Consider the following 82,340-nt stretch of genomic DNA (forward strand, 5'->3'; position numbering starts at 1 on the left):
TGCCCAGGCTGCTTTCAGGCCCGAACAGGACCAGTTTGAACACTGGGGTTTCGGCGTTTTTCACTGCATCACTCCCGTTGCAGGTGGTGATGGTTGGACCGCAATCAGGAGTTATCGTGCAGAGGATCAAGGGTTACCACGCCCACGTTTATTACGACGCAGCCACCATGGAGCAGGCCCGCGAACTGTGCGAGGAGGCCGCGCGGCTGTTCCCCGTGACCATGGGGCGCATGCATCAGAAACCGGTTGGGCCGCATCCGGACTGGAGTTGCCAGCTGGCGTTCGGGCCCGAGGTGGTGGGGGTGGTTTTGCCTTGGCTGGCGCTGTACCGCAAGGGCCTGGTGGTATTCATGCACCCGGAAACCGGGGATGAACTGGCAGACCACCGGGATCATGCCATCTGGATGGGAGCCGTGCGGCCATTGAATCTGGCGGTTTTTGGGGGCTAGGCGGGGTAGCCTGTGCCAGCCTATTCGCGGGTGAACCCGCTCCTACAACGATATCGCAGAGCCAGAGGGTGGCGCTGGCCCCGTAGGAGCGGGTTTACCCGCGAAGCAGACGACGCGGTTTAACGGCGTGCGCCACGCACCCCTTCAGCCAATGCCGAGCACAGGCTCAATACATCGCTCACCGCCTGATCGGCGCTTTTGGCTTGGGCGATCTTGTCGACCAGTGCCGAGCCAACCACCACACCATCCGCCAAGCGGGCAATGTTCGCAGCCTGTTCCGGCGTGCGAATGCCGAAGCCAACGCTGATCGGCAGATCGGTATGCCGGCGCAGGCGGGCAATGGCTTCGGTCACATGCTCGGTGGTCGCCGAACCGGCACCGGTCACACCAGCCACCGACACGTAGTAGACGAACCCGGAGCTGCGCTCCAGCACGCGTGGCAGGCGCGCGTCGTCGGTGGTCGGGGTGGTCAGGCGGATGAAGTCGATGCCTGCGGCCTGGGCCGGGGTAGCCAGTTCGGCATCGTGCTCTGGCGGAAGGTCGACGATGATCAGGCCATCGACGCCCGCTTCCTTGGCTTGAGCCACGAACGTGTCCACGCCAAAGCGGTGGATAGGGTTGTAGTAACCCATCAGCACGATCGGCGTGGTCTGGTTATCCACACGGAATTCGCGAACCATCTGCAGGGTCTTGGCCAAGGTCTGGCCAGCTTCAAGGGCGCGCAGGGTGGCCAGCTGGATGGCCACGCCATCGGCCATCGGGTCGGTGAACGGCATGCCCAGCTCGATCACGTCGGCACCAGCAGCCGGCAGGCCCTTGAGGATCTGCAACGAGGCGTCGTAGCCCGGGTCGCCAGCTGTTACGAAGGTGACCAGTGCCGAGCGGCCTTCGGCCTTCAGCTCGGCGAAGCGTTGTTCAAGACGGCTCATGCGTGTTTCTCCTGGGCGGCCATGTGGTTCATGACGGTTTGCATGTCTTTGTCGCCGCGGCCCGACAGGCACACGACCATCAGGTGGTCCTTGGGCAGCTTCGGTGCGCGCTTGATCGCTTCGGCCAAGGCGTGGGAGCTTTCCAGGGCTGGGATGATGCCTTCCAGTCGGCACGTTGCGTGGAACGCATCCAATGCTTCGTCGTCGGTGATGCTGACGTACTCGACGCGCTTCACCTCATGCAGATAGGCGTGCTCCGGGCCGATGCCCGGGTAGTCCAGGCCTGCGGAAATCGAGTGGGCATCGGTGATCTGGCCGTCTTGGTCCTGCAACAGGTATGTGCGGTTGCCGTGCAACACGCCCGGTACGCCACCGTTCAGGCTGGCGGCATGTTTGTCGGTGTGTACGCCGTGGCCACCGGCTTCAACGCCGATGATCTGCACGCTCGGCTCTTCGAGGAATTCATGGAACAGGCCCATGGCATTGGAGCCGCCGCCGACGCAGGCAACCAGGCTGTCTGGCAGACGGCCTTCCTTCTCTTGCAACTGGGCACGGGTTTCTTTGCCGATGATCGACTGGAAGTCACGGACCATGGCGGGGTACGGGTGTGGGCCAGCCACGGTGCCGATCAGGTAGAAGGTGTCTTCGACGTTGGTAACCCAGTCACGCAGGGCTTCGTTCATGGCGTCTTTCAGGGTGCCGGTGCCGGCGGTAACCGGCACGATCTCGGCGCCCAGCAGCTTCATGCGGAACACGTTGGCCTGCTGGCGCTCGATGTCGGTGGCGCCCATGTAGATCACGCAAGGCAGCCCGAAGCGCGCGGCGACAGTGGCGGTGGCGACACCGTGCATGCCGGCGCCTGTTTCGGCGATCAGGCGCTTTTTGCCCATGCGCTTGGCCAGCAGCACCTGGCCGATGCAGTTGTTCACCTTGTGCGCGCCGGTATGGTTGAGCTCTTCACGCTTGAAGAAAATCTTCGCCCCGCCGCAATGCTCGGTCAGGCGCTCGGCGAAGTACAGCGGGTTGGGGCGGCCGATGTAGTCGCGCTGAAAGTAAGCCAGCTCTTCAAGGAACTTGGGGTCTGCCTTGGCCGCTTCGTATTCGCGGGCCAGGTCCAGCACCAGTGGCATCAGGGTTTCGGCCACGTAGCGGCCGCCGAACGAGCCGAACAGGCCATTGGCATCGGGGCCGGGGCGGTATTGGGACTGGGTCATGGGGCGCTCCAAGGCGTAGTGAATGAGTGATGGGCTTTACTCTAACCACGGCAAGCTCGGCTGAAAACCGATAAGATTGCGTAAACTTGTCAGAAAAACTCACAGGTAAAATGGCCCACGACCTCCCTCCCCTCAATGCCCTGCGCGCCTTCGAGGCTGCAGCCAGGCTGAACAGTGTCAGCCAGGCGGCGGAAGCGCTGCACGTCACTCACGGCGCTGTCAGCCGGCAGATCAAGGTGCTTGAGGAGCATCTGGGCGTAGCCCTGTTCGTCAAGGACGGGCGTGGCATCAAACTCACAGATGCCGGTATGCGTCTGCGCGATGCCAGCGGTGAGGCCTTCGACCGGCTGCGCAGCGTGTGTTCCGAGCTCAGCCGTGATGTGAGCGAGGCGCCATTCGTGCTGGGCTGCTCGGGCAGCCTGCTGGCGCGATGGTTTATCCCGCGGCTGGGGCGGTTGCAGGCGGATTTGCCTGAGCTGCGCTTGCACCTGTCGGCGGGTGAGGGCGACCTTGACCCGCGGCGGCCTGGGCTGGATGCGTTGCTGGTGTATGCCGAGCCACCGTGGCCAGCGGACATGCAGGTGCATGTGCTGGCCGAGGAATGCATCGGGCCGGTGCTCAGCCCGCATTTCGCAGGCTTCCAGCGCTTGCAGGGCGCGCCCGCCAAGGCACTGCTGGGCGAAGCCTTGCTGCACACCACTTCACGCCCACAAGCCTGGCCGACCTGGGCGGTGCAACAGGGCCTGGACCCGGCGGCCATTCACTATGGCCAGGCCTTCGAGCACTTGTATTACCTGTTGGAGGCTGCCGTGGCCGGATTGGGCGTGGCGATAGCACCGCAGCCGCTGGTCGCCGATGACCTGCGGGCGGGCCGTTTGAGTGCGCCTTGGGGCTTTTCACCTACCCAGGCGGCGCTGGCATTGTGGGTGCCACGGCGCGCCGCAGACGGGCGCGCCGAGCAGTTGGCGCAGTGGTTACGGGCGGAACTTGCGCGGCAGAGCGCTTAGTTTCGCTTGCATATCAGGTAGGCCGCCAGCAGGCCCAGCGCACCAATGGCCACACCGGCGGTGGTGTATGGGTGTTCCTGAGCGTAGTCCCGGGTGGCTTTGCCGGTCTGGCGGGTACGCTGCTTCACTTCCTCGTACGCATCGCTCAGTAGGCTGCGCGAATGACGCAGTGCGCTTTCAGCGTTGCTGCGGATTGCCTTCACCGACTTCTGGGACTCTTCCGACGCATCATGCTTGAGGTTTTCCAAGCTTTTCAGAAGGCTCTCGATCTCCGCTTCCATGCTTTCCAGGGACGTTTTACGCAGCGAGTTGCGGTGCATGTTGACTCTCCTTTGCAGTATGGGCTGTAAGGATTGCGACCCTTGGGCTGCGTGAAAGTGCGATCGAACTTTCGCAGACAGTGACCGCTCGCAGGTAAACCAGGCCTGCGCTGCTAGGCTGAATCTCACTGTCACCCATGGAGAGCACTCATGACCGATCATCACACCTACAAGAAAATCGAACTGGTCGGGTCTTCGCCCACCAGTATCGAAGAGGCGATCAACAATGCTTTGGCCGAAGCCGGTAAAAGCATCAAGCACCTGGAATGGTTCGAAGTGGTCGATACCCGCGGCCATATCCGCGACAACAAAGCGGCGCACTTCCAGGTCACGCTGAAGGTCGGCTTCCGTATCGCCAATAGCTGAAACAACGTCGGGTTGTATGATCCCGGCGTGATGAGGTATTCAGAAAAGGGGCGCCTTGGTGGGGCCCCTTCTGATTTCATCTGCACAAGGAACGCGAGTGATGAACAAACTGATTCTGGCGCTGGGCCTGATGACCCTGGCCGGTGGTGCGCTGGCAGCGGGCAAACCGTGCGAGGAGCTGAAGGCGGAAATTGCGGCCAAGCTGGATGCCAAGGGCGTCACTGGCTACAAGCTGGAGATCGTCAAGAAAGGCGACCCGGCGGGCAAGGTCATTGGTAGCTGTGAGGCCGGGACCAAGGAGATTGTTTACCGCCGCGGCTGATGCGTTTGCCCTTTCGCGGACTTGCCCGCTTCCACAGTCAACCTATGGGAGCGGGCGAGCCCGCGACGAGGGTCACTCGGTCTTGAGGGCCTGCGCCATCAGCTCATATGACCGAATGCGGTCCGCATGCTCATACAGGTCACAGGTAAAGATCAGCTCATCTGCACCCGTCTGTTCCAGCAGCACTTCTACCTTGGCCTTTACCTTCTGCGGGCTGCCGATCATGGCCAGCCCCAGGAAGCTGCCCACCGTCTCTCGCTCATGGGGCAACCACAGCCCCTCCATGCTTTCCACGGGTGGCTTCTGCATCAGGCTCTGTCCACGAATCAGCGCCAGGATGCGCTGGTAGACCGAGGTGGCCAGGTATTCGGCCTTCTCGTCGGTCTGCGCCACCACCATGGGAATGCCCAGCATCACATACGGCTTGTCCAGCGTGGTCGAGGGCTTGAAATGGTTGCGATACACGCGAATGGCTTCGTGCATGTAGCGTGGCGCGAAATGCGAGGCGAAGGCGTAGGGCATGCCGCGCATGCCAGCCAGCTGGGCACTGAACAGGCTGGATCCCAGCAACCACATCGGCACGTCGGTGTCGTGCCCCGGTACGGCGATCACTTTTTGATCATCAGTGCGTGGCCCGAGGTAGCGCGAAAGCTCCTCGACATCGTCCGGGAAGTCGTCCGGGCCGCCAGCGCGGTCGCGTCGCAGGGCATAGGCCGTCATCTGGTCCGAACCCGGTGCACGGCCCAGGCCAAGGTCGATACGCCCCGGATACAGGCTGGCCAAGGTGCCGAACTGCTCGGCGATCACCAGTGGCGCATGGTTGGGCAGCATCACCCCGCCAGAGCCCACGCGAATACGTGAGGTGCCACCGGCCAGGTAGCCGATCAGCACCGATGTCGCCGAACTGGCGATGCCGTCCATGTTGTGGTGCTCGGCCACCCAGAAGCGGTTATAGCCAAAGCGCTCGACATGTTGCGCCAGGTCCAGCGAGTTGCGCAGCGATTGCGCGGGGCCAGCGTCGGCGCGTACGGGCACCAGGTCCAGGGTGGAAATCTTCAGGTCACGCAGCTGCGTCATGGAGCCTCCGCAAAAGTGATTGGCCAGAGGCCTTTTTGACTCTGTATGGGCGCGTTCGTTGGATTCAATGCCTGCAAGCATATTGCGCTGAACTTGCGGCAGGCGGCAGGCCTCTGAACCCTAGGTAAGCAACCCAGTGACCAGGAGGCATCATGAAAAAGACAGCATCGGCGATCTGGCAAGGTGGCCTGAAGGATGGAAAAGGTCTGCTTTCTACCGAAAGCGGCGCACTCAAGCAGAACCCTTATGGCTTCAACACACGTTTCGAGGGCACGCCCGGCACCAACCCGGAGGAGCTGATTGGCGCGGCCCATGCTGGTTGTTTCTCGATGGCGCTATCCATGATGCTCGGCGAGGCGGGGCTTACTGCAGAGCGGATCGACACCGCTGCAGAGGTGACGCTCGACAAGCAAGCTGACGGTTTTGCCATTACCGCGGTGCATCTGGTGCTCAGGGCCAAGGTACCTGGGGCCAGCGAGGCTCAATTCCTGGAGATTGCCAACAAGGCGAAGGAAGGCTGCCCGGTGTCCAAGGTTTTGAATGCGAAGATCAGCCTGGATGCGGCGTTGGTGGGCTGAAACGGTGCAATGGTGGTGGTTTGCTGTAGTCTAAAGAACGTCGGCAGCGCCACTGCCCTTTCCAGGAGCCGTTCCATGATTCGCGTAGCTATCGCTGTGTTGGCTTCCCTTGTCGCCACGTCTGCGCTGGCGGCCGTCAAGCCATGCGAAGAGCTGAAAACCGAGATCGAGGCCAAGATCCAGGCCCAAGGGGTTTCGTCCTATACGCTGGAGATCGTGCCCAACAGCGAGGTCAAGGACCAGAACATGGTCGTTGGGACCTGCGATGGCGGGACGAAGAAGATCATTTATCAGAAGAACGATCGATAAGCATCAGGGCCCGGGGCTGCGAAGCAGCCCCACATTCACGGGATGCAGAACACTTCGCTAGGCTCGTTCACCACCACCTTGCGGTTGGCGTCATACAGCAGCACCTGCGGCTCCATCACCGGCGCCCGCGCTTCCAGGCGATAGCGCTCGCCGGCCTTGAAGTTGTCAAAGCGGACGGTCAGGTAGCAGGTTCGGTCCCTGGGTTGTGACATGAGGCCGCCCGAGTAGATTTCATAATCGAAGCGCACCACCAGTTCATGCTTGCCCGGTGTCACCTGAAAGTAACGGCCATCGTCCAGGCGCTTGCCGTCGAGGCGGTCGGCCATGATCACCCGACCGGGGGTCATGGTGTATAGATCGACCCAGGCCTGCTTGGGGTCGACTGGCGGCAAGGGGCTGGCGCAAGCCCCCAGTGTACTGAGGGCGATCAGCATCATGGGCTGGCGCATGGCAAAACTCCCACTTGCGATTTACAAGTAACAAGCATAGCGCCGTTTGTGCGGTTCAGGTGCGCTGACAACCCGCCGGCAGCCCTTGACCCAGCAGTTTTTGCTGGTGGTCGTAGAGTTTTATCCAAGGGCGAAAGCCAATGCTGCCGGCTTGCAGCTGATAACGCTGCCCGGCGCTGAAGTCCTTGAAGGTCAGCTTGACCTGGCAATCGCGCCACAATGGCTCCTCGACGGGGCCGATATTGCTGGGGTTAACCGGAAACTGATAGCGCACGGTCAGTTCGTGGCTGCCGGGTTGAACCTCGAAATAGCGGCTGTCAGCCCAGTCACGCTCATCTACCTGCACGGCGTCCAGCGACGTATTGTCGTAGCGGGTGAGGTCGATCCAGGCCTGGTTCGGGTCTGGGTCTGGCAATGTTGAACAGGCAGAGATCAACAACAGTGATCCGGCGACCAATAATGCGCGCATGGCGAAACTCCCCCTTGGCGAGATAGTCTTGGAGCGAAATGGTCTTGAGCGAGTCAGACAGTCCCGGATGCTTCGACTTTTTCTTATGCAGCGCTCAGGCCTTGGGGCACTCGACCGCATTTTCACCCGTTTGGTTCCGCTGGTTGCGGCGCTCCTGCTGAACGGTTGCAGCAATGTCGCCTACTATGGGCAGCTGGCCCAGGGCCAGTGGCAGTTGCTGAGGGCACGGCAGCCTGTAGAGCAGGTATTGGCCGACCCTGCTACCCCTGCCCCCTTGCGCGCGCACCTGCAACAGGCCGAACAGGCGCGGGCGTTTGCCAGCCAGCAATTGAAACTGCCAGACAACCGCAGCTACCGGGTATACGCCGACCTTGGCCGCCGCTACGTGGTGTGGAATGTGTTCGCCACGCCCGAGTTGTCGTTGCAACCGGTAACGCACTGCTTTCCGATTGCCGGGTGCGTGGCGTACCGCGGCTACTACCAGCAAGGCGCGGCGCGAGGCGCTGCGGCGTTGATGCGTCAGGATGGCCTGGATGTGTACGTGGGCGGCGTGGAAGCTTATTCGACCCTGGGTTGGTTCGATGACCCGATTTTGTCGTCGATGGTGGGCTGGGGCGATGAGCGCCTGGCTATGTTGATCTTTCATGAATTGGCCCACCAGCGCTTCTATGTGCAGGACGATACCGAGTTCAATGAGTCGTTTGCCTCGTTCGTCGAGCAGGAAGGCACGCGGCAATGGCGTGCGGCGCGCGGGCTGGCGGCGGTTGGCGGGGATCAGGGAAAGCAGCGCGACCAATTTATCCGCCTGGTGTTGGCCAGCCGTGAGCGATTGCAGGCGATTTATGCGGGGCCGTTGGATGATGCACACAAGCGTCGGGCCAAGCAGGCCGAGTTTGAGCGTTTGAGGCGTGAATACCGGCAGGTGCGTGATGGCCAGTGGGGTGGTGACAAGCGCTATGACGCCTGGATGTATGGGCCGATGAATAATGCCAAGTTGTTGCCGTTCGGGCTATATGACCAGTGGGTGCCGGCGTTTGCGGCGCTGTTTCGTGAGGTGGGGGGAGATTGGGTTCGGTTCTACGAGCGGGTCGCGCATTTGGGGCGGTTGCCGATTGAAGAAAGGAAAGCGGCGCTGCAGCGTCTGATGGTTAGCCTTTGAGATTTTGGGGCCGCTTTGCGGCCCATCGCGACACAAGGCCGCTCCCACAAAGGCCCTGCGCACGCCGCTCGAGGTGGGAGGGCCGGCTGCAAAGCAGCTCTGCTGGCGCTCAAGCCTTGCTAAAAGCCTGATGCAAATCGGCTACCGTGGCGAAGTGGAAAGCGGGTTCTTCTGCCATCAGCTCTTCCCGGCTGCCAAACCCGTATCCCACCGCGACAGCCTGCAGCCCGTTGCTGCGTGCGCCGATCAGGTCATGCTTGCGGTCCCCGATCATCAGGGTTTGCGCCGGGTCCAGCCCTTCTTCATCCAGCAAATGGCGAATCAGCTCGACCTTGTTGGTGCGCGTGCCGTCCAGTTCACTGCCGTAGATCACCTTGAAGTGATGATCGAAGGCGAAATGCCGGGCGATTTCGCGGGCGAACTCCCACGGTTTTGAGGTGGCAATGTACAGCGTGCGGCCCTGACCGTTCAGGGCCTCAAGCAACTCTGGCACACCTTCGAACACGAGGTTCTCGTATAGACCGGTCACGCGGAAGCGCTCCCGGTAGAAGTTCACCGCATCCCAGGCCTTGGCTTCGTCGAAGCTGTAGAACTGCATGAAAGCCTGCAGCAGGGGTGGGCCGATGAAGTGTTCGAGGCGGGCCAGGTCCGGTTCGTCGATGCCCAGCTTGGCCAGGGCGTACTGGATCGAGCGAGTGATGCCCAGGCGTGGGTCGGTCAGGGTGCCGTCGAGGTCGAAGAGGATGTTTTGCTGGTGCATGTACAGGGTTCCACTTGAGTGCTGCGTGGCCTTATTCGCGGGCATGCCCGCTCCCACAGGTACAGCGCAGGCCTTGAAGGGGCCACTCAACCTGCGGGGGCGTGCATGCCCGCGAATGCGGTCATTCAGGTTGATCGTAGCCTTCGGCCAGGTGCTGGTCCTTGAGCTTCACGTAGTTGCCGGCGCTGTAGGAGAAAAATGCGCGCTCCTTGTCGTTCAGCAGCCGGGCCTGTTTCACCGGGCTGCCCATGTACAGGTAGCCACTGACCAGGCGTTTGCCCGGCGGCACCAGGCTGCCGGCGCCAATGATTACTTCGTCCTCGACGATGGCACCATCCATGATGGTGCTGCCCATACCCACCAGGATACGGTTGCCCAGGGTGCAGCCATGCAGCATCACCTTGTGCCCGATGGTCACTTCGTCGCCGATGATCAGCGGGAAACCGTCCGTGTTGAAAGGCCCGGCGTGGGTAATGTGCAGCACGCTGCCGTCTTGCACGCTGGTGCGCGCGCCAATACGGATGCGGTGCATGTCGCCGCGCACCACGGTCAACGGCCAGACCGAACTGTCTTCACCGATCTCCACGTCGCCCAGCACCACCGCCGAACGGTCGACGAAGGCCCTGGGCCCAACTTTCGGAGTGTGTTGCTGGAAGCTGCGAATGGCCATGATAGCGTCTCTCATCTGTGCCGATAGGCAGGCTGCCTGCTGCGGTCGGCGTCGATTGTAATTAAGATGGGGCAGTGTTTCTTCTGCCAAGGTATCCAAACCGTGACTGCGAACAACCCGCTTCTGCAATCCCACGATCTGCCGCCCTTCTCGCAAATTCGTGCCGAACACGTGTTGCCGGCGATCGAAGCGATCCTGGCCGACAACCGTAAAGCCATTGCCGAGATCCTTGAAAAGCAGGGCAAGAACCCTACATGGGCCGGCCTGGTGCTGGCCATGGACGAACTGAACGACCGCCTGGGCGCCGCCTGGAGCCCGGTCAGCCACCTCAATGCGGTGTGCAACAGCGCCGAGCTGCGCGAGGCTTACGAGTCTTGCCTGCCAGCCCTGAGTGCCTACTCTACCGAACTGGGCCAGAACCGCGCGCTGTTCGAAGCCTACCAGGCGCTGATCGACAGCCCTGAGGCTGCCGGCTTCGACGTGGCGCAAAAGACTATCCTCGAGCACGCCCTGCGTGACTTCCGCCTGTCGGGTATCGACCTTCCGGCGGACAAGCAGCAGCGTTACGCCGAAGTGCAGAGCAAGCTCAGCGAGCTGGGCAGCCGTTTCTCCAATCAGCTGCTTGACGCCACCCAGGCCTGGACCAAGCATGTTACCGACGAAGCTGCGCTGGCCGGCCTGACCGATTCGGCCAAGGCGCAGATGGCCGCTGCCGCCCAGGCCAAGGGCCTGGACGGCTGGCTGATCACCCTCGAGTTCCCCAGCTACTACGCGGTGATGACCTACGCCAGCGACCGCGCCCTGCGCGAAGAGCTATACGCCGCCTACTGCACCCGCGCCTCCGACCAGGGCCCGAATGCCGGCCAGTTCGACAATGGCCCGGTGATGCGCGAAATCCTCGACCTGCGCCAGGAGCTGGCCGAACTGCTGGGCTACAAGAACTACGCAGAGCTGAGCCTGGCCACCAAGATGGCCGAGTCCAGCGACCAGGTGCTGAGCTTCCTGCGTGACCTGGCCAAGCGTTCCAAGCCGTTCGCCGCCCAGGACCTGCAACAGCTCAAGGCCTACGCTGCCGAACAAGGCTGCCCCGAGCTGGCCAGCTGGGACGCCGGCTACTTTGGCGAGAAGCTGCGCGAGCAGCGCTACAGCGTGTCGCAGGAAGCCCTGCGCGCCTACTTCCCGATCGACAAGGTGCTGGGCGGCCTGTTCAGCATCGTGCAGCGCCTGTACGGCATCGAAATCGCCGAGCTCAAGGGCTTCGACAGCTGGCACCCGGACGTACGCCTGTTCGAGATCAAGGAAAATGGTCAGCACGTTGGCCGTTTCTTCTTCGACCTGTACGCCCGCGCCAACAAGCGTGGCGGCGCCTGGATGGACGGCGCCCGTGACCGTCGCCGCACTGCCGGCGGCCAGCTGCAGAGCCCGGTGGCCAACCTGGTTTGCAACTTCACCCCGGCCGCGCCCGGCAAGCCCGCATTGCTGACCCATGATGAAGTCACCACCCTGTTCCACGAGTTCGGTCACGGCCTGCACCACATGCTGACCCGCATCGAGCATGCCGGCGTGTCCGGCATCAACGGCGTGGCCTGGGATGCGGTCGAGCTGCCAAGCCAGTTCATGGAAAACTGGTGCTGGGAGCCGGAAGGCCTGGCATTGATTTCTGGTCACTACGAAACCGGCGCCGCCCTGCCCCAGGACCTGCTGGACAAGATGCTGGCCGCGAAAAACTTCCAGTCGGGCATGATGATGGTGCGCCAGCTGGAGTTCTCGCTGTTCGATTTCGAGCTGCATGCGAGCCATGGCGACGGCCGCAGCGTATTGCAGGTGCTCGAAGGTGTGCGTGACGAGGTGTCGGTCATGCGCCCGCCGGCTTACAACCGCTTCCCCAACAGCTTTGCGCACATTTTCGCGGGCGGTTACGCGGCGGGCTACTACAGCTACAAGTGGGCCGAAGTGCTGTCGGCTGACGCCTTCTCGCGCTTCGAGGAAGAAGGCGTGCTGAACGCCGAGACCGGCCGCGCCTTCCGCGAGGCGATCCTGGCCCGTGGTGGTTCGCGCGAGCCGATGGAGCTGTTCGTCGACTTCCGTGGCCGTGAGCCTTCCATCGATGCATTGCTGCGCCACAGTGGTCTCACCGAGGACGCTGCAGCATGAGTGAGGTAGCTGTGAACAAGACCAAGAAGCGCTTCATTGCCGGTGCCGTGTGCCCGGCGTGCAGCGAGCCGGACAAGCTGATGATGTGGAACGAAGACGGCGTACCGCACCGCGAGTGTGTGGCTTGCGGCTTTACCGACACCCTCAACGAGCAGGGCTTGTCGGTGCCGAAGGAACTGGGCACCCGGGTCAACCACCTGGCGCCGAAAGCCGCGCCGGCCAAGGTGCAAACCGTGCAGTTCTTCCCGAATCCGAAGCTGAAAAAACCGGCTGAATAAAGCTGTCGTGCCGCCCGGGTGCAATGCCCGGGCAGGCCTGTACAGGTGTTAGATAGTCAGGCCACCTGGCGCACGTTGGCCCTGCAAGCTCTCCTGCTCCTACTACGAGCAAGGTGACGCGCCATGGACAACCCACTTCTGCAAAATAGCCATATCCCCGTTGATTACTCTTCAATCACCCTTGAGAACATGCAGGCGGCGTTCGATCACGTGCTGCTGGCACACGAGAAAGGGGTCGAACGCATCATCCTTGATCAGCGGGCCATGCCCACCTGGGATGACATGGTGCTGGCCGTAGATGAGCTGGATAGCCGGCTGCTGGCAGTGCTGTATGGCGCCTCACCACTGGTCGGCCGGGACATGGACTGGGCCAACGCCATCACCGATGTCTACGGTAGAGCGACGGCACGCTTCGAACAGAAATTCGCCAACAGTGGGCTGCATGATTTGTATGAGCGCTTGGCCAAGAGTGACATCGGCAAGCAACTGGACGCCGGGAAGCGCGCCACCTTGCGTTGGCACCTGGACAAGTTCGTCGCTAGCGGGGCGTTACTCGACACCGCAGGCAAAGCGCGTCTGGCAGACCTTCAGGCGCAGATTGGCACTGCACGCAAGGCGTTTCGCAGCAACATCTACCGGCCAGGCCTGAGTATCACCGATGAAGCCGAGCTGAGCGGCATCCCACAGCGGGTACGCGACGAACTGGCTGCACGAGCAAAAGAAGCAGGTAAGCAGGGGTGGTTGATTGCCTGTGACACGGTGACTACTAGTGAGGTGCTCAAGCATGCTGACAGCCGACAGCTCCGTGAGCGTGTGTACCGGGCTTTTCACGCCCGTGGCGTCAGCCATGATCCGCAACAGGACAACCGCTCGCATCTGCAGCGACTGGCGCAATTGCTTGAGGAGAAGGCCCTGCTGCTCGGTTTTCCCAGCCATCTGGAGCAGAGCTTGCAGGTAAAGAGTGCGGGTTCGGTAGCGCATGTGTGCGGCTTTCTCCACGATCTGGCCGATCATGTGCGACCCGCCATGTTGCAGTGGCGTTCGCAGGTGGAGGGCCGTGCTGCCGAGCAGGGCTTGGGGAAACCCCAACCCTGGGATTTCGAGTACCTGCAGCGTGCTTCGCGCAGTGAGTTTCCTACCGCAGCGCTGCGCGATTACTTCCCGCTGAATACCGTTGTCAGTGCGTTGCAGCAATTGGCGCAGAAGCTGTTTGGTGTAGTGCTGCAGCCCAAAGCGCTGGCTGCCTGGGATGACAGCGTGCAGCCGTTCGAGGTGTGGCAGGACAGTGCTTTCATTGGTTTTTTGTATCTGGATGCCGTGCAGCACGCAGGCAAGCAGCCAGACGCGGTGTTCACCACCTACGTAAGGAATCGCCGGGTCGATGCAGAGGGTATCTACCACGCAGCCTCGGTGGTAGTTTTCAGTGATGTGCCGCAAGCGCCGCCCGGTTTCCAGCCGTTGCTCGACCACCTGTCATTGCGCAAGCTTTTCCATGAATTCGGCCATGCCCTGCACCACTTGCTGGTGCGTACGACGAACCACGTCATGTCCAACGTGACCGAGCTGGGCACCGATGGTGTGGAGTTGTTCGGCAAGCTGTTCGAGCGTTGGGTCTGGGATGCGGACTACCTGGTGGCGATCTCGGCGCACGCGCGCGATGGCAGCCAATTAACCCGCAAGCAGGCCGATAAGTGCCTGCAGCAGCTGCGGCAGCGGGGCGTAGAGGAAATCGCGCGTCATCTGAGCCTGGCGCTGTTCGACATGGACCTGCATGCCACTCCAAACGATGGCAGGTCCTTTGAACAGCGGTTGGGTAATGCCCGCGAGCGTTGTGGCTACTGGCCGCTCGCTGATTTCGAACATCCGGCGCACGCCTTCGACCATCTTGTGGACGGCTACGATGCTGGTTACTACGCCTACTTGTGGTCGGATGTGCATGCCTTCGATCTGTTCACCCGCTTCGAGGCCGAGGGCCTGTTGAACCGGGCCACGGGACGGGCACTGCAGGAAGCGCTGTTCGCCCCAGGGGCATCGCGTCCGTTGCGCGAAGGCATCGAGGCGTTCCTTGGTCGGCAATCGAACCAGGCAGCGTATCTCCGCTGGCATGGCCTGAAGTAGTCAGACCAGAGGTGCTGGTAAGATCCCGGTATGCACGATACTGTATATGAATACAGTATCCGGGTGAGCCATGATTCCTCCAGCACCGCAAAAGGGCCGTGGCACGGCGCACAACCCACACAACCGCTTTGCCCCTGGTCGTTCGGTGGCGGAGGACGACGGCTGGTACCAGGAAGTGCCGCAAACCCAGGGCACCGAGGTGCGGATCGAGACAGCCAAGTCGGTGATTAGCCGCAACACCTCCCCCGACCTGCCCTTCGATCGCTCCATCAACCCTTACCGTGGCTGCGAGCATGGTTGCATCTACTGCTATGCCCGCCCCTCACATGCCTACTGGGACCTTTCTCCTGGCCTGGATTTCGAGACCAAGCTGATCGCCAAGACCAACGCCGCCGAGGTGCTGGCACAGCAGTTGAGCAAACCGGGCTACGTGTGCGCGCCAATCAATCTGGGCTCCAACACTGACCCGTACCAGCCTATCGAGCGGGAACAGCTACTGACCCGGCGCTTGCTTGAAGTGTTACTGCGTTTTCGTCACCCGGTGACCATCGTCACCAAGGGTTCGCTGGTGCTGCGCGACCTCGACCTGCTGGCCGAGATGGCCCGCCAGCGCCTGGCACGGGTGATGATCAGCCTGACCACGCTGGACGATGACCTCAAACGGGTGCTCGAACCCCGAGCGGCCTCACCCGGTGCGAGGTTGAGGGCCATCCGGGTATTGCGTGAAGCGGGCGTACCGGTGGGTGTTTTGTGTTCGCCGATGATTCCGATGATCAACGACAGTGAGCTGGAACGCCTGTTGGAGGCTGCCAAGGAGGCCGGTGCGCAAAGTGCGGCGTACATGATGCTGCGGCTGCCGCTGGAGGTGGCGCCGTTGTTTGAGCAGTGGTTGCAGGATCATTACCCGCAGCGGGCAGCGCATGTGTTGAGCCTGATCCGCCAGAGCCGTGGTGGCGAGCTGTATGACAGCCGGTTCGGTGTGCGCATGCGTGGTGAAGGGGTGTTTGCCGAGTTGCTGGCGCAGCGCTTTGCCAGGGCAATGAAACGGCTGGACTTCGAAGGGCGAGATGCGCAGGCGCTGGATTGCTCGGCGTTCTGCCCGCCGGGTGGGCAGATGGCGCTGTTCTGACATGCACCCGCCCCACCAAGGGCTGCGCATTGCTCACAACACAACTAATAACAACCAATAATTGCGCTAATACATATTGGCAGCTGATGTTTTTTTGCTATTATCCAGTTCCCGCCTTTTTCATCTGGAACGCCCGTTCTAGAGCCTTCGAATTAAGTTTCAGTTAAGTTTTCCCCGCTAGCGTAGGTAACAAGTCCACACCGACTGTGATCTATGGCCCGTGCGTGTCATCTAAAACCCTGCATAGCCTGAATCTTTCACCGGTAAAATGGATTTACCTACACACCGTCAAGAGGATGAATCATGCCCGTCAAGGACCCATCCAAGGTCGTACCGCAGGTCCCCGCGGAAAGCGCCGATGCTGCCCTCAAGCACATCGTCGACGGCTTCCTGCGCTTTCACCATGATGTTTTCCCCGATCAGCAAGAGCTGTTCAAGAAGCTCGCCACCGCGCAAACACCACGCGCCATGTTCATCACCTGTGCCGATTCGCGCATCGTTCCCGAGCTGATCACCCAGAGCTCGCCAGGCGACCTGTTCGTGACCCGTAACGTGGGTAACGTGGTACCGCCTTATGGCCAGATGAACGGCGGTGTTTCCAGCGCCATCGAGTACGCCGTAATGGCGCTTAAAGTTCACCACATCATCATCTGTGGCCACTCCGACTGTGGCGCCATGCGTGCGGTACTCAATCCGCAGTCGCTGACCAAGATGCCTACCGTTGGCGCCTGGTTGCGCCACGCTGAAGTGGCCCGCACCGTGGTCGAGAACAACTGCTCCTGCGGCAGCGAACACGAGACGATGCAAGTGCTGACCAAAGAGAACGTCATCGCCCAGTTGCATCACTTGCGCACCCATCCTTCGGTGGCCTCGCGCCTGGCGGCCGGTGAGCTGTTCATTCATGGTTGGGTGTACGACATCGAGACCAGCAAGATCGAAGCCTACGACGCCGCCAGCGACAGCTTCCTGCCCTTGGCCGCGGGTGAACCCGTTCCCTGCGCCACTCCGAGAGGCCGCTACTAAGCGACCCGTCCGCTGCTAGAACCTTGATAGCCGGCTGCACCCTGCAGGGGTGTGGCACGGCATTCGGCTGCCTTGAATTCCCTGACTGCCCTGCCGGCGTGCTCGCTGGCGGCCCGCGCCTGCGCGCTTGTCAGGGGCAAACGTGCCCACGGCCAGGGGAATGGCCGTGCGACTAGAGAAAGGAGAAACACGGTGAACATTACACAGTTGAAAGCGGCCCTGCCGCGTGAGTTGCTGGCGTCGGTGGTGGTCTTCCTGGTGGCCCTGCCGTTGTGCATGGGCATTGCGATCGCTTCTGGCATGCCGCCGGCAAAAGGCCTGATTACTGGGATTATCGGCGGCATTGTCGTCGGTTTCCTTGCTGGGTCGCCGCTACAGGTCAGCGGCCCCGCTGCCGGTCTGGCGGTACTGGTGTTCGAGCTGGTACGCCAGCACGGCATGGCCATGCTCGGGCCAATCCTGTTGCTGGCTGGCCTGTTGCAGTTGCTGGCCGGTCGCCTGCGCCTGGGCTGCTGGTTCCGCGTGACCGCGCCGGCGGTGGTTTACGGCATGCTCGCCGGGATTGGCGTGTTGATCGTGCTTTCGCAGGTGCATGTGATGTTCGACACCGCGCCGCAACCGTCGGGCCTGCAGAACCTGCTGGAGTTCCCGGCAACGTTGTCGGCTGCCCTGCCCCAGGAGAGCACCGGCGCCGGCTGGATGGCCGGTGCGCTGGGCCTGGGGACCATCGCCATCATGTGGGGCTGGGAGCGCTTGCGGCCGCAGCGGCTGCGTTTCGTGCCGGGTGCATTACTCGGCGTGGCCAGTATGACTGCCATCAGCCTGTGGCTGGCCTTGCCGGTGAACCGCGTGCAAGTCCCGGCCGACCTGTCCGAGGCCATCGACTGGCTTAGTCCGGCGGACCTGATGCAGCTGGCCGACCCTGCCCTGCTGGTCGCCGCCTTTGCCCTGGCGTTCATTGCCAGCGCCGAAACCTTGCTGTCGGCTGCAGCAGTAGACCGTATGCACAGCGGCCAGCGTTCGGACTTCGACCGCGAACTGTCGGCCCAGGGCATTGGCAACATGCTGTGCGGGGTGCTGGGTGCCCTGCCGATGACCGGAGTAATTGTGCGCAGCTCGGCCAACGTCCAGGCGGGGGCGCAAACCCGGGCCTCGGCAATCTTCCATGGCTTGTGGTTGCTGGCCTTCGTGGTGGCGCTGAGCAGCGTGCTGCAGCAGATCCCGGTGGCGAGCCTGGCGGGGGTGCTGGTGTTTACCGGGGTCAAACTGGTCGACTTCAAGGCGTTTCGCGGGCTGGGCCGTTATGGGCGCATGCCGATGTTCACCTATGCGGCGACTGCGCTGGCGATCATCTTTACCGACCTGCTGACCGGTGTGCTGCTGGGCTTTGCCCTGACCTTGCTGAAGCTGGCGTTCAAGGCGGCGCGGTTGAAGATCAACCTGGTGAGCCTGGACAAGGATGGGCACATGGAACTGCGCCTCAGTGGCGCGGCGACCTTCCTGAAGGTGCCGGCGCTGACCCAGGTGCTGGATACCGTACCGCCGGGCACCACGCTGCATGTGCCGCTGGGGAACCTGAGTTATATCGACCACTCGTGCCTTGAATTGCTGGAGGACTGGAGCCGCAGCAATTCTGCCAATGGGTCACGGTTGCTGATAGAGCAGCGGCGCCTGAAGCGTCGGATCGAGGGGCGGTTGCGGACTACAGCGGGGGTTGGGGCGTAGGAGCGGGTTTACCCGCGAATACGGTAGTGGCGGCAACGGTGATCGGCGGGTGGAGATTGGCCAGCAGGGCCGGCCCTTTCGCGGGTGAACCCGCTCCTACGACGGCCTGCGCCCAACCACCGATGCTTGTGTGTAGGAGCGGGTTTACCCGCGAATACGGTAGCGGCGGCAACGGTGATCGGCGGGTGGAGATTGGCCAGCAGGGCCGGCCCTTTCGCGGGTAAACCCGCTCCTACGACGGCCTGCGCCGAACCACCGATGCACCTACGCCGTGACAGGTAGATCAGGCCGGCTGACCCAGCTCGACACCCAGTTGACGCGACAGGCACGGCCAGCGCTTCCACGCCTCGCCAGTTGCCGGGCTGCTCAGCTTCTCTCGATAAGCCTCCACCGATTCAACGGCAAAGCTCTCATCATTGAGCATTTCGTCGACCGAGTGGTGCACCACCTCATCCAGCTGGTTGGCAAAGCTTTCGCCAATCAACTGGTGGGCAATCAGGTTGGCGACCGTGGTGTCGACCGGGATCAACGGCTGCTGGAAGTGGCGGATGTACAAGTCATTCACCTCTTCCACCAGGCGGTGCGCCAGGTACGCTTCATCCAGAAGGCAGTCCAGGCCTACATGCCCTTGCATCACGCTGGGCGGCTGCAGGAAGTAGGCTTCGGCGATTTTCAGTACAGGTTTGATCTGCGATTCGATCCCGGCTTCGCGGGCGACCTCGTGGGCGGCCTCCAGCAATTCCGGAACCTGATCGATGTAGGCGCTGACGAAGCGCGCCAAAGTACCCTGGGCGTCCTGCTCAGGCAGTTGGATCGAGGGGTGCAGGTGGGGCAGTTGCAGCTCGAGACGCTGTTTCAATTGGCCGGTCTGGCCTTCATGTTGATGGGCTTGGCTTACCTGCTCGCGTACAGCAGCGATGTTCATGACAACTCCAGGGACATTACGTTTCAAACGGAAGACACTAAATTAGCTCGGTATACAGAATACCTAAGACGTATTTGTTATAAGCTTCGCAAACGTGTGCGCTATCAGGCATATCGGCGTGCCATTATTGCGCCATGACCTGTCAAGCGCGCGGTTTTCCGGCCATTCGGCCATTTCATGAAGTTCATTTCACAGGCTTCATTGCGTGCCATTGGTCGCTGTCTATACTCCCGTTGAACGTGATTCGTTGATGAGGCCCGACTGCTTTTAGCAGGGGCTCGGTCGTCGAAGCCATGCAGTCTTGACCGCCGTTCCCTCTTGCCGCAGGCCATGCCTCCGGGACAACAAGAATTAGAAGGGGAACCCGCAATGATGCGACATCCACATGTCTGGATGGGCCTCCTGTTGTGGTCGGTTTTTGGCCAGGCAAACGCCGCCTGGACCGTGAACATGCACCCAGGGGCGACGGAAGTCTCCAACGCCGTCTTCGACCTGCACATGACCATCTTCTGGATCTGCGTGATCATTGGCATCGTGGTGTTTGGCGCGATGTTCTGGTCGATGGTCATCCACCGCCGCTCCACTGGCCAGCAGGCCGCTCATTTCCATGAGCACACGTGGGTGGAAATTCTCTGGACGGTGGTGCCCTTCCTGATTCTGGTGGTGATGGCCATTCCGGCTACCAAGACCCTGATCGACATCTATGACGCCAGCGAGTCGGACATCGACGTCCAGGTCACCGGCTACCAGTGGAAATGGCACTACAAATACCTGGGCCAGGACGTGGAGTTCTTCAGCAACCTGGCCACCCCCACCGACCAGATCCACAACAAGGCGCCCAAGGATGAGCATTACCTGCTGGAAGTCGACCAGCCGCTGGTGCTGCCGGTGGGCGCGAAAGTGCGCTTCCTGGTCACTGCTGCCGATGTGATCCACTCCTGGTGGGTGCCGGCCTTCGCGGTCAAGCGCGACGCCATCCCAGGCTTTGTCAACGAAGCCTGGACCCGTATCGAAAAGCCAGGCATCTACCGCGGCCAGTGCACCGAACTGTGCGGCAAGGACCACGGCTTCATGCCGGTGGTGGTCGAGGTCAAGTCCAAGGCGGATTACGACACCTGGCTGGGCGAGCGCAAGGCTGAAGCCGCCAAGCTCAAGGAGCTGACCAGCAAGGAATGGACCCTGGAAGAGCTGGTGGAGCGCGGCGACAAGGTCTACCACACCGCCTGCGTGGCCTGTCACCAGGCCGAAGGTCAGGGCCTGCCACCAATGTTCCCGGCGCTCAAGGGCTCGAAGATTGCCACCGGGCCGAAGGAAGACCACCTGAGCATTGTCTTCCATGGCAAGCCCGGCACGGCCATGGCCGCTTTCGGCAAGCAGCTGTCGGAAGTCGACATCGCTGCTGTGGTCACCTACGAGCGCAATGCCTGGGGCAACAACAAAGGCGACATGGTGACGCCGAAGGACGTGCTGGCGCTGAAGCAGGCAGAAGCCAAGTGAACCGGGTTACTCGCGGCAATCAATGGATTGCAGGAGACAGGACATGAGTGCAGTGATCGACGACCACGCCCACGGCCACGACCATGCGCACGGCCCGGCCAAGGGCCTGATGCGCTGGGTGCTGACCACCAACCATAAAGACATCGGCACGATGTACTTGTGGTTCAGTTTCATCATGTTCCTGCTGGGTGGCTCGTTCGCCATGGTGATCCGCGCCGAGCTGTTCCAGCCTGGCTTGCAGATCGTGGAGCCGGAATTCTTCAACCAGATGACTACCATGCATGGCCTGATCATGGTGTTCGGCGCGGTGATGCCGGCCTTCGTCGGCCTGGCCAACTGGATGATTCCGCTGATGGTCGGCGCGCCCGACATGGCACTGCCACGGATGAACAACTTCAGCTTCTGGCTGCTGCCGGCGGCCTTCCTGCTGCTGGTATCGACGCTGTTCAGCCCGGGCGGAGGGCCAAACTTTGGCTGGACCTTCTACGCACCGCTTTCCACCACCTATGCGCCAGCCAGCGTCACCTTCTTCATCTTCGCCATCCACCTGATGGGTATCAGCTCGATCATGGGGGCGATCAACGTGATTGCCACCATCCTCAACCTGCGTGCCCCCGGCATGACGCTGATGAAAATGCCGCTGTTCGTCTGGACCTGGCTGATTACCGCGTTCTTGCTGATTGCGGTGATGCCAGTACTGGCCGGCGTGGTAACCATGATGCTGATGGATATCCACTTCGGTACCAGCTTTTTCAGTGCCGCAGGTGGCGGTGACCCGGTGCTGTTCCAGCATGTGTTCTGGTTCTTCGGTCACCCTGAGGTGTACATCATGATCCTGCCCGCCTTCGGTGCGGTCAGCTCGATCATCCCGGCGTTCTCGCGCAAGCCGCTGTTCGGTTATACCTCGATGGTGTATGCCACCGGCGCCATTGCCTTCCTGTCATTCATCGTCTGGGCCCACCATATGTTCGTGGTCGGCATCCCGGTGGTAGGCGAGTTGTTCTTCATGTATGCCACCATGCTGATTGCCGTGCCCACCGGGGTGAAGGTATTCAACTGGGTCAGCACCATGTGGGAAGGTTCGCTCACCTTCGAAACGCCGATGCTGTTCGCCATCGCCTTTGTCATCCTGTTCACCATCGGTGGTTTCTCCGGGTTGATGCTGGCGATCGCCCCGGCAGACTTCCAGTACCACGACACTTACTTCGTGGTGGCGCATTTCCATTACGTACTGGTGCCTGGTGCAATTTTCGGCATCTTTGCCTCGGCCTACTACTGGCTGCCGAAATGGACCGGCCACATGTACGACGAAACCCTCGGCAAACTGCACTTCTGGCTGTCGTTCGTCGGCATGAACATGGCCTTCTTCCCCATGCACTTCGTAGGCTTGGCCGGCATGCCACGGCGCATCCCCGACTACAACCTGCAGTTCGCCGATTTCAACATGGTGTCGTCGATCGGCGCGTTCATGTTCGGCGCCACGCAGATCTTCTTCCTGTTCATTGTCATCAAGTGCATCCGCGGTGGCGCGCCGGCACCGGCCAAACCCTGGGATGGCGCCGAGGGCCTTGAGTGGTCGATACCCTCGCCTGCGCCCTACCACACCTTCCAGACACCCCCGGAAGTGAAATAGGAACCCGCCATGAACGGCCTGTCGGTGAAACGCCTGGTAACGCGCCTGTTGATGCTGACGGTGGTGATGTTCGCCTTCGGCTTCGCGCTGGTGCCGATCTACGACGTCATGTGCAAAGCCTTCGGTATCAACGGCAAGACCGGCGGGCAATACGAAGGTAGCCAAATCAGTGACCCGACGCGTGCTGTGCGGGTGCAGTTCATGTCGACCAATGCCAGCGACATGGTCTGGGACTTCTACTCCACTGCCGACCAGCTGGAGGTCAACCCGGGGGCGGTGAACCAGATGATCTTCATTGCCCACAACCCGACCGACCGGCCGATGAGTGCGCAGGCAATACCCAGCATTACCCCGGCCGAGGCCGCGGCCTACTTCCACAAGACCGAGTGCTTCTGCTTTACCCAGCAGGTGCTGCAGCCCGGCGAACGCATCGAGATGCCGGTGCGCTTCATCGTTGACCGCGACCTGCCGGCCAGCGTGAAGCACCTGACACTGGCCTACACCTTGTTCGACATCACCGCTCGCCACCCGCCGGTCGCGCACGTTGCGGCGCAGGACGTCCAGGGCGCCCGTTAAGGGAAGGAGAACAGCAATGGCAAGTCATGAGCACTACTACGTTCCGGCGCAGAGCAAATGGCCGATCATCGCCACCATCGGCATGTTCATCACGGTATTCGGCCTGGGCACCTGGTTCAACGACATGAAGGCGGGCCACCCGGATTCGCACGGGCCGCTGATTTTCTTCGTGGGGGCGTTGTTTCTGGCCTACATGCTGTTCGGCTGGTTTGGGGCAGTGGTCAAGGAGAGCCACGCCGGGTTGTACAGCCCGCAGCTGGACCGCTCGTTCCGCTGGGGCATGAGCTGGTTCATCTTCTCCGAAGTGATGTTCTTCCTGGCCTTCTTCGGTGCGCTGTTCTATGTCCGCGTACTGGCGGGGCCGTGGCTGGGTGGCGAAGGGGCCAAAGGTGTTACGCACATGCTGTGGCCAACGTTCGAATTCACCTGGCCGCTGCTGCACACTCCTGACCCCAAGCTGTTCCCGCCGCCCAAGGAAGTGATCGACCCATGGCATCTGCCGCTGATCAACACCATCCTGCTGGTCAGTTCCAGTGTGACAATCACCATTGCCCACCACGCCTTGCGCCGTGACCACCGCGGCCCGCTGAAATTCTGGATGGCGCTGACCATTGTCCTGGGCATCAGCTTTATCGCACTGCAGGCCTTCGAGTACCACGAGGCCTATACCAAGCTGGGGCTGACACTGGGTTCAGGGATCTACGGTGCGACGTTTTTCATGCTTACCGGGTTTCACGGCGCCCACGTGACATTGGGCACGATCATTCTGATCGTGATGTTCGTGCGCATTCTGCGCGGGCATTTCAACCCGGAAAAACACTTCGGCTTCGAGGCAGCCAGTTGGTACTGGCACTTCGTCGATGTGGTGTGGGTGGGGTTGTTCATCTTTGTCTATGTGTTGTGAATACAAAAAACCTGTAGGGGCGGGTGAGCGCTTCAGAAAGGGGCGTGGGAGACCAGTTGACCGCTGATCAAGCCCCAGGCGACCAGGCCTATGGTCAGGGCTGCCAGGGTCACCCGTATGGTCAGCGCCTTGAGCAGACGGGTCGAGTTTTCATCATCCTTGACCAGAAACACCAGGCCACTGAACAGGCTGGCAATCGTGGCCAACAGCATCAGGACAATCGCGGCCTTGAGCATGGCGTTACTCCGGGGGGATGCGGTGATGTGGATAAGTATAGCGAGGCGCCCGTGAGGCCGTTTCGCCCAGGCTGGGTACCGACGCTGGCGGTGCTTGCGCTGCTGCCGGGGCTGATTGCGCTTGGTTGCTGGCAACTCGGCCGAGCCGAGGAAAAGCGCGTGCTGCTGGCCACCTATGCAGAACGGCGGATTGAAGCGCCGATAGCCACCGCCCAGCTCCTCTCGAAAGAAGACAACGCCTTCCGCCGCGTGCACTTGTATGGCCGCTTCGACGCCGAGCACAGCGTGCTGCTGGACAACCGCATGCGCGACGGCAAACCCGGTGTCGAGCTGCTGCAGCCCTTCCACGACCAAGCCAGCGGCCTGTGGTTGCTGATCAATCGTGGTTGGCTGCCATGGCTGGACCGCCGGGTGCCGGTGCACTTCGAAACCCCTGCCCAGGCCTTGGCGCTGGATGCCTCTGTGTATGTCGCGCCCGGTAGCACCTTCCAGTTGCACCCGGACCCCATCGGCGGGCAATGGCCGCATCTGTTGACCGCTATCGATGCCGCGCAGCTATGGCAACAGCTTGATCGCGAAGGCTTCGCCCAGGAAATGCGCCTGGAGCCGGGCCCTGCGAGCTATCGCCTGGACTGGCCAGTTGTGGCCATGAGTCCCGAAAAACACGTGGGCTACGCCGTGCAGTGGTTTGCCCTGGCTACCGCTCTGGTTCTGCTCTACCTCTACTTCGGCTGGCACCAAAACAAGGAGAAACGCCATGGCCACCGCCACTCCACTGGACGTGCCTGAACGTAGCAAGCCCAGAGCCCGTGGGCGTTTGCAGCTGTTACTGATCCTGCTGGTGGTGCTTGGGCCGATGGTTCTGGCCACCAGTATGTACAAGCTCAAATTCTGGGTGCCGGAAGGCCGCAGCTACCATGGCGCCACGATTGGCAATGGGGAAAGCCGTGCCGATCTCGGCGTGGCGGGGCAGGGCGAGCGCTGGCAGTTGCTGGTAAGCGCCCCCCAGGCCTGCACCGAAGACTGTCAGCGCCTGGTGTACCTGGCTCGGCAGATTCAGATCGGGCTGGGGCGTGATGCCAGCCGCGCCAGCCATGCGCTGGCCGCCGCCCAGCCGCTGAGTGCCGACTATCAGGCACTGCTCGGCCGCGAGTACCCGCAGTTGCAGCGCTACCCGCTGGATGCGCAACGTTACCAGCAGAAGGTTGTCGAGCCCGGCCCGCAGCTGTGGATCGTCGACCCGCACGGCAACCTGGTGCTGCGCTACGACGGCAAGGTCAACGGCAAGCATGTGCTGGATGACCTGCGCCACCTGCTCAAGCTGTCCAACATCGGCTAGGAGCCTGCCATGGCCAGACCTGGATTTCGCCTTGCTGTGTTCGCCACCCTGCTGGCACTGCTGGTCGTCCTGCTCGGTGCCTATACCCGCCTGACCCACGCCGGCCTCGGTTGCCCCGACTGGCCTGGGTGCTATGGTTTTATCAGCGTGCCCAAGAGTGAAGCGCAGTTGGCCCATGCCGAGCTGCACTTTCCTGAGCACCCGGTGGAAGCTGCCAAGGGCTGGGCCGAGATGGTCCACCGCTACTTTGCCGGTAGCCTGGCCGTGGTGATCGCCCTGCTCGCGTTCCAGGCAATGCGCCGGCATGCCCGCGATGGGCAGCCTTATCGCCTGCCAATGCTGCTACTGGGTGTGGTGCTGGCCCAGGCAGCCTTCGGTATGTGGACGGTCACCCTGAAGCTATGGCCGCAGGTGGTCACTGCGCACTTGCTGGGTGGCTTTACCACGTTGAGCTTGCTGTTCCTGTTGTCTCTGCGTCTGTCCCGGGCCTTTGCGCCCTTGCCGAAACTGCCGCTGAGCCTGCGCCGGATCGCTGCGCTGTCGCTGCTGGTGGTAATCGGCCAGATCGCCTTGGGCGGTTGGGTCAGCGCCAACTACGCAGCCGTGGCCTGCATCGACCTGCCGACCTGCCATGGCCGGTGGTGGCCAGCGGCGGACTTCAGCAACGGCTTCCACCTGACCCAGCACGTCGGCCCCAATTACCTGGGCGGACAGCTGGACAGTGATGCGCGTACGGCCATCCACATCAGCCACAGGCTGGGCGCGCTGCTGGTGACCTGCGTGCTGCTTATGCTCAGCTGGAAGCTGCACCGCTGTGGTCTCCCCGGCCTGGCGCGGCTGGTGCTGCTGGCGCTGGCCTTGCAAGTGGGCCTGGGCATCAGCAACGTCGTGTTCCACCTGCCGCTGGCGGTGGCTGTTGCGCACAATGCCGGCGGGGCGATGCTGCTGCTGAGCATGGTGCTGGTGAACTACCGCATTCGAGTGGTCGACAAGGTTCAAGTGGGTGTCGGCCATGGCTGGCGTCTGCGGCCGGTGGTCGGGGTGGGCATTTCCCATCATATGAGGAACGACTCGTGGCGACGCTTCTAAGCGTACGACGGGCTCGCTGGCGCGATTACCTTGAGCTGACCAAGCCGAAGGTGGTGGTGCTGATGCTGATCACCTCGCTGGCGGGCATGTTCCTGGCCACCCGGGCGGGCGTCAGCTGGAGCGTGCTGTTGTTCGGCAACCTGGGCATCGGCCTGTGCGCGGGTGGCGCGGCAGTGGTCAATCATGTGGTGGATCGGCGTATCGATGCGCTGATGGCACGCACCCACAAACGGCCTTTGGCCCAAGGCCGAGTCGAGCCTCTGCCGGCGCTGTTGTTCGCCTTGGCCCTGGCGCTGCTGGGCATGGTCCTGCTGCTGGTGTTCACCAACGCCCTAACCGCCTGGCTGACCCTGGCCTCATTACTCGGTTATGCGGTGCTCTACACCGGCTTTCTCAAGCGCGCCACGCCACAGAACATCGTCATCGGTGGCCTGGCCGGTGCCGCTCCGCCGTTGCTCGGCTGGGTGGCGGTAAGCGGCCATGTCAGCGCCGAACCCTTGCTGCTTGTGCTGATCATTTTCGCCTGGACCCCGCCGCATTTCTGGGCGCTGGCCATCCACCGCAAGGAGGAATACGCCAAGGCCGATATCCCGATGTTGCCGGTGACCCACGGCGAGCGCTACACCAAACTGCATATCCTGCTGTACACCCTGATCCTGCTGGCGGTGAGCCTGCTCCCGTATGCCATCCACATGAGTGGCCCGCTGTACCTGGCCTGTGCCCTGGGCTTGGGCCTGCGCTTCCTGCGTTGGGCCTGGGTGTTGTACCGTAGCAGCCGGCCGCACGCGGCGATCGGCACCTTCAAGTACTCTATCGGCTACCTGTTCGCGCTGTTCATCGCGTTGCTTCTTGACCACTACCTGTTGCTGAGCCTATGACCCGAACCCAGAAAACCGTCTTCATCCTCGTTGCCCTGGTCGCGTTGATCCTGGGCCTGACCGTCAACAAGGTGCTTAATGGTCGTGACCAGCCCAACCCTGCCGAGCTGATTGATGCGGGCATCATCCTGCTGCCGCAGAGCCGCGCCGTGGCTGATGTCACCATGACCAATCAGGACGGCCAGCCGGTGCAGATGGATGACCTCAAGGGCAAATGGTCGCTGCTGTTCTTTGGCTACACCTACTGCCCGGACATCTGCCCGACCACACTGGCCCAGCTGCGCCAGGTGAAGAGCGAGCTGCCCAAGGATGCCGTCGACCGGCTGCAGGTGGTGTTGGTGAGCGTGGACCCTAACCGCGACACGCCGAACCAGTTGAAGCAGTATCTGGGCTATTTCGACAAGGACTTTGTCGGCGTGGCGGGGTCGATCGAGGATACCCAGAAGCTGGCCAATGCCTTGAGCATTCCGTTCATTCCGGCGGATACCAGCAAGCCGGGGTATACCGTGGATCACAGCGGTAATCTGGCGATCGTCGGCCCGGATGGGAGACAGCGTGGGTTCATTCGGGCGCCGTTCAACAACCAGAAGCTGGGGGCGCAGCTGCCGGGGCTGGTCAAGCGGGATTGAGTCAGCCCCAAAAGCTTCGCGGGTAACCCCGCTCCTACAACGATGTGTGTAGGGGCGGGTTTACCCGCGAAGAATAGAGCGTGATAGGTCGGATCAGAACGCCGGAACCACAGCGCCTTTGTACTTCTCGATGATGAACTGCTTCACCTCAGGCGAGTGCAGTGCAGCCGCCAGTTTCTTCATGTCGTCCGAGTCCTTGTTGTCCGGGCGGGCAACCAGGATGTTCACGTAAGGCGAGTCGCTGCCCTCGATGGCCAGCGCGTCTTTTTCCGGGTTCAGCTTGGCTTCCAGCGCGTAATTGGTGTTGATCAGGGCGGCATCTACCTGGGTCAGCACGCGCGGGATGGTGGCGGCTTCCAGCTCACGGAACTTCACGTTTTTCGGGTTTTCGGCAACATCCTTCACGGTCGACAGGATGTTCTTGTTGTCCTTGAGCTTGATCACGCCAGCCTTGTCCAGCAGCAGCAAGGCGCGGCCGCCGTTGGTGGCGTCGTTGGGGATGACCACGGTGGCGCCGGAGGACAGCTCGTCCAGCTTCTTGATCTTGGTCGAATACACGCCCAGTGGCTCGATGTGCACGCCTGCCACGCTCACCAGCTGGGTACCCTTGGCCTTGTTGAACTCATCCAGGTAAGGCTGGTGCTGGAAGAAGTTGGCGTCCAGGCGCTTTTCGGCCACCTGCACGTTCGGTTGGATGTAGTCGGTGAATTCCTTGACCTTCAGCTCTACGCCCTCTTTCGCCAGTTGTGGTTTGACGAAGTTGAGGATCTCGGCGTGCGGCACCGGGGTGGCGGCGACGGTAAGGGTATCGGCCTGGGCCGAGAAGGCCGCGACAGCGGCAGCGACAGCAAGCAGCTTCTTCATTGATCACTCCTTGTGAGGGCCGCGACGGCCCCCGAACGGGTCGGCCAGGCCGACCCCATTGGGGTTACTTACGGGAAAAATGCACGACCAGTTTGTCGCCCACGCTCTGCAGTACTTGAACCAGTACCAGCAGCAGTACCACGGTCACTACCATCACATCGGTCTGGAAACGCTGGTAACCGAACCGGATAGCCAGGTCACCAAGGCCACCGGCACCCACCACACCGGCCATGGCGGTGTAAGAAACCAGGGTGATGGCGGTTACGGTAATGGCCGCGAAGATGCCCGGACGGGCTTCCGGCAGCAGCGCACTGGTGATGATCTGGCGGGTTGTGGCGCCCATCGACTGGGTGGCTTCGATGATGCCGCGGTCCACTTCACGCAAGGCGGTTTCAACCAGGCGCGCAAAGAACGGCGTGGCACCCACCACCAGCGGCGGGATGGCGCCTGCAACGCCCAGCGAGGTACCGGTGATCAGCACGGTGAACGGGATCATCACGATCAGCAAAATGATGAATGGCAGCGAGCGCAGGATGTTGACCACCAGCGACAGCAGCGCGTAGACGCCTTTCTGTTCGAACATCTGCTTTGGCCCGCAGAGGAACAGCAGCACGCCCAGTGGCAGGCCCAGCAGCACGGTGAAGAACAGCGAGCCGAACAGCATGATCATGGTGTCGACGGTGGCCAGCCAGATTTCGGCCCAGTCGACGTTGGCAAAGAAATTCAGGGCGTCCATCAACGCAGTACCTCCATATGTACGTCAGCTGCCTTGAAGCGGGCGAACGCCGCTTCCATGTCTCCGCCGATCAGGGCGAGAGTGAGCTGGCCATAGGGGACATCCTTGATGCGGTCGATACGCCCGGCGAGGATGCTGTAGTCCACACCGGTTTCGCGGGCCACGGTGCCCAGCAGCGGTGCGTAGGTGGCGTCGCCCTGGAAGGTCAGGCGTACGATGCGGCCTGGCACGTGGGCAAAGTCGTCGCGCTGCTCGCCTTCGTCGACCTGCTCGTCTTCCTGGACGAAGCGCTTGGTGGTGGGGTGCTGGGGGTGCAGAAACACCTCGGCCACCGAGCCTTGCTCGACGATCTGACCGGCGTCCATCACTGCCACGCGGTCGCAGACACGGCGGATCACGTCCATCTCGTGAGTGATCAACACGATGGTCAGCTTCAGTTCACGGTTGATCTCGGCCAGCAGTTGCAGGACCGAGGCCGTGGTTTGCGGGTCGAGGGCACTGGTGGCCTCGTCGCATAGCAGGATCTTCGGGTTGGTGGACAGGGCGCGGGCAATGCCGACGCGCTGTTTCTGGCCGCCGGACAGCTGCGCCGGGTACTTTTTGGCGTGGTCCGACAGGCCAACGCGAGCCAGTAGCTCGGTGACGCGCTTGTCGATTTCGCTGCGCGACAGCTCACCGGCCAGGGCCAGTGGCAGGGCGACGTTGTCGGCGACGGTCTTGGAGGCCAGCAGGTTGAAGTGCTGGAAAATCATCCCGACCTGCTGGCGGAAGCCCCGCAACTGGCTGGCGTTGAACGCGGTGACGTCTTCGCCGTCGACGATGATCGTGCCGCCGGAGGGTTCCTCCAGGCGGTTGATCAGGCGCAGCATGGTGCTTTTGCCTGCGCCGGAATGGCCGATCAGGCCGAACACCTGGCCATCTTCGATGGTCAGGCTGGTCGGATTCAGTGCGGGGATTTCCCTACCGGCAACGCGGTAGGTTTTATGTACCTGTTGGAACTCGATCACGTAGCGAACCTTGTGGGGCGCATTGAAATTTGGGTCAGCGGTTAGCTGGGGTCGCGCATTTTAGCCTTTTCCCATAGCTGTTCTTAGCATTTATTTCGTCATGCACCAATCCATCGGGCATATCGCGACAACCGGTAATCCTGATTGAACGCTCGGCAACGTCCTCCAGTCACTACTTGAACAAGCCCTGAACGGGCACGCCTTAAGACTGATGAGGAGAGCCGATCATGCCCAGCAAGAAAACGGATGCGCCCAAGCACAGCGAGGCCGCCGGTACCCAGACCCCTGACAGGGCCAACACCAATGTCAAGCTGCAGAGCCTGGAGGCCGACCGCAGCGATGCGACCGGGCAGGCGCTGCGGACCAACCAAGGCGTGCGCATTGCTGACAACCAGAACTCCCTCAAGGCGGGCGATCGCGGACCTTCGCTGCTTGAAGACTTCATCATGCGCGAGAAAATCACCCACTTCGACCATGAGCGTATCCCCGAGCGTATCGTGCACGCCCGCGGTACCGGGGCACACGGATTCTTCCAGAGCTATGGCAACCACGCCGAGCTGACCAAGGCCGGCTTCCTGCAAGATCCGGAAAAGATCACCCCGGTTTTTGTCCGCTTCTCGACGGTTCAGGGCCCACGCGGTTCTGGCGATACGGTGCGAGATGTGCGGGGCTTTGCCGTCAAGTTCTATACAGATGAAGGCAATTTCGACTTGGTCGGCAATAACATGCCGGTGTTCTTCATCCAGGATGCGATCAAGTTCCCCGATTTTGTCCACGCGGTGAAGCCAGAGCCACACAACGAGATACCGACCGGCGGTTCGGCTCATGACACCTTCTGGGATTTCGTCTCGCTGGTGCCGGAGTCGGCCCATATGGTCATGTGGGCCATGTCTGACCGCGCCATCCCGCGCAGCCTTCGAATGATGGAAGGCTTTGGCGTGCATACCTTCCGCCTGATCAATGCCGAGGGCGTGGCGAGCTTCGTCAAGTTTCATTGGAAACCGCGCCAGGGCGTGCATTCCCTGCTGTGGGACGAAGCCCAGAAACTGGCGGGCAAGGACACTGACTTCCAGCGCCGTGACCTATGGGAAGCCATCGAAACCGGTGACTACCCGGAATGGGAGCTGGGCGTGCAGATTGTGCCTGAGGCTGACGAACACAAATTCGACTTCGACCTGTTGGACCCAACCAAGATCATCCCGGAGGAACTGGTACCCGTCACGCCGCTGGGCAAGATGGTGCTCAACCGCAACCCGGACAATTTCTTTGCCGAGGTCGAGCAAGTGGCGTTCTGCCCAGGCCATATCGTGCCAGGTATCGACTTTACCAACGACCCGCTGCTGCAGGGCCGGCTGTTCTCGTACACCGATACCCAGATCAGCCGCCTGGGTGGGCCGAACTTCCACCAGATCCCGATCAACCGGCCGGTAGCGCCGAACCACAACAATCAGCGTGATGCGCTGCACCAGCACGTTGTGCACAAGGGCCGGGCTTCCTACGAGCCCAACTCGATTGACGGCGGCTGGCCGAAGGAAACCCCACCTGCGGCGCAAGATGGCGGCTTCGAGAGCTATCAGGAGCGTATCGATGCGCACAAGATTCGCCAGCGCAGTGAGTCGTTCGGTGATCACTTCTCGCAGGCTCGGCTGTTCTTCCAGAGCATGAGCCCGACCGAGCAACAGCACATCATCAAGGCTTACAGCTTCGAGTTGGGCAAAGTGGAGCGTGAACATATCCGCGCCCGTGAAGTGAATGAAATTCTCGCCAACATCGACCTGAAGCTGGCGGCGGCGGTTGCGGCCAACCTGGGCCTCCCTGCGCCGAAAGCGGGTACGGTGCAGGTGAAGGGTAGCCAGCTGGCGCAATCGCCTGCGCTGAGCCAGATGAACCACCCAGGTTCGGTGGGTATCAAGGGGCGCAAGATTGCCGTGCTGGTTGCCGATGGCGTCGACGCTGCCAGCGTGGACAAACTGGTCAAGGCCCTGGAAGCGCACAGTGCCCGGCCGATGCTGCTGGGGCCGACCTCGGCGCCGGTGAAGGCGGCGGATGGCAAGCAACTACCGGTAGCGGCGTCGATGGAGGGGATGCCTTCGATCATGTTCGACGGGATTATCGTGCCAGCGGGCAAGGCCTCTACGGATGCGCTGGCGGCTAGCGGATTGGCCAAGCACTTCGTGCTGGAGGGTTACAAGCACTTGAAGGCGCTGGTGCTGACCAAGGAATTGGCGAAAGCGTTGGGGCTCAAGGAGGACAAGGGGCTGTTGCTCGGGGATGAGCAGAAGGCAGTGGATGCCTTTGTCAAAGCGGTTGAAGGCCACCGGGTGTGGGAGCGGGAGGCGGCAGCTGAAGCTGTTCCTGCCTGACAAGGCCTTTTCGTGGGTAAACCCGCTCCTGATGTAGGAGCGGGTTTACCCGCGAAGCTTTTACTGCTGATGCGGGACCAGCACCACCTGTGCCGGCAGCGAGCGCTGAATCTCATGCTTCTGCTTCAGCTCGAACCCACTGTCAATCTTGCGCACACGCTTTTCCAGCAAGGTCTTCAGCCAAGGTGCATCCTCGGTGCGCGGTACCTGGAATACCACCTCACACTGGTAACTCACCACATCGGCGGCAATGTCGTCCAGTTGGCGGCGCAGCGCGCGGCTGTCAGTGGTCTTCAACGCCACCACGGTACTTGGCGCTGTCGGGTCGATGATGCGTGCCTCGGGCTTGGCCTCGGCGGCTTTCAGCGCAGCTTCAGCCTTTTCCAGCTCGGCCTTGCGGGCCTGGGTCACGGCATCCCCGCCGGTGACCGCTGGCGCCTGCGGCATCAGGGCCCGGGCACGGGCCAGCGCGGTAGCTGCCGCGTTCACATCACCCTTCTGCAGGACGATCTGGCTACGTTGCAGATAAGCTTCGGCCAATTGGCGCTGGTATTGCTCCAGGCGTGCATCATCCGGCGACTGGGCCTGCAGTGCTGCAAGCTGGTCTTCGGCGGTAGCCAGCTCGTTGCTGGCGATGTTCTGTTGCAACTGCTGCCAGGCATCTGCTTGAGCAGGTGCGGTGGCCTGTTCGACCGGCGCATTGGAACAGGCAGCCAGGATCAGGGAAAACGCGGCAACAAGCAGATAACGGGAGGCGAACGGCTTCATTCCTGCGACTCTCTATTTGCGCAAAAAGCGAGCAAGTCTACACCCAGGTGCGCACGCTCGAAAATAGGCCTTACAGACCCTTTACCGGCCAAAGGTTGCAAGGCGTGCCTGCACACGCCTTGCTTTTCAGCGTTTTGGCAGGGCCAGGCTCAGCAAGAATAGCACTGCGGCGCAGACCACGATCGAGGGCCCGGCGGGGGTGTCCTTGAACCAGGACATGGCCAGGCCGCCGCACACTGCGGTGACACCCAGCAAGCTGGCACCCAAGGCCATCTGCTCTGGTGAGCGGGCGTGGCGCTGTGCCGCAGCCGCAGGAATGATCAGCAGCGAGGTGATCAGCAACACGCCAACGATTTTCATGGCAACCGCAATCACCACTGCGATCAGCAGCATCAGCGCCAAGCGCAGGCCGGCCACGGGCAGGCCTTCGACCATGGCCAGTTCTTCGTGCACGGTAACCGCCAGCAGCGGCCGCCACAGCACAGCGAGCAGCAGCAGGACCAGTGTACTGCCACCGAGGATCCAGGCCAGGTCGCTGGTGCTGATGGCCAGCAGATCGCCAAACAGGTAAGCCATCAGGTCGATGCGCACATCGTGCATGAAGCTCAGCACCACCAGGCCCAGCGACAAGGTGCTGGGGGCCAGGATACCCAGGAGGGTGTCGGAGGCCAACGGCTGGCGTTGCTGCAATGTCACCAGCAGAATCGCCAGCAACAGGCAGCCCACGGTTACCGCCAGCGCCGGGCTGACATCCAGGGCAAAGCCCAGGGCCACACCGAGCAGCGCGGCGTGAGACAGGGTGTCGCCAAAATAGGCCATGCGCCGCCATACCACGAAGGAGCCCAGTGGGCCTGCAACCAGTGCCAGGGACAAGCCGGCAAGCAAGGCGTAGAGAAGAAAATCAGCCATGCTTGCAGTGCTCTCCGTGAACATGGGTGCCAGGGGCGACCACCGAGCCATGCAGGTCGTGGCTGTGGTCGTGATGGTGGTGGTAGATGGCCAGGCTCGGTGCGGTCTTGCCGAACAGTTCGACGAACGCCGGATCACCGCTGACTTGCTCGGGGTGGCCCGAGCAGCATACGTGGCGGTTCAGGCACACCACCTGGTCGGTAGCGCTCATGACCAGGTGCAGGTCGTGGGACACCATCAGTACGCCGCAGCCGTGGCGGTCGCGCAGGCGGGTGATGAGGTTGTAAAGCTCGGTCTGGCCGACCACGTCCACACCTTGTACCGGTTCGTCGAGCACCAGCAACTGGGGTTCGCGCAGCAGGGCGCGGGCCAGCAGCACGCGTTGCATTTCGCCGCCGGAAATAGTCTGGATCGGGCTGTCGATGACCTGCTCGGCGCCCACTTCCTGCAGCGCCGACAAGGCTGCCGCGCGGTCTACGCCGGGCACCAGGCGCAGGAAGCGCAGCACCGACAGCGGCAGCGTGGCATCAACTTGAATCTTCTGCGGCATGTAGCCAATGCGCAGCTTGGGTTTGCGCCATACCTTGCCGCGATGTGGCTTGAGCAGGCCAAGTACGGCGCGCACCAGGGTCGTCTTGCCCGCCCCGTTGGGGCCAATCAGGGTGACGATCTGGCCTGGGGCGACCGACAGGTCGATGCTGTCGAGCACCGCCTCACCGCCAAAGGTGACGCCGACCTGCTCCAGGCGAATCAGGGCGTCACTCATGCCGCGCTCCGGCAGTTACCGCACAGGCCGACCACTTCCACGGTCTGGGTCTCCACCGTGAAACCCACGCCTTTGGCGCTGTTGATGATGGCCTCGCTGATGCTGCTCTGCTCGAGTTCGATGGCCACATGGCAAGCCCGGCAGATCAGGAACTGGCCTTGGTGCACGTGCTCGGGGTGGCTGCAGCCGATGAAGGCGTTCAGCGATGCGATGCGATGTACCAGGCCGTTTTCCAGCAGGAAGTCCAGCGCACGGTACACCGTGGGCGGCGCGGCGCGGCGGCCGTCCTGCTCACTGAGCACAGCGAGGATGTCGTAGGCGCCCAGTGGCTTGTGGCTCTGCCACACCAGCTCCAGCACACGGCGGCGCAGGGCTGTCAGGCGCAGGCCCTGGCGGGTGCACAAGGCGTCGGCTTCAGCCAGTGCACTGTGTACGCAATGGGAGTGGTCGTGAGGACGGTTGGCCAGCGGTGTGATGGACATGGGCAGCGACGGTTCTGGACAGAGACGTTATTATGTTACCTGTTTCTGCAGATTCGAGTATCCACCGTGTCCCGATTCCTGGCTCTGTTTGTCGCTTTCATCGCATTATCCGCGCAGGCCGACGTGCGTGTGCTCACCACTATCAAGCCCCTGCAGCAGATTGCCGCTGCCGTGCAGGAGGGTGTTGGCAGCCCTGACGTGCTGCTGCCGCCCGGCGCTTCACCCCACCACTATGCGCTGCGCCCCTCCGACGTGCGGCGGGTAGGCGATGCCGACCTGGTGTACTGGATCGGCCCGGACATGGAGAACTTCCTTGCGCGTGTGCTGGGAAGCCGCAGCAAGGCCACAGTGGCTGTGCAGTCGCTGCCGGGCATGAAGCTGCGCCACTTTGGCGAGGACAGCCATTCCCATAACGAAGAAGACCATGACGATCATGACCACGACCACCGCCCAGGCAGCCTGGATGCGCATCTGTGGCTATCGTCGGTCAATGCGCGAGTTATCGCGGCGAAGATGGCAGCTGACCTGGCCCACGTCGACCCGGCCAATGCGGCTCGCTATCAGAGCAATCTGAAGGCCTTCGATGAACGCCTGGATGCGTTGGATGGGCGTATCAAGGCGCGCGTGACCGGTATTGCCGGCAAGCCGTACTTCGTCTTCCACGAAGCCTTCGACTATTTTGAAGCTGAATATGGCTTGAAGCACGCGGGCGTGTTCAGCGTGGCATCCGAGGTGCAGCCTGGGGCGCAACATGTGGCGGCCATGCGCAAGCGTCTTCAGGAAGTGGGCAAGACCTGCGTGTTCAGCGAGCCGCCACTGCGGCCGCGATTGGCCGAGACCCTGACTGCCGGGTTGCCGGTACGCCTTGCCGAGCTGGATGCCTTGGGTGGCACCGATTCGGTGGATGGCAAAGGGTATGAGCGCTTGCTGGAGAAGCTGGGCGGTGACCTGGCAGGCTGCCTGGAACAGTTGTAAGCCTGTACCGGCCCCTTCGCGGGTGAATCCGCCCACAGGTACTGCACAGGCCTCAAGGCTGTCGCTATCCCTGTGGGAGCGGGTTCACCCGCGAAGAAGCAGACGCGGTCTACAGCGCGAACGGCAGGTGCAAAGCCACCTGCTGGCGCTGCGCCAAACGCACTTCGAACTCGCTCGGATCGTGGATCATCACATCCATCCCGGCAAACGACTCGGCCGCAATCAGGCGCGACAGCCAGAAACGCACGCAGCCTACCCGCAACATTTCCGGCCACAGCTCGGCTTCGGCTGCAGTGAACGGCCGTAGCGCCGCATAGGCTGCCAGCAGCGCCTGGGCGCGTGGTACATCCACCGCGCCCTGCTCATCCAGGCACCAGTCGTTCACGGTGATGGCGATGTCATACAGCATTGGCCCGGAGCAGGCATTGTAGAAGTCGATCACACCGGTCAGGTGGGTGCCTTCGAACATCACGTTGTCGCGGAACAGGTCGGCATGCAGGTTGGCCCGCGGCAAGGCCAGGATCTGCGCCTTGTGTGCGCTGATTTCGTCCAGCGCCGGCTGCAGTAATGCGGCTTGCTCCGCAGTCAGGCGTGGCAGTAGCTCGGCACCCGAGGCCAGCATCCAGTCCAGGCCGCGGTCGGTGCGGCGCTCGATGATGTGCTCTCGGGTGGCCAGGTGAATGTGTGCCAGTAGCTCGCCGACCTGTGCGCAGTGCTGGTTGTTGGGTGCCTTGATGTGTTTGCCCGACAGCCTGGGCTGCAGCAATGCAGGCTTGCCGCACAGCTCGCGCAGGCCGTTGCCGTCGCGATCACGAATGGCATAGGGCACCGGCATGTCGGCACCGTGCAGGGTATCGAGCAGCTCGATGAAGAACGGCATGTCCTCGCTGGGCCCACGCTCGATCAGCGTCAGGACGAACTCCCCCTGTTCGAGGCTGACGAAGAAATTGCTGTTCTCGGTACCGGCGGCAATGCCCTGGAAGTCGAGCAGACGGCCCAGCTCGTACGGCGCCAGAAAGGTTTCCAGCTCAGGCCGGGTCACGGGGGTGAAGACTGACATGATGAAAAATTGCCCATACGGGCACTTCCGCCGGGAAGTGCCGGGTTGATGTGAACGGTGCGCGTCAGCTTACCACTCGAAGATCTTCCAGGACGGAATCAGCATGTCCGGCTGGTCGGATCGAATGAAATTGGCATCAGTGCCATCAGCGCGTACCAGAAAGTAAGGCTTGCCGTTTTTCGGCGTGATCTTGATCGCATACAGGAAGCCGTTTTGCCGGTATTCCTGGATGGTTTTATCGCCTTCCGTGCGAATGGTCACCTCGGGATCGGCCGAGGGGGCGTCGTCCGCCGCCAGGGTGACGACAGGCATGGTTGCCAACAGGCCGAGCAGTAACAGGCGATTGAGTGTGCGCATGATAACCTAGTCCCTTTGTCGTCAATGATTCTGGCTATTCTAGCGCCGGACCCGTCGAAAAGGTTGATTCTGCTCATGAGCCAAGCGCCCCTCGTCCTGGTGGACGGTTCCTCCTACCTTTATCGCGCCTTCCACGCGCTGCCACCGCTGACCACGTCCAAGGGCATGCCGACCGGCGCGGTGAAGGGTGTGCTGAACATGCTCAAGAGCCTGCGCAAGCAATACCCCGACAGCCTGTTCGCCGTGGTGTTCGACGCCAAGGGCGGCACTTTCCGCGATGCCATGTTCGCCGAGTACAAGGCCAACCGCCCCAGCATGCCGGACGACCTGCGGGTACAGATCGAGCCGCTTCACGCCAGCGTCAAGGCGCTGGGCTACCCGCTGCTGTGTGTGGAGGGTGTCGAGGCTGACGACGTGATCGGCACCCTGGCGCGCAGCAGTGCCGCCCTGGGTCGCCCGGTGATCATCTCGACCGGTGACAAGGACATGGCGCAGCTGGTGGACGGGCACATTACCTTGGTCAACACCATGACCGGAAGCGTGCTGGACGTGGCTGGCGTGCACGAGAAATTCGGCGTCGGCCCGGAACACATCATCGACTTCCTGGCCCTGATGGGTGACAAGGTCGACAACATCCCCGGCGTGCCGGGCGTGGGCGAAAAAACGGCGGTGGGGCTGCTGACCGGCATCGGCGGCGGCCTCAGCGACCTTTACGCCAACCTGGACAAGGTGCCAACGCTGGCCATTCGCGGCGCCAAGACCTTGCCGGCCAAGCTGGAGGAGCACCGCGACGCGGCATTCCTGTCCTACGAACTGGCCACCATCAAGGTTGACGTGCCGCTGGATGTGGAGGTCGAGGCGCTGGTGTGCGGTGAACCTGACCGCGAGGCGTTGCTGGCGTTGTACACCGAGATGGAGTTCAAGAGCTGGGTCGCCGAAGTGCAGCGCGATGCGGCCAAGGCTGGTGATGATGTCGCCCCGGCCGTGGAGCCTGCGGCCAAGGTCGAGCCCAAATACGAAACCATTCTCGACCAGGCCCGATTCGACGCCTGGCTGGAGAAGCTGCGCCAGGCACCGCTGTTTGCCTTCGACACCGAGACCACCGGCCTGGACGCCCAGCAGGCGCAGTTGGTCGGCCTGTCCTTCGCAGTCGAGCCGCATGAAGCGGCCTATGTGCCGCTGGCCCACGATTACGAAGGCGCGCCGGCCCAGCTGGACCGCGAGGCCGTGCTGCTGGCGCTGAAACCACTGCTGGAGGACCCGGCCAAGGCCAAGGTCGGGCAGAACGCCAAGTACGACATCAACATCCTCGCCAATGGCTCCCCTGCCATCGAGATGCGCGGCGTGGCCTACGACACCATGCTCGAATCGTACGTGCTGAACTCCACCGCCACCCGTCATGACATGGACAGCCTGGCGCAGAAGTACCTCGACCACACCACGATCGCCTTCGAGGACATCGCCGGCAAGGGTGCCAAGCAGCTTACTTTCAACCAGATCAACCTGGACAAGGCCGGCCCCTACGCCGCCGAAGACGCCGACATCACCCTGCGCCTACACCATGCATTGCAGGCCCGCCTGGCACAGACGCCGAGCGTGCAACCGGTGCTGATGGATATCGAGATGCCGCTGGTGCCGGTGCTGGCCAGGATCGAGCGCCAGGGTGCGTTGGTCGATGCCGAGCTGTTGAAAGTACAGAGCGGTGAGCTGGGCGTGAAGATGGCTGAGCTGGAGCTGCGTGCCTACGAGCTCGCCGGTGAGACGTTCAACCTCGGCTCGCCCAAGCAGCTGGGCACGATCCTTTACGACAAGCTGGGCATGCCGGTGTTGAGCAAGACCGCCAAGGGCCAGCCATCCACCGCCGAAGCGGTGCTCGACGAACTGGCCTTACAAGGTTACCCGCTGCCAGAGGTGCTGATGCAGTACCGCAGCCTGAGCAAGCTCAAGAGCACCTACACCGACAAGTTACCGGGGCAGATCAACCCGCGCACCGGGCGTATCCACACGTCCTACCAGCAGGCCGTGGCGGCCACCGGCCGGTTGTCGTCGAGCGACCCGAACTTGCAGAACATCCCGATCCGCACCGCTGAAGGGCGGCGTATCCGCCAGGCGTTCATCGCCAGTCCGGGTTACAAGCTTCTGGCGGCGGACTATTCACAGATCGAACTGCGCATCATGGCCCACCTGGCCAAGGACGAAGGCTTGCTGCATGCCTTCCGCAATGACCTGGACGTGCACCGCGCCACAGCAGCCGAAGTGTTCGGTGTGGCCCTGGAAGACGTGACCACCGACCAGCGCCGCAGCGCCAAGGCCATCAACTTCGGCCTGATCTACGGCATGAGCGCCTTTGGCCTGGCCAAGCAGATCGGCGTCGACCGCAAGCAGTCACAGGACTACATCGATCGCTATTTTGCCCGCTACCCAGGCGTGCTGGCCTATATGGAGCGCACCCGCGCCCAGGCGGCCGAGCAAGGCTTTGTCGAGACCCTGTTTGGCCGTCGGCTGTACTTGCCAGACATCAATGCCAAGAACCCTGCCCTGCGCAAGGGCGCCGAGCGCACGGCGATCAACGCCCCAATGCAGGGTACTGCTGCCGACATCATCAAGCGGGCCATGGTCAAGGTAGATAACTGGTTGAGTGAGAGCGGGCTGGATGCCCGGGTGATCCTGCAGGTGCACGACGAACTGGTGCTTGAAGTACGCGAGGACCTGGTGCAGCAGGTGAAAGATGAAATTCGCCAGCACATGAGCCAGGCCGCGCAGCTGGATGTGCCGCTGCTTGTCGAGGCAGGAGTTGGTGCGAATTGGGACGAAGCTCACTGATTGAGCAGGTAAAACTGTGTAGGATCTGCGGCGTAGTGACGCGGATCCGGACACCGCTCAGTGCCGTGGGTGCTTAAGTTTCATGAAACTATCGCAAATAGTTTTGTGGGCTTCGGAACTAAACCGGTGAAGCGGAACTCAGAGTAACTGAATGGCTGGTGAAGCCCTTCGATGCTCCTATGTTGTGTTAAGTGTTGGCAGATATCTGGACCCCGCCCTAGCGGTCCGGACTTGGACCCCGAACTTCCCCCTCCCCATACGAAGTCCGGGGTTTTTTTTGCCCGGAATTTGCCGGATGGCTTGTACTGAGCCCCCGTAGGAGCGGGTTTACCCGCGAATGCGATGTCGAATTCACCGCTGCATTCGCGGGTAAACTCGCGCCTACAAGGGCCTGCGCCCAATCACCAAAGCGTGTCCAACCCCGATCAGGTGTAGGAGCGGGTTTACCCGCGAATAGGGTAGTGGCGGCAACGGTGAACGGCGGGTGGAGAGCAGGCCCGGCCCTTTCGCGGGTAAACCCGCCCCTACGGTTCAGGCGCAAAGCATTAAATGACCGGCTTGTCTTCCAGCTCCATCCAGTCCGCCAGCACCCGGTAGGCGTCTTCCACGCCCAGGCGCTTGGGTGCCGAGAACAGCTGGATGGTCACGCCATCCCCCCAGCCCTTGCGGATTTCCGACTGGACTTTCAGCAGTGTGTTCTTGCCCGCGCCGTGGGTCAGCTTGTCGGCCTTGGTCAGCAGGATGTGCATCGGCATGCTGCTGGCCTTGGCCCAGTCGAGCATCATCTTGTCGAAGTCGGTCATCGGGTGACGCACGTCCATCATCAGGATCACGCCACGCAGGCACTCACGGCTGCCCAGGTAGGCTTCCAGGTGTTTCTGCCAGTGCTGCTTGAGCGGAATCGGGACTTTTGCATAACCATAGCCCGGCAGGTCGACCAAACGCCGTTCATCGTCCAGACTGAAGAAATTCAACAGCTGGGTGCGCCCGGGAGTTTTCGAGGTACGCGCCAGGCTGGCATGAGTCAGGGTATTGAGGGCGCTGGATTTGCCGGCGTTGGAACGGCCGGCAAAAGCCACCTCGTAACCCTGGTCGTCCGGGCATTGTTCGACCTTGGCTGCGCTGAGGGCGAATTTGGCTTTCTGGCAGAGGCCGAGGATGGGGTTCTTGACTTGCATGGGATATCCGATGTGGGTGTTGCCTGACTTTGTAGAGCCAAGCCTGGCAAGCGGTGTCGTTTCCGTTTGGATGGCGGAAGTATATAATGCCCCAGTTTTTGTGTGCTCATTCTCCCAGCGAAGGAGAACGGGCATGGGGTGTCGAACAATAGCTCGCGCAACAGAACGCAGCGCGGCCCCCAACCCTGAAGGTCGTTCCGCATGGCGAAATGGCTGCTTGCTGTCGGTATGTTCCTGCCGTTTTTCAGCGCACAGGCTACACAGGATCCCGAGGTGTTGTACAACCGCACGTGTGCGGCCTGTCACACCGGGCAGTTGCCACAGGCACCCAGACGGGGTGACCGGGCAGCATGGGAGCCAAGGCTGGCGCAAGGCATGGATGTACTGGTGAAGCACGTGACCCAGGGTTTCAAGGCTATGCCGCCGCGTGGATTGTGCATGGACTGCAGTGCCGAGGACTACCGTTTGGTCATCCTTTGGATGAGCGGCAGTCCCGATACATAACATTTCACCCTTAGCCGTGTTGGATTAGCTGATGAACAAACTAGTCGTGAGTCTGCTGTTGACCTTGGGTGTCGCTGGTGCGGCCACTGCTGCGCAACCTATCAAAGGCGATGCCGCCGCTGGCCAGGCCAAGACCGCCGTTTGTGGCGCCTGCCACAATCCCGACGGCAACAGCCTGGCACCGAACTTCCCGAAACTGGCCGGCCAAGGCCAGCGCTATCTCGAAAAACAACTCCACGATATCAAGTCGGGCAAGCGTACCGTGCTGGAAATGACAGGCATGCTGGCCGCATTCAGCGACCAGGATCTGGCCGATATCGCCGCCTACTTCTCCAGCCAGAAAGGCAGCGTGGGTGCCGCCGATCCCAAGCTGGTCGAGCGCGGCCGCGCGCTGTTCAATGGCGGCGACCTGGAAAAGGGCATGCCGGCCTGCACTGGCTGCCACTCGCCTAATGGCGCGGGCATCGCCCTGGCCGGCTTCCCGCACCTGGGCGGGCAACACTCGCAGTACGTGGCCAAGCAGCTCACTGACTTCCGCGAAGGCAACCGCACCAACGATGGCGATGCCATGACCATGCGCACCATCGCTGGCAAGCTGAGCAACCATGACATCGAAGCGTTGGCCAGCTACATCCAGGGCCTGCATTAACTTTCGGTTAATGTTGTAGGTCAATGATGAAAGGGCGGCCGGGCTGCCCTTTTTTCCGTCCGCAGCCGTTACACTACAGAACTCGAGCCCTTCCCGGCCTGTCTCAGTGCAGGTCGCGTCGTGGCGACCCATGACTGCTCAGGAGTAAAGCATGCGTAAACTGATTCTCAGCGCTGCGCTGGTCGCCGCCAGCGTATTCGGTATGACTGCCGTTCAGGCCGCCGAGCCTGTGGCCGGCAAGGAATACATCGAGCTGAGCAACCCTGTTCCGGTTTCCGTGCCTGGCAAGATCGAAGTCGTCGAGCTGTTCTGGTACGGCTGCCCACACTGCTACCACTTCGAGCCGACCATCAACCCTTGGGCTGAAAAGCTGCCGAAGGACGTCAACTTCAAGCGCGTACCGGCCATGTTCGGTGGCCCGTGGGATGCACACGGCCAGATGTTCCTGACCCTCGAAGCCATGGGCGTCGAGCACAAGGTGCACGCTGCGGTGTTCGATGCCATTCAAAACCAGCACAAGCGCCTGACCGACAAGAACGACATGGCCGACTTCCTCGCCACTCAAGGTGTGGACAAGGACAAGTTCCTCGCCACCTTCGACTCGTTCGCCATCCAGGGCCAGGTCAAACAGGCCAAGGAATTGGCGAAGAAGTATGAGATCACCGGCGTACCTAGCATGGTCGTCAACGGTAAGTACCGCTTCGACCTGGGGACTGCCGGCGGGCCGGAAGGCGTGCTGAATGTCGCCGACCAACTGATCGACAAGGAGCGCGCTGCCAAGTAGGCGGCGTCACCCATGCCCCGCTTCAGAGCTACGCGTGGCATTGGCCTGCACGAGCCGCAGGTCAACGAGCATCACCTGCAGGCCCCAGGCCTGCCCGAGGATGGTCGTCTGCGGCTGCTCAGTTTCAACATCCAGGTGGGCATCAGCACCGAGCGCTACCGCCATTACCTGACGCGTAGCTGGCAGCACCTGCTGCCGCATAACGGGCGTGCCGTTAACCTGCAGAAGATCGGCAGGCTGCTGGGCGACTTCGACCTGGTGGCCCTGCAGGAAGCCGATGGTGGTAGCCTGCGCTCGGGCTACGTCAACCAGGTCGAACACCTGGCCCACCTGGGGGCATTCCCCTACTGGTACCAGCAGCTCAACCGCAACCTTGGGCGTTTTGCCCAGCACAGCAACGGTGTGCTCAGCCGCCTGAAACCGCAACTGCTCGAAGACCATCCGTTGCCTGGCCCGGTCGGGCGTGGCGCGATTCTGGTGCGGTTTGGCGAAGGCGAAGATGCGCTGATAGTGGTGATGATGCACCTGGCATTGGGGGCCAAGACCCGCGCCCTGCAGCTGGGTTATATCCGCGAGCTGATAGGCGGTTACCGTCACCAGGTGCTGATGGGTGACATGAACACCCATGCCACTGACCTGCTGGAGCATTCGCCGCTGCGCGATTTGGGCCTGGTCGCCCCACAAGTCGAGGCCACCTTCCCCAGCTGGCGACCGCAGCGTTGCCTCGATCATATCCTGCTCAGTTCAAGCCTCACGCTGGAGCGTGTCGAGGTGCTGGCGCAGCCAATTTCGGACCACCTTCCCGTTGCTGTCGAGATTCGATTGCCTGATGCATTGACTGTGGATACGCTGCCGGTTTTGAGCTAATTGCCATCACCGTTTGCGGACCCGGGCATGACTGAAGACGCTGAGCGCTGGAAAGAAAAATACCTTAAAAGCATCGAGCAGCAAGAAAAGCTCGAACGCCGTTGGGATGCCCGTCTTGACCTGCTGCGCCGAGGCCTGGTGCGCAGCACCCTGGCTGCTGAAGGCAGTGACAAGGTGGTAGACGAGTGCATGAAGGAAATGCGCGATGTCATTCGCAGCGACAACATGGACGCCGGCCTCGCTGGCTTGATTCCGCGCCTTGAGAAAGCGGTACTGGATTCCGAACAGCGTCGCGAAACCCGCATGCACCAGGTCAGCGATGCGCTGACCGCACTGGTTGGCCAACTGCAAAGCCTGCCCCTGCCCAGCGATATCTCGCGGCCATTGAAAAAACTGGCGAAGAAGCTCGACGGCGGGGTTGCCCAGTCACGCGAGCTGCCGCCGCTTTTGGGCGAGTTGAGCGGCTTGCAGGGGCGCGCGCTGTCGGCCCTTGGCAAGTCGGGTGAAGAAGCCCGACCCGGTTTTCTGCAGCGGTTGTTTGGAAGCCGCGAGGAAGATGCACAGGCAGGAGCAGCGCTTGCGCCGGTGGCGTTGCCTGCTGCCGAGGTTGTGCCCCAGGCAGCCGGCAGTGCCGAGCCCTCGCGGCCAGATGACGTCGATGCGCTACAACCGTTGCCGGCCCCTGCTGCTCCGACTGCCGAGGTGGCCGAAGCGCCCGAGCTTGAGCTGGAGGCATTTGGCCCGGCGCTGATCGAAACGGCCGAAATGCCGCCTGCCCCGTTGCCAAGGGACAAGTCGCCATTGCCGGAAGCTGCAGTTTCCGCCAGCGAGCCGTTGGCTGAGGCAGAACCCTTACAAGCCCTTGAAGTAACCTTTGGTGAAGACGGCCCCTATGCCCTGCCCTACGCAGTGGAGCCGCCTTACAGCCAGGTTGCCGCGCACATCGAGCAGACCCTGATCGGTCTGCTCGATGACCTCAGCCTTCCCGAGCGACACAAGGCTCAGGCGCTGGAGATGCGCGAGCGGGTTGCTCGCGGCTTGAACTGGTATGAGCTGATCCCGGTGCTGGATGACTTGGCAGTACTCATGCTGGCGATTACCGACAGCGGTCAGCACGAATTCGAAACCTACCTGCAGCAACTCAATGAACGCCTGGAAGGTTTCCAGAGCCACCTGCACGAGGCCAGCGCCGGCCACGCGGACAACAGCACTGCTGCCCGCGAGCTGGATAGCCAACTGCGAGAGCACGTCGACGGCCTGCAGAGCAGCATGCAAGGTGCCGCCGATGTAGACAGCCTCAAGCACATTCTGGAAAACCGCCTGGAAGGCTTACTGGTGACGATGGACGAGCACAAGCACGAGCGTGATCGCCGCGAGCAGGAACTGGCCGGTCGCCTGCAAGGCTTGTCGGAGCGGGTGGCGAGCATGGAGCATGAGGCGCTTGGCTACCGCGAGCACCTGGAAGAACAGCGCCAGAAAGCCCTGCTGGACCCGCTCACCGGCCTGCCCAACCGTGCGGCCTGGAGCGAGCGAGTCGAACGCGAAATGCTTGACTGGCAGGAAAACGGCGGCCATCTGGCGATGGCGATTCTTGACCTGGACCATTTCAAACGCATCAACGACAACTATGGTCATCTGGCTGGGGACAAGGTCCTCAAGATCGTGGCCGACCAGTTGCGCAAGCGTCTGCGGGGCCGTGATTTCATCGCCCGCTTTGGCGGCGAGGAATTCGTCCTGCTGCTGCCGCAGACCACGCCGGCAGTCGCTGCGCAAGTGGCCGAGGTGTTGCGTGCCACAGTCGAAGCCTGCCCATTCCACTTCAAGGGAGAACGGGTGGTGATCACCACCTCCATCGGCCTGAGTGCATTCCGTTCTGGCGAACGCAGCGACCAGGTGCTCAAACGGGCCGATGCAGCGCTGTACCGGGCAAAGGAGCTGGGGCGCAATCGCGTCGAGCATGGTTAGCCAGCCGCTGTCCGGCAGGCACAGCGCAGGTGAGCACGTTATACTGTAGCGCTCATACGCTGAGGCCACTGACGTGCTTTCCACGCTTAAAAAAACCCTGATTTCCTTTTTGCTGTTGTCTGTCGCCGGTTGCTCGACGGGCCTGCGCATCGACCGCAGTCACCCTTCGGCCAATCAGGACAACCGCATCCAGTTCGTTGTCCTGCATTACACCAATGCTTCGCTGGAGCGCTCGCTGGCGCTGCTTACCCAGGGTGAGGTCAGCAGCCATTACCTGATCGGCGATGGCCCGGCTACGGTGTATCAGCTGGTAGATGAAAACCGTCGCGCCTGGCATGCCGGTGACAGCCAGTGGCAGGGGCGCACCTGGCTGAACTCCTCGTCCATTGGTATCGAGATCGTCAGCCCGGGCTTCACCGACACCCCGAACGGCCGGGTCTGGCACCCTTACAGCGAGGCGCAGATCCAGTCGCTGATCGCGCTGCTCAAGGACATTGTCAAACGCAACAACATCGAACCACGCCATATCATCGGCCACAGTGACATCGCCCCGCTGCGCAAGCTGGACCCGGGGCCATTGTTCCCGTGGAAGCGCCTAGCCGACGCCGGGCTGGGTATCTGGCCGGATGCCAACGCCGTGGCACGGCAGCAAGCCTACTTCAGCGTCAACCCGCCAAGCGTTGGCTGGTACCAGCAGGAGCTGGCACGGTTTGGCTATCAGATCGAGCAGACCGGCGTGCTGGATGTCGCCACACGTCATGTGATCGCCGCCTTCCAGATGCGCTTCCGCCCGCAGCGCTTCGACGGTATGCCGGATGCGCAGACAGCAGCGATGCTGCAGGTACTTAACCGTATGCGTTGAGTCACGGCGGGCGGGGTCCTTGTTGCAAGCCTTGCGCTGCGAAGAGGCGAGTTGGGTCGACGCAGTTGTATCGACTTAACGGTCTCATCGCAGCCACAAGGCTGTTTCTACAAAGCGCGTGGATGGATTGCAGCGAAGCGCCAAACGGTGAGGGTGATTATTGATTCCGTTGCTATACCTTGGTTATCAACTGGATGCCTTCGATGTCAGCCTTCATCGCCTTGCTGCGCCAAATTTTTTACCGTCCCTGGATGCTGGCCACTTTGGCAGCGCTGGCCAGCGCCGCGGTGTTGCTCTCTGCCAGCATCGGCATTGCCCTGCAACAAATGAAACAAAGCGAAAGCGAACAGATGAATGCCCAGGGCGAGCGTTTTCTGGAACGGCTCGAACAGGTGTTCGGCCAATTGCGCGAAGGGGTCGACCTGCTGCAGGCCCAACCCTTGCGCGGCTGCAACCCGGCAATGCTGGCAGCCTTGCAGCAGGTTGGCCTGAACTCGCGGTTCATCTATGAAGCGGCTTATGTAGATGGCAATGTTGCCTGCTCCAACCGCGGTGATGAGCGAGCGTTCGTTCCCTTGCGGGCGCCAGATATCCAGGGGCCGACGTACAGTTACTGGCTTAACACCACCACCGAGCCGAACGAGAACCTGGCAGCACTGATGCTGGGCCGGGGCAAGTTTCTGGTTTCCACCTCCCGTGGGCATTTGACCGATGTGGTGGACCTGCCCCCAGGTGGCAGCCTGGTCGTGGTGCTCGACAACGGCGCCCGGGCCATTCCGGTGCTCGGCCCGCCACAGGTATGGCCACCGCCCTCGGCCTGGTCGACCAGCCACAAGTCGCTGCTGGAACTCAGTGATCGGCTGATCTACCGAATGCCGACCAAGTCGCCGGATTACCAGTTGGTGCTGATTGCCCCGAGGGCCAGTCTGCCGCTGAAGATGAACGGCATGCTCTGGTTGCTGTTCCCCGGTAGCGTGCTGGCGGCCTGCTGCATCGGTTGGTTGGTACTGCAGTTGATTCTGCAACGACGGTCGATGAGTTCAGAGTTGCAGAATGCCTTGCGTCGTGGAGAGCTGCAGGTGCTCTACCAGCCAATCATCGAGCTCGACAGCCGGCGCTGTGTGGGCGCCGAGGCCTTGGTGCGCTGGCGCCGCCCGGACGGCACCCTGACCAGCCCGGACCTTTTCATTCCGCTGGCGGAGAATACCGGGCAGATTCGTCAGATCACCGACTTTGTCCTGCAGCGTGTGCTTGAGCAGCTAGGACAGCTACTGCGCTCGCACCCCAAGCTATACATATCGATAAACCTGGCGGCCTGCGATGTGATGGTGCCACGTATTGGCCGGGTGGCGGCGCGCTTGTTGGCCTTGCATCGAGTGGCGCCCAGCCAGATTGCCTTCGAGGTGACCGAGCGCGGCCTGATCGACGTGGTGGTCGCCCGTGACAATCTGCAGGCGCTACGTGCCGTGGGGCACCAGGTGCTGATCGACGACTTTGGTACCGGTTATTGCAGCCTGGCCTACCTGCAAACCCTGCCAGTGGACTGCCTGAAGATCGACAAGGCATTCATCGACGCTCTGGGCCACGATGCCGCCAGTAGCGGCGTGGCCCCGCATATCATCCGCATGGCCCATGACCTGCACCTGCGGGTAATTGCCGAAGGTATCGAGTTCGAGGACCAGGCGGTGCTGCTGAACAGCGAGGGGGTCAATTATGGCCAGGGCTGGTTGTTTGCCCGGCCGCTGAACGCCCGGCAGTTTGCCGAGTTGGTGACTCGTGGGCACCTGCCGCGGCGGGTTTAGGCGCGTTGAAGCAATCAGACCGGCAACGCCATGTAGAACTGGGTCCCCTGCCCCGGCCGCGAAAACACGCCCATGCGCCCTCCGTGCAGCTGCACAATTTCCTTGCACAGCGCGAGCCCCAGCCCAGCACCGCCTTTCTTGCGACCTACCTGCACGAAAGGCTCGAAGATGCGCGCTTGCTGCCCATAGGAAATGCCCTCTCCATTGTCCTCGACGCTGATGATCACCCGTTCCGCATGCCGTCGGGCATGCAGGCGGATGCGCCCGCCATTGGCGGTATGGCGGATGGCGTTGTGCAGCAGGTTGTCCAGCACCCGGTCCAACTGGGCGACGTCGGCCTGGATGCGCGGTAGCGGCGGGTCCAGTTCCTTGATCAACTCAATCTGCTTGTGCGCGGCCTGTTCGGCAAAGCGCAATTGTGCGTGCTCCAGCAGGTCGTCGATGGCACAGGGGGCCAGCTCGAGCTTTTGCAAACCGCTCTGATAACGGGAGAAGTTGAGCAGGTCGTTGATCAGTTGGGTAAGACGCTGCATTTCTTCGCCGATGGTTTCCAGCAGGTCGTTCTCGCGGGCTTCGGGCGGGAACTTGACCCGCTCGCGCAGCAGGCCGAAGGCCATGTGCATGCCGGTCACCGGGGTACGCAGTTCGTGGGACGCGCGCAGCACGAATTCGCTGCGTACCCGCTCGAAGGCCCTTTGCTCGGTCACATCGTGCAGCACCATCACCGCGCCAAGGATTGGCCCCTGCGGGTGGCTGACCGGGGTCAGGCTGTAGGTGAGCAGACGCGATTCTTCATCGACCTCCATGTTCAGGTCGTCCGGTGGGCGATCGAGGCTGCCCCCGCGCAGAACCTGGCGCAGTTGTTGCTCAAGCTCGGGCCGCTGCAGGGCTTCGACCAGGCTGCTGCCCACACGGCTGTCGTTCCAGCCCAACTGGCGCTGCGCCACCGGGTTGAGGTGCTCGAGGCGGCCCTGACGGTCGATGATCAGCAGGCCGTCGTCGATGCTGTCGAGTACCGCCTGTAAACGCTGCTGGCCGGCCAGCAGTTCGTCAACGTTGGTGGCCTGGTGCTTGCGCAAGGCATCGGCCATCAGACCAAAGCGCCGGGTCAGCTGGTTAAGCTCGGCGGCCTGGGCCACCGGCAAGGTAACGTCGAAATCGCCCTTGCCCAGTTGGTCGGCCGCCTTGGCCAAGGCTTCGATCGGCTGGCCGAAACGCCGGGCGATGTTGTGCGCGGTGATAAAGCCCAGTACCAACACCACCAGCCCCATCAGGCCGAGTACACCACTGACTAGCAAGGCGCGGTCACGGGTGCGTTCCTCGCTACGGGTGATCAGGTCCAATGCGTGCTTGTGGGAATCGATCAAGTCGGTGCGCACCTGATTGAACGCGGCCCCCAGCGGCTGATCGACACCCATGCTGCGAGCGGGTGCGGCGCTGTCGCGATATGTCTGGAGGAAGGCCTGGTAATTGCTGCTGGCCTTGCTGAAACCGGTGCGCTCGCCGCCTTGCTCCAGCCCTTGGTTGAGCAGGTCCTGGAAGCTTTCCTGCAGCAGCCGCAGGCTTTCCGGGGCGGTGTCTTCATTGAGAATAAGCATCAGCTGTTCGCCCAGGTTCTGGCGCAACTTCAGCCCCACTTCCAGTGCATGGGTGGTATCGCGCACCAGTTGCTGTTGCACTGTAGCCATCTGCAGCATGCTGACCAGGCCCAGCAACAGCCCTAGCAACGCCACAGTGATGAGCGCCGAGATGCTGAGGAAAAGCCGCGTGCGCAGCTTCATGGGCGGCCACTTCATAGGTTGTACTGCTTGCGCTTGCGGTACAGGGTAGAAGCATCGATGCCCAAGGTCTTGGCGGCTTGGTCGAGGGTATCGCTGGCAGCCAGAACGGCACCGATATGGGCACGTTCCAGCTCATCCAGGCTAAGCGCGGCACCTACGCGTGGTGCATTGCCGGCGGGTTGTTCACCCATGCCCAGGTGGCTGATTTCCACGCGTTCCTGCGGGCAGATGATGCTGGCCCGTTCCACTACGTTGCGTAGTTCGCGAATGTTGCCAGGCCAGCGGTAGTTGAGCAGGGCGGTGCGCGCCTCGTCACTGAAACCGCGGGCGGGCCGGGAGTATTCCTTGACGAAACGGGCGAGAAAGCGGTCGGCCAGGATGAGGATATCTTCACTGCGCTCGCGCAGGGGGGGCAGGTGCAGGGTAATCACGTTCAAGCGATACAGCAGATCTTCGCGGAAGCGGCTTTCGCGCACCATCTCTTCGAGGTTGAGGTTGGTGGCAGCCAGGATACGTACATCTGCACGTCGGGTAACCGGGTCGCCGACGCGTTCGTATTCCTTGTCCTGGATGAAACGCAACAGTTTGGGCTGCAAGGTCAGCGGGAAATCGCCGATCTCGTCGAGGAATAGTGTGCCCCCGTCAGCCTGGCTGACCCGCCCGAGCGTGCTTTCGCTGGCGCCGGTGAAGGCGCCGCGGGTATGGCCGAATAGCTCGCTTTCCATCAGCTCGGCGTTAAGCGACGGGCAGTTGATGGTCACGCAGGCTTTGCGTGCACGCTTGCTCCAACCATGGATGGCCCGTGCCAGCTCGCCCTTGCCCGTACCAGATTCGCCAAGGATGAGGATGTTGGCGTCAGTGATGGCGACTTGGCGGGCGGTTTCAAGCACCGCCATCATGGCCGGGCTATGGGAGTCGAGGCCGTCCTTGGGTTTGCGTATTTCACCTTCCAGGGCTTCCAGGCGCGCAGAAAGCTGGCGCACCTCCAGTTGCTTGGCAGTGGCCAGGCGCAACTGGTCAGGGCTGCATGGCTTGACCAGGTAGTCGGCAGCGCCGGCCTGGATGGCATCTACTGCGGTGTCGATCGCCGAGTGCGCGGTGACGATCACCACCCGCATCCACGGGGCCTGGATACGCATCTGTGCCAGTACGTCGAGGCCGTTGTCTTCACCCAGGCGCAAATCGAGGAAGCATAGGTCGAACACCTGGCGCTGCAGTAGGGTTTCTGCCTGGGCGGCGCTGTTGGCCGTGGCCACGCTGTAGCCCTCGTCTTCCAGGCAGTAGCGGAACGTGCGCAGGATCGCGGACTCGTCATCCACCAGCAGAATTCGGCCTTGGTTGTCCTGGGCTGATTCCATTTCCTGTGCTCCTTAGGGAAAGATCTTTATTTAGTGTGGGAAAAATCGGGCAAGTTGCATGGTCAATTCTGAAGGATTCTGTCCTTTGCATGCTAGCCAGTGGCCAAACGATGTCTACAAGCCGTGATTCTTCAATGATTTGCTTAGAGACACGCGCTGGCACATTGGTTGCGATGATTTTCGGATTTTGCCCACGAAGGAGGCGCTGTCATGCCCTTTTCCCTGCGTACAGCCGTTTTGGCCGCCACCCTGCTGCCAATCTTTACCCCTGCATTCGCCGACCCTGTGCAGGACGCGCGCCTGGAGGGCGCCCTGCAAACCGCTTTGTCAATGAACCGCATGCTTGATTCATTTCGTATCAACGTTGAAGTGGACGGCAAGCAGGCGCGGCTTTCCGGTGAGGTGGAGAACGAGGTCGAGCGGCAGCTGGCCGAGGACGTGGCCCGTGCTACCCGGGGCATCGAACAGGTGGAGAACCTGCTGCAGCTCAATACCCAACTGGTGGAGCGTCCACTGGAGCTGCGTGCCTACGCCCAGCGCCTGGAGGATGTGACCTTGGCGGCGGTGATCCGTGCTCGGCTGTTGTGGAGCCGTACCACCGAAAAGGCCCCTATAGAAGTACAAAGCAGTGAAGGTGTGGTGACGTTGCGTGGCAAGGTCGACAGTGCCGAAGCCAAGGAGTTGGCGGGCGTGGTAGCGCGTACCACCGACGGCGTGTACCTGGTCAACAACCTGGTCAGCCTCGATACCGCTGCCATGGCCAAGGCGCGAGAAACGCCGGCGGGCGCGCTAACCGGGCCGCAGCCAAGCGACAGCTGGATCGTCGACAAGATCCAGAGCAGCTATCGCTTCAGCCGCAATCTCGATGGCCTCAACCTGAAGGTGGCCAGCGAAGCAGGCATGGTGCGGCTCTCGGGCGAGGTGGTCAGCGCGGAGCAGAAAACCATCGCCGTGGAGATCGCCCGGCAGATCATCGGCGTACGGGGCGTGGATGCTGACCTGCTGAAGGTGGCGACCAAGGTGGAAGGCTGATCGTGCAATTCGCACGACCACACAGGCGTCATCGTGCAGGATACGTCCTCGCGGTTTCTTTTAACAATTACTAAGTGATTGATTTATAAGGATTTTATTTAAATCAAAAGGCTGGCATGCAGGCTGCAATTACCTGTTCAGGTTTGAACAAAAAATACAGCAGGAGGAGCCAGCATGAACCGCCAATCCGTCAACCGCTCGCAGAGCGCTGCACTGCCTTTGCGCCAGATGCTGACACTCGGCATGGCGATGCTGCTGACCTTGGCCGCTGGCCTCTTCTATTACAGCTTGCAGACGGCGCGTCTGGCTGAGCAAGTGGCAGCTCAGACTGCACTGTTGACGCAGATTCAGGCAACTCGTGCCAACACCTTGGTCACGGCCGCTGACTGGCAGCCAGCTGGCCAGGCCATTGCCTCACCGGCCACTGTGGAAAAATTTGTTCCCCAGGAACGTTGGGTTTTCTGACCAGGCGGCCGGATCGATTCCGCAAAAAGAAAGGAGAACTACCATGCTGAGTTGGGCTATCACTTTCCTCATCATCGCCATTGTCGCCGCTGTACTGGGCTTCGGTGGTATCGCGGGCGCTGCTACAGGTATCGCCAAGATCCTGTTCATTGTCTTCCTGGTGTTGTTTGTAGCCTCCTTCTTCTTTGGACGCGGACGAGGTTGAAGATGAGCAGGAAGCTTCGTTCAGCCGTGGTCGCCGCCCTGTTGCTGGGCGGCAGCGCGGCGGCCATGGCGGCCAATGACGGCCAGGTTCGGGTCGACCAACTGCTCGGCTCGGACCCGGAGTACCGCGAAACCTGGCAGGACACCCTCGAAGGCGAGGAACGCCTGCCCGATTGGGTGGTCAATCTGACCGGCAGTTCCCAGCAGCAGATGTCTGCCGTTACTGAGGACGGCGACAAGTACCTGGTCGGCCCGCTGTGCGAAAAACAGGACAATTGCACCTACAAACGGCTGATCGTGGCGTTCAGCTGGGACAAGGATGATGCCTACGGGATGCTCGTCGAGGTGCCCGAAGGTTTGCCGAGCGACAAGTCGCCCACCCGCCATGCGCAGTACCGCTGGCTGGGCGAACCTGACGACGGCATGAAGGCAATGCTGCAGGAGCAGCTCAAGCGTGACCCGAACTGGTACTGAGCATTGTTGCCGGTACGGATGAAAGGTCACTCACTGTCACGTAATAGAAGCTGAAGCTTTCTATAGTTCAGCCTTCTATGATGCGCCGCCCCGAGGAGGGGTAGCACATGACCAAGGGGTCGGGCTGCTCTGATTGTTACAGGATCGGAGTGGCCTAGGGGTACAGGGAGTGCCTCCAGTAATGGGCCGGGTCAGGAAAGGCGGAATCGGAAGTCTCAGGTCGGCGGTGTCACAGGGATACCTTGCCAGACCTGACTTCCGAGGAGCCATGTAGGAAACGTCGCTTCCCTTGCGCGTTTTTTCCCTTGGGACACATTTTGTCTCGACCGTACATCAAATTTTTTTCGACCTTCTTGAGGCTGCTACAAGTGGCATTTCCGCCATTCGGATTGTCGAACAGGCCATCTTTCATGTCCTACCTGTCCCGCCAAATCTGCCGAAATATGGCGGTTTGGTCTTGTTCGGGATTCCGAATGTTATAAATCAAGCACTTGCGAAGCTGCCGGCTAGGTCGAAAACAGTATGCATAAACGGCATGGGCTATGCGTTTCAGGCATTAGCTTTCGCCCCCTGCCGTCGCAATAGTTGCCGCCTTTTTCGCTGGCCAGAGCGCCCTGTCGCTCGCCTGCGGTGTCCTTACATGACGTCGCCTGACGGAAGCCCCTTACTGTCCGTGACCTTGCCTATGGCTCTGTTACGGGTGTTTCCGCCAGGTGCCATGACCACTAAAACAAAGGGTAAAGACATGAAGAAGGCAAAACTGAGCCTCGCCTGGCAGATCGTCATCGGTCTGGTCCTGGGTGTTGCAATCGGCGCGCTACTGAATCATTTCAGTGCAGAAAAGGCATGGTGGATCAGCAACGTCCTCCAGCCCGCTGGTGACATCTTCATCCGCCTGATCAAGATGATCGTCGTCCCGATCGTGATTTCGTCGCTGATCGTGGGCATCGCCGGTGTTGGCGACGCGAAGAAGCTGGGCAGCATCGGCCTGAAGACCATCATCTACTTCGAAGTGGTGACCACGATCGCCATCGTCGTAGGCCTGGTGCTGGCCAACCTGTTCCATCCGGGTGCCGGCATCGACATGAGCACCCTGGGCACTGTGGATATCTCCAAGTACCAGGCGACAGCGGCCGAAGTGCAGCATGAGCACGCGTTCATCGAAACCCTGCTCAACCTGATACCGTCGAACATCTTCGCAGCGCTGATGCGTGGCGAAATGCTGCCGATCATCTTCTTCTCGGTGATGTTCGGTCTGGGTCTGTCGAGCCTGCAGGCAGAACTGCGTGACCCGCTGGTGCGTACCTTCCAGGCTGTTTCGGAGACCATGTTCAAGGTCACGCACATGATCATGAACTATGCCCCGATCGGCGTGTTCGCCCTGATTGCGGTGACCGTGGCCAACTTCGGTTTCAGCTCGCTGCTGCCGCTGGCCAAGCTGGTGGTGCTGGTGTACTTCGCCATTGCCTTCTTCGCCTTCATGGTACTGGGCCTGGTTGCCCGCCTGTTCGGCTTCTCGGTGATCAAGATCATGCGCATCATGAAAGATGAGCTGATCCTGGCCTACTCCACCTCCAGTTCGGAAACCGTGCTGCCGCGGGTGATCGAGAAGATGGAGAAGTACGGTGCGCCAAAGTCGATCTGCTCGTTCGTGGTACCGACCGGCTATTCGTTCAACCTCGACGGTTCGACCCTGTACCAGAGCATCGCGGCGATCTTCATTGCCCAGTTGTACGGTATCGACCTGTCGTGGAGCCAGCAGCTGCTGCTGGTGCTGACCCTGATGGTCACTTCCAAAGGTATCGCGGGTGTGCCGGGCGTATCGTTCGTGGTACTGCTGGCCACCTTGGGCAGCGTGGGCATACCGCTGGAAGGCCTGGCCTTCATCGCGGGCGTGGACCGCATCATGGACATGGCCCGTACTGCACTGAACGTTGTGGGCAACGCCTTGGCTGCATTGGTCATTGCTCGCTGGGAAGGCATGTACGACGCGGTCAAGGGCGAGCAGTACTACGCCTCGCTGATGGCCGAGAAGCAGGGAGCTGTAGTGGTTGGCGAAACCGCCAAGCGCTGAGCCTGATGGCTGTTTGACCAAGAGCCCCGACTTGTCGGGGCTTTTTGTTATCTGCGAGATCTTGAGCCGCGCCTACAAAGGCTCGCGATCGCCAGTCACAGGCTGCGATACGCTATTATTCGGGCACTTTTCAGGGGGAACATACGGATGCTCAACGGCCTTTGGCTCGGCTTTTTCCTGGTGGCGGCGGTGTCCGCCATGGCCCAATGGCTGGTGGGTGGCAACGCAGGCATCTTCGCGGCAATGGTCGAAAGCATCTTCGCCATGGCCAAGCTGTCGGTCGAGGTGATGGTGCTGCTGTTCGGCACACTGACCCTGTGGCTGGGCTTTCTCAAGATCGCCGAGAAGGCCGGTATCGTCGAGTGGCTGGCCAAGGTGCTAGGCCCGCTGTTCGCCCGCCTGATGCCGGAGGTGCCGCCCGGCCACCAAGCCCTGGGCCTGATCACCATGAACTTCGCTGCCAACGGCCTGGGACTGGACAACGCTGCTACGCCGATTGGCCTGAAGGCCATGCGCGCGCTGCAGGAGCTGAACCCCAGCAGTACTACGGCGAGCAATGCGCAGATTCTGTTTCTGGTGCTCAACGCCTCGTCGCTGACCTTGCTGCCGGTGACCGTCTTCATGTACCGGGCCCAGCAAGGCGCGCCAGACCCGACCATGGTGTTTCTGCCAATCCTGCTAGCGACCAGCGTCTCGACCCTGGTTGGTTTGCTGTCGGTGGCAGTGATGCAGCGTTTGCGTCTGTGGGACCCGGTGGTGCTTGCCTACTTCATCCCCGGCGCTTTGCTGCTGGGAGGCTTCATGGCTTTTCTTGGCACCCTGTCGGCCGCTGCGCTGGGCAGCCTGTCGTCGCTCCTGGGCAACCTCACGCTGTTTGGCGTGATCATGCTGTTCCTGGTGGTGGGCGCCCTGAAGCGGGTGAAGGTGTATGAAGCCTTTGTCGAAGGCGCCACGGAAGGCTTCGATGTGGCCAAGAACCTGCTGCCCTACCTGGTGGCGATGCTGGTGGCGGTGGGTGTGCTGCGCGCCTCTGGTGCCCTGGAGCTGGCCCTGGACGGTATCCGCCATGCGGTGAACTGGATGGGCCTGGACACGCGCTTCGTCGAAGGCTTGCCCACCGCGCTGGTCAAGCCGTTCTCTGGCAGCGCAGCGCGGGCAATGCTGATCGAGACCATGCAGACCCAAGGCGTGGACAGTTTCGCTGCCTTGGTGGCGGCGACGATTCAGGGCAGCACCGAAACCACCTTCTACGTACTGGCCGTGTACTTTGGTGCCGTGGGCATCCAGCGCGTGCGCCATGCGGTCGGTTGCGCACTGCTGGCCGAGTTTTCAGGGGTGGTCGCGGCGATCTTCGTCTGCTACTGGTTCTTTGCCTGAAGCTTCAGTTGTGCCTGGTTGGCCTGGGTGATGGTCCAGTTCACGACTTGCCCCACCAGCTGGTCGCTGGCCTGGCCGAAGCCGGCGACCACTGCTGATACCTGTTTGTCGTCCAGCGGTTGGCGGATTTCGAAGCGCTTGCTGGCCAGGATGCGTTGGTTGCGGCCCTGGACCAAGCGAGCGTCATAGCGGATCACCACCTCCACTGCCCCATCCGTGCGGTATTCACTCTGAAATGCCTGCAGCTCGCCGGCCAGCTCGTAGTCTGCCTGCAGGTTACTGTCGTCAGCGCTCAGGCGCTGTACCTGGCCCTCACGCTGGAACCCGTCGAGCAAGCGGTTACGCAGCAGCACCGGGGCCGCATCGCTCCAGCGCGCGCCCTTGTAGCTGCTCACCACATTGCCCTGGGGAACCACGGCAATCCTTGGCCCGGCCAACACTTCACTGGCCAGCGGCTTGTTCAGGCGCAATGACCAGTCCAGCGGCGGCGCTGTGCGGCTGGGCTGGTTCACCGGCAGGCGATAAAGATCCACAGGTTCGCTCTGCGGCAGGATCGAGCAGGCACTGGCCAGGCTCAGCGAGGCCGCCAGGGTCAGCAGGCGCAGCGACGGATTCATGGCTGGAACTCCTTGTTGTTGTCGCGGCCAAGCAGGTAGCCGCTTGGGTCGGCCTCCAGTTGCCGGGAAATGCCTTTGAGCGCGTTAAGGGTTTCGCGCAGTTCACGAATGGCCGGGGCGAGCTGGTTCAGGCTCTGGGCGCCGTCACCGATAGCCTCGCTGTTGTTCTGGAGCAGGTTATTGATGGTTGCCGTGCTTTGGGCCAGTGACTGCATGGCCTGTTCGGCGCTGCCGATCGCCTGTTTGCCTTCGCTATCCAGCAGGCCGTTGGCATTGCGCATCAATGCCTGGGTTTCGGCCAGGGTAGCGCTGGCCTGCTTGCCCACCTGCACCAGCTGTGCGATGGCCTCGGCGATGCTGCCGTGCTGGCCGGCAAAGGCGCCGGTGGTCTTGTCGAGGTTGGCCAGCGTGTTGCTGAGGTGGCCTATGTTGTCCTCGGAGAACATCTGGTTGGCGTTATGGAGCAGCATGTTGATGTTGGTCACCAGGTCGCTGCTGTCGTTGAGCAGACGCGAGATTGGCGATGGCGAAGCGATGATCACCGGCAGCTTGCCATCCTTGCCTTTAAGCTCGGGGCTTTGCGGGGTGCCGCCGCTGAGCTGGATAAACGAGTTGCCGGTGACGCCGGCCAGGGTCAGCTTGGCCTGGGTGTCTTCCTTCACCGGGGTATCGGCGCTCAGGCGCACCCGTGCCAATACCCGGCGCGGGTCTTTCGGGTCCAGACGCAGGGTAGACACGTCGCCCACCTTGATGCCGTTGTACTGGACCGTGCTGCCGGGAGAAAGACCGGACACGGCTTCGTTGAACACCACTTCGTAATCCTTGAAGGCGTCGTCGACACTGGACTTGGCCAGCCACAGGCCGAACAGCATGGCCCCTGTCACCACCAGAACGGTGACCAGGCCGATGAGGACGTGATGGGCTCGGGTTTCCATTGCTCAGCGCTCCTGTCCGGCACGGGTGGCAGCCTGTTCGGCTGCGCGCCCGCGTGGGCCGTGAAAGTATTCTTGGATCCAGGTGTCGTTGGTCTTCTCGACCTCGGCCAGCGGGCCGGCCACCAGGACCTTCTTTTGCGACAGCACCGCGATGCGGTCGGTGATGGTGTACAGGGTGTCGAGGTCGTGGGTGATCAGGAACACCGACAGGCCCAGCGCATCGCGCAGGGTAAGGATCAACTGGTCAAATGCCGCGGCACCGATCGGGTCCAGGCCAGCCGTGGGTTCGTCGAGGAACAGGATGTCCGGGTCCAGGGCCAAGGCGCGGGCCAGCGCTGCGCGCTTGATCATGCCCCCCGACAACGAGGCCGGGTACTTGTCGGCAGCCGAGATCGGCAACCCGGCAAGGGCCAGTTTCACCCCGGCCAGGTGCTCGGCATCGCTACGGGACAGCCCGGCGTGCTCGATCAGCGGCAAGGCCACGTTTTCGGTCACCGTCAGCGAAGAGAACAGCGCACCCTTCTGGAACAGCACGCCAAAGCGCCGCTCGACCAGTGAACGCTGTTCATCGCGCAGGCCGGTCAGGTCCTGGCCGAGCACCTTGATCTGCCCTTCATTGGGCCGGCGCAGGCCAATGATGCTGCGCAGAAGCACCGATTTGCCGCTGCCTGAACCGCCTACCACGGCGAGGATTTCGCCGCGGTACAGGTCAAGGTCAAGGTTTTCATGCACCACCTGGCGGCCGAAGCGGTTGCAGATGCCGCGGGCTTCGATTACGCAATCCTGGCCACTCACCAGCCCATCTCCATGAAGAACAGCGCTGCCACCGCGTCCAGCACGATGACCACAAAAATCGACTGCACCACTGCCGAGGTGGTGTGTGCCCCCACCGACTCTGCGCTGCCGCTGACCTTGAAGCCTTCCAGGCAGCCAATGGCGGCGATCAGGAAGGCGAAGAACGGTGCCTTGGCCAGGCCTACCAGGAAGTGCTGCACGCCAATGTCGCTTTGCAGCAGCGACAGGAACATGGCCGGCGAAATATCCAGCGTCAGGGCGCATACCACCGCCCCGCCAACGATGCCGCAGATCATGGCGACAAAGGTGAGCAACGGTAGCGAAATCAGCAGGGCCAGTACCCGCGGCACCACCAGCAGCTCCATGGGGTTGAGGCCCAGAGTGCGGATGGCGTCAATTTCTTCGTTGGCCTTCATCGAGCCGATCTGCGCGGTGAACGCGCTGGCAGTACGGCCGGCCATGAGAATGGCTGTCAGCAGCACGGCGAACTCGCGCAGGAACGAGAACGCAACCAGGTCGACGGTGAAAATGGTCGCGCCGAAGTCGGCCAGCACCGTGGCGCCGAGAAATGCGACTACGGCGCCCACCAGAAAGGTCAGCAACGCAACGATGGGCGCGGCGTCCAGCCCGGTCTGCTCAATATGTGCCACCACAGGAGTGAAGCGCCAGCGATGTGGCTGGAAGGCGCGGCGCAGCAAGGTTTCCAGAATCACACCGACGAAACCAAGCAGTTGCATGCTGTCCTGCCACAGCGTGCCGACGGCGCGGCCGATACGCTCCAGCAGCAGCAACAGCACATTGCGCTCGGGCTCCTTGACCGGGATGCAGTAATCCTGGACCGAACAGTAGACGTTTTTCAGCAGCGCCTGGCTGGCTTCAGGCAGCGCGTGGGTGCAGCGCGACAGGCGCTCGGAGCCTAGCAGTTCGGCCAGCAGCGAAGCGCCGGCAGTGTCCAGGCGGCCCAGCTGGCTGAGGTCGGCGACGGTGTCGGCAGGGCACTGCGAGCGCAGGCGCTCGCTCTCGCGCTTGAGGCTGGCGTAGTGTGCCAGGGTCCAGTCACCGGTAATACGCAGGCAGGCCGGTTGGCTGCTGGCGTCCAGGGTGGCGCTGGGGGTGGTCATAGGCTCCATGCAATTGACTCGGCGCTAAGGCTTAGGGGCTGATCATAGCGCAGGGGGCATGGGCTGTTTGGTGATTATGTGCTGTGTGTACGCTTGGCAACAGTGACCTGGAGCCGCCTTGTGCTGCGCAAGGCAGGGGGTCAACTACCCGCGGGTGCATCATTGACCACCTTGAAGCGCAGCACGCCGATCACTTGCCCATCCTCGGTCAGCACCCTCACCTGCCACTTGCCTACCGGGTTGGGCGGGAAGTTCTGCTTGTGGGTCCAGGCACGATAGCCTTCCTTGCGCCCGCCGTGGATGTCCAGGGCAATGCGGTCGACCTCTTGGCCGTCCTTCTGCCACACGTGGTAGATCCGCTCGTTCAGGCCGCGTGGCGCGTTGATGGCGGTGTAGGCATACAGGCCACTGCTGCGGATGCGGCTGGCGGCAATTTCGTCCAGCGAGTCGCCCGGTTGGCGGTTCATTACTTCGGTACTCACCGCCACCTCGGTCATCCACAGGGTTGCCGGCGGTACCCAGGAGCGCAGCAGCCAGCCGCCGGCACCGACCGAGAGGGTAACCAGCACCAGTGCCACGGCGCGGCGCCAGTTGTTGATCGGGAAGCTGCTGGCCAGGCTGGGGAACGACAGGGCCATGGCCGCGATCAGGGCCAGCTTGAAGCTTTGTGCGGTGGTCAGATGCAGGATGATCGGTAGCGCGGTCAGCAGGGCGGCGAACAACGTCAGGGTATGCAGCGCCAGGAACAGCCAGCGCCGCGGTGCCAGCCACTTGTAGTACAGCGGGTCGATGATCGAAACCAGGCCGGCGGCGCCGAGCAAGCCGGTGAAGACCAGCTGACCGCTGTTCCAGGTGGTGGTGATGAAGAAGAACGGCAGCACGAAGAACAGCGTTTCCTGGTGGATCATCTGCGTTGCATAGCGCAGCAGCGGCTGAGGGATCTCGCGGTTGAAAGTGCGCGCGAACAGCCCGGTGAGGGTGTTCTCCAGCATCAGCCAGACCCAGCTGACCAGCATGAGCACGGCGACCCAGCTGGCCAGGCCAGCCTGGCGGTCGACCAGGATGAAACTGCCGATACCGGAGAGGAAACCGCCGAGCGCAATGATGCCTGGGTAGCGCTTGAGGAGTTCGATGACGCGCTGGACGATATGGGGGATTTGAGGCATTGGGGGCTACGACAGAAAAGTGAGGTGGCTATGCCAGCCTCTTCGCGGGCAAGCCTGCGAAAGGGTCGGTACTGGCAAAAGGATACCGCCTATTTACTGCTGCCGTGTAGCACCACTGGGCCGTTCAGGCCCATGCCGCCGCCAGCGCAACAGCCCCGCTGCCAGGCACAGCCCCACAAGCAAGGCCATCAGCCCGTAAAGCTCGTCATAGCCTAGCAACGGCTTTTCGATGCGCACATAGCCATCTTCCTTGAGCAGATCCTTCAGTGCCTCGTTGGCCTGTTCCAGGCTGACCTGGCGCAGCTTGCGCACCGGGCTGGCAAAGCGCCCGTCGGTATAGTCGTTCAGCGCCCCCCAGTAGTAGTCGGCCAAGGCGCTGTTGCCTTGGGTGCTCCAGCTTTCCTTGGCGATGCTGGCTTCCTTGATGCGGGCGAAGGTGTCTGGGTCCAGGCCTTCCTTGCGCAGGTGGTCGAACAGGGCCTGCATCACCTTGACAGCCTTGTCGATGTCATCGCGCTCGAGGTCCGCATTGAGGCTGAGCAGGCCGGTGTCGCCAAAGCTTTCGCGCTGCACGGAGGGGCCGTAGGACAGCCCGTTGCGCAGGCGCAGCTGGTCGTACAGCGCCCAGTCCAGGTAGTGCGACAGCAGGTCGAGGGTGGCTTGGTGGTCGTTGTCCAGCACCGGCTCGATGAACAGCCAGTGCAATTTGACGCCATCACCCAGCCAGCCGCGGGTCAGGTTGCGACGCTGCTGGGCCTGTCGGGTGATGCTTTCAAGGTTGCGGCGCTCTTCTGGTTCAGTGGCGGGCAATTCGCCAAACGACCGCTCCAGATAGGCCGGAAGCAGGCGGTCGAGGCCACCGACCATGATCAGGGTCATGTTGTTGGCGGCGTACCAGCGGTCACGCAACGCCTGAACTTGCGCCAAGGTCATGTCGTCGAGGTTGGAGCGCTCCGGGCATTTCAGCCCCAGCTCGGTGGCCAACTGGTCGTTGGCCGGGTGGCCGATATCCTGGCGGTCGAGCCAGCGCTGCAGGTGGCCATAGTGGCCGCCATCCTCACGCTCTATGATGCGCTTGGCGGTGGCCAAGGCCTTGGCGTCGATGGTGGTATCGCGGATGACTGCCAACAGCAGGTCGAGGACCTTGCGCTGGTTGCGCGCCGGGGCCTCGATTACAAAGGTGGTGTCGGCACTGCTGGTATAGGCGTTCCACTCGCCGCCGAGCGCTTGCAGGCGCTCTTCCAGCCCGCCTTCGCCTGTTTCGTCGATGCCACTGAACAACAGGTGCTCAAGCAGGTGTGGCAGCTCTTTCTGCTCGCAGTCGAAATCATCCAGGCCCACGCCGACCACTAGACGAATCGCCACATGGTCCCGTTCGTAGCCGTTTTTCAGGATGACCTGTAGACCATTAGGCAACAGGTAGCCTTCAACCCGCGAGCGGTCGAGGGCGAACGAGGGCAGGCTGCAGATCAGCAGGCAAACGAACATCAGGCAACGCATGGGCGAGCGAGGGTCCTCAGCTAGGAGAAATCACGGCTGGCGGGCTTCATCGGGCACACTGTCGAGCATCAGCCCTCCGGTGTCCGAGCCGCCCAGTACCACATAGGCACTGCTACAGAACAAAGAGTTCAACCGCTTCATGTCGGCGATCAGCTCCAAGTGTAGCGAACTGGTCTCGATACTTTGCACGACCTTGCGCTGCAGGCGGCTGACATGGGCGTGTGCGAGGCGCCGTTCCTGGGCACGGAACCGGCGTTTTTCCCGCAGTAGCAAGCGGGCGCTTTCCGGGTCGGCACTGAGGAACACCGACAGGCCCAGGCGCAGATTGGCCAGTAATTGCTCCTGTAGGCCGGTCAGTTCTTCCAGGCCTACCTGGGAAAATTCCCGACGCTGGCTGGTTTTCTGCTGCTGAACCTTGCGCAGCATGCGTTCGATCAAGTCACAGGCGAGTTTGAGGTTTATTGCCAGCTCGATGATTTCAGCCCAGCGGCGGTTGTCCTGTTCACTGAGGTCTTCCCGTGACATCTGCGCCAAGTACAGCTTGATTGCGCTGTACAGGGCTTCGGCGTCTTCGCCCAAGGCGCGAACTTGCTGTGGCAAGGCGGTCTGGGTGCCACGCAGGGCTCCAAGCATCGATTCGAGCAGGCTGTCGACGATGTCCCCCAGGCGCAAAGTCTCGCGGGCGGCGTTGGCCAGCGCCAGGCTGGGCGTTTCCAGGGCCGAGGCGTCAAGGTGGCGCGGGCGCACCTGACCATTGCCGGTTTCCCGTTCAGGCAGCAGGACGTTGCACAGCCGACCCATCGGTTTGACCGTGGGCAGCATGATCAGACAGCGCAGTGTGTTGTAGAGCAGGTGAAAACCGATGACCAGCTCCTGAGGGCTGAAACTCAGCGAGTCCATCCATTCCACCAGCGGGTGCAGCACAGGGATGATCAGCACCAGGCCGATCAGCTTGTACAGCAGGCTGCCCAAGGCCACCCGACGCCCGGCGGCGTTCTGCATGCTGGTACTGATGAAGGCCAGCAGCCCACTGCCGATGTTGGCGCCGACCACCAGCCCGATGGCTACCGGCAAGCTGATCAGTTCGGCGCCGGCCAGTGTCGCTGTGAGCAGAACGGCGGCCAGGCTGGAATAGGAAATCATGGCGAACATTGCACCGACCAGAGCGTCGAGCATGATGTCGCCGGTCAGTGAGGCAAACAGCACTTTCACACCCTGGGCATGGGTGATCGGCGCAGCTGCCTGCACGATAAGCTCAAGTGCCAGGATGATCAGGCCAAGCCCGATGCCAACTCGGCCCAATTGGCCGGCCCGTGTCTGCTTGCGCGAAAGGAAGAAGATCACACCAAGGAAGATCAGCAGCGGCGACAGCCAGGACAGGTCGAAGGTCAGTACTCGGGCCATCAGTGCGGTACCCACGTCGGCACCCAGCATGATGGCCAAGGCCGGGGTCATGGCCATCAGGCCTTGGCCGACGAACGAGGTGACCAGCATGGCCGTGGCGTTGCTGCTTTGAACCATGGCCGTGACCAGAATACCGGCGATGAATGCCAGCGGGCGCTTGTCCATGTTCTGGCTGATGATGCGCCGCAGGTTCGAGCCGAATACCCGGAGGATGCCGGTACGCACAATGTGGGTGCCCCAGACCAGAAGCGTAACGGCCGAGAGCAGGTTGAGCAGGGTCAGCATGGCGAAGGCCCCCTGTTGCATAGGCCCAGCGGGCCAAGAAAAGAAACGTGAGCGTTTGAAGAATTTTCAGTGCTCACTCAAAGCTTTAGTTGTTTTGCGCAGCTGTCGCCAGCTTCGCATGGCAGTCATATATTTGAAATAGAACCCAAATGAATGATCGCCTGTATGGGTCTCTTCGCGGGTAAACCCGCTCCTACAGTGATCGAGTACAGAAAAACGGGCATGAAAAAGGGCCCCGCGAAGGGCCCTTGCTGTGCTGTACTCTTCCTTGGCCTTATTGACCCGGAATGTCCTTGCGCAGTTTCACCGGGTCATGATCCTTGCCATCTTTGCGGGCCATGGCGGTGCGCATGCGGATGTTGATGGCTTCCACCCCCAGCGAGAAGGCCATGGCGAAGTAGACATAGCCCTTCGGCACGTGCACATCGAACGCTTCGGCGATCAGTACTGTACCGACCACGATCAGGAACGACAGCGCGAGCATCTTCAGCGACGGGTGCTTGTCGATGAAATTGCTGATGGCGCCGGCGCACAGCATCATCACCAGCACAGCCACTACGATGGCGGCGACCATCACCGGTACGTGGGAAACCATACCCACTGCGGTGATCACCGAGTCCAGCGAGAACACGATGTCGATGATGGCGATCTGGATGATGGTGTAGAAGAACTTGCCACCTGCGCCTTTGGGCTCCTCTGCGTTCTCGTCCTCGCCTTCCAGGCCGTGGTAGATCTCTTGCGAGCTCTTCCATAGCAGGAACAGGCCACCGAAGAACAGGATCAGGTCACGCCCGGAGATGCCCTGGCCAAAGACCACGAACAGGTCGGCGGTAAGGCGCATCACCCAGGTAATCGACAGCAGCAGCATGATACGGGTGACCATGGCCAAGGCAAGGCCGAAGATCCGGGTGCGTGGCTGCATGTGCTTGGGCATGCGGCTGACCAGAATCGAGATCATGATGATGTTGTCGATACCGAGGACGATCTCAAGCGCGGTAAGGGTGAAAAAGGCAACCCAGATTTCCGGGCTGGTCAGCCATTCCATGTATTTTCCTTCGAGCGGTAATGGCAACGCGCCCCGGTCAGGGCGCGTCGCGTACGTGATACGGGTTTATTAAAGACTACTGAACAGCGGGAAAATCCCCATCAGCAGTGCGCCGAGCATTATGCACAGGCATACCAGCACTGCCCACTTGAGCGTGAAGCGCTGATGATCGCCGAACTCGATACCGGCCAGGGCCACCAGCAGGTAAGTGGAGGGTACCAGCGGGCTGAGCAGGTGTACCGGCTGCCCGACGATCGACGCACGGGCCATTTCTACCGGGGTGATGCCATAGTGGCTAGCGGCCTCGGCCAGGACCGGCAGCACGCCGTAGTAGAACGCATCGTTGGACATGAAGAACGTGAACGGCATGCTCACGATCGCGGTGATTACGGCCAAGTATGGACCCAGCGCCTCGGGGATGACCGCCAGCAGGCTCTTGGACATGGCGTCGACCATACCGGTGCCGGACAGGATGCCGGTAAAGATGCCGGCGGCGAAGATCAGCCCGGTCACGGCCAGTACGCTGCCGGCGTGGGCGGCGATGCGGTCCTTCTGCTGTTGCAGGCACGGATAGTTGACGATCATGGCGATACTGAAGGCAATCATGAACAGCACTGGCAGCGGCAGCAGGCCGGCGATCAGCGCGACCATCAGGGCGGCGGTCAGGGCACCGTTGAAGTACAGCAGTTTGGGCCGACGTGCGTCCGGGTACTGCGAAACGGTAATTTCGCTGTGGTCGATGTCGTCGGTAGGCAGATGCAGTTCGCCCAGGCGGGCACGCTCACGCTTGCCATACATGTAGGCAATGGCCAGGATCGCCAACACACCGAACAGCATGGCCGGGATCATCGGCACGAAGATGTCTGACGGGTCTACGTGCAGGGCGCTGGCAGCACGAGCGGTCGGCCCACCCCACGGGGTCATGTTCATCACGCCGCCGGCGAGGATGATCAGGCCGGCCATGATCCGCGGGCTCATGCCCAGGCGGCTGTACATCGGCAGCATGGCGGCGCAGCAGATCATGTAGGTGGTGGCACCGTCACCGTCGAGCGAGACCACCAGGGCCAGTACAGCGGTGCCGACCGAGACTTTCAGCGGATCGCCCTTGACCAGCTTGAGGATCTTGCGAACGGCCGGGTCGAACAGGCCGGAATCGATCATCAGGGCGAAATAGAGGATGGCGAACATCAGCATCACGCCGGTAGGTGCGAGCTTGCTGATGCCCTCTAGCATCATGGGGCCGATCTTGGCGGAAAAACCACCGAACAGGGCGAACAGGATCGGTACCAGAATAAGCGCGATCAAGGCCGAAAGGCGCTTGGTCATGATCAGGTACATGAACGTGATGACCATGGCAAAGCCGAGGAAGGTCAGCATGGCAATACTCCAGGCGTGGCGCGGCGAAAGGACAGTCGATTCGGGCGTATCAGCGCGTAGGGCGCTGTGCGGGGAGCATGCGGAGGGGGACTACGAAAAGGCGGGCACAGGAATACATCAGAATCACCATTGTTGTTGTTGATTGGGCCGGGCGCGGTATTGACCGGGTGCCCTGGCTGACCGGTCTTGTGCCGGTAGTGGGCGCTATCCTAAAAGGACAAGCTTTCAGCCAGCTTTCGCTGAAGCAAAGGTGACGAGAGGTAGGTGATGCAGGATGTAACCGAAGGTGGCTGCCATTGTGGAGCCCTGCGTTATCGGCTGGAGGGCAACCTGACGGACATTGCCCACTGTCATTGTTCGATCTGCAGGCGGGTCAGCGGTGGACTGGTGGTCACCTGGCTTACCCTGCCCCGTTCTGGGTTCCAGTGGTTAACGGGCGAGCCGAGCTGCTATGTGGCGCCTGCCAGTTGCAGCCGCTACTTCTGTGGGCAGTGTGGGGCGCATGTGGCGCTGGTGACCACTCATAGCCCCCAGACGATCGATGTGACGGTGGCGACGCTGGATCACCCTGAGCGGGTACGAGCCAACCGGCATATCTGGGTAGGCAGCCGGTTGCCCTGGTTGCATCTGGATGAGGATTTGCCCTCGGAAGATGAGGAGCGCCTGTAGGCGTGGGCTTGCCCGCGAAAGGGCCAGCCCTTCATACATCACAACTGCAGGCCACCAGCAGCCTTGTGCAACGCCCGCAAGTGCTCGCCGATCTGTTTCACGTTGGCCTCGACCGCTGCAATTTCCTTGGCCCGCGACGGCTCCAGCAGCGCCCTCACCTCTTTGTCCAGGCTGGTGCTCAAGCGCAACAGCTGTGCCTGGCGCTCTCTGCTCACCTGCTCCAGGTGCTTGCGCTCTTCTGGCTGCGGCAGCCCGTAGCCTTTGGAATCGAGCAACTCTGCCGGGCGGCTGAGAAAACCGCTGTTGGCAAGCATTTGCTTGAGCGTGGCATCGGCTTTGTTGATGCTGCCATCCTTCAATGCTGCGGCATTCAGGTAACGCTGCTTGACCTCGTCCTGGGCCAGCAGAAGCTGCCGGCGCAGGCTGGCCTGCTCAAGCAGAAGCAGTGCCGCGCTGGTGCGCAGGTCAGCCTTGGCGAACCAGCTACGGCGCTGCTCGGCATTGAGGGCCAGCCAGTCTTCAACCAGAGCTTGCTTGATTGGCAATTGCTTTCTCAGCACCTCGAACATGGCCTGGTACCGGTCGCGGTAAGAATCGAAGCGGTAGCCCAGGCGTAATGCTTCGCGCGGGTTATCAAGCACGCTGGTGTCTGCCAGCCCCCTGCCCTTGAGCACGGCCAGCAAACCGTTGGGCATGATGCTGTCCAGGTCGTTGAGGCGTGGATTGGCGGTGCCGCTGCGCAGCAGCTTCAACGACTCCACTGCACAGTTGTTGGACAGGAACCAGTAGTTGCCGTCATAGCTCCAGTGCATCTCGGCGGCCTGGCGCACCAGGTTCTCGATTTCGTCGCGGTTGAGCTTCAAGGGCACTGAGGCCAGGCTGCGCAGCTCGGTCTTGGTGTATTCGTCGATCACCTGGCCCAGCGGCAGCACGAATAGCCGCGACGGGTAGTTGCCGACCAGCCCGTCCCAGCTGGACAGTTGCACGTCGTTGACGAAGGCGCGGTACGACAGCACCAGGCTTTGATCGAGGTCCAGGCGGCAGTCTGGTCCACGTGGGCGGCCCGGCTTGCAAATCACCAGGCGCAGCATGCTGTGTCCCCAGCGGCTGACCAGGTTCTGATTGGCTTCAGCCAGCAGATAGTCCACTTCGTAGACCCGCTCTGGGTCGATTTCACCTAGCGGCTGGCGGGCGAAGTCGCTGCCGGCATTGATGAATGGCAGGCCCTTGGCACAGGTGTCCTGTTGGGGTGCCCAGCCGAAGTGTTCGCGGAGGTACTGATACAGCGCCGGGCGACGGCAGCTGTAGCTCGGGTCGAGGAGGAAATACTCCATATTGACCGCAATGTATTCCTTGGGGCTGCTCAACTCATAGCTGTCGGGGCTGCGCACGAATTGGCCATTGTGCTGTTCGCGCTCGCCGCGTCGGCCCACGTACTGCTGCCACCCGGCCAGGTCGAGCAGGCGTGGGTCGTCGCTCAGGGTGAAGCGACGCTCGGCCTGCCCGCGGCATTCTTCCGGCAGGCCGACCTTGCCCAGCGTGCCTTGCTGGCGCTTACAGCGTGCAATCAGCGAATTTTCGGCGCTGGGCCACAGGCGGGCACGGTCGTAGAGATGGGTGAGCTCGTGCAGCACGGTGGCCAGCAGCTCTTCACGCACCGTGCCATGTGGGCGGTTGGTGCGCTCGGCGGCGGCGCTGCCATCGGCGAGGCTGGGCAGCAAGCGGCGGTTGAGCTCGAGGGTGGATATCAGGGAAGCCTGCCCATAGGCGTCGGCAGGCATGTTGTCGCTCCAGCTGACCCGCACGTGGCGGTCCAGCTGTTGCTTGAAGTGCGGTGGCAGCTTGCCCATGGCCTCGTCGAGCAGGGCTTGGGAGGCTTGTGTTTGTTGTGGGTCGAGGCCGGACGCCTGCAGCTCAAGCTGCAGGTCGGCCAGGGCGGGCGTGCCGAGCAGCGTCAAGGCGCAGCCGAGCAGCCAGGCACGCACGCGCTTCACAGTGCGAGTATGGCTTCAGCCAATACCTGGTCGCTGGCGCCGCGCGCTTCCGGTACTCGCTCGCGCAGGGTATTGAAGGCCGCCTCGAGTTGGACGCCGCGGATGTCACCGTTGCTGGCGACGAAGCTTGCAGCGTCGTCGTGGGCTTCGCGCACCACTTTGGAGTCGCGGATCGAGGTGGTGGTGTCTGAGGTGAAGTCGATCGAACGGCCAAAGGCACGCACGATGATGTTGCTGGTGGCCACCAGGGTCTGTGCCTGGGCCAGGTCGGCCAGCAGGAGCATGCCGAGGGAAGCGGCAATCAGCGGTTTGCGCATGGAGCATCTCCGAAAAATACAGGGAGTCAGATGTAGTTATTGGACGAGAATTGCCTGCGCCAGTTCCAGATCGCCGACGGCGTGCCGTGCGCAATTGTGGCGTAATGATTCCAGGGCGGCTTCCAGGCGTGCACCGCGGATCAGCCCGCCGCTGGCAACGAATGCGGCGGCATCGTCGCGGGCCTGTGTGACCAATTTGCGATCGAATGGTGCGGCTGTGACCTGGCTGGTGACATAGCCGGTGATGACCAGGCTTTGTGTGGTGGTATCCATGGCATGGGCGCTGGCCATGCCTGCGACGGCGAACAGCAATGGCAACAGGTAACGCATAAGCTTTCTTGAAGGCTGGAAATGAACGGCGAAGCCTAACTCAGGTGCGAGGGCCGAAGCCAACGCACCTGTTGTGCATGGCGCGTATCAGAGTGCCAGGATGGCCTGGGCCAGCTGTGCATCGCTGGCTTGCAGGGCCGGCATGTTCGAACGGATGTGCACAAAGGCGCTTTCCAGTCGGGCGCCGCGGATAGCACCCTGAGTGCCGACGAAGCTGGCTGCGTCATCGCGGGCTGCCTGGACAATCTTGTCGTCGCGGAAGGAAGAGCTCACGTCGGATGTGGCGTCGGTGGAGGCAGCAACGGCGCCCACTACCGCGTCGGTGGTGACAACGAAACTGGTGGCATTGGCAGTGCCAGCCAGGCCAAGCAGCAGGGCGGCGCCAAGCAGGTGTTTACGGTTCATGATGTGGACTCCTGGGTAGGTCAGGTTGGTTCTGCTGTATCGGACGTTTGCAGGGCTCGTCACGGTACGTTTTCATCAACGGGTTCTAGTAGACGGTTAGGCCAAGCGTACCACGCAGTGCTGCGTAGAGATGACAACGACTGCTGTGTCAGACAACTGTTAAGGCGAATTTTCGTATTTGTAAAACTGTACTGGTCGCGATCTGAAGCACGCGACTGCGCGTCTCTCGGGCAATAAAAAACCCGCTGCAGTCACCTGCAACGGGTTTGAGGAATTCACGGTGCCGGCGAAGCCGGCAAGCCGGGAGCTTAGCGCCAGAAAGGCTTGCTCAGCTCTTCGTAACGCTGCGACTCGCTGATACCGGCGTCTGCCAGCAGGCGGGAGTCCAGGCGAGCCAGTTGACGACGGCTGGTCATACGGCGCTGCCACAGCAGCAGGGTCGACAATGCGCGCAGTGGCAGCGAAGTGTTGGATTGCTGGGCGTTGCTTTCAAAAACCAGACCGGAACTGAGGGTACGTTCCATGATGCTTCATCCTTCCGCTTATGGCGGCATTAGGTAGTGATTTAACTGATGCCAATGATCCTCCTCTGTCGTCCATAACAGTAGATACAGTTCGGTGGAAAGACGATGGCTCAGTTAACTGTGTAACCCTACTGTTGCACTCGAAATAGGCGTAACTGTACTGGTCTGCACTTATTTGGTGCGTTCCGATTCGAAGAAGGGGATTTGTCAGTCGGGAAGGTCTGAAAACACCAGTACAGTAGTACAGTTTATGCTGCTGATAGAGGGGTGGCGTAGTGATAGAAAGGTTTGACTGTTATGCCCCATTCGCGGGTAAGCCCGCGAAGAGGCCGGAACAGCGGAAGCAGGGCCGCCGTTCCGTACCACATCTGGATCAGCTGGCCAGCATGCGCCCGGTTTCTTCCAGGTTTTCGTGCCAGCTCAGGGCTTCACGCAGGATGTGCGGGGTATGGCCGCCACGCTGGCAGGCGCGGTCAAAGTAGTCGTTCAGCGCAGCGCGGTAGTCTGGGTGCACACAGTTGTCGATAATCGCTCGCGCCCGTTCGCGCGGCGCCAGGCCACGCAGGTCCGCCAGGCCCTGCTCGGTGACCAGGATGTCCACGTCGTGCTCGGTGTGGTCGACATGGCTGACCATTGGCACCACGCTGGAAATCGCCCCGCCTTTGGCAATCGACTTGGTGACGAACACCGCCAGGTGGGCGTTACGGGCGAAGTCGCCGGAGCCACCGATGCCGTTCATCATCCTGGTGCCACAGACGTGGGTGGAGTTGACGTTGCCGTAGATATCGAACTCCAGTGCGGTGTTGATACCGATGATGCCCAGGCGACGTACCACTTCCGGGTGGTTGGAGATTTCCTGCGGGCGTAGCACCAGCTTGTCCTTGTAGCGCTCCAGGTTGCCGAACACATCGGCATTGCGGCGCGTCGACAGGGTGATCGAGCTGCCGGATGCGAAGCTAAGCTTGCCGGCGTCGATCAGGTCGAAGGTGGAGTCCTGCAGCACTTCGGAGTACATGGTCAGGTCTTCGAACGGCGACTCGATCAGGCCGCACATCACCGCATTGGCAATGCTGCCAATGCCGGCTTGCAGCGGGCCGAGCTTGTTGGTCATACGGCCTGCATCCACTTCCTTCTTGAGGAAGTTGATCAGGTGGTCGGCGATGCCCTGTGTTTCATCATCTGGTGGCAGCACAGTGGACGGCGAATCCGGCTGGTCGCTGATGACGATACCGACGATTTTGGCCGGATCGATCGGGATCGCGGTGCTGCCGATACGGTCGTCTACCTTGACCAGCGGGATTGGCGTGCGAGTCGGGCGGTAGGTTGGGATATAGATGTCGTGCAGGCCTTCGAGGTTGGTGTTGTGCGAGAGGTTGATCTCCACAATCACCTGCTTGGCGAAGATCGCGAAGCTGGCCGAGTTGCCCACCGAAGTGGTTGGCACGATGTGGCCTTGCTCGGTGATGGCCACGGCTTCGATGACCGCGATGTCCGGCAGCTTCAGCTGCTGGTTGCGCAGTTGCTCGACGGTTTCCGACAGGTGCTGGTCAATGAACATCACCTGGCCGTCATTGATGGCTTTGCGCAGGGTGCTGTCGACCTGGAACGGCATACGGCGGGCCAACACACCGGCCTCGGTCAGTTGTTTGTCCAGGTCATTGCCCAGGCTGGCGCCGGTCATCAGGCTGATTTTCAGTGGCGATTGCTTGGCACGTTCGGCCAGTGCATGCGGTACGGCCTTGGCTTCGCCGGCGCGGGTGAAGCCGCTCATGCCGACAGTCATGCCGTCCTCGATCAGACCAGCGGCATCAGCCGCACTCATTACCTTGCTGTGCAGGGAGGACAAGCGGATACGATCACGGTACATGGATTGTTATCTCGGGCTACTGAAACTACTGCAGCGCAGTCTAGAGATTTCGCCCATTGCCGTCCCACGACCATGGTCGTATGAGAAGCCTTGTATTTGAGCCGTTGATCCGGATCAATAAAAGAAAAGCCCCGGCAGATTCTGACCAGGGCTTCCTTTATATCAGCTGGTTTGCAGCGGCTGGTGTCACTCCACCGCCTTGACCATGTCCTCGATGACCTTCTTGGCGTCACCGAACACCATCATGGTCTTGTCCAGATAGAACAGTTCGTTGTCCAGGCCGGCATAGCCGCTGGCCATCGAGCGTTTGTTGACGATGATGGTCTTGGCTTTGAACGCTTCGAGGATCGGCATGCCGGCGATTGGCGACTTGGGATCGTTCTTCGCCGCCGGGTTGACCACGTCGTTGGCGCCCAGCACCAGCACCACGTCGGCCTGGCCGAACTCGGCGTTGATGTCTTCCATCTCGAATACCTGATCGTACGGCACTTCAGCCTCGGCCAGCAGTACGTTCATGTGCCCGGGCATGCGGCCCGCCACCGGGTGAATCGCATACTTCACGGTCACGCCGTTGTGGGTCAGCTTCTCGGTCAGCTCTTTCAGCGCGTGTTGTGCGCGGGCCACCGCCAGGCCGTAGCCCGGAACGATGATCACGCTGTCGGCGTTGCTGAGCAGGAAGGTGGCATCGTCAGCCGAACCGGACTTCACCGGACGCTGTTCTTGCGAACCTTGCGCCGCGCCAGTGTCGGTATCGCCACCGAAGCCGCCAAGGATGACGTTGAAGAACGAACGGTTCATCGCCTTGCACATGATGTACGAGAGGATGGCACCGGACGAACCTACCAGGGAACCGGCGATGATCAGCATCGAGTTGTTCAGCGAGAAGCCGATGCCGGCCGCTGCCCACCCCGAGTAGCTGTTGAGCATCGACACCACCACTGGCATGTCGGCGCCGCCGATCGGAATAATGATCAGCACACCCATGATGAAGGCCAGGACCAGCATCAGGGTGAAGGCACTGTAGTGGCCAGTGAAAGTGAACAGCAGGCCTAGGGCGATGGTGGTCAGGCCAAGGATCAGGTTCAGTTTGTGCTGGCCAGCGAACTGTACCGGTGCGCCCTGGAACAGGCGGAACTTGTACTTGCCCGACAGCTTGCCAAAGGCGATCACCGAACCGGAGAAGGTAATGGCACCGATGGCGGCCCCGAGGAACAGCTCCAGGCGGTTACCGGTGGGGATCGGGTCGCTGATGGCAGCCACAATACCCATCGACTGCGGCTCTAGTACGGCGGCGATGGCGATGAATACCGCGGCCAGGCCGATCATGCTGTGCATGAAGGCGACCAGTTCGGGCATCTTGGTCATTTCGACGCGTTTGGCCATGATCGAACCGGCGGTGCCGCCGACCAGCAGGCCGACGATGACATAGCCGATACCGGCAGTGGCAAGTTCAGCCCCGAGTTTATAAATGAGGCCAACCGTAGTGAGGATGGCGAGCCCCATGCCGATCATGCCGAACAGATTGCCGCGCCGCGAGGTGGTCGGGTGCGACAGGCCCTTGAGCGCCTGGATGAAGCACACCGAGGCGACGAGGTAGAGGAGCGTTACCAGATTCATGCTCATGCTTACTTCTTCGCCTCGTTCTTGGTTTTCTTCTTGAACATTTCAAGCATGCGGCGGGTGACCAGGAAGCCACCGAACACGTTGACTGCGGCAAGGGCCACGGCCAGGGTGCCCATCAGCTTGCCGGCCGGGGTCACGGTCAGGGCTGCGGCCAGCATGGCGCCGACGATGACGATTGCCGAAATGGCATTGGTGACCGCCATCAGTGGGGTGTGCAGCGCCGGGGTGACGTTCCACACCACGTGGTAGCCCACATAGATGGCCAGCACGAAAATGATCAGGTTATAGATGCCGTGGGAAATCAGCATGTCTTCCATTGTCGTGCTCCTTAGCCGTTTTTGCGGACGACCTGACCATCACGGCACATCAGACAGGCCGCGACGATGTCGTCTTCGAGGTTGATGATCAGCGCGCCATCCTTGTCGAACAGCAGCTTCATGAAGTCCAGCAGGTTGCGTGCATACAGTGCCGAGGCATCGGCACTCACCTGGGCCGGCAGGTTGGTCGGGCCGACGATGGTCACGCCGTTCTCCTGCACCACCTGGTCTGCGACGGTCAGCGGGCAGTTGCCGCCTTGGGCTGCAGCCAGGTCGATGACCACCGAGCCAGGCTTCATCTGCGCCACGGTTTCGGCGCTTAGCAGGGTCGGCGCCTTGCGCCCGGGGATCAGCGCGGTGGTGATGACGATATCGGCCTGCTTGGCGCGCTCGTGCACGGCCTGCGCCTGGCGCTGCATCCAACTTGCCGGCATTGGTCGGGCATACCCGCCAACACCTTCGGCGCATTCTCGCTCCTCGTCGGTCTCGTATGGCACGTCGATGAATTTTGCACCCAGTGATTCGATCTGCTCTTTCACGGCCGGGCGAACGTCGGATGCTTCGATCACCGCACCCAGGCGCTTGGCTGTGGCGATGGCCTGCAAGCCGGCAACGCCGGCGCCCAGTACCAGCACGCGTGCGGCCTTAACGGTACCGGCAGCGGTCATCAGCATTGGCATGAAGCGTGGGTAGTGATGGGCTGCCAGCAACACGGCCTTGTAGCCGGCGATGTTGGCCTGCGACGACAGCACGTCCAGGCTCTGCGCCCGCGAGGTTCGTGGTGCGGCTTCCAGGGCGAAGGCGGTAATACCGCGTTCGGCCATCTTGCCGATCAGTTCACCGTTGAAGGGGTTGAGCATACCCACCAGAAGGCTGCCGCTGTTGATCAGGGCCAGTTCCTGGTCGTTGGGGGCGACCACTTTGAGTACCAATTGGGCGCCGTAGGCATCGGCGGCGCTCCCAAGGGAAGCACCCACGGCTTCATAGGCACTGTCCGGAATGGCGGCGTTGAGCCCTGCCCCCCGTTGAACGGTGACCTGATGGCCCTGGCCAATCAGTTTCTTGATGGTTTCGGGGGTCGCTGCGACCCTTGTCTCACCGGTCTGCGTCTCGAGAGGAACACCAATGTGCACGACTATTTCTCCTGCGGTGACCTTTTGTCTTTGTAGAAGCCAGCACACTTCGGATGGTGCGCTGGGGCGGCTGTGGAGCGCCAACCCGCCGGATCCCGGGCGGGGCGAAGCATTTTGCAGACGAACCCGAAGGCCTTCAACCGGTTCTGGAGCGAAACGAAGTCAAAACTACAAGTCACCCTGTGACCGCTTGTCGCAGCTATAGGGTTGCAGCCCGTCAAACATGCGCCATTGGCAGATTAGGAGAAAAAATCAAAAAAAAAGCGGCCAATTCGCTTACGACTAGTTGGATGTCGCAAAATAACCCGCAAAGCCGCGTACTGAGCACGGTTAAAGGGTGTTTTTGTGCTTGTGTTACAGTTTGCGAATATGCGACATATACATACATCTGTAGGTGTTTAAAATAATTGACTACAGGGTCAATTTGTCGCGTTTGTCCCTGAGCTATTTATGTAGGCCTGAGCCTGACCTACCAGCCAGTCGCGAAAGGCGCGTAGCGACGCCGACTCCACCTTGCGCTCTGGAATCATCAGATAGTAGGCCTTGTCGCTACTCAGGGCATGCCTGTTAGCGACCACCAGCCTTCCCTCCTCCAACTCCCGCTGGATCAAGAACGGCGGTATCAGGGCAATGCCCATATCGTGCATGGCCGCCTGGGCGAGCATCGAGAATAGTTCATAGCGCGGGCCTGTCATGTCGCGCTCCACATTCATCCCAACACTTCCGAACCATTGCCGCCAGGCATACGGGCGTGTGCTCTGCTGCAGCAGTGGTAGCTGCGCGATGTGGCGCGCCTCGAGCATGCCTTGGTCGTTCAGCAGCGCCGGGCTGCACACAGGTACCGGGTTTTCACCCATCAGTTGGTGCGACTGGGTGCCTGACCAGTCCGCATCACCAAAATAGATGGCGGCATCGAAGGTAGTGTCGGCAAACAGGAATGGCCGGGTGCGGTTGGTGAGATTGACTGTGACCTCCGGATGGCACTGCTGGAAGTCCTTGAGCCGTGGAAGCAGCCATTGAGTGCCAAACGTCGGAACTACCGCCAGCTCGATCACATTGGCGCCTTGCTGGCGCATTACCGACAAGGTATCGCGTTCCACGGCGTCCAGTTGGGCCGCCACCTGGCGACTGTAGGACAGGCCGGCTTCGGTCAGCCTTACGCCGCGGCGCGACCGACGGAACAGTTCCACATTAAGGAAGGCTTCCAAGCCACCGATCTGCCGACAGACGGCACCCTGGGTCAGCGCGAGTTCCTGAGCAGCCTTGGTAAAGCTCTCGTTACGGGCTGCCGCCTCGAAGCAAATCAGGGCGGCGGTACTGGGGATCTTACGGCGCATGTACGTCAACCTCACTTGTAAGGCTGTCAATAAGGCGTTCTGCCGATTTACGGAGTGACAAAATATCACTAATCGGTGCGCAATCCTCGTTTGTCCCGGCGGCCGATCAGGCCTAGGCTCAATGGCACAAGAAACTGCCCCCTATTTCGAGGATTCGCTCATGGCCGGTAAAGCAAGCTTCAACTGGATCGACCCGCTGCTGCTGGATCAGCAGCTCACTGAAGAAGAGCGCATGGTGCGTGACAGCGCTTATCAGTTCGCCCAGGACAAGCTGGCGCCGCGTGTGCTCGAGGCCTTCCGCCACGAGCAGACCGACCCCGCGATCTTCCGCGAGATGGGTGAAGTCGGCCTGTTGGGTGCAACCATCCCCGAGCAATACGGTGGCAGCGGCCTGAACTATGTGTGCTACGGCCTTATTGCTCGCGAAGTGGAACGTATCGACTCGGGTTACCGCTCGATGATGAGTGTGCAGTCGTCGTTGGTGATGGTGCCGATCAACGAATTTGGCACCGAAGCTCAAAAGCAGAAGTACCTGCCCAAGCTGGCCAGTGGCGAGTGGATCGGTTGCTTCGGTTTGACCGAGCCTAACCATGGCTCCGATCCTGGCTCGATGATTACCCGGGCGAGAAAGGTCGACGGTGGCTACCGGCTGACCGGCAGCAAGATGTGGATCACCAACAGTCCCATCGCCGATGTGTTCGTGGTGTGGGCCAAGGATGATGCAGGCGATATCCGTGGCTTCGTACTGGAAAAAGGCTGGCAAGGCCTCAGTGCCCCGGCAATTCATGGCAAGGTTGGCCTGCGCGCCTCGATCACTGGCGAAATCGTCATGGATAATGTGTTCGTGCCAGAAGAGAACATCTTCCCGGACGTGCGGGGGCTCAAGGGCCCGTTTACCTGCCTGAATTCGGCTCGCTATGGTATTTCGTGGGGTGCGATGGGTGCCGCTGAAGCCTGCTGGCACACCGCCCGCCAATACACCCTGGATCGTCAGCAGTTTGGTCGACCACTGGCCGCCAACCAGTTGATACAGAAGAAGCTGGCCGACATGCAGACCGAAATCACCCTGGCGCTGCAGGGCTGCCTGCGTCTGGGGCGCATGAAGGATGAAGGGACGGCTGCGGTGGAAATCACCTCCATCATGAAGCGCAATTCCTGCGGCAAGGCGCTGGATATCGCCCGTATGGCGCGTGACATGCTGGGCGGCAACGGAATCTCCGACGAGTTTGGTGTGGCCCGCCATCTGGTTAACCTGGAGGTGGTCAACACCTATGAAGGTACCCACGACGTGCATGCACTTATCCTGGGGCGTGCGCAGACTGGTATCCAGGCGTTCTATTAATAAGGAGCAAGCCATGGGCGCGCTATCACATCTGCGGGTGCTAGACCTTTCGCGCGTGTTGGCCGGCCCGTGGTCTGGTCAGATTCTGGCTGACCTTGGCGCCGACGTGATCAAGGTCGAGCGCCCAGGCAGTGGCGACGATACCCGCTCATGGGGGCCGCCTTTCCTCAAGGATGTCGAAGGTGAGGACACCAGTGAGGCGGCTTACTACCTGTCGGCCAACCGCAACAAGCGCTCAGTGACCATCGACTTTACCCAGCCGGAGGGGCAACGGCTGGTGCGGGAACTGGCGGCGAAGTGCGACATCGTCATAGAGAACTTCAAGGTGGGTGGGCTGGCTGCCTATGGCCTGGACTACCAGAGCCTCAAGGCGGTAAACCCGCAGCTCATCTATTGCTCCATTACCGGCTTCGGTCAGACCGGGCCCTATGCCAAGCGCGCTGGTTATGACTTCATGATCCAGGGGTTGGGTGGGCTGATGAGCCTGACCGGTCGTCCGGAGGGTGAAGAAGGCGCAGGGCCGGTCAAGGTGGGTGTGGCGCTTACCGATATTCTGACCGGGTTGTACTCCACGGTCGCCATGCTGGCTGCCCTCGCCCACCGGGATCAGACAGGTGTCGGCCAGCATGTCGACATGGCATTGCTCGATGTGCAGGTGGCCTGTCTGGCGAACCAGGCGATGAACTACCTGACCACGGGCATCCCTCCCCGTCGGCTGGGTAATGCGCATCCTAATATAGTCCCTTACCAGGACTTTCCGACGGCAGATGGCGATTTCATTCTTACCGTCGGTAATGACAGCCAGTTCCGTAAATTCGCTGAGGTGGCCGGGCAGCCGCAATGGGCGGAGGACCCTCGGTTCGTTACCAACAAGCTGCGGGTGGCCAACCGGGCTGAGCTGATACCATTGATTCGCCAGGCTACGGTGTTCAAGACCACGGCTGAGTGGGTGGCCCAGTTGGAGGCTGCAGGAGTGCCATGTGGGCCTATCAATAACCTGGCGCAGATGTTCCAGGATCCCCAGGTGCTGGCGCGCGGGTTGGCGTTGAATATTCCGCATCCATTGGCGGGTAGTGTGCCGCAAGTTGCGAGCCCGATACGGTTGTCGGAAACGCCAGTGGAGTATCGTCGGGCGCCACCCTTGTTAGGCGAGCATACCGAAGCGGTGCTGGGGGAGGTGTTGGGGCTGGATGTCGGCGAGGTGCAGCGCCTTCGTGGTGCTGGTGTGCTCTAGATGAATAGCGGGGAGGCCGTCAGGCCTCCCCGCTTTGTTTTTTCTGCGCTATCAACGGTTATTGAAATTAAAGGTTGACGCCCTCTCGAATCCCCTTATAATGCGCCCCACTTCCAGCGACATCGAAACGAAAAACTCCTTGAGATTCAATGAGTTAAGTAGTGAAGGGAAAGCTGGAAGGGCTACGGTCGAATGATCGAAAGCGGTTGAGATGATGGTTGACAGCGCTTTCAAGTGCTGTATGATTCGCCTCCCGCTACGAGAGATCGCAGCGAGCCAAGTGTTTGAAGCTAAACGAGTTTCTCG

Annotated in this window: 84 protein-coding genes (1 of these 84 running past the window's edge); 41 read left to right on the plus strand and 43 right to left on the minus strand. The window is 61.5% G+C overall.

Annotation, left to right across the window (positions count from 1 at the left end; translation table 11 throughout):
- Nucleotides 1-64, minus strand: partial view of an NAD(P)-dependent oxidoreductase gene (locus ACF8FG_RS09070; protein WP_014589227.1) — the start only. The gene continues 554 nt to the left of window position 1, outside the view; 64 of the gene's 618 nt are visible here — the first part of the coding sequence; the start codon lies at nucleotides 62-64; the stop codon falls past the left edge of the window.
- A gap of 52 nt (nucleotides 65-116) precedes the next feature.
- On the opposite strand from ACF8FG_RS09070, the gene ACF8FG_RS09075 reads away from it, so the two are divergent.
- Nucleotides 117-449 (plus strand): DOPA 4,5-dioxygenase family protein, encoded by a 333-nt coding sequence (locus ACF8FG_RS09075; RefSeq protein ID WP_014589228.1) that lies wholly within the window; start codon nucleotides 117-119, stop codon nucleotides 447-449.
- Between the two features lie 119 nt (nucleotides 450-568).
- On the opposite strand, the gene trpA is transcribed toward ACF8FG_RS09075, so the two are convergent.
- Together trpA and trpB are read right to left on the minus strand one after the other, a co-directional pair.
- Complete coding sequence (gene trpA, locus ACF8FG_RS09080; protein WP_014589229.1) at nucleotides 569-1,378, minus strand: tryptophan synthase subunit alpha; 810 nt, start codon at nucleotides 1,376-1,378, stop codon at nucleotides 569-571.
- A complete protein-coding gene (gene trpB, locus ACF8FG_RS09085; RefSeq protein WP_004575268.1) occupies nucleotides 1,375-2,592 on the minus strand; it encodes a tryptophan synthase subunit beta in 1,218 nt (405 codons plus the stop codon). Before trpB ends, trpA begins: the two co-directional genes overlap by 4 nt.
- A gap of 110 nt (nucleotides 2,593-2,702) precedes the next feature.
- On the opposite strand from trpB, the gene ACF8FG_RS09090 reads away from it, so the two are divergent.
- Nucleotides 2,703-3,599, plus strand: a complete 897-nt coding sequence (locus tag ACF8FG_RS09090; RefSeq protein ID WP_014589230.1) for a LysR family transcriptional regulator — start codon at nucleotides 2,703-2,705, stop codon at nucleotides 3,597-3,599.
- Here the strand turns inward: ACF8FG_RS09090 and ACF8FG_RS09095 are convergent.
- Complete coding sequence (locus ACF8FG_RS09095) at nucleotides 3,596-3,919, minus strand: YqjD family protein (protein WP_014589231.1); 324 nt, start codon at nucleotides 3,917-3,919, stop codon at nucleotides 3,596-3,598. The two genes, ACF8FG_RS09090 and ACF8FG_RS09095, sit on opposite strands and share 4 nt — an antisense overlap.
- A 150-nt stretch (nucleotides 3,920-4,069) precedes the next feature.
- Between ACF8FG_RS09095 and ACF8FG_RS09100 the strand changes: the two genes are divergently transcribed.
- Together ACF8FG_RS09100 and ACF8FG_RS09105 are read left to right on the plus strand one after the other, a co-directional pair.
- Complete coding sequence (locus ACF8FG_RS09100; RefSeq protein ID WP_003253076.1) at nucleotides 4,070-4,285, plus strand: dodecin; 216 nt, start codon at nucleotides 4,070-4,072, stop codon at nucleotides 4,283-4,285.
- 100 nt (nucleotides 4,286-4,385) lie between these two features.
- Complete coding sequence (locus ACF8FG_RS09105; RefSeq protein ID WP_003253075.1) at nucleotides 4,386-4,607, plus strand: DUF1161 domain-containing protein; 222 nt, start codon at nucleotides 4,386-4,388, stop codon at nucleotides 4,605-4,607.
- Nucleotides 4,608-4,679: 72 nt separating this feature from the next.
- Here the strand turns inward: ACF8FG_RS09105 and ACF8FG_RS09110 are convergent, their stop codons facing one another.
- The gene (locus tag ACF8FG_RS09110; protein ID WP_318077347.1) at nucleotides 4,680-5,684 is read right to left on the minus strand and encodes an LLM class flavin-dependent oxidoreductase; all 1,005 of its coding nucleotides are present in this window, start codon (nucleotides 5,682-5,684) and stop codon (nucleotides 4,680-4,682) included.
- A gap of 152 nt (nucleotides 5,685-5,836) precedes the next feature.
- Here ACF8FG_RS09110 and ACF8FG_RS09115 point away from each other — a divergent pair, with 152 nt between their 5' ends.
- Both ACF8FG_RS09115 and ACF8FG_RS09120 read left to right on the plus strand, forming a co-directional pair.
- Nucleotides 5,837-6,262, plus strand: a complete 426-nt coding sequence (locus ACF8FG_RS09115) for an OsmC family protein (RefSeq protein WP_003253070.1) — start codon at nucleotides 5,837-5,839, stop codon at nucleotides 6,260-6,262.
- Between the two features lie 75 nt (nucleotides 6,263-6,337).
- Nucleotides 6,338-6,571 (plus strand): DUF1161 domain-containing protein, encoded by a 234-nt coding sequence (locus ACF8FG_RS09120; RefSeq protein ID WP_003253067.1) that lies wholly within the window; start codon nucleotides 6,338-6,340, stop codon nucleotides 6,569-6,571.
- A gap of 35 nt (nucleotides 6,572-6,606) precedes the next feature.
- Here the strand turns inward: ACF8FG_RS09120 and ACF8FG_RS09125 are convergent, their stop codons facing one another.
- The gene (locus ACF8FG_RS09125) at nucleotides 6,607-7,020 is read right to left on the minus strand and encodes a lipoprotein (RefSeq protein ID WP_010951495.1); all 414 of its coding nucleotides are present in this window, start codon (nucleotides 7,018-7,020) and stop codon (nucleotides 6,607-6,609) included.
- A gap of 55 nt (nucleotides 7,021-7,075) precedes the next feature.
- A complete protein-coding gene (locus tag ACF8FG_RS09130) occupies nucleotides 7,076-7,489 on the minus strand; it encodes a hypothetical protein (protein ID WP_003253063.1) in 414 nt (137 codons plus the stop codon).
- 85 nt (nucleotides 7,490-7,574) lie between these two features.
- Between ACF8FG_RS09130 and ACF8FG_RS09135 the strand changes: the two genes are divergently transcribed.
- Nucleotides 7,575-8,648 (plus strand): aminopeptidase, encoded by a 1,074-nt coding sequence (locus ACF8FG_RS09135; RefSeq protein WP_318077349.1) that lies wholly within the window; start codon nucleotides 7,575-7,577, stop codon nucleotides 8,646-8,648.
- Nucleotides 8,649-8,757: 109 nt separating this feature from the next.
- On the opposite strand, the gene ACF8FG_RS09140 is transcribed toward ACF8FG_RS09135, so the two are convergent.
- Together ACF8FG_RS09140 and ACF8FG_RS09145 are read right to left on the minus strand one after the other, a co-directional pair.
- Nucleotides 8,758-9,408 (minus strand): HAD family hydrolase, encoded by a 651-nt coding sequence (locus tag ACF8FG_RS09140; RefSeq protein WP_014589235.1) that lies wholly within the window; start codon nucleotides 9,406-9,408, stop codon nucleotides 8,758-8,760.
- Between the two features lie 121 nt (nucleotides 9,409-9,529).
- On the minus strand, nucleotides 9,530-10,078 hold the full coding sequence (locus ACF8FG_RS09145; protein ID WP_014589236.1) for a gamma carbonic anhydrase family protein: 549 nt from the start codon (nucleotides 10,076-10,078) through the stop codon (nucleotides 9,530-9,532).
- Nucleotides 10,079-10,144: 66 nt separating this feature from the next.
- On the opposite strand from ACF8FG_RS09145, the gene prlC reads away from it, so the two are divergent.
- The 6 genes from prlC to ACF8FG_RS09175 all read left to right on the plus strand — a co-directional run bounded on the left by prlC (nucleotide 10,145) and on the right by ACF8FG_RS09175 (nucleotide 18,505).
- A complete protein-coding gene (gene prlC, locus ACF8FG_RS09150) occupies nucleotides 10,145-12,232 on the plus strand; it encodes an oligopeptidase A (protein WP_019436839.1) in 2,088 nt (695 codons plus the stop codon).
- The gene (locus ACF8FG_RS09155; RefSeq protein WP_010951500.1) at nucleotides 12,229-12,510 is read left to right on the plus strand and encodes a YheV family putative zinc ribbon protein; all 282 of its coding nucleotides are present in this window, start codon (nucleotides 12,229-12,231) and stop codon (nucleotides 12,508-12,510) included. Before prlC ends, ACF8FG_RS09155 begins: the two co-directional genes overlap by 4 nt.
- 123 nt (nucleotides 12,511-12,633) lie before the next feature.
- Nucleotides 12,634-14,628 (plus strand): M3 family metallopeptidase, encoded by a 1,995-nt coding sequence (locus ACF8FG_RS09160; protein ID WP_014589238.1) that lies wholly within the window; start codon nucleotides 12,634-12,636, stop codon nucleotides 14,626-14,628.
- A 70-nt stretch (nucleotides 14,629-14,698) separates the two neighbouring features.
- Entirely contained in the window at nucleotides 14,699-15,757 is a 1,059-nt protein-coding gene (locus ACF8FG_RS09165; protein WP_019436841.1) for a PA0069 family radical SAM protein, read from the plus strand.
- 303 nt (nucleotides 15,758-16,060) lie between these two features.
- Nucleotides 16,061-16,780, plus strand: coding sequence for a carbonic anhydrase (locus ACF8FG_RS09170; RefSeq protein ID WP_003253046.1), 720 nt, complete (start codon nucleotides 16,061-16,063; stop codon nucleotides 16,778-16,780).
- 192 nt (nucleotides 16,781-16,972) lie between these two features.
- A complete protein-coding gene (locus tag ACF8FG_RS09175; protein ID WP_014589240.1) occupies nucleotides 16,973-18,505 on the plus strand; it encodes a SulP family inorganic anion transporter in 1,533 nt (510 codons plus the stop codon).
- Nucleotides 18,506-18,788: 283 nt separating this feature from the next.
- Here ACF8FG_RS09175 and ACF8FG_RS09180 read toward each other — a convergent pair whose 3' ends face one another.
- Entirely contained in the window at nucleotides 18,789-19,430 is a 642-nt protein-coding gene (locus ACF8FG_RS09180; protein ID WP_003253042.1) for a hypothetical protein, read from the minus strand.
- Between the two features lie 369 nt (nucleotides 19,431-19,799).
- Here ACF8FG_RS09180 and coxB point away from each other — a divergent pair, with 369 nt between their 5' ends.
- From coxB to ACF8FG_RS09200, 4 genes are read left to right on the plus strand one after another with little or no spacing between them, the layout of a single operon-like run.
- A complete protein-coding gene (gene coxB / locus ACF8FG_RS09185) occupies nucleotides 19,800-20,927 on the plus strand; it encodes a cytochrome c oxidase subunit II (RefSeq protein ID WP_019436842.1) in 1,128 nt (375 codons plus the stop codon).
- A 43-nt stretch (nucleotides 20,928-20,970) separates the two neighbouring features.
- The gene (gene ctaD, locus ACF8FG_RS09190) at nucleotides 20,971-22,560 is read left to right on the plus strand and encodes a cytochrome c oxidase subunit I (RefSeq protein ID WP_014589242.1); all 1,590 of its coding nucleotides are present in this window, start codon (nucleotides 20,971-20,973) and stop codon (nucleotides 22,558-22,560) included.
- A 9-nt stretch (nucleotides 22,561-22,569) separates the two neighbouring features.
- Nucleotides 22,570-23,136, plus strand: a complete 567-nt coding sequence (locus ACF8FG_RS09195) for a cytochrome c oxidase assembly protein (RefSeq protein ID WP_014589243.1) — start codon at nucleotides 22,570-22,572, stop codon at nucleotides 23,134-23,136.
- Between the two features lie 16 nt (nucleotides 23,137-23,152).
- A complete protein-coding gene (locus tag ACF8FG_RS09200; RefSeq protein WP_011953141.1) occupies nucleotides 23,153-24,040 on the plus strand; it encodes a cytochrome c oxidase subunit 3 in 888 nt (295 codons plus the stop codon).
- 32 nt (nucleotides 24,041-24,072) lie between these two features.
- Here the strand turns inward: ACF8FG_RS09200 and ACF8FG_RS09205 are convergent, their stop codons facing one another.
- Nucleotides 24,073-24,276 (minus strand): twin transmembrane helix small protein, encoded by a 204-nt coding sequence (locus ACF8FG_RS09205; protein ID WP_020191169.1) that lies wholly within the window; start codon nucleotides 24,274-24,276, stop codon nucleotides 24,073-24,075.
- A 51-nt stretch (nucleotides 24,277-24,327) separates the two neighbouring features.
- Here ACF8FG_RS09205 and ACF8FG_RS09210 point away from each other — a divergent pair, with 51 nt between their 5' ends.
- Genes ACF8FG_RS09210 through ACF8FG_RS09230 form a run of 5 tightly spaced genes read left to right on the plus strand, consistent with a single transcriptional unit; the run spans nucleotide 24,328 to nucleotide 28,211 of the window.
- Nucleotides 24,328-25,065 (plus strand): SURF1 family protein, encoded by a 738-nt coding sequence (locus tag ACF8FG_RS09210; protein ID WP_318077353.1) that lies wholly within the window; start codon nucleotides 24,328-24,330, stop codon nucleotides 25,063-25,065.
- Nucleotides 25,034-25,615: a hypothetical protein gene (locus tag ACF8FG_RS09215; RefSeq protein ID WP_392518720.1), complete on the plus strand. Its 582-nt coding sequence runs from the start codon at nucleotides 25,034-25,036 to the stop codon at nucleotides 25,613-25,615. Before ACF8FG_RS09210 ends, ACF8FG_RS09215 begins: the two co-directional genes overlap by 32 nt.
- Before the next feature lie 9 nt (nucleotides 25,616-25,624).
- Nucleotides 25,625-26,704, plus strand: coding sequence for a COX15/CtaA family protein (locus ACF8FG_RS09220; protein ID WP_318077355.1), 1,080 nt, complete (start codon nucleotides 25,625-25,627; stop codon nucleotides 26,702-26,704).
- Nucleotides 26,689-27,582 carry a heme o synthase gene (gene cyoE / locus ACF8FG_RS09225; RefSeq protein ID WP_014589247.1) on the plus strand — a complete coding sequence of 298 codons (894 nt, stop codon included), beginning with the start codon at nucleotides 26,689-26,691 and terminating at the stop codon, nucleotides 27,580-27,582. The genes ACF8FG_RS09220 and cyoE overlap by 16 nt, the downstream gene beginning before the upstream one ends.
- Nucleotides 27,579-28,211: an SCO family protein gene (locus ACF8FG_RS09230; RefSeq protein ID WP_003253019.1), complete on the plus strand. Its 633-nt coding sequence runs from the start codon at nucleotides 27,579-27,581 to the stop codon at nucleotides 28,209-28,211. Before cyoE ends, ACF8FG_RS09230 begins: the two co-directional genes overlap by 4 nt.
- A gap of 93 nt (nucleotides 28,212-28,304) precedes the next feature.
- Here ACF8FG_RS09230 and ACF8FG_RS09235 read toward each other — a convergent pair whose 3' ends face one another.
- From ACF8FG_RS09235 to ACF8FG_RS09245, 3 genes are all read right to left on the minus strand, one after another.
- Nucleotides 28,305-29,075 (minus strand): MetQ/NlpA family ABC transporter substrate-binding protein, encoded by a 771-nt coding sequence (locus ACF8FG_RS09235; RefSeq protein ID WP_019437495.1) that lies wholly within the window; start codon nucleotides 29,073-29,075, stop codon nucleotides 28,305-28,307.
- 64 nt (nucleotides 29,076-29,139) lie between these two features.
- The gene (locus ACF8FG_RS09240) at nucleotides 29,140-29,811 is read right to left on the minus strand and encodes a methionine ABC transporter permease (RefSeq protein ID WP_010951513.1); all 672 of its coding nucleotides are present in this window, start codon (nucleotides 29,809-29,811) and stop codon (nucleotides 29,140-29,142) included.
- Nucleotides 29,811-30,818 carry a methionine ABC transporter ATP-binding protein gene (locus tag ACF8FG_RS09245; RefSeq protein ID WP_003253013.1) on the minus strand — a complete coding sequence of 336 codons (1,008 nt, stop codon included), beginning with the start codon at nucleotides 30,816-30,818 and terminating at the stop codon, nucleotides 29,811-29,813. The genes ACF8FG_RS09240 and ACF8FG_RS09245 overlap by 1 nt, the downstream gene beginning before the upstream one ends.
- A gap of 227 nt (nucleotides 30,819-31,045) precedes the next feature.
- On the opposite strand from ACF8FG_RS09245, the gene katE reads away from it, so the two are divergent.
- On the plus strand, nucleotides 31,046-33,181 hold the full coding sequence (gene katE / locus ACF8FG_RS09250; RefSeq protein WP_014589250.1) for a catalase HPII: 2,136 nt from the start codon (nucleotides 31,046-31,048) through the stop codon (nucleotides 33,179-33,181).
- Nucleotides 33,182-33,241: 60 nt separating this feature from the next.
- On the opposite strand, the gene ACF8FG_RS09255 is transcribed toward katE, so the two are convergent.
- The 4 genes from ACF8FG_RS09255 to zur form a co-directional block, all read right to left on the minus strand.
- Nucleotides 33,242-33,949 carry a PA5502 family lipoprotein gene (locus tag ACF8FG_RS09255; protein WP_014589251.1) on the minus strand — a complete coding sequence of 236 codons (708 nt, stop codon included), beginning with the start codon at nucleotides 33,947-33,949 and terminating at the stop codon, nucleotides 33,242-33,244.
- A 126-nt stretch (nucleotides 33,950-34,075) separates the two neighbouring features.
- A complete protein-coding gene (gene znuB / locus ACF8FG_RS09260) occupies nucleotides 34,076-34,858 on the minus strand; it encodes a zinc ABC transporter permease subunit ZnuB (protein ID WP_119713149.1) in 783 nt (260 codons plus the stop codon).
- Nucleotides 34,851-35,624: a zinc ABC transporter ATP-binding protein ZnuC gene (gene znuC / locus ACF8FG_RS09265; RefSeq protein WP_003253004.1), complete on the minus strand. Its 774-nt coding sequence runs from the start codon at nucleotides 35,622-35,624 to the stop codon at nucleotides 34,851-34,853. The genes znuB and znuC overlap by 8 nt, the downstream gene beginning before the upstream one ends.
- A complete protein-coding gene (zur, locus tag ACF8FG_RS09270) occupies nucleotides 35,621-36,106 on the minus strand; it encodes a zinc uptake transcriptional repressor Zur (protein ID WP_003253002.1) in 486 nt (161 codons plus the stop codon). The genes znuC and zur overlap by 4 nt, the downstream gene beginning before the upstream one ends.
- A 66-nt stretch (nucleotides 36,107-36,172) precedes the next feature.
- Between zur and ACF8FG_RS09275 the strand changes: the two genes are divergently transcribed.
- Nucleotides 36,173-37,081, plus strand: coding sequence for a zinc ABC transporter substrate-binding protein (locus tag ACF8FG_RS09275; protein ID WP_392518722.1), 909 nt, complete (start codon nucleotides 36,173-36,175; stop codon nucleotides 37,079-37,081).
- A gap of 109 nt (nucleotides 37,082-37,190) precedes the next feature.
- Here the strand turns inward: ACF8FG_RS09275 and ACF8FG_RS09280 are convergent, their stop codons facing one another.
- Together ACF8FG_RS09280 and ACF8FG_RS09285 are read right to left on the minus strand one after the other, a co-directional pair.
- Nucleotides 37,191-38,141, minus strand: coding sequence for a homoserine kinase (locus ACF8FG_RS09280; RefSeq protein ID WP_003252998.1), 951 nt, complete (start codon nucleotides 38,139-38,141; stop codon nucleotides 37,191-37,193).
- 69 nt (nucleotides 38,142-38,210) lie between these two features.
- Nucleotides 38,211-38,498, minus strand: a complete 288-nt coding sequence (locus ACF8FG_RS09285) for a DUF2782 domain-containing protein (protein WP_010951520.1) — start codon at nucleotides 38,496-38,498, stop codon at nucleotides 38,211-38,213.
- Between the two features lie 75 nt (nucleotides 38,499-38,573).
- On the opposite strand from ACF8FG_RS09285, the gene polA reads away from it, so the two are divergent.
- Nucleotides 38,574-41,321, plus strand: a complete 2,748-nt coding sequence (gene polA / locus ACF8FG_RS09290) for a DNA polymerase I (protein WP_019437390.1) — start codon at nucleotides 38,574-38,576, stop codon at nucleotides 41,319-41,321.
- A 545-nt stretch (nucleotides 41,322-41,866) separates the two neighbouring features.
- On the opposite strand, the gene yihA is transcribed toward polA, so the two are convergent.
- Nucleotides 41,867-42,499 (minus strand): ribosome biogenesis GTP-binding protein YihA/YsxC, encoded by a 633-nt coding sequence (yihA, locus tag ACF8FG_RS09295; RefSeq protein WP_003252993.1) that lies wholly within the window; start codon nucleotides 42,497-42,499, stop codon nucleotides 41,867-41,869.
- A 201-nt stretch (nucleotides 42,500-42,700) separates the two neighbouring features.
- On the opposite strand from yihA, the gene ACF8FG_RS09300 reads away from it, so the two are divergent.
- The 7 genes from ACF8FG_RS09300 to ACF8FG_RS09330 all read left to right on the plus strand — a co-directional run bounded on the left by ACF8FG_RS09300 (nucleotide 42,701) and on the right by ACF8FG_RS09330 (nucleotide 49,932).
- Nucleotides 42,701-43,003 carry a cytochrome c5 family protein gene (locus ACF8FG_RS09300; RefSeq protein WP_003252992.1) on the plus strand — a complete coding sequence of 101 codons (303 nt, stop codon included), beginning with the start codon at nucleotides 42,701-42,703 and terminating at the stop codon, nucleotides 43,001-43,003.
- A gap of 31 nt (nucleotides 43,004-43,034) precedes the next feature.
- Complete coding sequence (locus ACF8FG_RS09305) at nucleotides 43,035-43,652, plus strand: cytochrome c (protein ID WP_003252989.1); 618 nt, start codon at nucleotides 43,035-43,037, stop codon at nucleotides 43,650-43,652.
- Nucleotides 43,653-43,803: 151 nt separating this feature from the next.
- Complete coding sequence (gene dsbA, locus ACF8FG_RS09310; protein WP_014589257.1) at nucleotides 43,804-44,436, plus strand: thiol:disulfide interchange protein DsbA; 633 nt, start codon at nucleotides 43,804-43,806, stop codon at nucleotides 44,434-44,436.
- A gap of 12 nt (nucleotides 44,437-44,448) precedes the next feature.
- Nucleotides 44,449-45,303: an endonuclease/exonuclease/phosphatase family protein gene (locus ACF8FG_RS09315; protein WP_318078851.1), complete on the plus strand. Its 855-nt coding sequence runs from the start codon at nucleotides 44,449-44,451 to the stop codon at nucleotides 45,301-45,303.
- A 27-nt stretch (nucleotides 45,304-45,330) separates the two neighbouring features.
- Complete coding sequence (locus ACF8FG_RS09320) at nucleotides 45,331-47,268, plus strand: GGDEF domain-containing protein (protein WP_053867745.1); 1,938 nt, start codon at nucleotides 45,331-45,333, stop codon at nucleotides 47,266-47,268.
- Nucleotides 47,269-47,341: 73 nt separating this feature from the next.
- Nucleotides 47,342-48,130 carry an N-acetylmuramoyl-L-alanine amidase gene (locus ACF8FG_RS09325; protein WP_318078852.1) on the plus strand — a complete coding sequence of 263 codons (789 nt, stop codon included), beginning with the start codon at nucleotides 47,342-47,344 and terminating at the stop codon, nucleotides 48,128-48,130.
- A gap of 203 nt (nucleotides 48,131-48,333) precedes the next feature.
- Nucleotides 48,334-49,932, plus strand: coding sequence for an EAL domain-containing protein (locus ACF8FG_RS09330; RefSeq protein ID WP_014589260.1), 1,599 nt, complete (start codon nucleotides 48,334-48,336; stop codon nucleotides 49,930-49,932).
- 14 nt (nucleotides 49,933-49,946) lie between these two features.
- On the opposite strand, the gene ACF8FG_RS09335 is transcribed toward ACF8FG_RS09330, so the two are convergent.
- The gene (locus tag ACF8FG_RS09335; protein ID WP_041166812.1) at nucleotides 49,947-51,728 is read right to left on the minus strand and encodes a KinB sensor domain-containing domain; all 1,782 of its coding nucleotides are present in this window, start codon (nucleotides 51,726-51,728) and stop codon (nucleotides 49,947-49,949) included.
- Nucleotides 51,725-53,071, minus strand: coding sequence for a sigma-54-dependent response regulator transcription factor AlgB (algB, locus tag ACF8FG_RS09340; RefSeq protein ID WP_014589262.1), 1,347 nt, complete (start codon nucleotides 53,069-53,071; stop codon nucleotides 51,725-51,727). Before algB ends, ACF8FG_RS09335 begins: the two co-directional genes overlap by 4 nt.
- A gap of 210 nt (nucleotides 53,072-53,281) precedes the next feature.
- Here algB and ACF8FG_RS09345 point away from each other — a divergent pair, with 210 nt between their 5' ends.
- From ACF8FG_RS09345 to ACF8FG_RS09370, 6 genes are all read left to right on the plus strand, one after another.
- Nucleotides 53,282-54,103 carry a BON domain-containing protein gene (locus ACF8FG_RS09345; protein ID WP_014589263.1) on the plus strand — a complete coding sequence of 274 codons (822 nt, stop codon included), beginning with the start codon at nucleotides 53,282-53,284 and terminating at the stop codon, nucleotides 54,101-54,103.
- A 174-nt stretch (nucleotides 54,104-54,277) separates the two neighbouring features.
- Complete coding sequence (locus tag ACF8FG_RS09350) at nucleotides 54,278-54,568, plus strand: hypothetical protein (RefSeq protein ID WP_318078853.1); 291 nt, start codon at nucleotides 54,278-54,280, stop codon at nucleotides 54,566-54,568.
- Nucleotides 54,569-54,611: 43 nt separating this feature from the next.
- Entirely contained in the window at nucleotides 54,612-54,773 is a 162-nt protein-coding gene (locus tag ACF8FG_RS09355; protein ID WP_003252966.1) for a DUF1328 domain-containing protein, read from the plus strand.
- A 2-nt stretch (nucleotides 54,774-54,775) separates the two neighbouring features.
- A complete protein-coding gene (locus ACF8FG_RS09360; RefSeq protein WP_010951530.1) occupies nucleotides 54,776-55,246 on the plus strand; it encodes an inhibitor of vertebrate lysozyme family protein in 471 nt (156 codons plus the stop codon).
- A gap of 745 nt (nucleotides 55,247-55,991) precedes the next feature.
- A complete protein-coding gene (gene gltP, locus ACF8FG_RS09365; protein ID WP_010951531.1) occupies nucleotides 55,992-57,320 on the plus strand; it encodes a glutamate/aspartate:proton symporter GltP in 1,329 nt (442 codons plus the stop codon).
- A gap of 147 nt (nucleotides 57,321-57,467) precedes the next feature.
- A complete protein-coding gene (locus ACF8FG_RS09370; protein ID WP_014589267.1) occupies nucleotides 57,468-58,697 on the plus strand; it encodes a nucleoside recognition domain-containing protein in 1,230 nt (409 codons plus the stop codon).
- Here ACF8FG_RS09370 and ACF8FG_RS09375 read toward each other — a convergent pair.
- The 9 genes from ACF8FG_RS09375 to ACF8FG_RS09415 all read right to left on the minus strand — a co-directional run bounded on the left by ACF8FG_RS09375 (nucleotide 58,679) and on the right by ACF8FG_RS09415 (nucleotide 68,942).
- A complete protein-coding gene (locus ACF8FG_RS09375) occupies nucleotides 58,679-59,314 on the minus strand; it encodes an ABC-type transport auxiliary lipoprotein family protein (RefSeq protein ID WP_014589268.1) in 636 nt (211 codons plus the stop codon). The genes ACF8FG_RS09370 and ACF8FG_RS09375 overlap by 19 nt on opposite strands.
- The gene (locus ACF8FG_RS09380) at nucleotides 59,311-60,249 is read right to left on the minus strand and encodes an MlaD family protein (protein WP_010951534.1); all 939 of its coding nucleotides are present in this window, start codon (nucleotides 60,247-60,249) and stop codon (nucleotides 59,311-59,313) included. Before ACF8FG_RS09380 ends, ACF8FG_RS09375 begins: the two co-directional genes overlap by 4 nt.
- Before the next feature lie 3 nt (nucleotides 60,250-60,252).
- On the minus strand, nucleotides 60,253-61,044 hold the full coding sequence (locus ACF8FG_RS09385; protein WP_014589269.1) for an ABC transporter ATP-binding protein: 792 nt from the start codon (nucleotides 61,042-61,044) through the stop codon (nucleotides 60,253-60,255).
- Entirely contained in the window at nucleotides 61,041-62,174 is a 1,134-nt protein-coding gene (locus ACF8FG_RS09390) for an ABC transporter permease (RefSeq protein WP_041166813.1), read from the minus strand. Before ACF8FG_RS09390 ends, ACF8FG_RS09385 begins: the two co-directional genes overlap by 4 nt.
- Before the next feature lie 131 nt (nucleotides 62,175-62,305).
- Nucleotides 62,306-63,331 (minus strand): DUF5924 family protein, encoded by a 1,026-nt coding sequence (locus ACF8FG_RS09395; RefSeq protein ID WP_019436587.1) that lies wholly within the window; start codon nucleotides 63,329-63,331, stop codon nucleotides 62,306-62,308.
- A gap of 93 nt (nucleotides 63,332-63,424) precedes the next feature.
- Nucleotides 63,425-64,831, minus strand: a complete 1,407-nt coding sequence (locus ACF8FG_RS09400) for a pitrilysin family protein (RefSeq protein WP_014589272.1) — start codon at nucleotides 64,829-64,831, stop codon at nucleotides 63,425-63,427.
- Between the two features lie 30 nt (nucleotides 64,832-64,861).
- A complete protein-coding gene (locus ACF8FG_RS09405; RefSeq protein WP_019436588.1) occupies nucleotides 64,862-66,520 on the minus strand; it encodes a Na/Pi cotransporter family protein in 1,659 nt (552 codons plus the stop codon).
- Between the two features lie 274 nt (nucleotides 66,521-66,794).
- Complete coding sequence (locus ACF8FG_RS09410) at nucleotides 66,795-67,565, minus strand: TerC family protein (RefSeq protein ID WP_014589274.1); 771 nt, start codon at nucleotides 67,563-67,565, stop codon at nucleotides 66,795-66,797.
- A 69-nt stretch (nucleotides 67,566-67,634) separates the two neighbouring features.
- Complete coding sequence (locus ACF8FG_RS09415; protein ID WP_010951541.1) at nucleotides 67,635-68,942, minus strand: CitMHS family transporter; 1,308 nt, start codon at nucleotides 68,940-68,942, stop codon at nucleotides 67,635-67,637.
- 267 nt (nucleotides 68,943-69,209) lie between these two features.
- Between ACF8FG_RS09415 and ACF8FG_RS09420 the strand changes: the two genes are divergently transcribed.
- Complete coding sequence (locus ACF8FG_RS09420; protein WP_019436589.1) at nucleotides 69,210-69,611, plus strand: GFA family protein; 402 nt, start codon at nucleotides 69,210-69,212, stop codon at nucleotides 69,609-69,611.
- Nucleotides 69,612-69,649: 38 nt separating this feature from the next.
- On the opposite strand, the gene ACF8FG_RS09425 is transcribed toward ACF8FG_RS09420, so the two are convergent.
- The 10 genes from ACF8FG_RS09425 to ACF8FG_RS09470 form a co-directional block, all read right to left on the minus strand.
- Nucleotides 69,650-71,605, minus strand: a complete 1,956-nt coding sequence (locus ACF8FG_RS09425; RefSeq protein ID WP_318078854.1) for a DUF4105 domain-containing protein — start codon at nucleotides 71,603-71,605, stop codon at nucleotides 69,650-69,652.
- A complete protein-coding gene (locus ACF8FG_RS09430) occupies nucleotides 71,602-71,922 on the minus strand; it encodes a DUF2388 domain-containing protein (RefSeq protein ID WP_003252932.1) in 321 nt (106 codons plus the stop codon). The genes ACF8FG_RS09425 and ACF8FG_RS09430 overlap by 4 nt, the downstream gene beginning before the upstream one ends.
- A 36-nt stretch (nucleotides 71,923-71,958) precedes the next feature.
- The gene (locus tag ACF8FG_RS09435; protein WP_318078855.1) at nucleotides 71,959-72,252 is read right to left on the minus strand and encodes a DUF2388 domain-containing protein; all 294 of its coding nucleotides are present in this window, start codon (nucleotides 72,250-72,252) and stop codon (nucleotides 71,959-71,961) included.
- An 87-nt stretch (nucleotides 72,253-72,339) separates the two neighbouring features.
- Nucleotides 72,340-72,657 (minus strand): DUF2388 domain-containing protein, encoded by a 318-nt coding sequence (locus ACF8FG_RS09440; RefSeq protein WP_014589278.1) that lies wholly within the window; start codon nucleotides 72,655-72,657, stop codon nucleotides 72,340-72,342.
- A gap of 308 nt (nucleotides 72,658-72,965) precedes the next feature.
- Complete coding sequence (locus ACF8FG_RS09445; protein ID WP_003252924.1) at nucleotides 72,966-73,181, minus strand: DUF1127 domain-containing protein; 216 nt, start codon at nucleotides 73,179-73,181, stop codon at nucleotides 72,966-72,968.
- Between the two features lie 373 nt (nucleotides 73,182-73,554).
- Entirely contained in the window at nucleotides 73,555-75,048 is a 1,494-nt protein-coding gene (locus tag ACF8FG_RS09450; RefSeq protein WP_003252922.1) for an acetyl-CoA hydrolase/transferase family protein, read from the minus strand.
- Nucleotides 75,049-75,234: 186 nt separating this feature from the next.
- Nucleotides 75,235-76,671 carry an NAD(P)(+) transhydrogenase (Re/Si-specific) subunit beta gene (locus ACF8FG_RS09455; RefSeq protein WP_003252919.1) on the minus strand — a complete coding sequence of 479 codons (1,437 nt, stop codon included), beginning with the start codon at nucleotides 76,669-76,671 and terminating at the stop codon, nucleotides 75,235-75,237.
- A 2-nt stretch (nucleotides 76,672-76,673) separates the two neighbouring features.
- Nucleotides 76,674-76,988, minus strand: coding sequence for an NAD(P) transhydrogenase subunit alpha (locus ACF8FG_RS09460; RefSeq protein WP_003252914.1), 315 nt, complete (start codon nucleotides 76,986-76,988; stop codon nucleotides 76,674-76,676).
- A gap of 11 nt (nucleotides 76,989-76,999) precedes the next feature.
- The gene (locus ACF8FG_RS09465; protein ID WP_014589279.1) at nucleotides 77,000-78,121 is read right to left on the minus strand and encodes a Re/Si-specific NAD(P)(+) transhydrogenase subunit alpha; all 1,122 of its coding nucleotides are present in this window, start codon (nucleotides 78,119-78,121) and stop codon (nucleotides 77,000-77,002) included.
- 419 nt (nucleotides 78,122-78,540) lie between these two features.
- Complete coding sequence (locus tag ACF8FG_RS09470) at nucleotides 78,541-79,458, minus strand: LysR family transcriptional regulator (RefSeq protein ID WP_014589280.1); 918 nt, start codon at nucleotides 79,456-79,458, stop codon at nucleotides 78,541-78,543.
- Between the two features lie 160 nt (nucleotides 79,459-79,618).
- Between ACF8FG_RS09470 and ACF8FG_RS09475 the strand changes: the two genes are divergently transcribed.
- Nucleotides 79,619-80,800 carry an acyl-CoA dehydrogenase gene (locus tag ACF8FG_RS09475; RefSeq protein ID WP_014589281.1) on the plus strand — a complete coding sequence of 394 codons (1,182 nt, stop codon included), beginning with the start codon at nucleotides 79,619-79,621 and terminating at the stop codon, nucleotides 80,798-80,800.
- A gap of 13 nt (nucleotides 80,801-80,813) precedes the next feature.
- The gene (locus tag ACF8FG_RS09480) at nucleotides 80,814-82,034 is read left to right on the plus strand and encodes a CaiB/BaiF CoA-transferase family protein (protein ID WP_119713142.1); all 1,221 of its coding nucleotides are present in this window, start codon (nucleotides 80,814-80,816) and stop codon (nucleotides 82,032-82,034) included.
- Nucleotides 82,035-82,085: 51 nt separating this feature from the next.
- Here the strand turns inward: ACF8FG_RS09480 and ACF8FG_RS09485 are convergent.
- A partial coding sequence (locus ACF8FG_RS09485) for a hypothetical protein (RefSeq protein WP_392518730.1) occupies nucleotides 82,086-82,340 on the minus strand: 255 nt, incomplete at its 5' end.

This window comes from Pseudomonas sp. YQ_6, assembly GCF_043103245.1.
GTDB classification, from domain to species: Bacteria; Pseudomonadota; Gammaproteobacteria; order Pseudomonadales; family Pseudomonadaceae; genus Aquipseudomonas; species Aquipseudomonas alloputida.

What these genes read in the sequence shown, in the direction of transcription:
- trpA (WP_014589229.1), bottom strand. Translation starts at nt 1,378, where the DNA reads ATGAGCCGTCTTGAACAACGCTTCGCCGAGCTGAAGGCCGAAGGCCGC.
- trpB (WP_004575268.1), bottom strand. Translation starts at nt 2,592, where the DNA reads ATGACCCAGTCCCAATACCGCCCCGGCCCCGATGCCAATGGCCTGTTC.
- ACF8FG_RS09090 (WP_014589230.1), top strand. Translation starts at nt 2,703, where the DNA reads ATGGCCCACGACCTCCCTCCCCTCAATGCCCTGCGCGCCTTCGAGGCT.
- ACF8FG_RS09095 (WP_014589231.1), bottom strand. Translation starts at nt 3,919, where the DNA reads ATGCACCGCAACTCGCTGCGTAAAACGTCCCTGGAAAGCATGGAAGCG.
- ACF8FG_RS09100 (WP_003253076.1), top strand. Translation starts at nt 4,070, where the DNA reads ATGACCGATCATCACACCTACAAGAAAATCGAACTGGTCGGGTCTTCG.
- ACF8FG_RS09105 (WP_003253075.1), top strand. Translation starts at nt 4,386, where the DNA reads ATGAACAAACTGATTCTGGCGCTGGGCCTGATGACCCTGGCCGGTGGT.
- ACF8FG_RS09110 (WP_318077347.1), bottom strand. Translation starts at nt 5,684, where the DNA reads ATGACGCAGCTGCGTGACCTGAAGATTTCCACCCTGGACCTGGTGCCC.
- ACF8FG_RS09115 (WP_003253070.1), top strand. Translation starts at nt 5,837, where the DNA reads ATGAAAAAGACAGCATCGGCGATCTGGCAAGGTGGCCTGAAGGATGGA.
- ACF8FG_RS09120 (WP_003253067.1), top strand. Translation starts at nt 6,338, where the DNA reads ATGATTCGCGTAGCTATCGCTGTGTTGGCTTCCCTTGTCGCCACGTCT.
- ACF8FG_RS09125 (WP_010951495.1), bottom strand. Translation starts at nt 7,020, where the DNA reads ATGCGCCAGCCCATGATGCTGATCGCCCTCAGTACACTGGGGGCTTGC.
- ACF8FG_RS09130 (WP_003253063.1), bottom strand. Translation starts at nt 7,489, where the DNA reads ATGCGCGCATTATTGGTCGCCGGATCACTGTTGTTGATCTCTGCCTGT.
- ACF8FG_RS09135 (WP_318077349.1), top strand. Translation starts at nt 7,575, where the DNA reads ATGCAGCGCTCAGGCCTTGGGGCACTCGACCGCATTTTCACCCGTTTG.
- ACF8FG_RS09140 (WP_014589235.1), bottom strand. Translation starts at nt 9,408, where the DNA reads ATGCACCAGCAAAACATCCTCTTCGACCTCGACGGCACCCTGACCGAC.
- ACF8FG_RS09145 (WP_014589236.1), bottom strand. Translation starts at nt 10,078, where the DNA reads ATGGCCATTCGCAGCTTCCAGCAACACACTCCGAAAGTTGGGCCCAGG.
- prlC (WP_019436839.1), top strand. Translation starts at nt 10,145, where the DNA reads ATGGGGCAGTGTTTCTTCTGCCAAGGTATCCAAACCGTGACTGCGAAC.
- ACF8FG_RS09155 (WP_010951500.1), top strand. Translation starts at nt 12,229, where the DNA reads ATGAGTGAGGTAGCTGTGAACAAGACCAAGAAGCGCTTCATTGCCGGT.
- ACF8FG_RS09160 (WP_014589238.1), top strand. Translation starts at nt 12,634, where the DNA reads ATGGACAACCCACTTCTGCAAAATAGCCATATCCCCGTTGATTACTCT.
- ACF8FG_RS09165 (WP_019436841.1), top strand. Translation starts at nt 14,699, where the DNA reads ATGATTCCTCCAGCACCGCAAAAGGGCCGTGGCACGGCGCACAACCCA.
- ACF8FG_RS09170 (WP_003253046.1), top strand. Translation starts at nt 16,061, where the DNA reads ATGCCCGTCAAGGACCCATCCAAGGTCGTACCGCAGGTCCCCGCGGAA.
- ACF8FG_RS09180 (WP_003253042.1), bottom strand. Translation starts at nt 19,430, where the DNA reads ATGAACATCGCTGCTGTACGCGAGCAGGTAAGCCAAGCCCATCAACAT.
- coxB (WP_019436842.1), top strand. Translation starts at nt 19,800, where the DNA reads ATGATGCGACATCCACATGTCTGGATGGGCCTCCTGTTGTGGTCGGTT.
- ctaD (WP_014589242.1), top strand. Translation starts at nt 20,971, where the DNA reads ATGAGTGCAGTGATCGACGACCACGCCCACGGCCACGACCATGCGCAC.
- ACF8FG_RS09195 (WP_014589243.1), top strand. Translation starts at nt 22,570, where the DNA reads ATGAACGGCCTGTCGGTGAAACGCCTGGTAACGCGCCTGTTGATGCTG.
- ACF8FG_RS09200 (WP_011953141.1), top strand. Translation starts at nt 23,153, where the DNA reads ATGGCAAGTCATGAGCACTACTACGTTCCGGCGCAGAGCAAATGGCCG.
- ACF8FG_RS09205 (WP_020191169.1), bottom strand. Translation starts at nt 24,276, where the DNA reads ATGCTCAAGGCCGCGATTGTCCTGATGCTGTTGGCCACGATTGCCAGC.
- ACF8FG_RS09215 (WP_392518720.1), top strand. Translation starts at nt 25,034, where the DNA reads ATGGCCACCGCCACTCCACTGGACGTGCCTGAACGTAGCAAGCCCAGA.
- ACF8FG_RS09220 (WP_318077355.1), top strand. Translation starts at nt 25,625, where the DNA reads ATGGCCAGACCTGGATTTCGCCTTGCTGTGTTCGCCACCCTGCTGGCA.
- ACF8FG_RS09230 (WP_003253019.1), top strand. Translation starts at nt 27,579, where the DNA reads ATGACCCGAACCCAGAAAACCGTCTTCATCCTCGTTGCCCTGGTCGCG.
- ACF8FG_RS09235 (WP_019437495.1), bottom strand. Translation starts at nt 29,075, where the DNA reads ATGAAGAAGCTGCTTGCTGTCGCTGCCGCTGTCGCGGCCTTCTCGGCC.
- ACF8FG_RS09240 (WP_010951513.1), bottom strand. Translation starts at nt 29,811, where the DNA reads ATGGACGCCCTGAATTTCTTTGCCAACGTCGACTGGGCCGAAATCTGG.
- katE (WP_014589250.1), top strand. Translation starts at nt 31,046, where the DNA reads ATGCCCAGCAAGAAAACGGATGCGCCCAAGCACAGCGAGGCCGCCGGT.
- ACF8FG_RS09255 (WP_014589251.1), bottom strand. Translation starts at nt 33,949, where the DNA reads ATGAAGCCGTTCGCCTCCCGTTATCTGCTTGTTGCCGCGTTTTCCCTG.
- znuB (WP_119713149.1), bottom strand. Translation starts at nt 34,858, where the DNA reads ATGGCTGATTTTCTTCTCTACGCCTTGCTTGCCGGCTTGTCCCTGGCA.
- znuC (WP_003253004.1), bottom strand. Translation starts at nt 35,624, where the DNA reads ATGAGTGACGCCCTGATTCGCCTGGAGCAGGTCGGCGTCACCTTTGGC.
- zur (WP_003253002.1), bottom strand. Translation starts at nt 36,106, where the DNA reads ATGTCCATCACACCGCTGGCCAACCGTCCTCACGACCACTCCCATTGC.
- ACF8FG_RS09280 (WP_003252998.1), bottom strand. Translation starts at nt 38,141, where the DNA reads ATGTCAGTCTTCACCCCCGTGACCCGGCCTGAGCTGGAAACCTTTCTG.
- ACF8FG_RS09285 (WP_010951520.1), bottom strand. Translation starts at nt 38,498, where the DNA reads ATGCGCACACTCAATCGCCTGTTACTGCTCGGCCTGTTGGCAACCATG.
- polA (WP_019437390.1), top strand. Translation starts at nt 38,574, where the DNA reads ATGAGCCAAGCGCCCCTCGTCCTGGTGGACGGTTCCTCCTACCTTTAT.
- yihA (WP_003252993.1), bottom strand. Translation starts at nt 42,499, where the DNA reads ATGCAAGTCAAGAACCCCATCCTCGGCCTCTGCCAGAAAGCCAAATTC.
- ACF8FG_RS09300 (WP_003252992.1), top strand. Translation starts at nt 42,701, where the DNA reads ATGGCGAAATGGCTGCTTGCTGTCGGTATGTTCCTGCCGTTTTTCAGC.
- ACF8FG_RS09305 (WP_003252989.1), top strand. Translation starts at nt 43,035, where the DNA reads ATGAACAAACTAGTCGTGAGTCTGCTGTTGACCTTGGGTGTCGCTGGT.
- dsbA (WP_014589257.1), top strand. Translation starts at nt 43,804, where the DNA reads ATGCGTAAACTGATTCTCAGCGCTGCGCTGGTCGCCGCCAGCGTATTC.
- ACF8FG_RS09315 (WP_318078851.1), top strand. Translation starts at nt 44,449, where the DNA reads ATGCCCCGCTTCAGAGCTACGCGTGGCATTGGCCTGCACGAGCCGCAG.
- ACF8FG_RS09320 (WP_053867745.1), top strand. Translation starts at nt 45,331, where the DNA reads ATGACTGAAGACGCTGAGCGCTGGAAAGAAAAATACCTTAAAAGCATC.
- ACF8FG_RS09330 (WP_014589260.1), top strand. Translation starts at nt 48,334, where the DNA reads ATGTCAGCCTTCATCGCCTTGCTGCGCCAAATTTTTTACCGTCCCTGG.
- ACF8FG_RS09335 (WP_041166812.1), bottom strand. Translation starts at nt 51,728, where the DNA reads ATGAAGTGGCCGCCCATGAAGCTGCGCACGCGGCTTTTCCTCAGCATC.
- algB (WP_014589262.1), bottom strand. Translation starts at nt 53,071, where the DNA reads ATGGAATCAGCCCAGGACAACCAAGGCCGAATTCTGCTGGTGGATGAC.
- ACF8FG_RS09345 (WP_014589263.1), top strand. Translation starts at nt 53,282, where the DNA reads ATGCCCTTTTCCCTGCGTACAGCCGTTTTGGCCGCCACCCTGCTGCCA.
- ACF8FG_RS09350 (WP_318078853.1), top strand. Translation starts at nt 54,278, where the DNA reads ATGAACCGCCAATCCGTCAACCGCTCGCAGAGCGCTGCACTGCCTTTG.
- ACF8FG_RS09355 (WP_003252966.1), top strand. Translation starts at nt 54,612, where the DNA reads ATGCTGAGTTGGGCTATCACTTTCCTCATCATCGCCATTGTCGCCGCT.
- ACF8FG_RS09360 (WP_010951530.1), top strand. Translation starts at nt 54,776, where the DNA reads ATGAGCAGGAAGCTTCGTTCAGCCGTGGTCGCCGCCCTGTTGCTGGGC.
- gltP (WP_010951531.1), top strand. Translation starts at nt 55,992, where the DNA reads ATGAAGAAGGCAAAACTGAGCCTCGCCTGGCAGATCGTCATCGGTCTG.
- ACF8FG_RS09370 (WP_014589267.1), top strand. Translation starts at nt 57,468, where the DNA reads ATGCTCAACGGCCTTTGGCTCGGCTTTTTCCTGGTGGCGGCGGTGTCC.
- ACF8FG_RS09375 (WP_014589268.1), bottom strand. Translation starts at nt 59,314, where the DNA reads ATGAATCCGTCGCTGCGCCTGCTGACCCTGGCGGCCTCGCTGAGCCTG.
- ACF8FG_RS09380 (WP_010951534.1), bottom strand. Translation starts at nt 60,249, where the DNA reads ATGGAAACCCGAGCCCATCACGTCCTCATCGGCCTGGTCACCGTTCTG.
- ACF8FG_RS09390 (WP_041166813.1), bottom strand. Translation starts at nt 62,174, where the DNA reads ATGGAGCCTATGACCACCCCCAGCGCCACCCTGGACGCCAGCAGCCAA.
- ACF8FG_RS09395 (WP_019436587.1), bottom strand. Translation starts at nt 63,331, where the DNA reads ATGCCTCAAATCCCCCATATCGTCCAGCGCGTCATCGAACTCCTCAAG.
- ACF8FG_RS09400 (WP_014589272.1), bottom strand. Translation starts at nt 64,831, where the DNA reads ATGCGTTGCCTGATGTTCGTTTGCCTGCTGATCTGCAGCCTGCCCTCG.
- ACF8FG_RS09405 (WP_019436588.1), bottom strand. Translation starts at nt 66,520, where the DNA reads ATGCTGACCCTGCTCAACCTGCTCTCGGCCGTTACGCTTCTGGTCTGG.
- ACF8FG_RS09410 (WP_014589274.1), bottom strand. Translation starts at nt 67,565, where the DNA reads ATGGAATGGCTGACCAGCCCGGAAATCTGGGTTGCCTTTTTCACCCTT.
- ACF8FG_RS09415 (WP_010951541.1), bottom strand. Translation starts at nt 68,942, where the DNA reads ATGCTGACCTTCCTCGGCTTTGCCATGGTCATCACGTTCATGTACCTG.
- ACF8FG_RS09420 (WP_019436589.1), top strand. Translation starts at nt 69,210, where the DNA reads ATGCAGGATGTAACCGAAGGTGGCTGCCATTGTGGAGCCCTGCGTTAT.
- ACF8FG_RS09430 (WP_003252932.1), bottom strand. Translation starts at nt 71,922, where the DNA reads ATGCGCAAACCGCTGATTGCCGCTTCCCTCGGCATGCTCCTGCTGGCC.
- ACF8FG_RS09435 (WP_318078855.1), bottom strand. Translation starts at nt 72,252, where the DNA reads ATGCGTTACCTGTTGCCATTGCTGTTCGCCGTCGCAGGCATGGCCAGC.
- ACF8FG_RS09440 (WP_014589278.1), bottom strand. Translation starts at nt 72,657, where the DNA reads ATGAACCGTAAACACCTGCTTGGCGCCGCCCTGCTGCTTGGCCTGGCT.
- ACF8FG_RS09445 (WP_003252924.1), bottom strand. Translation starts at nt 73,181, where the DNA reads ATGGAACGTACCCTCAGTTCCGGTCTGGTTTTTGAAAGCAACGCCCAG.
- ACF8FG_RS09450 (WP_003252922.1), bottom strand. Translation starts at nt 75,048, where the DNA reads ATGTACCGTGATCGTATCCGCTTGTCCTCCCTGCACAGCAAGGTAATG.
- ACF8FG_RS09455 (WP_003252919.1), bottom strand. Translation starts at nt 76,671, where the DNA reads ATGAGCATGAATCTGGTAACGCTCCTCTACCTCGTCGCCTCGGTGTGC.
- ACF8FG_RS09460 (WP_003252914.1), bottom strand. Translation starts at nt 76,988, where the DNA reads ATGGAAGACATGCTGATTTCCCACGGCATCTATAACCTGATCATTTTC.
- ACF8FG_RS09470 (WP_014589280.1), bottom strand. Translation starts at nt 79,458, where the DNA reads ATGCGCCGTAAGATCCCCAGTACCGCCGCCCTGATTTGCTTCGAGGCG.
- ACF8FG_RS09475 (WP_014589281.1), top strand. Translation starts at nt 79,619, where the DNA reads ATGGCCGGTAAAGCAAGCTTCAACTGGATCGACCCGCTGCTGCTGGAT.
- ACF8FG_RS09480 (WP_119713142.1), top strand. Translation starts at nt 80,814, where the DNA reads ATGGGCGCGCTATCACATCTGCGGGTGCTAGACCTTTCGCGCGTGTTG.